Genomic DNA, 86596 nt, shown 5'->3' with positions numbered 1-86596 from the left:
CCCGCGGCGCCCGGGGCGTGGCCCCCCTTGGGGCCCACCGGCCGCCTCCCCGAAGGGTGGGGGTCTACGGTGCGGCCCCCCGCACGCTCGTCGGGCCAAGGCAGCGCGAACACGGCCAACGATTTCAGCGGGCCGGTCCCCAGCCACCACCCGGATGACGATCCACCCGAGTCGCTCGAGTGTTTCCAATCGCCGGACGTCCCACGTGTATTGCGCGCGATCGGTGCGGTGTTGCTCACCGTCATACTCGACCGCCACTTTGACGTCCTCCCATCCCATGTCCAGATATGCGATCGCACTGCCGAATTCGTTGCGTACCGGAATCTGTGTCTCCGGTTTCCGTAAGCCCGCCTGGAGCAAGACGATTCGCAACCACGACTCTTTGGGCGACTGTGCACCGGGATCGAACAGGCTTACCGCTTGGCGTGCTCGCACGATGCCCCTGCGCCCCGCGTATCTGCGAGCCAACAGCTCGACATCAGCCGCTTTGATTTCCGTTGCTCTGGCGAGGGCGTCGATCCCCGCCACCGCCGTCATGGTCGGGTACCAACAGCCGATGTCGAGTGCCGTCCTCGTCGGCGAGGTGACCGCTACGCCGTCGATCATTTCGATTTCGTCCGCGTCGACAACGTCTCTATGCACCTGGATCCCTGCCGCGAAATGATGGTTGCTGTGGATCAGCTCCACGACTCTTCGGTCGTCGACCCATTTACTCCCGTGCATCGCGGCCGCCGAGAACCCCGCCACAATTCCCCGGCGGCCGGTCCACAACCACCCGGCTTTGGCGCGCACCGTGGCGGTGAGCTCGGCATCGCGATCGATGTAGACGCCTCGAAAAAGCCGGTAGTAGCGCGTTTCCAGTTGACTCTTGGTCAGCAGTCCACCCGCAACGGCTTCGCTCCCCACAAATGGCTCGCCCACCGCCGCAGGGTCGCACGCCTCACCACCGGCGTCACTTCAGCCGCCGAGCGCCCGGCAGGCCGCACGTGGGGCCTCGAGCGCCCGGCTAGCCGGGCGCTCGGCAAATGGAAAGCTAGCCCAGGATGAGGCCCGACGTCGGGACGCCCGTCCCGGCGGTGACCAACACGTGCTCGACGTCGGACACCGGGTTCACCGAGGTGCCACGCAACTGCCGCACGCCCTCGGCGATGCCGTTCATACCGTGGATGTACGCCTCGCCGAGCTGACCGCCGTGGGTGTTGATGGGAAGCCGGCCGCCGACCTCGACGGCACCGCCGGCGATGAAGTCCTTCGCTTCACCCTTGCCGCAGAATCCCAACTCCTCCAACTGAATCAGGGTGAACGGGGTGAAGTGGTCGTACAAGACAGCGGTCTGGATATCCGACGGCTTCAGCCCGGACTGCTGCCACAACTGCCGGCCCACCAGACCCATCTCGGGCAGCCCCAGCTCCGGGCGGTAATAGCTCACCATCGTGTACTGGTCCGGGCTGGAACCCTGCGACGCCGCCTCGATGACGGCCGGCCGCTGCTTGAGGTCCCGCGCGCGTTCCGCGGACGTCACCACGATCGCCACCGCGCCATCGGTTTCCTGGCAGCAGTCCAGCAGGCGCAACGGCTCAGCGATCCATCGCGAATTCTGGTGGTCCTCAATGGTTATGGGCTTCTCGTAGAAGTAGGCCTTGGGGTTGTTGGCCGCGTGCTTGCGGTCGGCCACCGAGATGACGCCGAAGTCCCTGCTGGTCGCGCCGGACAGATGCATGTACCGCTGGGCGATCATTGCCACCTGCGCGGCCGGAGTGGAAAGCCCGTGCGGATAGGAGAAGGAGTTGTCCGCCGTCGTCGAATCGGCTTGCGCGCCAGCATCACCCACCAACCGCGACTGAACCTGGCCGAACCGCATGCCGGAACGCTCGTTGAACGCCCGGTACGCCACCACGACGTCGGCCACGCCGGTCGCGACGGCCATCGCCGCGTGCTGAATGGTCGCGCACGCGGCTCCGCCGCCGTAGTGGACCTTGGAGAAGAACTTCAGCTCCCCGATGCCGACCGCGCGCGCGACGGCGATTTCGGTGTTGGTGTCCATCGTGAACGTGGTCAGCCCGTCGACGTCGGACGGGCTCAGGCCGGCATCGTCGAGGGCGTCCTGCACCGCCTCGGCGGCCAGGCGCAGCTCGCTTCGGCCGGAGTCCTTCGAGAAGTCGGTGGCCCCGATGCCGACGATCGCAGCTTTACCCGACAACACTAGGCATCCCCCATCGTGAGCGTGGCGGTGGCGACGACGTGGTCGCCAAGGCTGTTGCTGCCCACCACCTTCACGGTGATCAGGCCGTCGTCCACCGCGGTCACCTCGCCGGAGAATGTCACGGTGTCGTAGGCGTACCACGGCACGCCCAGTCGCAGTCCGATGGACTTGATCAGCGCCGACGGCCCCGCCCAGTCGGTGACGTAGCGCTGCACCAGCCCGGTGTCGGTGAGGATGTTGACGAAGATGTCCTTCGAGCCCTTGGCCTGCGCCTTGTCGCGGTCGTGGTGCACGTCCTGGAAGTCGCGGGTGGCCAGTGCCGTCGAGATGATGAACGTCGGATCGCCGTGCAGCTTCAGCTCGGGCAGCTTCGTGCCCACCTCTATCGCCGGTGCGCTCATGCTCGGTCTCCCACGGGCTCCCACGCGTACAGGGTCCACTCCGGTCCGGCCTCACCGGCCGGGAAGTCGATATAGGTTGCGCGAACGGGCATTCCGATCGCCACCGCGGACGGGTCGACGCCACGCAGTTCGCCGAGCATTCGCACGCCTTCCTCGAGCTCCACGAGCGCGATGACGAACGGCAGCGTGCGGCCGGGCACCTTCGGCGCGTGGTGTACGACGAAACTGAATACCGTGCCCTTGCCGCTGGCCACCACGTAGTCGATCGGCCCGGCCTTGTCCTGCCACACCGCGGGAACCGGCGGGTGCTGCAGGCCGCCGTCGGGCCGGCGCTGGATCCGCAGCTCGTGGGCCTTGACGCCCTCCCAGAAGAACGCTGTGTCCCGCGACATCGAGGGGCGCATCATGGTGTCCGGATCGAGGTCGTCAGGCACCGAGCCGGAGGACTCCGACGATTCCCGCGGCTTGAATTTGAGGATGCGCCAGTTCATCTCGGCGACGTCCTCGTCGCCGACCCGCCAGATGATGTGCTGGTTGACGAAGAAGCCTTCGCCCAGGGCGGTCTGCTTGGGCCCGACCACGTCGCCCATCTCGGAGGTGATGCTGACTTCCTCGCCGGGCTGCAGATAGCGGTGATAGGTCTGCTCGCAGTTGGTGGCCACCACGCCGATGTAGCCGTTGTCGTCGAACAGTTGCATGATCGGGCCGAGCGGATCGTCCTTCGGACGTTCGCCGCCCAGGCCGAACATCGTCCAGACTTGAATCATTGCCGGCGGTGCGACAATTCCCGGGTGACCGGCGGCCCGGGCCGCGGCCTCGTCGGTGTAGATCGGGTTGCGGTCGCCGAGTGCCTCCACCCAGTTGTTGATCGTCGGCTGATTCACCGGATCGCGGGCCGCGCGCGGTTTACTGCTGCCGGCGGCCTTGATCTGCGCGACGGCTTCCTGGATATCGGTCATCTGGGCACCCTCGGCACCTTGAGGCCAGCGGCCGCGATCATCTCACGCATGACTTCGTTGACGCCTCCGCCGAAGGTGATCACCAGGTTGCGCTTGGTTTGCGAGTCCAGCCAGTTGAGCAGGTCGGCCGTGTCGGAGTCCGCGGGGTCGCCGTACTTGCCGACGATCTCCTCGGCCAGCCGGCCGATGTACTGAATGCGCTCGGTACCAAAGACTTTCGTCGACGCGGCGTCGGCCACGTTGATGTCCTCGCCCGCGGCGGCCACCTGCCAGTTGAGCAACTCGTTGATCCGCCACATCGCATGGATCTCGCCGAGCGCCCGCTTGACATCCTGGTGATCGATCGGCGTGACACCGTCGCCGCCGGGCTTCGACGCCCAGGCGTGCACGCGGTCGTAGATCCCGGCGACCCGGCCCGCCGGGCCGAGCATCACCCGCTCGTTGTTGAGCTGGGTGGTGATCAGCCGCCATCCGCCGTTCTCCTCGCCGACCAGCATGTCGGCGGGCACCCGCACGTCGTTGAAGTACGTGGCATTGGTGTGGTGGGCGCCGTCGGACAGGATGATCGGCGTCCAGGAGTAGCCGGGATCCTTCGTGTCGACAATGAGGATCGAAATGCCTTTGTGCTTAACGGCTTCCGGGTCGGTGCGGCAGGCCAGCCAGATGTAGTCGGCGTCGTGCGCGCCGGTTGTGAAGATCTTCTGGCCGTTGACGATGTACTCGTCGCCGTGGCGGACGGCAGTTGTCCGCAGGGAAGCCAGGTCGGTGCCCGCCTCGGGCTCGGTGTAGCCGATCGCGAAGTGGACCTCGCCGGCCAGGATCGCGGGCAGGAACTTCTTCTTCTGCATCTCGTTGCCGAAGACCTGCAGTGTCGGCCCTACCGTCTGCAGCGTCACCGCCGGCAACGGCACGTCGGCCCGGTGTGCCTCGTTGACGAAGATCTGCTGTTCGATCGGCCCGAAACCGTGGCCGCCGAACTCCTTTGGCCACCCCACACCGAGCATGCGGTCCTGGCCCATCCGCCGGATCACCGCGCGGTACGCGGCGCCATGGCGGTCCTTTTCCATCTCCTTCATCTCGTCGGAGGAGATGAGATTCGAAAAGTATTGCCGTATCTCGGCTTGCAACTGCCGCTGCTCGGGGGTCAGTTCGATGAACATTGCGCTCCCACCAGGTCGAGACGATGAGACGGCCCGCCCACCAGCCGGGTCAGGTCCTTGATCGTCGAGTAGTAGCGGTGCATCGGGTACGTAATGTCCATCCCCATCCCGCCGTGCAGGTGATGACACGTCTGCATCACCGGTGGCGCCTGCGATGCGATCCAATACCCGAGCACGTCGAGGTCGTCGTCGGCATCGCGGCCCTCGGACAGTCGCCAGACCACCGACTTGGCCGCCAAATCGATGGTGCGCGAGGCGATATAGACCTCGGACAGCTGCGCCGCCACGGTCTGGAAGGTGGACAGTGGCTTGCCGAACTGCTTCCGGTTGGCCACGTAGTCGGCGGTGAGCCGCAGCGCCCCGGCGACCAGCCCGTCGGCGTACGCCCCGATCGCTGCCAACGCCAGCTGATTCACCCGCCGCGCGGTCGCGCCCGCCAGAATGTCGCCGTCGGGAACGGCGACGTCTGCGAACGTGACCGTGTACTCGTCCGAACCGTTCGACGTCGGCGTCCGAACCAGCCGCACCCCGTCGGCCTTCGGCGACACCACGACGACCGCGCTGTCGGACGTCACGACGATCCAATCCGCCTGTTCGGCATGGGCCACACCGACTTTGGTGCCCGACAACCGCCCATGCACGAAGGTGGTGGCCGGCCGGTCCGGCAGCGCCGCGCCGGGTTCGTTGAGCGCCGCGGTCAACACGCCGCCCTTGGCGACGCCGGCCAGGAACCGGTCCTGTTGTTCGTCGGACGCCAGGTCGAGCAGCGGCACCACACCAAGGCCCAGCGTCGCGAGCGCCGGGGTGATGGCGCCATGGCGACCGACTTCGGTGAGCACCGTCGCGACCTCGGGCAGGCCCACGCCGTCGCCGCCCAGCCGTTCAGGCACCGGCAGCGCCGTCACGCCGCCGTCAACCAAAGCGCTCCACGAGATCTCGCGGTCGAGCACCGACGTGACGACATCGGCGACCGCGTTTTGCTCGGCGCTGAGGTCGAAGTCCATCAGTGATTCACCGGACACTTGCCGGTGTAGTCGACCTGCCAGTGCTTGATGCCGTTGAGCCAGCCCGACCGCAGTCGCTCGGGCGCCGAGATCGGCTTCAGGTCCGGCATGTGGTCGGCCACCGCGTTGAAGATCAGGTTGATGGTCATCTTGGCCAGGTTGGCGCCGATGCAGTAGTGCGCGCCGGTGCCGCCGAAACCGACGTGCGGGTTGGGATTCCGCAGGATGTTGAAGGTGAACGGGTCCTCGAAGACCTCTTCGTCGAAGTTGGCCGAACGGTAGAACATGAGCACCCGCTGGCCTTTTTTGATCTGCACGCCCGACAGCTCGTAGTCCTCGAGCGCGGTGCGCTGGAAGCAGGTGACCGGGGTGGCCCACCGCACAATCTCGTCGGCGGCGGTCTCCGGGCGCTCCTTCTTGTACAGTTCCCACTGGTCGGGGAATTCCGCGAACGCCATCATCCCCTGGGTGATGGAGTTGCGGGTGGTCTCGTTGCCGGCCACCGCGAGCATCACCACGAAGAAGCCGAATTCGTCGTCGGAGAGCTTCTCCCCGTCGATGTCGGCCTCGATCAGTTGAGTCACGATGTCGTCGCCGGGATTGCGTCCCTTTTCCTCGGCCATCTTCATCGCGTACGAAATCAACTCGAACGACGACATCTGCGGGTCGACGTCCGCGTACTCCGGATCATCGTTGCCGGTCATCTCGTTCGACCACCGGAAGATCTTGTCGCGGTCGTCCTGAGGCACGCCGAGCAAGCCGGCGATCGCCTGGAGCGGCAGCTCGCAGGACACCTGCTCGACGAAGTCACCCGACCCCGCGGCCGCCGCGGTCTTGGCGATTTTCTGGGCGCGTTCCTTGAGTTCGGCCTCGAGGCGTCCGACCGCGCGCGGCGTGAAGCCACGGGAGATGATCTTGCGCAGCCGGGTGTGGTGCGGCGCGTCCATGTTGAGCAGGACCGCCCGCTGCATGTCGATGTTCTCGCGCGGAATGTCGTTCTGGAACCGCGGGATCACGCAGTTTTCGAAGCTGGAGAAGACGTCACTGCGCCGCGACACTTCCTTGACGTCGTTGAGCTTGGAGATCGCCCAATAGCCGCCGTCGTGGAACCCGCCGCCGGTACCGGGCGCTTGTTCGTTCCACCAGATGGGCGCAGTTGCCCGCAACTCGGCAAATTCCTCGACCGGAATCCGCTCGGCGTAGACGTCGGGGTCGGTGAAATCCCACCCGGGCGGAAGATTGGGGCTGGGCACGCTAATTCTCCTTCACTGCAGTCCTCGATGACCTGCGATCCCAGGACACTAGCTGTCCTAGTGATGCTCTGGTGCCAGTAAAACATGCCTCCACCGCAGACAAAAGGCGCCCAAGCATCCTCGCTTGTCAGAGTAATGAAACGTGTTCTAGCCTGACCCCATGGGTAACCCGGTAATCGTTGAAGCCACCCGCAGCCCGATCGGCAAGCGCAACGGATGGCTGTCAGGACTACACGCCACCGAGCTGCTGGGCGCGGTGCAAAAGGCCCTGGTTGAAAAGGCCGGCATCGACGCCGGCGACGTCGAGCAGGTCGTCGGCGGCTGCGTCACGCAGTACGGCGAGCAGTCCAACAACATCACGCGGGTGAGCTGGCTCGTCGCCGGCCTGCCGGAGCACGTCGGCGCCACCACCGTGGACTGCCAGTGCGGCAGCAGCCAGCAGGCCAACGGCCTCGTCGCGGGCCTGATCGCGGCGGGCGCCATCGACGTCGGCATCGCGTGCGGAATCGAGGCCATGAGCCGCGTCGGCCTGGGCGCCAATGCGGGTCCGGACCGGACCATCCTGCGGCCCGCGTCGTGGGACATCGATCTGCCCGACCAGTTCACCGCAGCCGAGCGGATCGCCAAGCGCCGCGGCATCACCCGCGAGGACATCGACGCCTGGGGGTTCGAGTCGCAGCTGCGCGCCAAGCGGGCCTGGGAGGAGGGCCGCTTCGACCGGGAAATCTCCCCGATCGAGGCACCGGTCCTCGACGAGCAAAAGCAGCCCACCAGCGACCGCCACATGGTCTCCCGCGACCAGGGCCTGCGCGACACCACCCTCGAGGGCCTGAGCCAGCTCAAGCCGGTCCTCGAGGGCGGCATCCACACGGCGGGCACCTCGTCGCAGATTTCCGACGGTGCGGCCGCGGTGTTGTGGATGGACGAGGACAAGGCCAAGGCGCTCGGGCTGCGGCCACGTGCCCGGATCGTCAGCCAGGCGCTCGTCGGCGCCGAGCCCTACTACCACCTGGACGGACCGGTGCAGTCGACGGCGAAGGTGCTCGAGAAGGCCGGCATGAAGATCGGCGACATCGACCTCACCGAGATCAACGAGGCCTTCGCCTCGGTGGTGCTGTCCTGGGCGCGGGTCCACGAACCCGACATGGCCAGGGTGAACGTGAATGGCGGCGCGATCGCGCTCGGCCACCCGGTGGGCAGCACCGGCAGCCGGCTGATCACCACCGCGCTGCACGAGCTGGAGCGCACCGATCAGAGCACCGCCCTGATCACGATGTGCGCCGGGGGCGCCCTGTCCACCGGCACCATCATCGAGCGCATCTAGTTGGGCGTCTCGGAGGCCGACCGCATCGCGGCGGCGCAGGCGTACATCGACGCGCTCGTCAGCCATGACGGCGACAGCGTTCCGTTCGCCGCCCGGTGCACCCGCATCGAGCAGGGCGTGAAGAACGGGTTTTCCGGAAATCACCTGCGGCGCAGCCTAAATCGTGGACTTCAATATTGGGTCATCGCCGACACCACGCCACCCGATTACCAAATCAGCGGCGACGAGGTGCACGCGGCCTACGACGTGCTGACCAAGGCGGCGTTCGGCCGCAGGCGGCTCGCCGCGCGGGTTGACGAAACGTTCGTAATCCCAGCCGAAAGCGCGAGCGGCCACGCCGAAATACACCACATCAGGGTTCGCTTCCGCCCGTTCATCAAGCGCTAATGGGTCTCTAGGATGACGTCATGCCAAAATCACCGCCGCGGTTTCTGAATACGCCCTACACCGACTTCCTGATCAAGTGGATGTCACGCCTCAACACGTTCATGTACCGCCGCAACGGCGGCGAGGGCCTCGGCGGCACATTCCAGAAGATTCCCGTCGCCCTGCTGACCACCACCGGCCGCAAGACCGGCGAGCCGCGCGTGAGCCCGCTGTACTTCCTGCGCGACGGTGACCGCGTTGTTGTCGCGGCGTCCAAGGGCGGCTCCGCGAAAAACCCGATGTGGTACCTCAACCTGAAGGCCAACCCCAAGGTTCAGGTACAGATCAAAAAAGAGGTGCTGGACCTGACGGCGCGGGATGCCACCGACGAAGAGCGCGCCAAGTACTGGCCCAAATTGGTCGACATGTACCCGTCCTACGACGATTACCAGTCCTGGACCGACCGGACCATCCCGATCGTCATCTGCGATCCCTAGCGTTGTCGGGCCGACACCGTATCCGCAATTCCCGGCCGGTCGCGCTGCTGCTCAAATACTTTGCGCGTGCCCATATTTGGGTATACCGCCGGACCGAGGGCAGGATCGGCGCGAAGCTGCTGTGGCTTCCGGCGGCGCTGCTGACGACGACCGGGCGCGCGTCCAACGAGCCGCGAACCACCGCGACGCTGTACCTGCGCGACGGTGATCGGGTGATCCTGCCGGCGTCGTTCGGTGGGCGCGACGAGAACCCGTTGTGGTACCGCAACCTGAAAGAAGACCCCGAGGTGCAGGTGCAGATTCGCGGTGAGCGCCTGGACCTGATCGCGCGCGACGCGACGGACGCCGAACGCGACCGTTACTGGCCTCCCCTGATCCGGATGTATCCGCCCTACCGGAAGTACCGCGAGGCCGCCGACCGGGTCATTCCTTTGGTGGTGTGCGAACCGCGCTAGGCGCCGTAAACGGGGACCGGGGGGCGCGCCTTGGCGAGCAGGTCGGCGACGACGGGACCCAATTCCGCGGGATCCCACCGCGCACCCTTGTCGATCTGCGGTCCGTGCGCCCAGCCCTCGGCGACGCGGATCTTGCCGCCCTCGACCTCGAACACCTTCCCGGTGACGTCGCGTGATTCGGCGCTGCCCAGCCAGACGACCAGCGGCGAGACATTCTCCGGCGCCATGGCGTCGAAATCCTGGTCCTGCGTCGCCATCATCTCGGCGAAGACGGTCTCGGTCATGCGGGTGCGGGCCGACGGTGCGATGGCGTTGACGGTCACGCCGTAGCGCCCCATTTCGGCGGCGCCGACCAACGTCATCGCCGCGATACCCGCCTTGGCGGCGCTGTAGTTGCCCTGCCCGACGCTGCCCTGCAGGCCGGCGCCCGAGCTGGTGTTGATGATCCGCGCGTCGACGGGTTTGCCCTCCTTGGACAACCCGCGCCAATACGACGCGGCGTGGCGCATCGTGGCGAAGTGGCCCTTGAGGTGCACGGCGATGACGGCGTCGAACTCCTCTTCACTGGTGTTGGCCATCATCCGGTCGCGCACGATGCCGGCGTTGTTCACCAGAACGTCGAGTCCGCCGAAGGTTTCGACCGCGGTCCGGACGAGGCCGGCCGCTTGATCCCAGTCGGCGATGTTGGATCCGTCGGCGACGGCTTCGCCACCGGCCGCGGTGATCTCGTCGACCACGCCCTGCGCGGCGCTGCCTCCCCCGGCGGGTGAGCCGTCCAGTCCGACACCGATGTCGTTGACGACGACGCGCGCGCCCTCGGCCGCAAAGGCCAGCGCGTGCGCGCGCCCGATACCGCCGCCCGCTCCGGTGACGATGACGACACGGCCGTCGACCACTCCCATATGCCCTATCTCCTCTACTGGATCCCTACTTGATCGAACTCGCGTTTGTGGTGGCCAGATAGTGCGGCGGCTCGCCGCCGCCATGTACCTCCAACGAGGCGCCGCTGATGTAGGACGCCGCGTCGGACGCCAAAAAGGCTGCGGCCCAACCGACGTCCTCGGGCTTGGCCATCCGGCCCAGTGGCACATTTTTGGAGATAGCGGCGATCGATTCGGCGTCGCCGTAGAACAAGTCTGCTTGTTCGGTCTCCACCATGCCGACCACGCAGGCGTTCACCCGGACCTTCGGTCCCCACTCCACCGCCAGCGTCTGCGTCAGGCTTTCCAGCCCGGCCTTGGCCGCCCCGTACGCTCCCGTGCCGGGGCTTGGCCGCCGGCCGCTGAGACTACAGATGTTGACGATCGACCCACCGCCCGGCTGGTCCTGCATCTTGTCGTTGGCGCACTGCGAAACCAGCAGCGCACCAATCAAATTGAGCTCGATGATCTTGCGGTTGAACTTCGGGCTGGACTCCGCGGTCAGGACGTACGGCGAACCGCCGGCGTTGTTGACCACGACGTCGAGCCTGCGGTGCTTCTCCACGATCGAGTCGATCATCGCCTTGACGGCTTCGTCGTCGCGGACGTCGCAGGAGTGGAACTCGTAGGGCATGCCCTCGACGGCGCGGCGCGCGCACGTGATCACGGTCGCGCCCTGTGCGGCGAAAACCGAACTGATACCGGCGCCTACGCCGCGCACGCCGCCGGTGACCAACACCACCCGACCGGCCAATCCCAAATTGATGGCTTCACCAGAAGGTGGGCCTCCGTCGGCGTGAGTCACTGTGCTAGCGTACCAAGCAAGTGCTTGCTTAGGTAACCGCCCACCAGGAAGTGCCAATGACGATCACATCCACCACCACGGAACCGGGCATAGTCGCCGTCACCGTGGACTATCCGCCGGTCAACGCCATCCCGTCGCAGGGCTGGTTCGAACTCGCCGATGCCATCACAGCCGCCGGCGCCGATAGCGCAACGCACGCGGTGATCCTGCGGGCTGAGGGTCGCGGCTTCAACGCCGGCGTCGACATCAAGGAAATGCAGCGCACCGAGGGATTCACCGCGCTCATCGACGCCAACCGCGGCTGCTTCGCCGCGTTTCGCGCCGTCTACGAATGCGCGGTGCCGGTGATCGCGGCGGTAAACGGGTTCTGCGTCGGCGGCGGCATCGGGCTCGTCGGCAACTCCGACGTCATCGTGGCCTCCGACGACGCGACCTTCGGGCTCCCGGAGGTGGAGCGCGGCGCGCTCGGGGCGGCCACCCACCTCTCGAGGCTGGTGCCCCAGCACCTGATGCGGCGCCTGTTCTTCACGGCGGCCACTGTTGACGCCGCCACCCTGCACCACTTCGGCTCGGTGCACGAGGTGGTACCGCGGGAGGAATTGGACGAGGCCGCGCTGCGGGTGGCGCGCGATATCGCCGCGAAGGACACCCGGGTGATCCGGGCGGCCAAGGAGGCGCTCAACTTGATCGACGTGCAACGGGTCAACTCGAGTTATCGCATGGAGCAAGGCTTTACCTTCGAGCTCAACCTCGCCGGGGTGTCCGACGAGCATCGCGACGCGTTCGCCGGGACAGCGAAGGGCAAGAAGGAGTGAGCGACAAGAGGACGACGCTGGACGACGCGGTCGCGCAACTGCGCAGCGGCATGACGATCGGCATCGGGGGCTGGGGGTCGCGGCGCAAGCCCATGGCCTTCGTGCGCGCCATGCTGCGCACCGACGTCACGGACTTGACGGTGGTCACCTACGGCGGTCCCGACCTCGGGCTGCTGTGCTCGGCGGGCAAGGTGAAGCGCGTCTACTACGGGTTCGTGTCGCTGGATTCGCCGCCCTTCTACGATCCGTGGTTCGCCAAGGCACGCACCGGGGGCGCGATCGAAGCACGGGAAATGGACGAGGGCATGCTGCGTTGCGGGCTGCAGGCGGCGGCGCAGCGGCTGCCGTTCCTGCCGATCCGCGCGGGGCTGGGCAGCTCGGTGCCCGACTTCTGGGAAGACGAATTGCGGACCGTAACCAGCCCCTATCCCGCCCCGGGCGGCGGATACGAGACGCTGATCGCCATGCCCGCATTGCGATTGGATGCCGCGTTCGTGCACCTCAATCTCGGTGATAGTCAAGGCAATGCGGCCTACACCGGCATCGATCCCTACTTCGACGATCTCTTCCTGATGGCCGCCGAGAAGCGCTACCTGTCGGTGGAACGTGTCGTGCCGACCGAGGAGCTGATCAAGGCGGTGCCACCGCAGGCGCTACTGGTGAACCGGATGATGGTCGACGCGGTGGTAGAGGCGCCTGGCGGGGCCCACTTCACCACCGCCGCACCCGATTACGGCCGGGACGAGAAGTTCCAGCGGCACTACGCCGAGGCCGCCTCGACCGAAGACGGCTGGCAGCGATTTGTCCATACCTACCTCTCGGGTGGCGAAGACGAATACCAGGCGGCCGTGCGCGCGTTCGCGGAGGAGGCTTCCAAGTGAGCAGTACCCGAGCTGAAATCTGCGCCGTAGCCTGCGCCGAGTTGTTCAGGGACGCAGGCGAAATCATGGTCAGCCCGATGACGAACATGGCCTCCGTCGGCGCGCGGCTGGCCCGGCTGACGTTCTCACCCGACATCCTGCTCACCGATGGCGAAGCCCAGCTCCTGGCCGACACCCCGGCCTTGGGCAAGGCCGGAGCGGTCGAAGGCTGGATGCCATTCGGCCGGGTGTTCGAGACGCTGGCCTGGGGCCGGCGGCATGTGATCATGGGCGCCAATCAGGTCGATCGCTTTGGAAATCAGAACATCTCGGCGTTCGGGCCGCTGCAGCATCCGACCCGGCAGATGTTCGGCCTCCGGGGCGCACCCGGCAACGCGATCAACCATGCGACCAGCTACTGGGTCGGCAACCACTCGAAGCGGGTGTTCTGCGAAGCGGTCGACGTCGTCTGCGGCATCGGCTGGGACAAGATCGACGAGGCAAACCCGGCGTTCCGGTTCGCCAACCCGTACCGAGTCGTGTCCAACCTCGGGGTGTTCGACTTCGGCGGCCCGGACAAGACCATGCGCGCGGTGTCCCTGCACCCCGGCGTGTCGCCCGACGAGGTCCGCGAGAACACGTCGTTCGAGGTGCACGGCCTTGACGGCGCTGAGGAGACGAGGCTGCCGACCGACGACGAGCTGAGCCTGATCCGCTCGGTCATCGACCCGAAGTCGCTGCGCGACAGAGAGATACGTTCATGAGATTGCGCACGCCGCTGACCGAACTGGTCGGCGTCGAGCATCCGGTGGTGCAGACCGGAATGGGCTGGGTGGCCGGTGCCAGGCTGGTGTCCGCCACGGCCAACGCGGGCGGGCTCGGCATCCTGGCGTCGGCGACCATGACCCTGGACGAGCTGGCGACCGCGATCGGCAAGGTCAAGGCGGCCACCGACAAGCCGTTCGGCGTGAACATTCGCGCCGACGCGGCCGACGCCGGCGACCGGGTCGAGCTGATGATCCGCGAGGGCGTGAAGGTCGCGTCGTTTGCCCTGGCACCCAAACCAGAGTTGATAGCGCGGCTGAAAGATGCCGGGGCGGTGGTCATCCCCTCGATCGGTGCGGCCAAGCACGCGCGCAAGGTCGCGGGCTGGGGCGCCGACGCGATGATCGTCCAGGGCGGCGAAGGCGGCGGGCACACCGGGCCCGTAGCGACGACGCTGCTGTTGCCGTCCGTGCTGGACGCGGTCAAGGGCACCGACATCCCCGTGATCGCGGCGGGCGGATTCTTCGACGGGCGTGGCCTCGCCGCGGCGCTGTCCTACGGCGCCGCAGGGGTCGCGATGGGCACACGGTTCTTGCTCACCTCGGATTCCACCGTGCCCGACGCGGTCAAGCGGCGCTACCTGGAGGCGGCGCTGGACGGCACGGTGGTCACCACCCGCGTCGACGGCATGCCGCACCGGGTACTGCGCACCGGGCTGGTCGAGAAGCTGGAAAGCGGCTCGCGGGCAAGGGGTTTCACCGCGGCACTGCGCAATGCCGCCAAGTTCAAGAAGATGTCGCAGATGACTTGGCGGTCGATGATCAGCGACGGACTGGCGATGCGGCACGGCAAGGAGCTGACCTGGTCGCAGGTGGTGATGGCGGCCAATACGCCGATGCTGCTGAAGGCCGGCCTCGTCGAGGGCAACACCGACGCCGGCGTGCTGGCGTCGGGACAGGTGGCCGGCATCCTCGACGACCTGCCGTCGTGCGCCGAGCTGATCGAATCGATCGTGCGCGACGCGATCGAACACCTCCAGGCGGCGTCTGGCCTGATCGAAGGCTAACTCCCGCATCGAGCGTGAATCTCGCGACGCGACACGCCGACCGCGCGTCGGATGGTTCACACTCGCCGTCACGGATGCCATCCCGCCGCCCGCATTGCGGCAGCGACACGGGCAACGAACGTGCCCTGCCGGTAACGCAACAGGTCGCTGCTTACCCTGATGATCGTCCAGCCGAGGTCAAGCAATCCGGTGTACCGGTCGATGTCGCGGTCGCGTTGGTAAGGGTCTGTCCAGTGTTGGGGTCCGTCGTATTCGATGCCGACACGCAGGTCCTGGTAGCCCATATCGATGCGGGCGACGAAGTCGCCGTATTCGTCGAACACCCGTATCTGCGTTCGGGGTTTCGGTAGTCCCGCGTCGATCAGAGCCAACCTTGCTCGTGTCTCCTGCGGGGATTCCGCGCCTCCGTCCACGAGTGGCAAGGCCGCTCGGAGCCGAAGCAGACCGCGCGCACCGGCGTGCTCGCGGATAACTGCCTTCACATCGGAGCACTTGACGTCGGTCGCATTCGCCAAGGCATCAAGCCGCTGGAGCGCCTGGAGTCGTGAGGAGGTCCACCGCCCGATATCAAAGGCCGTACGCGCCGGGGTGGTTACCAGCATGTCGCCGACTTTGACTACCTCGCAGGGAAGGAACGTCTCGCTGTGCACGGTGATGCCGGCCGGTGCGTGGCGGTTGCCGTATATCAGCTCAGCATCCAGCGACGAGCTCACCCACTTGGCGCCGAGGAGCGCTGCCGCAGAGTTGCCGGCGATGACCGCTCTGCGCCGAGACCAAAGCCAGGCCGCCTCGGCACGTCGGCGCGCCGTCAGCCCGATGCCGCTGGGAACGTAGACGCCCGGGTACACCGGCTCGTACAGCGAGCGCATCACACGCTCCGGCATTGCCTTGGCCGCTAGGACCTCACTACCGAGAAACAGCTCCGTCATGCCGGCGATGGTGCCCACCCGCACCGACAACCCCCGAGCGTGAAATCCACGACGAGACACGCCGTAGAAGCGTCGTGTGATTCACGCTCGCCGGAAAGGCGGAGGAAGCCTCGCCGTTATAGCCGCTCGATGATGGTGACGTTGGCCGTGCCGCCGCCCTCGCACATCGTCTGCAACCCATAGCGGCCGCCGATGCGCTCCAGCTCGTTGAGCATGGTGGCGAACAGCTTGGCCCCGGTGGCGCCCAGCGGATGACCGAGCGCGATCGCGCCGCCGTTGGGGTTGACCTTCTCCGGGTCGGCCTTGATCTCCTTGAGCCAGGCCATCACAACGGGTGCGAACGCCTCGTTGATCTCGACGGTATCGATGTCGCTGATGGACAGCCCGGTCTTCTCCAGCGCGTGGCGGGTGGCCGGGATCGGGCCGGTCAGCATGAACACCGGGTCGGCGGCGCGCGCGCTGATGTGGTGGATGCGGGCCCGGGGTTTCAATCCGTGGTCCTTGACGGCCTGCTCGGAAGCCAGCAGCACCGCACTGGCGCCGTCGGAAATCTGACTGGCCATCGCCGCCGTCAGCCGTCCCCCCTCGACGAGCGGCTTCAGGCCGGCCATCTTCTCCATCGACGACTCGCGCGGGCCTTCGTCGACGCGGAACGGCCCGGATTCGGTTTCCACGGTGAGGATTTCGTTGTCGAAGTGGCCGCCGCGGATCGCCGCGAACGCGCGTTCGTGGCTGGTCAGCGCGTAGCGCTCCATCTCCTCACGCGACAGGTTCCACTTCTCGGCGATCAGCTCCGAGCCGCGGAACTGGGAGATCTCCTGATCGCCATACCGATGCAGCCACTGCTTGGATTCGTTGGTCGGTGAGGTGAACCCGAATTGCTCGGCGACGGTCATCGCCGACGAGATCGGGATCTGGCTCATGTTCTGCACGCCGCCGGCCACGATGAGGTCGGCCGTGCCGGACATGATCGCTTGCGCGCCAAAGGAAATCGCCTGCTGGCTGGAGCCGCACTGGCGATCCACCGTGACGCCGGGAACCTCTTCGGGGTAGCCGGCGGCCAGCCAGGAGAGCCGGGCGATGTTGCCCGCCTGTCCCCCGATGGCGTCGACGCAGCCGGCGATCACATCGTCGACGGCGGCGGGGTCGACGTCGATCCGGTCCAGAAGTCCGCGCCACCCCAGCGCGCCCAGGTCGACGGGATGTATCCCGGCCAGTGATCCGCCGCGCTTGCCGACCGCGGTACGCACAGCGTCGATGACGTACGCCTCAGCCATAGTGTCGCTCCTCCTCATCGCTTCGTCCCCCTCGCCGCTGCGCGGCTGGGGGTGCCCCCACTGCATCGTCGCCGACACGAGGCATCTTTCAGACTCCTTCTTTAGTGATCCCGCCGAGCACGATGGCGAGATATTGCTGACCCACCTGCTGCGCGGTGAGCGGCCCGCCGGGTTGATACCAGCGCACCGACACCCAGGTGGTGTCGCGGATGAATCGGTAGACGAGGTCGACGTCGAGGTCGGGCCGGAAGTAGCCCTCGTCGATGCCCTGGTTGAGCACCTCGACCCACATCTTGCGTTGCTGGCGGTTCATGTCCTCGATGTAGGAGAACCGTGGCTGCGATAGCAACCGTTTGGCTTCGTCCTGATAGATGACGACCTGCGCGTGACGATCCTCGATCGCCTCGAACGACGCCATGAACAGGCCCTTCAGCCGCTCGAGCGGGTTGGCCTCGCTGTCCACGATCTCGCGGTATCGGGCGAACAGCCAGTCCAGGAAGCTGCGCAGCAGCTCGTCGACGATCTCCTCTTTCGAGGAGAAATGGTGGTACAGACTGCCGGACAGGATGCCGGCACCATCGGCGATGTCGCGCACGGTGGTGGCGCGCAGGCCCCGCTCGGCGAACATGGTCGCAGCGAGGTCCAGCAGCTCGTCTCGCCGGCTGTTCGCCTGACCGGGCACTCGGTCCACCGGATCAGAGTATCAACCAAGCGCTTGCTTGGCCAGTCGCCGGGTACCACCTGATTTGACCAGACGCGGCGGGCGCGTGCGCGGCACGATCCTGCCGCTACGCCGTCGTAGCCGCGTGCTATAGGTGGGACGTGGCAGTTGGCCCGCACTGCGTCCTCTTCCGCTACTCGCTGTGCGATTACTGGGGCCCGGATGTCTGGCCGGTCAAATTCGCCGACTACTCCGCATCGTGGGATTTCCCTCGCGGTCCCGACGGCTTGCCGACACTCGGGTATACGAACTCGGCTGGCGTGAGCTTGCCACCGGGGGTCGGAACGTTCTGCCGGGTCCATGTCAAACGCGCGAGAAGGCTGCGGCACCTCACGATCACAGACGCACTTGAGCGCCTCGCCAGCGACAGCCACGCCCGCCCACGGCGCCTGGAGTGGCTTCGTGATATCTGCAGGTAGCTGCGCCGCTCTTTAGTGGCCTCCGTCGCTCACGTCACGGATGCTGGCTGGAGACGGAGATGACCTCGCCGGTGAGATAGCTGGAGTAGTCGCTGGCCAGAAACGCGATGGTGGCCGCCACCTCCCACGGCTCGGCGGCCCGCCCGAACGCCTCGCCCGCGGACAGCTGGTCGAGCAGGTCGGACGACGTGGTCTTGTCCAGAAATTTGTGCCGGGCGATGCTCGGCGACACCGCGTTGATCCGAACCCCGTACTCGACGGCTTCGATTGCGCTGCAACGGGTTAACGCCATCACCCCGGCCTTGGCGGCCGCATAGTGCGACTGCGAGTGCTGCGCGCGCCAGCCCAGGACGCTGGCGTTGTTGACGATCACCCCGCCGTGCGGGGCGTCGCGGAAGTATTGCAGCGCCGCCCGGGTGGCCCGAAACACCGACGTCAGGGTGACGTTCAGGACGCGATCCCACTCCTCGTCGGTCATGTCGACCACCGGTGTCTGCCCGCCGAGCCCGGCGTTGTTGACCAGCACGTCGATGCGGCCCATCCGGGCATGGGCCGATGCGAACAACGCGTCGACCTGAACGCTGGACGTCACGTCGCACACCACCTTCTCGACGCGGCCCTGCCCCAGCGCCGACAGCTCGTCGGCGGTCTCGCCCAGCCGTCGTTCGTGATGGTCGGAGATCACCACGTCGGCCCCCTCGGCCAGCGCCCGCCGTGCGGTCGCCGATCCAATGCCGGTACCCGCGGCGGCCGTCACGATGACCACCTTGCCGGCCAGAAGCCCGTGTCCGGCAACCTCTTTCGGCGCTTCGGCCAGACTCATCCCTTAACCTCTCGCGGTAGGCCGAGCACGCGCTCGGCGATGATGTTGCGCTGGATCTCGTTGGATCCGCCGTAGATGGTGTCGGCGCGGGTGAACAGATACAGCCGCTGCCACTCGTCGAACTCGCCATCGGAGAGCGTCAGACCGGGCTTGCCGATGACGTCCATCGCCAGCTCGCCCAGGTCGCGATGCCAGTTGGCCCACAACAGCTTCGACACATTGTCCTGGCCTGGCTGCTCGACGTCCATCGTGGCCAGCGCGTACGAACGCATCGCCCGCAGCCCCGTCCACGCTCGCGTCAGCCGCTCCCGGATGAACGGATCGTCCGCGGCGCCGTTGCGTTGTGCGAGTTCGGCGAGGTTGGAAAGCTCACGGGCATAACGGATTTGCTGCCCCAGCGTTGAGACTCCGCGCTCGAACGTCAGCGTTCCCATGGCGACCCGCCAGCCGTCGCCCGGCTGGCCGACCACCATCGACGCGTCGGTGCGGGCGTCGTCGAAGAACACCTCGTTGAACTCCGCGGTGCCGGTGATCTGGACGATAGGCCGGATCTGCACGCCCGGTTGGTCCAGCGGCACGAGCAGATACGACAGCCCGGCGTGCCGCTTGGAGCCCTTCTCGGTGCGCGCCACCACAAAGCACCACTGCGACAGGTGCGCCAGCGACGTCCATACCTTCTGGCCGTTGATCACCCACTGGTCGCCGTCGAGCTCGGCGGTGGTCGAGACGTTGGCCAGGTCGCTGCCGGCGCCGGGCTCCGAATATCCCTGGCACCACAGCTCGGTGACGTCGAGGATCCGCGGCAGGAAGCGCTCCTGCTGTTCGGGTGTTCCGAACGCGATCAGCGTCGGGCCGAGCAGCTCCTCGCCGAAGTGGTTGACCTTGTCCGGGGCGTCGGCGCGGGCGTACTCCTCGTAGAAGGCCACCCGGTGCGCGGTCGAAAGCCCGCGGCCGCCGTGCTCGACGGGCCACCCCAGACAGGTCAGCCCCGCGGCGGCCAGATGCTGATTCCAGGCCCGGCGCTCCTCGAACGCCTCGTGCTCGCGGCCCGGTCCACCGAGACCCTTGAGCGCTGCGAATTCGCCGACCAGATTGTCGGCGAGCCAACCGCGGACCTCCGCCCGGAACTCCTCGACGTCCTGCATGCCCTGTAGGCTAACCTACCAAGCACTTGCTTTGTTAGGAGCATCGATGACTGACGATCCGCGCACCGTGCCCGCGGCGCTGGACCGTTTCGCCGATCAGCTCCCCGACCACGCCGCGCTGATCACCGACGACCGCTCGTTCACCGCCGCCGAGCTGCGCGACGAGGTGCACCGCGCGACGGCCGCGCTGATCGCCCTCGGCGTCCAACCGCGCGACCGGGTGGCCATCTGGTCGCCGAACACCTGGCACTGGGTGGTCGCCTGCCTCGCGATTCACCACGCCGGAGCCGCGATGGTGCCGCTCAACACGCGCTACACCGCCTCGGAGGCCGCCGACATCCTGGCCCGCACCGAGACGCCGGTGCTGTTCGGGATGGGCCGATTTCTGGGCAACGATCGACTCGCCGACCTCGACCGCGCTGCCCTGTCCGCGCTGCGGCACATCGTGCGGATACCGATCGAGGCCGAGGACGGCACGTGGGACGACTTCATCGCCGGCGGCACCGACACCCGCGCGGTCGCCGACCGCGCCGCGGCCGTGTCCCCCGATGACGTCAGCGACATCCTGTTCACCTCCGGCACCACCGGCCGCAGCAAAGGCGTGCTGTGCGCGCACCGGCAATCGCTCTCGGCGTCGGCCTCGTGGGCCGCCAACGGCAAGATCACCAGCGACGACCGCTACCTGTGCATCAATCCGTTCTTTCACAACTTCGGATACAAGGCCGGCATTCTGGCCTGCCTGCAGACCGGCGCGACGCTGATCCCGCACCTGACCTTCGATCCGCTGCGCACGCTGCAGGCCATCGAGCAACACCGCATCACCGTGTTGCCCGGGCCGCCGACGATCTACCAGACCCTGCTGGACCACCCGGCGCGCAACGACTACGACCTGAGCTCGCTGCGGTTCGCGGTGACCGGCGCGGCCACCGTGCCCGTGGTGTTGGTCGAACGCATGCAGTCCGAGCTGGACATCGACATCGTGCTGACCGCCTACGGCCTGACCGAGGCCAACGGCATGGGCACCATGTGCCGAGCCGACGACGACGCGGTGACCGTCGCCACCACTTGCGGCCGCCCGTTCGCGGACTTCGAATTGCGCATCGACGCAACGGAACCCGGCGAATCGGGAGAGGTGCTGCTGCGCGGGCCCAACGTGATGCTGGGCTATCTCGACGACCCACAGGCCACCGCCGCGGCCATCGACGCCGACGGCTGGCTGCACACCGGTGACATCGGGACCGTCGACAAGGCCGGAAACCTGCGCATCACCGACCGGCTCAAGGACATGTACATCTGCGGCGGCTTCAACGTCTATCCCGCCGAGGTCGAGCAGGTGCTTGCCCGGCTCGACGGCGTGGCCGACGCCGCCGTGATCGGGGTTCCCGACGAGCGCCTGGGCGAGGTGGGCCGGGCGTTCCTGGTGACCCGGCCCGGCTCGAACCTCGATGAGAAATCGGTAATCGCTTATACCCGTGAGCATTTGGCGAACTTCAAGGCACCGCGGTCGGTGCGGTTCGTCGACGCATTGCCGCGCAATGCGGGCGGCAAGGTGGTCAAACCACAACTTCGAGAGCTGGCCTGAATTGGATCTTGAACTAGACGACGAGACATTGGCCTTCCAGGCCGAGGTGCGGAACTTCCTCACCGCCAACGCCGAGGCGATCCCGACGAAGTCCTACGACAACGCGGAAGGCTTTGCGCAACACCGGCATTGGGACAAGGTGCTCTTCGATGCGGGCCTGTCGGTGATCACCTGGCCGAAGAAATACGGCGGTCGCGACGCGCCGCTGCTGCACTGGGTGGTGTTCGAAGAGGAGTACTTCCACGCCGGGGCGCCGGGGCGCGCCAGCGCCAACGGCACCTCGATGCTGGCCCCGACGTTGTTCGCGCACGGCACCGAGGAGCAACTCGACCGGATACTGCCGAAAATGGCCAGCGGCGAACAGATCTGGGCCCAAGCCTGGTCGGAACCCGAATCCGGCAGCGACCTGGCGTCGCTGCGGTCCACCGCCACCAAGACCGAGGGTGGCTGGCTGCTCAACGGGCAGAAGATCTGGAGCTCGCGGGCACCGTTCGCCGAGATGGGTTTCGGGTTGTTCCGGTCCGACCCCTCGGCGGAGCGACACCACGGGCTGACGTACTTCATGTTCGACCTGAAAGCCAAGGGCATCACGGTGCGGCCCATCGTCCAGCTGGGCGGCGACACCGGCTTCGGTGAGATCTTCCTCGACGACGTCTTCGTGCCCGACGAGGACGTCATCGGCACCCCGAACGACGGCTGGCGGGCGGCGATGAGCACGTCGAGCAACGAGCGCGGCATGTCGCTGCGCAGCCCGGCCCGCTTCCTGGCGGCCGCCGAGCGGCTGGTGCGGCTGTGGAAGGACACCGGCTCCCCCGCCGAGCTCGCCGACCGGGTTGCCGACGCCTGGATCAAGGCGCAGGCCTACCGGCTGCAGACCTTCGGCACGGTGACCAGGCTGGCCGCCGGCGGCGAACTGGGCGCCGAATCGTCGGTGACCAAGGTGTTCTGGTCCGATCTCGACGTGGCTATCCATCAGACCGCAATCGACCTGCGGGGCGCCGACGGCGAGCTCGCCGGCCCGTGGACCGACGGCCTGCTGTTCGCGCTGGGCGGCCCGATCTATGCCGGTACCAACGAGATTCAGCGCAACATCATCTCCGAGCGGCTGCTGGGCCTGCCGCGGGAAAAGTCGGGAGGCAAGAAGTGAAATTTGCGCTCGATGAACAGCAGCGCGACTTCGCGGCCAGCATCGACGCGGCGCTGAGCGCGGCAGACCTGCCCGGGGCGGTGCGCGCCTGGGCTGTCGGCGACGTCGCGCCCGGCCGCAAGGTGTGGGAGCAACTGGCCAACCTCGGCGTCACCGCCCTGGCCGTGTCCGAGAAATACGACGGCCTGGACGCGGACCCGGTGGACCTGGTCGTCGCGTTGGAACGCCTCGGTCGCTGGTGCGTTCCGGGTCCGGTGGCCGAATCCATCGCCGTTGCACCGGTTTTGCTTGCCGGGGATGATCGCAGCGCCGGGCTGGCGTCCGGTGAGCTGATCGCCAGCGTCGCACTGCCGCCCGACGCGCCGCGCGCGGTCGACGCCGAGGCGGCCGGGCTGGTGCTGCTGGCCACCGACGCCGGCGTCAGTGAAGCCGCGACGGGCGAGTGCCACCAATCCGTCGATCCAAGCCGCCGCCTCTACGACGTGACGGCGACCGGTGACCCCTGGCAGGCGGACGTCGAGCGCGCCTGCCGGTTCGGGGCGCTGGCCACCGCGGCACAGCTGATGGGCGCCGCGGAGGCGCTGCTGACCGACGCGGTCGATTACGCGAAGCAGCGCACGCAGTTCGGCCGGGTGATCGGTTCTTATCAGGCCATCAAGCACAAGCTGGCCGATGTGCATATCGCGATCGAGTTGGCCCGTCCCTTGGTGTACGGCGCGGCGCTGACGCTGGAGCCACGCGACGTGAGCGCCGCCAAGGCGGCGGCATCCGAGGCCGGGCTGTTGGCGGCGCGGGCGTCGTTGCAGACACACGGCGCGATCGGCTTCACCCAGGAGCACGACCTGTCGCTGTGGCTGCTGCGGGTGCAGGCATTACGCTCGGCGTGGGGTGATCCCGAGGCGCATCGGCGCAGGGTGCTGGAGGCGTTATGAGCGAAGAACGGGAGATGCTGCGCGAGACCGTCGCGGCCCTGGTCACCAAGCACGCAGAGCCGGCGGCGGTGCGCGCGGCGATGGAGTCCGATCGCGGCTACGACGAATCGCTGTGGCGGCTGCTGTGCGAGCAGGTCGGCGCCGCCGCGCTGGTGGTGCCCGAGGAGCTGGGCGGTGCGGGCGGGGAATTGGCCGATGCCGCAACGGTTTTGCAGGAAACGGGCCGCGCGCTGGTGCCCTCCCCGCTGCTGGGCACCACGCTGGCCGAGCTGGCGTTGCTGGCGGCGCCAGAGCCGGACGCCGACGTATTGGCGGGACTGGCGGAGGGTAGCTCGATCGGCGCGCTGGTGCTCGACGCCGACTATGTGGTCAACGGCGACATCGCCGACGTGGTCGTCGCCGCGGTCGACGGCCAGCTCGCCAGGTGGACCCGCTTCAGCGCGCAACCGGTGACGACGATGGACCCCACGCGCCGGCTGGCCCAAGTGCGGCCCGAGGAGACCACCGCGCTGGGCCCCGACCCCGGCCTGGCCGACTCCGCGGCGATCCTGGTGGCCGCCGAGCAGATCGGAGCCGCCGAGCGCTGCCTGGAGCTGACCGTCGAATATGCCAAGAGCAGAGTGCAATTCGGCCGTCCCATCGGCAGCTTCCAGGCGCTCAAGCATCGGATGGCGGATCTGTACGTCGCGATCGCGGCGGCGCGGGCCGTCGTCGCCGACGCGTGCGTCGATCCCACACCCACCAACGCCGCCACCGCGCGCCTCACCGCAAGCGAGGCGCTAAGCAGGGCGGCCGCCGAAGGCATTCAGCTTCACGGTGGCATCGCGATCACCTGGGAACATGACATGCACCTGTATTTCAAGCGCGCACACGGCAGTGCCCAGCTGCTTTGCGCGCCGCGAGAACTGCTGAGCCGACTGGAATCCGAGGTGCTCAAAACGCCGTGAACGCCTCCGTCGCGCTGCGTGCCGGCATCCCGCCGTTCTATGTGATGGATGTCTGGCTGGCGGCCGCGGAGCGCCAGCGCAGCCACGGCGATCTGGTGAACCTGTCGGCAGGGCAACCGAGTGTCGGCGCCCCCGAGCCGGTAAGGGCCGCCGCGGCCAGTGCCCTGCATCTCAACGAGTTGGGTTACACCGTGGCGCTGGGCATCCCGGAACTGCGCGACGCGATCGCGGCGGATTACCAACGCCAGCACGGAATCTACGTCGAGTCCGACGCCGTGGTGATCACCACGGGTTCCTCGGGCGGATTCCTGCTCGCTTTTCTCGCGTGCTTCGACGTGGGCGATCGGGTGGCGCTGGCGAGTCCCGGCTACCCGTGCTATCGAAACATCTTGTCGGCGCTGGGATGCGAGGTGGTGGAGATCCCGTGCGGACCGGAGACCCGGTTCCAACCGACCGCGCGGATGCTGGCCGAACTGGACCCGCCGGTGGCCGGCGTCGTCGTCGCCAGCCCGGCCAACCCCACCGGGACGGTCATACCGCCGGCCGAGTTGGCGGCGATCGCGTCGTGGTGTGAGGCCTCGGGGGTGCGGCTGATCAGCGACGAGGTGTACCACGGCCTGGTCTACCAAGGCGCCCCGCAAACCAGCTGCGCCTGGCAAACGTCGCGAAACGCGGTGGTAGTCAACAGCTTTTCCAAGTATTACGCGATGACGGGCTGGCGGCTCGGCTGGCTGCTGGTGCCGCCGGAGCTGCGCCGCGCGGTGGACTGCCTGACCGGCAACTTCACCATCTGCCCGCCCGTGCTGTCACAGTTCGCCGCGGTGGCGGCGTTCACCCCGGAGGCGATCGCCGAGGCCGACGGACATCTGCGTCACTACGCGGTCAACCGCTCGCTGCTGCTGGACGGGCTGCGCCGGATCGGGATCGACCGGCTGGCGCCCACCGACGGCGCGTTCTACGTGTACGCCGACGTCTCCGACTTCACCGACGATTCGCTGGGGTTCTGCGCAAAGCTGCTGTCCGACACCGGCGTTGCCATCGCACCGGGCATCGACTTCGACCCCGCGCGGGGCAATGCGTTCGTCCGGCTGTCCTTCGCCGGGCCGACCACCGACATCGAAGAGGCGCTGCGGCGGATCGGGCCTTGGCTGGTCCGCCGCTAGGCGTCGAGGACCTTGTCGATCCGCGCCTCGAGGGCACCGCGCTCGGCGACGTCATCGACATTGATGCCGAACCGGTCGCGCAGCGCGTCGACAACCGCGGCGGCGTCGTCGAGGCGGGTCTTCTCGCTGCCGTCGGCGCGGTGAACGGTCAGGTTGCGCCCCGCCAGGTTCATTCGTGCGCCGTCGGTCAACCGTGCGACCGTCAGGCTCGTCACGAAGTGCGAGGACGGGTGGGTCGACACCCACCAGCTACCCACCCGCAGGTCGATGTCCGGCCGGCTTCGCGTGGTGAACTCGTAGAGTGACTGCCACTCGCCGCGGATCTGGGCCTCTAGCACCAGGCCGTCGCGGCGGTCCCGCAATCGGTACGGTTCCAGCGTCGTCTGCTGGACGCTGCCCGTTTCCAGCCGGATGGGCGAAGGCAGGGTCTGGCCGCCGAAACCGACATCGACGAGATATGGGCCCGCGGAACCGGGGAACGTCACCGCCAACACCGTATGAGTCTGCGCCCCGACCGGCGCGTCGGGCGGGACCATCCAGACCACCCGCCCGGCGAATCGCCGCACCCGAAAGCCGATTTCGGCGAGCGCATGGCCCATCAGGCCGTTCTGCTCGTAGCAGTAGCCGCCCCGGCGCCGGTGAACCAGCTTGTCGGCGAGGGATTCCGGGCCCAGGTCGTCGACCGGCACCCCCAGCAGCGGATCGAGGTTCTCGAACGGAATGGTTCGAGTGTGGGCGGTCACCAGATCCTGTAATACCTCGAGGTTCGGCTCGGCGGCGCCGCGGTAGTCGATGCGATCGAAGTATCCGTTCAGATCGAGCGTCATGACGCCATTCTGGCCCAGGCGGGCGTCAGAATATGTCCCGCGGAAACTATCCTCGCCGAATCTTCTCCGCGGGAGATCGCGAGCGATACTCTTGACCTCGCTAATTCATTCATTGCACAGATTGGCGCCCAAAAATGGCTGAAGGACCTGCCACCGACGGTCCGACGCCGGCCCCGAGCGGGCTCGCTGCGGAGTTGGCTTCCGCCGGATTCGAAGATGCCCGCCAAGTCGCCCGGGGTGGCGCCGGCGTGATCTATTGCTGCTACGAGACGGCGCTCGGGCGAAATGTCGCGGTCAAGGTGCTGCCATCGCATTTCGACGAAGACAGCAGGGAGCGCTTTCTGCGCGAGGGCTATGCGATGGGCGGCCTCTCGGGGCACCCGAATATCGTCAACATCTTGCGCGTCGGCGTGACCGAGAGCGGCAAGCCGTACATCGTGATGCCCTACCACGCAGCGGATTCGCTGGCCGTCAGGTTGCGCCGCGAGGGGCCAATCTCTTGGCCCGAGGCATTGCGGATCGGGGTGAAGTTGTGCGGGGCACTGGAAACCGCGCACAAGAGCGGCACTTTGCACCGCGATATCAAGCCCGCGAACGTGCTTATCAACGACTACGGCGAGCCCCAGCTCAGCGATTTCGGGATCGCCCACATCGAAGGCGGGTATGAAACCGCGACCGGGTTCTTCTCCGGCACAATCGACTACACCGCGCCCGAGGTCATGACCGGTAATCCGGCAACGGTGAGTTCCGACCTTTACTCCCTCGGCGCCACGATTTATGCGCTCATTGCCGGCAGCGCCGCACACGAACGCCGCAGCGGCGAGGACCTCATCGCGCAGTATCTGCGGATCAGCACGACACGGGTCCCGGACATGCGTCCGGACGGGATCCCGGACGCGGTGTGCGCTGCGATCGAGCATGCGATGGCCATCGATCCGGCCGAGCGGCCCACGTCCGCGGCGCAGTTCGGCCGCGAGTTGCAATCGGCGCAGCGCCAGAATGGCCTGAAACCCGATTCGATGGCGATCACCAGCGTCGGCGTCGAGCCGGGGCAAACGGTGAACGTGACTGCGGGCCTCACCGCAACGCCCTCCGCTTCCCCCCGCGGGCACACTGCAACGGGGCAGCCGCGGGATCGCACGACGTCGTCCGTTCCCAAACCGCCGCCGCCGAGCGAGTCCGCCCCCGCGACCGCACCGCTGGCGGCGTCCGGGTCCGACGAGTACTCCGCCGCGGCGACCAGATTGCGCGGCGGGCACATCGCCGAGCCGCCGGGACCGGTTCCGACTCCGCCGCCCCCGCCGTCGGGAAACGGCAACGCAATGACCCCGCCGAGGATCCCCGCTCAGCCGCAGCCGCCGGGTGCCGTCCCGCCGGGCGGGAAACCACCGCTGCAGGCGCGGGCCGCCGCTTGGTTCGGCGAGCCGGGAAAGAAGCGGAGTCGCATTGCGCTGGTCGCCGGCGCGGCCGCTGCCGTCGTGCTGCTGGTGATCGTCCTCGCGGTCTTCGCGATTCCGAGCGACAACGGCCACAAGACCGCCGCGAGCCAACCGAGCACGGAGGCACCGGTCGCGTGGAAACCGATCACGAATGCGCGCGTTGCCCGCGACGCCGGGGCCACCACGCAGGTCGACGGCACCATCTGGATCTTCGGCGGGATTCGAAGCGACGGCGCCCTCAGCGCCATGCAGGAAGGGTACGACCCCGTCATCGATAGCTGGAAGGGCGGCGACGATCTACCGGTTGCGGTCCAGCGCGCGACCGCGGTCAACTGGCAGGGCAACCCCGTCGTGCTCGGCGGCCTCAAGTCGGTCGGGGGCAAAAGCGTTGCGTCGGACCAGGTTTGGCGGGTGATCAACAGTCGCTGGGTAGAGATGCCGCACCTGTTGCAGCCACGAGCCGCGGCGGCAGCCGCCGTCGTCGGTGATCGCCTGGTTGTCACCGGCGGTGTCGACGCGGGCGGCGCGCTACTGAACACGACCGAGGTCTTCGACGGCAACTCCTGGAGCCTGGGCGCGCCCATACCGACTCCGCGGCAGATGCTGGCCGCGGCCTCGGATGGAAAGCTCGTCTACACCGTCGGCGGCACCAACGGCAGCTCGGACCTGCCGACGCTCGAGGCGTATGACCCGGCCGCGAAAGCCTGGACGTCGTTGCCCGCGCTTCCTCAGGCGCGCAGTGACCTCGGCGTGGCCATCACGGACGGACGCCTGGTGGCGGTCGGGGGCGTGTCGTCGGGGCAAGTCCTCAAAACCGTTTCGGTGTTCGATCTGATGACCAAAACGTGGACCGGGCTGCCGGACATGACGACCCCGCGCCACGGCGTGGCCGTCGCGGCGGTGGAGAAATCCGTCTACGCGATCGGCGGGTCGACCGGTGTCGGGGACGGCCAGGTGACCGCCGCGGCGGAGGTGCTGAAGCTGCCGGCCCGCAAGATCCAGCCGGCCTCGCAGTGGCGCTCCCTGCCGGACGCGCCGACGGCCCGATTGATGATGGCGTGGGCCGTCCTCAACAACAAGATCTGGATCATCGGCGGCCTGCAGAACGGAGTTGCGCTGCAGACCGTCGAGAGCTACGACCCGCACAGCGGCGCCTGGGAAACCGGCCCTCCGTTGCCCATCCCGCTGCACCACGCGGCGGCGGCAACATATCGCGGTGAGGTGGTAGTGCTCGGCGGTGCGAGCGACAACCTCGCGAACGCGTCCAACAAGGTGTTCGCGCTGCGGGGCGGCAACTGGGTGGAGCTGCCGAGCCTCACTCATGCCCGGGCGGCGCCGGCCGCGGCCGTGGTGGGTGACAAACTCGTGGCGGTCGGCGGGCAGAACGCCAAGCAGCTCGTCCCGCAGACCGAGGTGTTCGACGGCACTTCGTGGAACGACGCCGCCGACATGCCGACGCCGCGCGAACACCTGGCGGCGGTCTCCGACGGCACGTACGTGTACACGGTCGGCGGCCGGTTCCTCTCGGCCGACAAGAACTCCGCGGCGCTCGAACGATTCGACCCCGCGGCGGGGACCTGGACCAAGCTGGTGGGCATGCCGACGCCGCGGGGAAGTTACGGCGCCACGTACATCGATGGCCGCATCGTGGCCGTCGGCGGCGAAGAACCGACGATGGTGCTGAACACGGTCGAGATGTATGACATCGCCAACGCGAAGTGGAGCACGCTGGCGCCCATGCCGACGTCGCGGCACGCCGAGGTGGTAGCCACGGTCGGCAACACGGTGTACTGCATCGGCGGGGCAAACCGGCCGACCCACGAGGGTCCGATCGCGACGGTCGAGGCGCTGGACTTCATGTAGCGGCGCCCGCGCCGGCATTGGCTGTTTGGCATGCGTCAAGTACGGGGATCCGGGTAGACGGGCAGCACCAACACACCCGAGCAACGGAGCCCCATTATGAGCACCAGCAATATCGTCTGGATCGTGATCGCCGCCGTGGTGGCAATCCTCGTCATCGTCGCCCTTGTCGTCATGGCGACCAGAGCAAAGCGGCGACGCCGGCAACGGCAGGCCGAAGAGATTCGCGAACACGCCCGGTCTGAGGCGGCCGAGGTCGATCGGCGTCAAGCGCTAGCCGATGAAACAGCGGCGAAGGCGCGTGCTGCGCAGGCCGAGGCCGAGGTCAAGGCCGCCGAAGCCGCCAGACTGCAGGAACGAGCGGCCGCGCATCAGAGCCGGGTGGCGACCTCGCGGGAGGAACTGCAGGAGCAGCAGCAACGTGCCGACCGCATCGACCCGAAAGTCAAGGCGGAAGCTCAGGAAGCTGCGGCCGGGCCCGCAAACGGTCGTGATGAGTCGACTCGTGATGAGTCGACGAGCGAGGCGGCTACGTCGGCGACCGACACCGAGTCCGCCCACCGGCAATAAGCCCAGCGATCCTGGCTAGGCCTCAGTGCGCAAGACCGCGGCCCGAAAATGGCCAAACTGCGTCACTGGCCTCCGCTTGTTTGATATATGTCTAATACGGGCACTTCGTAGAGACGCGCCCCACCCGGTGGCCCGCCCCCTCAGCGGGCCACCGGGAATCACTCCCGATTGTCCGCTCCCGAATGGCCGATTGGCGGCGAATGGGTGAATGCATATCGAACGCACTTCCGAAGCGCGCCGCCAAACATCGCGGCGCGGCCGTAAAGCGCGTTAGAGCCAGGTGTCCTGGGTGGTGGTGGTCAGGAACGCTTCCAGGTCGTCGCGCCACTGGGCCGGCGTGGTCTTGTCCGGTTCGATCCCCGTGTAGTCGCCGCGGTAGAACAGCAGCGGCCGCGGCTTGATCTTGGGGGCTTCCGAAAGCGATTGGACTGCGCCGAACACCACGAAGTGATCGCCGCCGTCGTGCACCGACGCGACCGTGCAGTCGATGTAGGCCAGCGAGCCGTCGATGACCGGCGAACCGAGTTCGGAAGGGTGCCAGTCGATGCCGGCGAACTTGTCCGGTTCTTTCGACCCGAACCGGGCGGAGACGTCCTTCTGCTTTTCGGTCAGCACGTTGACGCAGAACCGCCCGGACGCCTCGATCGCCTTCCAGGACCGCGACACCTTCGTCGGGCAGAACAGCACCAGCGGCGGATCCAGCGACAACGCCGCGAATGACTGGCACGCAAAGCCGATCGGTGCCTCGTCGTGCACGGTGGTGATGATGGTGATCCCGGTGCAGAACTGACCCAGCACCTGCCGGAAGGCCCGCGGATCGATCGGCGCCGACATGGCTAGCCGCGCATGCCCACGGTGAAGTCGTGGCCCCACAGGCTGACCGCCGTGCTTTCCCGGGCGATCCAATCGTGGTCGTCGACTTTCCTGCCCTCACAACCGAATTCGACGTCGAAACCGCTGGGTGTCTTCATGTAGAACGACAGCATCAGGTCGTTGACGTGACGGCCGAGGGTGGCCGACATGGGCACCTTGCGGCGCAGCGCCCGGTCCAGGCAGAGGCCGACGTCGTCGGCCTCTTCGACCTCGACCATCAGGTGCACGATGCCGCTCGGGGTCGGCAGCGGCAGGAATGCCAGGCTGTGGTGGCGGGGATTGCAGCCGAAGAAGCGCAGCCACGCCGGCGCCCCATCGGCGGGCCGCCCAACCACCTGCGGCGGCATCCGCATCGAGTCACGCAGCTTGAACCCGAGCACGTCCCGGTAGAAGTGCAGCGCCTCCTCGTCGTCGCGGGTGGTCAGCACGACGTGGCCCAGGCCCTGCTCGCCGGTGACGAACTTGTGGCCGTACGGGCTGACCACGCGGCGGTGTTCCAGTGCGGCGCCGTGGAAGACGGCCAGCGGGTTGCCGGACGGGTCGGAGAACTGAATCATTTCGTCCACCCGCCGCTCGGCCAGATCGGCGGCGGTGGCCTCCTTGTACGGGGTGCCCTCGACGTCGAGCCGGTTGCGGATCTCTTGCAGCCCTTCGGCATTCGCACATTCCCAACCGGCTTCCGCGAGCCGGTCCTGCTCGCCGGGAACAATGACCAACCGGGCCGGGAAATCGTCCATCCGCAGATACAGCGCACCCTCGGTGGCGCCCTTGCCCTCGACCATGCCGAGGACTTTCAGGCCGTACTCACGCCAGGCCACCATGTCGGTGGCCTCGATGCGTAGATAGCCCAGCGAGCGGATGCTCATCACGCACCTCCCAGGAAATCGATGGTGAGTTTGTTGAACTCGTCGAACTTCTCCACCTGCGCCCAATGTCCACATTGCCCGAAGACATGCAGTTGCGCACGGGGGATGGTCTTCAGCGCGACCAGCGCGCCGTCCAGCGGGTTGACCCGGTCCTCGCGTCCCCAGATCAGCAGCACCGGCTGGCGCAGCTTGTACACCTCGCGCCACATCATGCCGAGCTCGAAGTCGGCCCCGGAGAACGACATTCCCATCGCGCGGGTCGCGGTCAGCGACTCCGGTGTGCTGGCCAGGGCGAAACGCTCGTCGATCAGCTCGGGGGTGATGAGCTTCTGGTCGTAGACCATCACGCGCAGGAACGCCTCGAGGTTCTCTTTCGTGGGTTCGACGGAGAACTTGCCCAGGCGCTTGACGCCCTCGGTGGGGTCCGGCGCAAATAGGTTGACGCTGAGCCCACCGGGACCCATCAGCACCAGGCGTCCGGCCAGATCCGGGTAGTCGAGCGCGAACCGCACCGCGGTCCCCCCACCCAGCGAATTACCCACCAGCGGAACGCGTCCCAAACCCAGCTGATCGAAGAGGCCTTTGAGCGCTCGCGCGGCGTAGCGGTTGAATTGCCCGTGCTCGGCGCGCTTGTCGGAGTGGCCGTAGCCGGGCTGGTCGACGGCCAGCACGTGGAAGTGCCGGGCCAGCACCGGGATGTTGCGCGAGAAGTTCGTCCAGCTCGCCGCCCCGGGGCCGCCGCCGTGCAGCAGCACCACGGTCTGGTCGTTCCCGACGCCCGCCTCGTGATAGTGCAGCTTCAGCGGCCCGTCGACGTCGACCTCCACGAAGCGCGACGTGGACTCGAACGTCAGCTCTTCGGTCGCCGTCATGAATCAGACCATCGTGTCGCCGGGCGGCAGCCCGAACTCGTGGTTCCCGAAGATCACGTACGCCCGCTCGGGGTCGTTGGCGGCGTGCACCCGACCTGCATGCGCGTCGCGCCAGAAGCGTTGCACCGGCTGGTCATTGGCCAACGCGGTGGCGCCCGACGCCTCGAAGAGGCGGTCGATCGCGGCGATCGAGCGGCCGGTGGCGCGCACCTGGTCGCGGCGGGCGCGGGCGCGCAGCTCGAAGGGGATCTCCTTGCCCGCGGACAGCAGCGCGTACTCGTCGGCGACGTTGCCGCTGAGCTGGCGCCAGGCAGCGTCGATGTCGCTGGCCGCCTCGGCGATGCGGACCTTGGCGAACGGGTCGTCCTTGGCCTTCTCGCCGGCGAACGCCGCGCGCACCCGCTTGCCCTGGTGCTCGACGTGCGCCTCGTACGCGCCGTATGCCATGCCGACGATCGGGGCCGAGATCGTGGTGGGATGCATTGTGCCCCAAGGCATTTTGTAGACCGGGGCGGTGTTGGTCTGGTATCCCCCGGCGGTGCCGTCGTTCATCGCCTTGTAGGACAGGAACCGGTGCCGGGGCACGAAGACATCCTTGACCACCAGCGTGTTGCTGCCGGTGCCGCGCAGCCCGACCACATGCCACACGTCGTCGATGCGGTATTCACTGCGCGGGATCAGGAAGCTGCCGAAATCCACCGGGCGGCCGTCCTTGATGACCGGGCCGCCGACGAACGTCCAGCTGGCGTGGTCACAGCCCGACGACCAGTTCCACGAGCCGTTGACGATGTAGCCCCCGTCGGTCACCACGCCCGCGCCCATCGGGGCATACGACGACGAGATCCGCGTCTTGGGGTCCTCGCCCCACACCTCTTCCTGAGCCTGCTGGTCGAACAGGGCCAGATGCCAGTTGTGCACCCCGACGATCGAGCTCACCCAGCCGGTGGAGCCGCACGCGCTCGCCAGTCGTCGCGTCGCCTCGTAGAACAGCGTGGGATCGCATTGCAGACCGCCCCACTGCTCGGGCTGCAGCAGGGTGAAGAAGCCGACGTCCTCGAGCGCCTGAACGGTCTCATCGGGCAGCCGGCGCAAGTCCTCCGTCGCCTGAGCGCGCTCCCGAATCTGCGGAAGCAGATCATCGATGCCAGCCAGAATCGACTGTGCATCACGCTGTTGAATGGAAGTCACCTACGTTTGCCTCCTGGGAGTGCGGATTTACACAGAAGACTAGAACACGTTCCGATTTGTGTCGAGCAGGGTGTTCCTGCGGCTGGTAGCGGTACCAATCGGGTTTTCTGTAACATGTTCTAGTTGTCATCTAAGGAAGGGCTGGTCTTGACGGAAGCAATTCCCGACGAGCCACTCGGCGACCACGTCCTTGAACTGCAGATCGCCGAGGTCGTCGCGGAAACCGACGACGCGCGTTCGTTGGTGTTCGCGGTGCCGGACGCGGCCGGCGACCCCGCCATCCCCCCGGAGCGGCTGCGCTACGCGCCTGGCCAGTTCCTGACATTGCGCGTGCCCAGCGATCGGACCGGATCGGTGGCCCGCTGCTACTCGCTGTGCAGTTCGCCGTTCACCGACGACGCGCTCACAGTCACGGTCAAGCGCACCGCGGACGGCTACGCGTCCAACTGGCTGTGCGACCACGCCCACAAAGGCATGCGCATCCACGTGCTGGCGCCGTCGGGCAACTTCGTGCCCAAGACGCTGGACGCCGACTTCCTGCTGATGGCCGCCGGCAGCGGGATCACCCCGATCATGTCGATCTGCAAGTCCGCACTCGCCGAGGGCAGCGGGCAGGTGACGCTGCTCTACGCCAACCGCGACGATCGCTCGGTGATCTTCGCCGACGCGCTGCGCGAGCTGTCCGCCAAGTATCCCGACCGGCTTACGGTCCTGCATTGGCTGGAATCGCTGCAGGGGTTGCCGAGCGCGACGGCGCTGGCGAAGCTGGCCGCCCCCTACACCGATCGGCCCGTCTACATCTGCGGGCCCGGCCCGTTCATGGATGCCTCGCGTGAAGCGCTGGAGGCGCTGAAAGTGCCTGCGCCGCAAGTACATATCGAGGTGTTCAAGTCGCTGGACTCCGACCCCTTCGCGGCGGTCAAGATCGAGGACACCGCGGAAGGCGACGAGCCGCCGGCCACCGCGGTTGTCGAGCTGGACGGCGAAACGCATACCGTGTCCTGGCCGCGTAACGCCAAGCTGCTCGACGTCTTGCTCGCGAAAGGTTTGGACGCGCCGTTTTCCTGCCGGGAGGGCCACTGCGGCGCATGCGCCTGCACGCTGCGCAGCGGCAAGGTGAACATGGAGGTCAACGACGTGCTCGAGCAGCAGGATCTCGACGAAGGTTTGATTTTGGCCTGTCAATCTCACCCCGAATCTGATTCGGTAGAAGTCACCTACGACGATTAGTCGCGTAGCGAATCGGGAAGGGGAGCGCCGATGATGCGGCTAGTGACGGGATTCGCGGTGGTCGGGGCGATGGTGACGTTCCTGCCGGCGCCCGCGTCATCGGCGGCCAGCAACACGGCCACCACGCTGTTTCCGCTCGACGGCCCCAACCAGCTCGAGACGCACATGTTCCTCAATTGCTTCAAGTCCGACGGCCACTGTGACTTCACCGCCGGGGCCGACGTGCGCACCCCCGACGGCGGCGTGATCGGTTTCCCGCCCGGCCTGTGGGCCCGCCAGACCACCGAGGTCCGGTCGACGGACCGGTTGGCCTACCTGGACACGCACGCCAGCGGCCAGTACGAACGGGTCCACAAGGCGATGGGCAACGACGAGATCACCACCGTCTACTTCGGTGAGGGACCGCCGGACAAATACCAGACGACGGGGCGCATCGACTCGACCGATTGGCGGACCGGTCAGCCCAAGACCGACGTCAACGTCATCACCTGCACGCACATCCAGGTGGTCTATCCCGGGGTCAACATCACCTCGCCCAGCACCTGCGCGGTGACGACGTTCTCCTAGCTTCTGGACGCGCCGAAGCTGTAAATCTGCAGACAAAGTGCGAGTAGGGACCGCCAAAATTACAGGGTCGGCGGCGTCAAGCGACTCGCGTCGTCCGCTCGGGTCGCCAACCTCGAGCGAGGAGCGCCGTCGTGGCGCGCTCGATGACATCCTCGGGCTTGTCCTCGGCGATCACGCGAATGACGATCCAGCCGAATTCCGCGAGCTTTCGTAGGCGCCACTGGTCCTTCACATACTGGCGCCGATCGCTACGGTGCTGGTCGCCGTCATACTCGACGGCCACGCCGAACTCTCGCCAGCCCATATCGAGCATGGCCAGGGCGCGGTAGCCGTCGACCACCGGTATCTGGGTGGTCGGGGTAGGCAAGCCCGCGTCGACGAGTAGGAGCCGCAGCCAGGTCTCCTTCGGCGAGGCGGCACCGCCGTCGACAAGGTGCAAAACCGAGCGCAGTCGTCGCACCCGGCGAGCACCGGGGTATCGCTTGGCAAGCAGCAGCACATCCTCCATCGAAAACGGAGTCGCCCGCATCAGCGCGTCGAGCCGCGCAACGGCTTGCCCGCGCGGCAGATACCGGCCCAAGTCGTACGCCGTTCGCGCGGGGGTGGTGACAGGCAGACCCGCGACGCGGGTGGCTTCGTCGCCGGCCAGGAGCTGCTCACGCGCGACGATTCCCGTCGGTGGCCGCGTGCTCGACCAGATCAACTCGATGGGGATGTCGGCGTCGACCCATCGGGCGCCATGCAACGCCGAAGCCGCGACGCCCGCAACGATGGCCCGGCGTCGCGACCACAACCATGCCCCTTCCGTCCTGTCCCGCAGCGAAAGTTGTTGACCCCGTGCGGCATACACTCCCGGATAGATCGGCTCGTACCAACGCCGCACTTCGTGCCTGGTCACTACCCCCCGCGCGACCGCTTCGCTGCCGATAAACACCGCCTGCACGCCCGCATAGTGGCATCGGCGACCGACACGTCGCCGAGGCTGTAAATCTGCAGACAAAGTGCGAGTAGGGACCGCCAAAATTACAGGGTCGGCGAAAAAGCGGTCAGCGGGGCAGACCGAGGAGGCGCTCGGCGGCCACCGTGAGCAGGATCTGCTCGGTACCGCCGGCGATCGTGAGGCACCGGGTGTTGAGGAAGTCGAAAACCGCTTGGTTGTGGACCAGGCCGCCGCCGTCGGAGACGTCCATCGTGAATTCGGCCAACGCCTGCCGGTAGCGGACGCCGATGAGCTTGCGCACGCTGGATTGCGCCCCCGGATCCCGCCCGCCCACCGCGAGCTGCGCGATGCGCTGATCCAGCAGCGCTCCGGTCTGGGCGGTGACGATCAACCGCCCCAGCCGATCTTGCTGGGAAGTGTCGAGGTCGATCCCCGCCAGCACCTTGAGCAGTTCTTCCATCGGGTTGCCCAGCGCGGTGCCGGTGGCCATCGCGATCCGCTCGTTGGCCAGCGTGGTGCGGGCCAGCCGCCAGCCGTCGTTCACCGTGCCGACCACCATTTCGTCGGGCACGAACACGTTGTCCAGGAACACCTCGTTGAACAGCGAGTCGCCGGTGATCTCGCGCAGCGGCCGGATTTCGATGCCCGGCGATTTCATGTCCAGCAGGAAGTAGGTGATGCCCTTGTGTTTCGGGGCATCCGGGTCGGTGCGCGCCAGGCACACGCCCCAGCGGGCCTTGTGCGCCGCGGACGTCCAGACCTTCTGCCCCGTCAACAGCCACCCGCCCTCACCGCGGACCGCCTTGGTGCGCAGGGACGCCAGGTCGGAGCCGGCTCCCGGCTCGGAAAACAGCTGACACCAAAGGAATTCGCCGCGCAGGGTCGCCGGAACGAAGCGCTCGATCTGCTCCGGCGTGCCGTGCTCGAGGATGGTCGGCGCCGCCCACCACCCGATCACCAGGTCTGGCCGCACGACACCGGCGGCCGCCATCTCCTGATCGATCAGCAGCTGCTCGGCCGGTGACGCCGCGCGTCCGTACGGCGGGGGCCAGTGCGGCGCCTGCAGCCGGGCGTCGGCCAGGGCCGCCTGCCGTTTCTCCTCCGGCAGCGCGGCGACCTCGGCGACGGCCGCGGCGATCTCCGGCCGCAGGCCCTCCACCTCGCTGAGGTCGATACCCAGGCGACGCCGCACGCCCGACTGCGTCAACGCGGTGATGCGGCGCAGCCAGCGCTCGGCGCCGCCGAGGAAGCGGCCGATGGCATGCGCCCGGCGCAGGTATAGGTGCGCATCGTGCTCCCAGGTGCACCCGATGCCGCCGAGCACCTGAATGCAGTCCTTGACGTTGGCCTTCGCGGCGGCGATGCCGATGCTCGCGGCCAGCGCCGCGGCGATCGAGAACTGTGCGGGGTCGGAGTCCGCCGCGGCGCGCGCGGCGTCGGCGGCGGCCACCTCGGCCTGTTCGGCTCGGCACAGCATCTCGGCGCACAGGTGCTTGACGGCCTGGAAGCTGCCGATCGGCTTGCCGAACTGCTCGCGGACTTTGGCGTATGCGACCGCGGTGTCCAGGGACCATCGGGTCACGCCGGCCGCCTCGGCGGCCAGCACGGTCGCGGCGAGTTCGTCGACCCGCTCGCGCGACGCTTCGATCGCGGTGGCCGGCGCCTCCGTCAGCACCACCCGCGCCAGCGGCCGGGAAAAGTCGGTGGCCCGCAACGGCTCCAGCTGAACGCCCTCGCACCGGGTGTCGACCAACACCCACGTCTCGCCGGCGGGCAGCAGCAACAGACCGCCGTCGGCGGCGCCCAGCACCAGATCGACGGAGCCGGACGCAAGACCACGGTCGAACTGCACGGCGCCCTCGAGTGCGACCCCGGCGAAGCGCTCACCGGAGGCCAGCGCGGCCAGCGTTTCGGGATCGTCGACGACAAGGGTCGCCAGCGCGGTGGTGGCGACGGGCCCGGGTACCAGCGCCTTGGCCGCTTCCTCGACCATCGCGCAGAGGTCCTCGACGCTGCCGCCCGCCCCGCCGGAGTCCTCCGCAACGGCCACGCCGAACAGTCCCAGTTCGGCCAGGCCGGCCAACACCGGCCGCCACGCATCGGCGTTGCCCTGCTCGACGTCGCGGATCGCTTGGGTCCCGTTGGGCCCCGAGGAGGAATCGCGTGCCCAATCGCGCACCAGCTCACGGGCCGCGAACTGCTCGTCGGTGACGGTCGCTACCACGTGCGTCCTCCGCGTCCTTGATTCGAGGTAGTAAATGGGGCCCCGGTGCCCACTAGAACGTGTTCTAATAGTGCCAGCGATCGAGCGTCAAGTCGAACGACATTGCAGCAGGACAGCTCGTTGTCCCGGTGGGGTGGAGGTGGGAAATTCACAATCGTCTTGCGTATCGTTTGCGAACGAACCGCCCGGAAGAGGGGGAATCGGCCAGATGTCGCCAGCGAACACCAACCTGGGCCGCGTTTCTGAATCGCAGCCGCGCGAGGTCATAAACGTGGCGGTATTGGCGGAATCCGAGCTGGGCTCGGAGGCACAGCGGGAGCGCCGCAAACGCATCCTGGACGCCACCATGGCCATCGCGTCGAAGGGTGGCTACGAGGCGGTCCAGATGCGCGCGGTGGCGGACCGGGCCGATGTGGCGGTTGGGACGCTGTACCGCTATTTCCCGTCGAAGGTGCATCTGCTGGTGTCTGCCCTGGGGCGGGAGTTCAGCCGCATCGATGCCAAAACCGACCGCTCCGCGGTTGCCGGCGGCACCCCGTTTCAGCGGCTGAACTTCATGGTGGGCAAGCTCAACCGCGCGATGCAGCGCAATCCGCTACTCACCGAGGCGATGACGCGCGCCTATGTTTTCGCCGACGCATCCGCGGCCAGCGAGGTCGACCAGGTCGAGAAGCTCATCGACTCCATGTTCGCGCGTGCGATGGCCGACAGGGAGCCGACCGAGGACCAGTACCACATCGCCCGGGTGATCTCCGACGTGTGGCTGTCGAACCTGCTCGCGTGGCTCACCCGGCGGGCCTCGGCGACCGACGTCAGCAAGCGGCTGGACCTGGCCGTGCGGTTGCTGATCGGCGACACCGAATCCGGCTAAGCGGGCGGACCGGCGGTACGCCCGCGAATCAGCTCGGTGTCCAACAGCTCGACCGCCGGCAGACCCGACCGCGGCGGGTTCAGCAGCAGTTCGCCCGCCCGGCGACCCTTTTGCAGGCTCGGCTGCGCGACCGTCGTCAGCCCGCGCCTGATCGCCTCGGGCACGCCGTCGAACCCGGTGACCGTCATCTGGCCTGGCACGTAAATGCCGTGTGCGCGAAGGTAATCCATCGCCGACAGGGCCAGTATGTCCGCGGTGCACATCAACGCGGTGATCCGCGGATTGGCCTCCAGCGCCGCCTTGGCCGCGTCGCCGCCCGACGCCGGGAGGTGTTCGTAGCTTTCCACCACGGTCAGCGAATCCGGGTCCAGGCCGGCGGCTTTCATCGCCTCCCACACGCCAACGATGCGCTCGCGCTGCACGTCGAACGCCGGTGACCGCAGCCGCCCGGCGTCGACGAGCCCCTGGCGGCGGTCCCGGCCCAGCCGCATGGTCAGCAGCCCGATTTCACGGTGTCCCAACCGCAGTACGTAGTCGGTGAGCTCTCGCATCGCCGCCCGGTCGTCGATGCCGACGCGGGATACCCCGGACAGGTCTTTGGGCTGATCCACCACCACGACGGGCAGCCGACGTTGCAGCACCACCTGGAGATAGGGATCGTCGTCGCAGACGGAGTAGACGACGAAGCCGTCCACCCCGGCACCCAGCACGGCGGCGGTCCCGTCCTCGAGTGTTCGGCTTCCCGCAACGGCTACCAGAAGCAGGCCTTGCCCCAGCTCCTCACACGACTGTGCCACTCCCGCAACGAAATCCCGCGCCGCGGGATCGCTGAAGAAGTAGGTCAGCGGTTCGGCCATCACCAATCCGACGGCCCCCGCTTTGCGGGTCCGCAACGATCGCGCTACCGGGTCGGGTCCGGCGTAACCGAGCCGCTTGGCCGTCGCGAGCACCCGTTCGCGAAGGTCGGCGGAGAGCTGATCCGGGCGGTTGAAGGCATTCGAGACGGTGGTGCGCGAGACGTTGAGTTCGGCCGCCAACGACGCCAGAGTCGCACGCCGGCGGGGGGTGGGACTCACGTTCGGTGACGCTACAGCGGATCCCCGTCGGCGCCTACGCAACCTCGACCCCTCGTTTCCTAATGGAAACGATTGTCATTAGTATTAAGCTGCCCGACGAACTCAGCGGGCTCACATCGGCGGACATGGGACACGAATGGCATTGGTAGATCCGACGCGGCGGCTGTCGGCCATCATCGCTTGCTTGGCGGCCGCGAGCGCGCTCGCCGGCTGCGGGATCGCCAATTCGGCACACCCGCAGGCCGCGACCGTCGTAGCCTCCACCGACGTCTGGGGCAGCGTGGCACGAGCCGTCGTCGGCCACCATGTCGCAGTCAAGTCCATCCTGAGCGGCTCGGATGAGGATCCGCATTCGTATCAGGCGAAGCCATCGGACGCCGCGGCGATCATCGACGCGGCCCTGGTCGTCTACAACGGCGGCGGCTACGACCCGTGGGTGGACCAGGTGCTGGCCGGGCATCGGTCCGTCAAACCCGTTGACGCCTACTCATTTGCCGGTCGCGCGAATCCCGGCGAACCGCCCAACGAGCACGTCTTCTACGACATGAGCGTCGCCAAAGCGGTTGCCTCCGCAATCGCCGACCGGATGGCGGCCATCGATCCGGCGAATGCCGCCGACTATCGAGCCAACGCGGCCGAATTCTGCCGCGGCGCCGACTCGATCACCCTCTCCGAACACGCCATCGCCAGCGCGTACCCCCACGCCGGAGTCATCGCGACCGAGCCCGTGGCTGACTACCTGCTTCAGGCCTCCAGCCTGACCGATCGCACTCCCGCCGCCTTTTCCGCCGCCAACGAGAACGAGACCGACCCCGCGCCGGCCGACATGGCATCGGTCCTCGATCTGATCGACCACCGGCAAGTTTCGGCGCTGCTGGTCAACCCTCAGACGTCCACCTCCGCCATCAACAGCGTGGCAGCCGCGGCCAGGCGCGCGGGCGTGCCGGTCACCGAAGTGACCGAGACGCTGCCCGACGGCACCGACTACCTGACCTGGCAGCGCAACACCGTCGACCAGCTGCTCGCCGCGCTGCGGTCGAGCCGGTGAGCGCCCAAGCGGTCCCGCCCGTCGACCGTCCCGCTGTAGCTCTGACCGGTGCCCGGCTGGCGTTCGGGGATCGCGTGCTGTGGGATCACCTCGACCTGTCGGTCTCGCCGGGCGAGTTCATTGTCGTGCTGGGTCCCAACGGCAGCGGCAAGACGTCGTTGCTCCGGGTCCTGCTCGGACAGCTCCCGCTGACCGCGGGCGCCGCGTTGGTGGACGGCAAGCCGATCACGGCGGGCAGCGGCGACATCGGCTATGTGCCGCAACACCGCCCGATCGATCGGGGCGTGATGCTGCGCGGGCGCGACCTGGTCCGGCTCGGCATCGACGGTCGCCGCTGGGGCGGCGCGCCGCTGCGATCCGCCGATCGGGCCCGACGGCGCGCGGTGATGTGGCAGGCGCTGCGGCAGGTCAACGGCGAACACCTGGCCGACGTCCCGGTCGGCGTGATGTCCGGCGGCGAGCTGCAGCGGGTGCGGATCGCGCAGGCGCTCGTCAGCGACCCGGCGCTGCTGCTGTGCGACGAACCATTGCTGACCCTCGACCCTGCCAACACGAAATTGGTGTCGGCACTGATCGATCGGCGCCGGCACGACGCCGGCACCACGGTCATCGTCGTCACCCACGAGATCAACCCGTTCCTGCCCTACCTGGACCGGGTGCTGTATCTGGTCGACGGCCGATTCAGGATCGGCACCGTCGAGCAGGTGATGACCACCGAGACGCTGTCGGCCCTCTACCGCGCCGACATCGAGGTGGTCAAGGCCAAGGACGGCTATGCGGTAGTGGGCGATCCGGCGCGCTTCGATGGGCACGCGTGATGAACCACCGCCTCGCCGACATGCTGGACCACCTGTTCGCCTTCGACGTCACCGCCAACCTGCTCGCCCATGACTTTGTCCAGCAGGCTCTGCTGGCGGCCGCGCTGCTGGGGTTGGTGGCCGGGCTGATCGGGCCGTTCATCGTGATGCGCCAGATGTCGTTCGCCGTGCACGGATCCAGCGAATTGTCTCTCACCGGAGCGGCATTCGCGCTGCTGGTCGGGTTCGAGGTGGGCTTGGGCGCGCTGATCGGCAGTGCCCTGGCAGCCGTGTTGTTCGGCCTGTTCGGCCAGCGGACGCGGGAGCGGGACTCGGCGATCGGAGTGGTGCTGGCGTTCGGGCTGGGCCTGGCCGTCCTGTTCATCCAGCTGTATCCGGGGCGCACGGCGACGAGCTTCGCGTTGCTAACCGGTCAGATCGTCGGGGTGGGTTACACCGGTTTGGCCATGCTCGCGCTGGTGTGTCTGCTCGTCATCGTCGCGCTGGCGACGTGCTACCGCCCGCTGCTGTTCGCCACCGTCGACCCCGACGTCGCGGCCGCGCGCGGCGTGCCGGTCCGCGCGCTGGGCATCGTGTTCGCCGCGTTGGTCGGCGTGGTGGCCGCCCAGGCCGTGCAGATCGTCGGGGCGCTGCTGGTGATGTCGCTGCTGATCACGCCCGCGGCCGCGGCGGCTCGGGTGGTCACCTCGCCGGCGGCGGCGATGGTCGCGTCGGTGATCTTCGCCGAGGTGTCGGCGGTCGGGGGCATCGTGCTCTCGCTCGCGCCCGGCGTCCCGGTGTCGGTTTTCGTCGCGAGCATCTCGTTCGTGATCTATCTGTTCTGCTGGTTCCTGGGGCGGCGACGGCAGACGCCCGTTTAACGCCCCAATAAGCTAGGCGGATGGCCGGTATCGACCTGAACGCCGATTTGGGCGAGGGCTTCGGCGTCTGGCGCCTCGGGGACGACGACGCCATGCTCGGCATCGTCACGAGCGCCAACGTGGCGTGCGGCTTCCATGCCGGCGACCCCGCCGGCCTGCTGCGGGTATGCCGCCTGGCCGCCGAGCGCGGCGTGCGCATCGGCGCGCAGGTCAGCTACCGGGACCTGGCCGGCTTCGGCAGGCGGTTCATCGACGTCGCGACCGAGGACCTCGTCGCCGACGTCGTCTACCAGATCGGCGCGTTGCAGGCTATCGCGCAGGCGTCCGGCTCGACGGTGTCCTACGTGAAACCTCATGGCGCGCTGTACAACACGATCGTGACCAACCGTGAGCAGGCCGCCGCCGTCGCGGAGGCGGTACGCCTGGTCGACACCGAGCTGCCGGTGCTGGGCATGGCGGGCTCGGCGTTTTTCGACGAAGCCACCCGCGTCGGGTTGCGCACGGTGGCCGAGGCGTTCGCCGATCGCGCCTACCGCCCGGACGGCCAGCTGGTTTCCCGTCGCGAACCGGGTGCGGTGCTACACGACCCGGCGGCGATCGCCGAGCGCGTGCTGACAATGGTGACCGCGGGCCAGGTCACCGCGATCGACGGCGCCCAGATTCCGGTCAGCGTGGAATCCGTTTGCGTGCATGGTGATTCGCCGGGCGCGGTGGCCATCGCGGCCGCGGTGCGCGAGCGGCTCACCGCTGCCGGCGTCGACGTCAGGTCTTTCCTCTGATGCGCCTGCGGCTCGGTCGCCCCGACATCGCGCGTTATTCGGATCGGTTCGACGTGCCCGCGGCCGAGGCCGGTTCGCTTTCGGTGACCTGGATGGGTGTGGCGACGCTGCTGCTCGACGACGGATCGTGCGCGCTGATGACCGACGGCTATTTCTCCCGCCCCGGCCTGGCGCGGGTCGCGGCCGGCAAGCTCTCGCCGTCACCGGTGCGGGTGGACGGCTGCCTGGCCCGGGCCAAGGTGTCGCGGCTGGTGGCCGTCATCCCGGTGCACACGCACATCGACCACGTGATGGATTCCGCGCTGGTCGCCGACCGCACCGGCGCGCAGCTGGTCGGGGGCGAGTCGGCGGCCAACGTCGGGCGCGGATACGGGCTGCCCGAAGACCGCCTCGTCGTCGCGGCCTCCGGCGAGCCAATTCGGTTGGGCGCCTATGAGGTAACGCTGGTGGAGTCGCACCACTGTCCACCCGACCGGTTTCCCGGCGTGATCGACGCGCCACTGACGCCGCCGGTGAAGGTATCGGCCTACCGCTGCGGTGAGGCATGGTCGACGCTGGTGCACCACCTGCCGTCGGGGCAGCGCCTGCTGATCCAGGGCAGTGCCGGTTACGTCGAGGGCGCGCTGGCGGGGCACCGCGCCGACGCGGTCTACCTCAGCGTCGGTCAGCTGGGCGTACAGCCGCGCTCGTACCTGGATGCCTACTGGAATGAGACCGTGCGCGCGGTCGGTGCGCGCAGGGCGATCCTGATCCACTGGGACGATTTCTTCCAGCCGTTGTCGAAACCGTTGCGGGCCTTGCCCTATGCGGGCGACGACCTAGACGCGTCCATCGCCGTCCTCGACGAGCTGGCCGGACGCGACGGCGTCGGGCTGCACATGCCCACGGTGTGGCGGCGCGAAAACCCCTGGGCGTGAAGCGGATCCGGCCAGTGTTTCCGGCATCGCGATCAGATAGAGGGCAAATCCCGCCGCGGCGACCGCGCCGAGTGACATGAACGCGGTGCCGTACCCGGCGGCTACCACTATCCCGCCGGCAACGAAATTCGACAGCGCGGCACCCACCCCCCACGCGGTCGTTATCGCCCCGAGGCTGACGTTGAACCGGCCCGTACCATGCGTGACATCCTGGACGACGATCGGAAACAACGCCCCGAATATGCCGGCGCCGACACCATCGAGCAACTGCACGCCGACAAGCCAGTAGGAGTTGTCCGACAGCGGGTACAGGAAAGCACGCACGGTCAACACGGCGAAACCGACCAAGAAGATCGGCTTTCGGCCCCAGACATCGGCTTTGGTGCCGACGAGGTATGCCACCGGCACCATGACCACCTGCGCGGCGACGATGCATGCCGACATCAGCGCCGTCCCGAGCTCTTTGTTGTGCAGTGCGAGCTCCTGCCCGACCAGCGGCAGCATCGCCGCATTAGCGAAGTGGAAGGCGAAGACTACCGCGGCGAAGATCATCAATCGGCGATTGCGCAGCAGCACAGCGAATCCCGACGGCTGCCGGTGCCGCTTTCCGGTTACCTTGTCCATGCCGCGCGCGACGTCGTTGTCGATGGCGTCACGCGGGACACGCAGCGTCGCGACGATACTGATCACCGCCATCGCCGCCAACAGCCAAAACACCACCACGGGACCGAAGAAGTACGCGAGCCCGCCCGCGGCCGCAGCGGCCGACGCGGTGCCGGCATGCCGGAACGATTCGTTGCGTCCGACCCGCCTGGAGAATAATTTCGGGCCGACGATGCCCAGGGTGATCGCGGCCAACGCCGGATTGAAGATGGAGCCGGCGATCCCGGTGACGGCTTGCAGGAACGAGATCGTATAGAAGCCGGGCAGCAGCGGCATCGCCAGCGCGGCGGCGGCGACCCCCACGGCGCCGCCGATGACGAGGGCTCGCTTCGCGGTCGTCTTGTCGACCAACGCGCCGACCGGTGTCTGCGCCACCACGCCGGCGATACCGCCGACCGCCATGACGAATCCGATGGAAGCCTGATCCCAATGATGGGTCAGCAGGAGATATACCGACAGATACGGGCCCAAACCATCACGAACGTCGGCCAGCGAGAAGGAGAGTAGGTCCAGCGCGTGCATCGTCCGGCGCGGAAGCGCCGCAACGGCATCTGGCTCCGACATCGATTCCGATCTCCCCGGGCAGTCAAAAGGATCGACGTAGAGTAACCGATCCCGCCGCCGTTCAGCGCGCGCGAGATTCGGCCGCTGGCAGGTACGATGCGGCGTCACCGCATTCAGCGTTAGGAGCCGTGCCGCATGGCCTTGACCCTCGGCCTGCTGCTCCTCGCCGTCGTTCTCGGGTTTGCGGTTGCCCGGCCCCGGGGCTGGCCCGAGGCGGTGGCGGCGGTTCCGGCCGCCGCGATCCTGATCGCGCTCGGTGCGATCTCGGTTCGTCAGGCGGCCGACGAGGTCGCCGGGCTGTCGGGAGTGGTCGCGTTTCTGGGTGCGGTGCTGGTGCTGGCCAAGCTGTGCGACGACGAGGGCCTGTTCGAGGCCGCGGGCGCGGCGATCGCCCAGGGGCGCGTCGGGTCGGCCGGCCTGCTGCTGCGGGTGTTCGGCATTGCGTCCCTGATCACCGCGGTGCTGAGCCTGGACGCCGCGGTGGTGTTGCTGACCCCGGTGGTGCTGGCCGCCGTCCGGCGGCTGCGGACGCCGGTGCGGCCCTACGCGTATGCGACCGCCCACCTGGCCAACGGCGCCTCGCTGCTGCTGCCGGTGTCGAACCTGACCAACCTGCTGGCCTTTCACACCGCCAACCTCTCGTTCACCAAGTTCACCCTGGCGATGGCGTTGCCGTGGGTGGGCGCCGTGGCCGTCCTCTACGGGGTGTTCCGCTTGTTCTTCGCCGGGGACCTGCGCGTCCAGCCCGACCCGGAGCACACCGGGCCGGCGCCGCGGCCGCCGGTGTTCGTGCTGGTGGTCGTCGGGCTGACGCTCGCCGGGTTCGCCGTCGGCCAATCCGTGGGGGTGGCGCCGGCGTGGGTCGCGCTGGTCGGCGCCTCGGTGCTGGCGGTGCGCAGCCTGAGCCGTGGGCACACCTCGGTCGTGGAGATCGCGCGCTCAGCGCAGCCGTCGTTCCTGGTGTTCGTGTTGGCGCTGGGCGTCGTCGTGCAGGCGGTGATGCGTAACGGGATGGGCCGGGCGATGTCCGCGGTGCTGCCGTCGGGTTCGGGACTGTCCGCGTTGCTCGCGATCGCCGCCGTGGCCGCCGTGCTCGCCAACGTCGTCAACAATCTGCCGGCGACGCTGGTGCTGCTGCCACTGGTCGCGCACAGCGGCCCGGTTGTCATCCTGGCGGTGCTGATCGGAGTCAACATCGGACCCAACCTGACCTATGTCGGCTCACTGTCGAACCTGCTGTGGCGGAGGGTTTTACGCCAGCACGACGTCGACGCCGGCGTCGGTGAATACACCCGCCTCGGGTTGTGCACGGTGCCCCCGGCGCTGGCGGTGGCGGTGGTGGCGCTGTGGGGATCGGCGCGGCTGCTGGGCATCTAGGGTCGGCGGTAGGTCCTGGCCAAAAGCTTCAGGCGCCAATCTCGTCTGCGAGCACGCCGCAGCGCGGGCAGACGATTGCCGGTAGGCACGAGTTCCCGCAGTGATTCCCACGCACGGCGATTTTCCCGCGTTTCGCGTGACACGCATTAGTGGAGTAGTCGACTACGCTATCGGCCCCGACCCGCGGGCCGTGAGCATGGCTTTCGTCAGATAAGCGCTGAGCAAAGGCAGAGACATGGCCAAGATCGGCAACAAAGCGGTGGTGTTGGGAGCGAGCATGGCCGGACTGCTGGCCGCGCGGTCGCTGAGCGAGTTCTACGAAGCAGTCACGGTGGTCGAGCGCGACCCGCTGCCCGGCGCCCTTCCCGCCAACCCGGAGGCTCGTCGAGGCGTGCCGCAGGGCCGGCACCTCCATGGCCTGCTGCCCCGCGGCGCCCAGGTGCTCGAGGAACTGTTCCCCGGCATCCTCGATCAGCTGGTCCTCGACGGTGCGCACTACATCGACGGCCGGGACCTGTCGCGGCTGCACTACGAATTGGGCGGGCACCTGATGGCGCGCACCGGCAGCGCCACCTCGGTTACCGCTTATCTCGCGACCCGCCCGTTCATCGAGGAACACGTCCGCGCACGGCTACGCAGCGTCCCCAACGTCACCCTGCTCGACGAGCACGACATCGTGCAGCTGACATCAACTCCCGACCACCACCGCGTCACGGGAGCGCAGATGGTCAATCGTCGCACCCGCGAAGTCGCCCCGCTGAGGGCCGATCTGGTGGTCGATGCCACCGGGCGCGCAGCCCGCACCCCGCTGTGGCTGAACCGGATGGGATACGACCGCCCGCGCGAGGATCATGTCTCGGTGCAGCTGACCTATGTGAGCCAGCTGCTGCGCATGGCGCCGGACGCGCTGCACGAACGCGGTTTCCTCGTCGGTGTCGTGCCGGGTCGCCCGCACGGGCTGGGAATTCTGCACTGCGAGAACGACACCTGGATGTTCACCGTGTTCGGAATGGCAGGACACGAGCCGCCCGCCGACATCGCGGCGATGTGCGAGTTCGTCGAGGACTACGCACCGGCCCACATGCTCGCCGCAGTGCGAGCCGCCGAACCTGTGGGAGAGCCCACGCGGCACCGTCAGCCATCCAGTCAGTGGCGCCGCTACGACAAGATGCGGCGATTTCCCGAGGGCTTGCTGGTTATCGGCGATGCGATCTGCAGCTTCAACCCGATCTACGGCCAGGGCATGACGGTGGCCGCATTGGAGGCGCTGGCGCTGCGCGAATGCTTGTCCAGCGGCACAAGGGATTTGGCGCGGAGGTTTTTCCGAGCCGCGAAGGTGCCGATCCGCCAAGCGTGGGAGCTCTCGGCCAATCCCGACCTGTCCCTGCCCGAAATCGACGGCACACCCCCGCTGGTCACCCGGCTGCTCAACGTATACGTCGATCGCGTGCTCGCCGCGGCCGAATACGACACCACCGCATTCAATCAGTTCTTCAGGGTGACAGCACTCGTCGATCCCGCGACCCGGCTGCTGCGTCCGGGCATGATTTGGCGCGCAGCCCGCGCCAACCAGCGCAGCCGCCGACAGGATCTCGACGACATCGGTGTTCTGGCCGACAGCGTGGCTGGCTAGTCGAGGTCGAGGCCGAGGCCTAGACCTTTGGCGGCAGCGGCATTCCGAGCTCGGCCAGCACACCTCGCAACAGCGCTGGGTAGTCGGTGATGATGCCGTCGACGCCGTCAGCGATCTCCGCACGCATAGTGTCGGCGTCGTTGACGGTCCAGGGAATCACCTTGAGCCCCAGCGCGTGCGCGCGATCGACGTAGGGTTTGCCGGTGACCTGTTGGTAGTCCGGCGAGAGGATGTTGGCGCCAACCAGTAACGCCCCGATCATCGGGTCCCCGATCGTGGCCACATTTTCGCCCGCGACCCACGGAGAGCCGGGCGCCCAGGTTTCCTCGTTGTACAAGGCCACCAAGGGAATCGACGGCTCGGCCCGGTGCACCATGGGCAGCGTGCGCCAGTCGAAGCTCTCGATCTCCACACGGTCGACCTTGCCCGCCGCTCTCACCGCGGCCAGGATCACGTCGACGAACTCCTGCGGGCCGGCCGATCTGCTCGGGTCATCGGCTTCCACCTTGGTTTCGATGTCGTAGCGGACGTCGGCGCGATACGAATCGGCGAGCGCAAACACTTCCGGCAGGGTCGCGACCTTGTTGCCCCGCACCACTTCCGCCCGCGGGAACTCCTCGAGCCGGCGGCCGCAGTCCAGGGTGCGAATCTGCGCCAGGGTCAGCTCGTGCACGAGCTTGCCGACGTAGGGGTACTGCGGGTCGCCGGCGACGACGGGCGCGGTGTCGGAGCACTTCTCGGGCTGAATCGTCGGGTCGTGCCATACCAGGGGCTGCCCGTCCCCGGTGATGCCGACGTCGAGTTCGAGTGTGCTGACCCCCAATCCGAGCGATTTGGCGAATGCGCGCAGCGATTCCTCGGTAGTCTCGCCGCGCCCGCCGCGATGGGCCTGCAGATCAAAGCCGGGCGATTGCGCAGACGCCGGCGACGCAAGCAGCACCGCCAGCGCCAGCAGGGCGGCGACAAGACGGCCGGTCAACTAACGCCTTCGCTGACGGGCGATTTCGGCGAGCACCACACCGGCGGCCACCGACGCGTTCAGCGATTCTGTCTGACCGGCCATCGGGATGGACACCACCTCGTCGCAGTTCTGCCGAACCAGCCGCGAGAGTCCCTTGCCCTCGGAGCCGACGACCACCACCGTCGGGTCGGTGCCGTCCAGGTCGTCGAGCGCGGTGTCACCGTCGGCGTCCAATCCGATCACCCGCAGGCCGGCATCGGCCCAATTCTGAAGCGCCCGGGTGAGATTGGTGGCCCGCGCCACCGGAACGCGCGCCGCCGCCCCTGCGCTGGTGCGCCACGCCACCGCCGTCACCGAGGCCGAACGTCGCTGCGGGATCAGCACGCCGTGACCACCGAACGCGGCGACCGAACGGACGATCGCACCGAGATTGCGGGGATCGGAGATGTTGTCCAGCGCGACCAGCAGCGCCGGCGGCGATTTGGCGGCGGCCGCGAGCAGGTCGTCGGGGTGGGCGTAGTTGTACGGCGGCACTTGCAACGCGATGCCCTGGTGCAGGTGGTTGCTGGTCATCCGGTCCAGGTCGGTGCGCGGTACCTCGAGGATCGCGATCCCTAAATCCGCTGCACGAGAGACGGATTCGGTTAGACGCTCGTCGGCTTCGGTGCCGAGCGCTACAAAGAGAGCGGTCGCCGGCACGCCGGCACGCAGGCATTCCAGCACTGGGTTGCGGCCCAACACGGTTTCGGTTTCGTCGGTGCGTTTGGCCGCCCGCCGCGGCTGCTGGGCGCGTTTGGCGGCGGGATGGTTGGGACGCAGATGCGCGGGCGGGGTGGGACCGCGCCCCTCCAGCCCACGGCGGCGCTGTCCGCCCGAGCCCACGGTGGGGCCCTTCTTGGTGCCGGGTTTGCGTATCGCTCCGCGGCGCCGCGAGTTACCGGCCATCTAGGCGGCCTACTTGTCTTGACCGGCCAGCAGCTCCCACTGCGGCCCGTCGGCGGTATCGGTGACCTCGATGCCGGCCTGCTTGAGTCGATCCCGGATCTGGTCGGCGAGAGCCCAGTTGCGCTCTTCGCGGGCCTTCTGCCGGCTCTCCAGCTCGGCCTCCACCAGCACGCCGACGGCGGCGAGTGCGGCGGACGTTTCGTCGCGAGACTCCCAGCGTTCGTCGAGAGGGTCGCAGCCCAGGATGCCCATCATGGCGCGGATAGACCCGGCGTACTTCAACGCGCCTTCGTGATCGCCGGCGTCGAGGGCCCGGTTGCCCTCCGCGCGGGCATGATGCACCTCGGCCAGCGCGACCGGGACGGCGAGATCGTCGTCGAGCGCTTCGGCGAAGCGCGGTGTCCACTCGCCGGGCACGACCGCGCCGGCCCGGCTGCGCACCCGGTGCAGGAAATCCTCAACGCCGACATAGGCTTTCACGGCGTCCTGCAGGGCGGTCTCGGAGAATTCCAGCATCGACCGGTAATGCGCGCTGCCCAGGTAGTAGCGCAGTTCGGCGGGCCGCACCCGCTGCAACATCGCCGGGATGGCCAGCACATTGCCCAGCGACTTGCTCATCTTTTCCCCGCCCATCGTCACCCAGCCGTTGTGCAGCCAGTAGCGGGCGAACCCATCACCGGCGGCGCGGCTCTGCGCGATTTCGTTCTCATGGTGGGGAAACACTAAATCCATTCCGCCGCAATGGATGTCGAATTCCGGGCCCAGGTACTCGCGCGCCATCGCCACGCATTCGGTGTGCCAGCCGGGCCGTCCGCGCCCCCACGGGGTGGGCCATGACGGCTCGCCGGGCTTGGCGCCCTTCCACAGCGTGAAGTCACGCTGGTCTCGCTTGCCGCTGGCCACGCCCTCGCCCTGGTGGACGTCGTCGATCTTGTGCCCGGACAGCTGGCCGTACTCCGGATAGCTGAGCACGTCGAAATAGACGTCGCCGTCGCCGGTGTACGCGTGGCCCTTTTCGATCAGCCGCTGGATTAACTCGACCATCTGCGTGATGTGCCCGGTCGCCCGCGGCTCCGCGGACGGCGGCAAGACATCCAGGGCGTCGTAGGCCGCGCTGAAAGCGCGCTCGTACGTGGCCGCCCACTCCCACCAAGGCCGGCATGCCGCGGCCGCCTTGTTCAGGATCTTGTCGTCGATATCGGTCACGTTGCGGATGAATGCGACGTCGTAGCCGCGGGCGATCAGCCAGCGGCGCAAGATGTCGAAGGCCACCCCGCTGCGGACGTGGCCGATATGCGGCAGGCCCTGCACCGTGGCGCCACACAGGTAGATGGAGACATGGCCCTCGCGCAGCGGAATGAAATCACGCACGGCACCGGCCGCGGTGTCGTGTAGCCGCATGCGGGCGCGATCGGTCACGACGTGCCAGCTTACCTGCTGGTTCCGATTTCCCCGGTCCTCAGGGCTGGGCCGCGGCGACGCCCGACCCTTCGAGATCGAGCGGCGGACTGCTTGTCGCTAGCAGGGGTCGCCATCGGGCGTGTAATACGGCACGCCCTCCACCGAGTAACACGGCACCTCGCCCGGCCAGTACGGCTCGGTGGCCGCCGCTATGGCCGCGCCGGCCGCGACATCACCGGCGACGTGGCTGCATCCACCCACGGCGACGTGGCGTCCGTCGGCGCCGGCGCACACATCGGCGTGCGCCACCGGAGCTAGGGCCAACGGCGCTGCCCCCAGCGCCATGGCTGTCAATAGCGCGGCTGTCGGCTTCTTCATTTGCACTCCTATATCGAGCCCCGCCCACGTTGATTATTGCCCCGGACCACGCGTTTCGTCACCGATCTCGGGTCGATGGGCTAGCGGGCATCCCCGATCGGGACCAACAGCGCCGTCGCGATGGCAGCCAGGCCCTCGCCCCGCCCGGTCAGGCCCAGGCCGTCGGTGGTCGTGGCCGACACGGATACCGGCGCCCGCAGCAGACCCGACAGCACCTCCTGCGCCTCGGCGCGGCGCGGGCCGATCTTGGGCCGGTTGCCGATCACCTGCACCGCGGCGTTTCCCACCCGGTAGCCGTGTTGCGCGATCAAATCGACGACGTGGCGCAACATGTCGGCGCCGCTGACGCCTTTCCAGCGCGGATCGTCGATGCCGAAGACGCCGCCGATATCGCCCAGCCCCGCGGCCGACAACACGGCGTCGCACAGCGCGTGAGCTCCGACGTCGCCGTCGGAATGGCCGGCGCAACCGTCGGCGCCGGGAAACAGCAGACCGACCAGCCAACAGGGCCGGCCCGGTTCGATCGGGTGCACGTCGGTACCCAGCCCGACCCTCGGCAGTTCGCTCACCGGTGCACGATCGCTTCGGCCAGCAACAGATCCAGCTGGGTGGTGATCTTGAATGCCAGCGGGTCGCCGTCGACCACGTGTACCTGGCCACCGAGTTGCTCGACGAGCGACGCGTCATCGGTGAATTCGGCGGTACCCGCGCGCCCGTAGGCGCGCAGCAGCAGGTCGGTGGCGAAGCCCTGCGGGGTCTGCACGGCGCGCAGTCCGGCCCGCTCCGGCGTGCCCAGCACCACCCCGTTGGCGTCCACGGCCTTGATGGTGTCGGACAGCGGCAGCGCGGGCACGACGGCCGCGTGGCCCGACCGCAACGCCTCGGCCACCCGCACGATCAAATCCGGCGGCGTCAGCGCCCGGGCGGCGTCGTGAACGAGCACGAATTCCGGTTGGCCGGGCAGGGCGGACAAAGCCAGGTTGACCGAATCGGTGCGACCGGCGCCGCCGGCCACGACGACGGCTTGGGCACCCAGGACTTGCTTGGCCTGGTCGATGCGATCGGAAGGCACCGCCGCCACAACATGGTTAACGACCCCCGACTTCAACAGCCCCGAGACGGCCCATTCGAGCAAGGTGCGGCCACCGAGCTCGCAGAATGCTTTCGGAATCCCGGCCGCCAGTCGCTCACCCGAGCCCGCGGCCGGGACGATTGCGACTATGCCGCCCGCTGCCCCGACCACCAGAGCCTCTGGGCTTTCAGGAAGCGGCGGCCAAAACCTCGTCGAGGATGGTCTCCGCTTTGGCGTCGTCGGTGCTCTCGGCCAGCGCCAACTCGCCAACCAAAATCTGGCGCGCCTTGGCCAGCATGCGCTTCTCGCCGGCGGACAGGCCGCGCTCCTGGTCGCGACGCCACAGGTCGCGCACTACCTCGGCCACCTTGTTGACGTCACCGGAGGCGAGCTTTTCCAGGTTCGCCTTGTAGCGGCGCGACCAGTTCGTGGGCTCTTCGGTGTGGGGAGCGCGCAGCACCTGGAAAACCTTGTCGAGGCCTTCTTGGCCGACGACGTCGCGGACACCGACGTACTCAGCGTTTTCTGCGGGTACTCGAACGGTCAGGTCCCCCTGCGCCACTTTCAAGACGAGATACTCTTTTTGTTCCCCTTTGATGGTTCGGGTTTCGATCGCCTCGACTAACGCAGCACCGTGGTGTGGATAGACAACGGTGTCGCCGACCTTGAAGATCATCTGATTGGAGCCCCTTTCGTTACTTCATGCTAGCACGGCGGGCCGACTCATGCGGAACAACGGTGCAGGTCAGGGGCACAACACGTGCGAATTAGGGGTTGACAGGCGGAGAAGAACGTGCACTGGAACACAGTACCAACGTCCTCAGCTGACCTGTCCGGGTACCCCGTCCGGACCCCTGCGGCCCTGGTCTGGTGCCCTGCGCTACCGCTCCGATGGCCTTCCTACTACTGTGCATAGTTGCACGATGGAACGGCCGTACGACGGCGCGAGGCCCAGCAGGAGGCAATGAGTGAACCGCTTCAAGATCGGCCTGGTCGCCTTGATCGCCGTCGCGCTCACGGGTTGCGGCGCCGGGCAGATCTCGCAGATGGCCACCCAGGAGCCCGCCGTCAACGGCAACAAGGTCACGATCAACAACGTGGCGCTGCGTGACATCCGGATGCAGGCCGTGCAGACCGGCGACTACATTCAGCCGGGCCGAACAGTGGACCTGGTGCTGGTCGCCGTCAATCAGTCGCCGGACGTCGCGGACCGGCTGCTGGGCGTGACAAGCGACATCGGAACGGTGACCGTCACTGGCGACGCGCGACTGCCCGCCGGCGGGATGCTTTTCGTCGGTACGCCCGAAGGCGCGAAGGTGGCGCCGGGACCCCTCGGTTCGAGCAATGCCGCCAAGGCGACCGTCGCCCTCGCCAAGCCCATCACCAACGGCCTTACCTACAACTTCACCTTCAACTTCGAGAAGGCCGGGCAGGCCAGCGTGCTGGTGCCGATCTCGGCCGGGCTGGGGCCACAGCCCGCCTGAGGCACGACTCGCCGTTCTGTGCGGCCGGGCTTGTCGGTCCAGCCCGATACCGTCATGGCGTGGCAAACGTGCGCTCGCAATACCGCTGTTCGGAATGCCGGCATGTCACCGCCAAGTGGGTGGGTCGCTGCCTGGAGTGCGGCACGTGGGGCACGGTCGACGAGGTAGCGGTGCTCAGCGCGGTCGGCGGTAACGGTCGCCGGGTGGGCCTGGCTTCGGGATCGAGCTCGCAAGCCGTCCCGATCAATTCCATTGCGCCCAACGTCAGCCGGCACCGGTCGACGGGCGTGGATGAACTCGACCGCGTTCTGGGCGGCGGTGTGGTGCCGGGGTCGGTGACGTTGCTGGCGGGCGATCCGGGCGTGGGCAAGTCGACGCTGTTGCTCAAGGTCGCCCATCGCTGGGCGCAGTCCGGCAGGCGCGCGCTGTACATCTCCGGTGAGGAGTCCGCCGGCCAGATCCGGTTGCGCGCCGACCGGATTGGCTGCGGCGGCGACGAGCTCTATCTGGCCACCGAATCCGATCTGCACACCGTGCTCGACCACATCGCGACGGTGCAGCCCGCGCTGGTCATCGTCGACTCGGTGCAAACGATGTCCACCACCGAGGCCGATGGTGTCGCGGGGGGCGTTACGCAAGTGCGCGCGGTCACGGCGAGGCTGACCGCCGCCGCGAAGGCCGGCGACGTCGCGCTGATCCTCGTCGGGCACGTCACCAAAGACGGGGCCATTGCCGGGCCGCGGTCACTCGAGCACCTCGTCGACGTGGTGCTGCATTTCGAGGGCGACCGCAACGGCACGCTGCGGATGGTCCGCGGGATCAAGAACCGGTTCGGTGCTGCCGACGAGGTCGGCTGTTTCATGTTGCACGACAACGGCATTGAAGGCGTGGCCGATCCGTCGAACCTGTTCTTGGATCAACGGCCCGCGCCGGTCGCAGGCACCGCGATCACGGTCACGCTGGACGGCAAGCGACCGCTCATCGGCGAAGTCCAGGCGCTGCTGGCGACGCCGTCCGGCGGTTCGCCGCGCCGCGCCGTCAGCGGAATCGACCACTCGCGGGCGGCGATGATCGCGGCCGTGCTGGAAAAGCACGCCAGGCTGGCGATCGCCGTCAACGACATCTACCTGTCCACCGTGGGCGGCATGCGGTTGACCGATCCGTCGTCCGACCTGGCGGTCGCCGTGGCGCTGGCGTCGGCGTATGCGAAGCTGCCGCTGCCCACGACGGCGGTGATGATCGGCGAGGTGGGCCTGGCGGGCGACCTGCGCCGCGTCAGCGGCATGGAACGGCGGCTGAGCGAAGCCGCGCGGCAGGGCTTCAACATCGCGCTGATCCCCGACGGCGACGACCCGCGACGCGAGATCGTGCCACCGGGTATGCGGGCGCTGCGCGCACCCACCATCGGCGCCGCGCTGGAGCACATGGTCGACATCGGCGACCACCGCGGCAACGCGATTCCGGGCCTCAGTGGCTAGACGTGGCTAGACGCAGTGCCCAATCGGGCCGCAGAATGCACGCTGTGACCCGTCCGACCCTGCGTGAGACCATCGCCCGGCTGGCGCCCGGCACCGGGCTCCGCGACGGCCTCGAGCGCATCCTGCGCGGCCGCACCGGTGCGCTGATCGTGCTCGGCAACGACGAGAACGTCGAGGCCATCTGCGACGGCGGCTTCGCCCTCGACGTCCGTTACGCGCCGACCAGGCTGCGCGAGCTGGCGAAGATGGACGGCGCCGTCGTGCTGTCCACCGACGGCAGCCGCATCGTGCGCGCCAATGTGCAGTTGGTCCCGGACCCGTCGATCCCCACCGACGAATCGGGAACGCGGCACCGCTCGGCCGAACGGGCCGCCATCCAGACCGGCCACCCGGTGATCTCGGTCAGCCACTCGATGAACATCGTCACCGTCTACGTCGCCGGGGAACGGCACGTCGTGGCGGACTCCGCGACCATCCTGTCGCGGGCCAATCAGGCCATCGCGACCCTGGAACGCTACAAGGCCCGGCTCGACGAGGTCAGCAGGCAGCTGTCGCGGGCCGAGATCGAGGACTTCGTCACGCTGCGCGACGCGATGACGGTGGTGCAGCGGCTGGAGCTGGTCCGGCGGATCGGGCTGGCGATCGATTACGACTGCGTCGAGCTCGGCACCGACGGGCGTCAGCTGCGGCTGCAGCTCGAGGAGCTGCTGGGCGGCAACGACACCGCCCGCGCGCTGATCGTGCGCGACTATCACGCCAGCCCCGAACCGCTGTCCGAAGCGCAAATCACTGCCACCCTTGGCGAACTGGACGCCCTGTCGGACACCGAGCTGCTCGACTTCACTTCGCTGGCAAAGGTTTTCGGGTATCCGACGACCGCCGAGGCGCAGGACTCGGCGCTGAGCCCCCGTGGCTATCGCGCGATGGCCGGTATCCCGCGGCTGCAGTTCGCCCACGTGGATTTGTTGGTCAGGGCGTTCGGGACGCTGCAGGGCCTGCTGGCGGCCAGCGCCAACGACCTGCAATCGGTGGACGGCATCGGCACGATGTGGGCCCGCCACGTGCGGGAGGGGTTGTCGCATTTGGCGGAGTCGACGATCGCCGACCCGCTGAGCTGAGCTCGGTTACCCCGTAGGGGGACCCGGGGGAACCCCGGGCGGCGCTTCGGGCTGCGGCACCGCCGGCTGACCCGGCACCGGACCCGGCGGCGCCGGCGGCTGGTTGAGGATGAACGGGACCGGCAGTGAGCGCAGGTTGCCCAGCTGCACTACGAGGTTGTAGGTGCCCGGCCCGATTCCCGGCCGCGGCAGCGGGCAATGCGGCGCCGACCCCATCCCGGTCCAGGTGACCGCGGTCGTCACCTGTTCACCCGGGGTGAAGGTCTTGACCAGCGTCTCGTTGGACGGCGCGCAGTCCAGGTTGGACCACAGCCGCTTGTTGTCCAGCGAGTACACGTATGCCGCCAGCACCGCGGCCCCGACGTCACGCTTGCAGGACACCAGCCCGATGTTGGTGACGACCATGGTGAATTTCGGCTGGTCACCGATGAAATATTGGGGAGCGTTGGTCAGTCCCTTGACGGCCAGCGTCGAATCGGGGCAGTCATCGCCCTCCTTCAGCACCGGCGGCGGCTGCACTGCGGCGGTGGGTGTCGGCGACTCCGGGTTTTGGCCCTGCGGCGCCGGCACCGGTGCGGGCCCTTCTGGCGCCACCGGCGGGGGCGCCTGGGGTGCGGGCGATCCCGGCTTGCTTTGCGCGGAGTTGGGTTTGTCGGCGTTGGCGGGTTTTGCGCCCGCGTTGTTGCTCATGAAGGCGATGACGGTGGCGACGACGATCCCGATCACTACTACCGCGATGCCCAGGGCCAGGCCCCGGCGCCGCCAATAGATCTCGGTCGGTAGCGGGCCACGCGGTTCCAGATCCAGCACATTCACACCGTAGGGCCAGGTCACGTGGTTTTGCCCGACCCGCCTCGGCGTGTCGCGATGTTAGCTGGCCAGCAGGCGTGTAAGAGGCCGTTATTCGCCGATATCGCCCACGTGGTCGACCAGCACCACGTGCCCTTCGGCGAGTTGATAGGTGACGCCCGCTACCGCCAGCGTGCCGGCCGCGACCCGCTCCGCGATCGCCGTCGAACGCGCCACCAGCTGCGCCAGCGTCTCGCGCACGTGGCGTTCCTCGAGCTCGTCGACCCGGCTCAACCCGTCGCGGCGGCCCATCAGGATCGACGGCGCGACCCGCTCCACCACGTCCCGGACGAAACCGGCCGGTATCGCGCCGTCATCGATCGCCTGTATCGCCGCCTTGACGGCACCGCAACTGGTGTGGCCGAGGATGACGATGAGCGGCACGTCGAGGGCCGTCACCGCGTACTCGATGGAGCCCAGGACCGCCGAATCGATCGCCTGACCGGCGGTGCGTACCACGAACACGTCGCCCAGGCCCTGATCGAAGAGCAACTCGGCGGCCACCCGGCTGTCCGCGCAGCCGAATATCACCGCGGTGGGCTTTTGACCCGCGGCCAGGCTGGCCCGGTGATCGACGCTCTGGCTGGGATGCTGCGGCTTGCCGGCCACGAATCGCTCGTTACCCTCTTTGAGTGCTTTCCACGCGGTTACCGGGCTGGTGTTGGGCATGGCACACATCATGCCGCACGGGCGAATGAACGTCCCTCCGAACGAGCTCATCGACTGGTATGACCGATCGCGCCGCGACCTGCCGTGGCGCGAACCCGGAATCAGCGCGTGGCAGATCCTGGTCAGCGAGTTCATGTTGCAGCAGACGCCGGTGGCCCGGGTGCTGGCGATCTGGCCGGATTGGGTACAACGCTGGCCCACCCCGTCGGCCACGGCCGCCGCCAGCGCGGCCGACGTCCTGCGCGCCTGGGGAAAGCTGGGCTATCCGAGGCGGGCCAAGCGGCTGCACGAATGCGCCACGGTCATCGCCCGCGACCACGGCGACGTGGTTCCCGACGACGTCGAAACCCTGCTGACGCTGCCCGGTATCGGCAGCTATACCGCGCGCGCCGTGGCCTGCTTCGCCTATGGCCACGCTGTACCTGTGGTGGACACCAATGTGCGACGGGTGATGGCCCGCGCCGTACACGGCCTGGCCGACGCCGCCGCGGCCGCCGCGGCGCGCGATCACGCCGACGTCGCGGCCCTGCTGCCGCGCGACGACACGGCGCCGAAGTTTTCGGTGGCACTGATGGAACTGGGCGCGACGGTGTGCACCGCGCGCAGCCCGCGATGCGGGCTATGTCCCCTGGACCGGTGCACGTGGCGGCTGGCCGGATACCCGCCGGCGCAGGGTCCGGCGCGACGCGTCCAGACCTACGCCGGAACGGACCGTCAGGTCCGCGGGCGATTGCTGGATGTGTTGCGGACCAACGATTCACCGGTGACGCGCGCCCAGCTGGACGTGGCGTGGCTAACCAATTGCGCTCAGCGCGACCGGGCACTGGATTCGCTACTCGCCGACGGGTTGGTGACCCAGACTCCAGACGGCCGCTTCGGGTTAGCCGGCGAGGAATGACTCGACCGCCTCGCGGTACACCCGCGGCGCTTCGTCGTGGATCAGGTGACCCGCCTGTTTGACCGCCAAATATGTTGTCGGGGAATCGGTTTGGGTCATCGCACGCATCTGGCCGTGCGGCGTGACCGAGTTGCCGGCCTCGATGAGCAGCGCCGGCGCCCGCACGGCCCGCCACTGCGACCAGTAGTCACGGGTGCCCCACTCGGCGGCGATCTCTATCCATCGCGACGTGTGGCCGTGCAACCGCCAACCCGTTGGGGTGCGATCGAAGGCATCCAGGAAATACTGCCCCGCGATCGGGCCGAATTCATCGAATACTTGTTGCGCGGAATCGAATTCGACCGGGAGGGCGTGCAGCCAGGGCTCCCATGGGCCGGTGGTGCGGCCACGGAAGTCCGGGGCCATGTCCTCGACCACCAGGGCCGACACCAAATCGGGACGCTGCGCGGCCAGACACCACGAGTGCAGGGCACCCATCGAGTGCCCGACCATCCTGGCCGGTGCCCCCAACCCGCTCACCGCATCGCCGAGATCGGCCACGAACCGCTCGGTGCTGATCGGAAACGGATCGTCGACGTCGCGGCCGCGGTGCCACGGTGCGTCGTAGGTGTACACGGTGCCCAAACGGGTCAGCCACGGCAGCTGCCGCGACCAGGTGGTGCCTCGGCCCATCAGGCCGTGCACCAGTACCAACGGCGCGCCTTGGCCGCCGTGGCAGGTCAGCAGATCGCCGGGCATATGACCATCTTGCGTGTAGCGCCCTCGAGTTCGACGGGCGAGGGGCCGCGGTAGCCTAGCGGAATGCCAGTGGTGAAGATCAACGCAATCGAAGTACCCGCCGACGCTGGCCCCGAGCTGGAGAAGCGGTTCGCCCATCGCGCGCACGCGGTGGAGAACCAACCCGGTTTCCTCGGCTTTCAGCTGCTGCGTCCGGTCAAGGGTGAGGACCGCTACTTCGTGGTGACACACTGGGAGTCCGATGAAGCATTCCAGGCGTGGGCGAAAGGGCCTGCCATCGAAGCCCATGCCGGCCACCGGGCCAACCCCGTGGCGACAGGCGCGACGCTGCTGGAATTCGAGGTTGTGCTGGACGTTGCCGCCAACAAGACCGGCTAGCAAGCGGCCATCCGCGCGGCGCCGGGCGGCGGCGATGAGCGCCGCCGCAGCACTCGTGGTCACCCTGGCGCCCGGTTGCGCGCCCTCACCCTCGCCGCAGGCGAACGCGGCGAACCCGGGACGGCAGATCGACACCCGGACTCCGCCCGGTATCCGTGCGCAGCAGACGTTGGACATGCTGAACTCCGACTGGCCCATCGGCCCGGTCGGTGTGCGCACGCTGGCCGCGTCCGACAAGGTCGAATCGGTGGAAACCACCATGGAGGGGCTGTGGTGGGATCGCCCCTTCACCCTTGGGGGCGTCGACATCGGCGCAAGCGTTGCCACGCTGCATCTCATCTCCTCTTACGGTGCGCGACAAGACATCCGGATCCACACCGACGACGACGGGCGTGTCGATCGATTCGATCTCGAGACGCAACCCCCGACGGTCGCGTCATGGCACGACGTCGATGCGGTGTTGAGCAAGACCGGTGCCCGCTACTCCTACCAGGTTTCCAAGGTCGACAACGGTCGCTGCGACCCGGTGCAGGGCACCAACGCCCGCGAATCCCTGCCGCTGGCATCGATTTTCAAGCTGTACGTGCTGCACGCGCTGGCGGGTGCGGTGCAAAACGGCACGGTGTCCTGGGATGACCAGCTGACGGTCACGGAGAAGAGTAGGGCCGTCGGTTCCTCGGGCCTGGAATTGCCTCCGGGAGCTCATGTTTCGGTTCGCACGGCCGCTGAGAAGATGATCGCCACCAGCGACAACATGGCGACCGACTTGCTGATCGGGCGGATGGGCACGCATGCGATCGAGGAAGCGCTCGCGACGGCCGGCCACCACGATCCAGCCAGCATGACGCCCTTCCCCACGATGTACGAGCTGTTCTCCGTCGGCTGGGGCCAACCTGATCTGCGCAACCAGTGGAAACAGGGTTCGCCGGACGACCGGGCTCGGCTGCTGGCGCAGGCGAATTCCGCTCCCTATCAACCCGATCCGACCCGAGCCCACACCCCGGCCTCGAGCTACGGCGCTGAGTGGTACGGCAACGCGGACGACATCTGCCGAGTCCACGCGGCGCTGCAGGCCGACGCGGTGGGCGCGGCCGCGCCGGTAAGGCAGATCCTGTCCGCCGTATCGGGTATCCAGCTCGACCGCAACGTCTGGCCGTACATCGGCGCGAAGGCCGGCGGCCTACCGGGCGACCTGACGTTCAGCTGGTACGCCGTCGACAAGACAGGGCAGCCGTGGGTGGTCAGCTTCCAGTTGAACTGGCCCCGCGATCATGGCCCGACCGCGACCGGCTGGTTCTTGCAGGTCGCCAAGCAGGTGTTCGCGCTGATCGCACCGCGGTAACCCTCACAACCGCAGCGTCCAGCGGCCGTCCCGGAAGTGCAGGACGGTTTGGCTGAGTGGGGCAATGTCGATGCGCCAGAACGATTTCGGCGGCGCATCGAGGGCCAGCAGGATCGCCGCCCGGATCACCGCGGGATGCGTCACGGCGACGGCGCGCGACATGTCGCCCGTCAGGGCGCCCAGCCAGCCCCTCACACGCGCGACCAGGTCGGCTATCGACTCCCCGCCGTGCGGGGCATGGGCCGGGTCGGCCAGCCACGCCTCGACGTCCGCGGGCCCGATATTCGCCAGCGCCTCGCCGCGCCACCGCCCGCAGTCGAGATCGCCCAACCGCGGCTCCGTCGTGGCTTGCAAGCCCAGCAACTGCGCGGTTTGGCGGGCCCGCCGCTCGGGCGCGGTGAGCTGACGTGTATCGCCGGAGATCGCAAGTGCGGCAACGCTTTCGAGAAGGCGCCGGCCGGTGTCGTTGAGCGGCTCGTCGGCGGGAAACCGCCCGGCCGCCATCGCGTCGGTCATCGCGTGCGAGACCAGGGTCAGCCGGACGACCTCGGTCACGCGGCGGTGCTTGACGCGCGTCCGCTCCGGGCTCGCTCCCCCAGCAGCCGCCCCGCCAGCGTCGCAAACACCACGCCGATGGTCGCCCACAGCACCGCCTGCGTGGCCAGCGAAACCAACCGGAACTCGTAGAGATCATCGGCGGGAAAGCCGGGATAGATGATCGCACCCGAGGCGTCGCGCAACGGCTCGGGCGTCTCGTCCACGGCGGGCAACAACGCCAGCACCGCCGTGATCGTCACCAGATAGGCGCCGGCGGTGAGCAGCCAACCGTTCGGCGTGCCTAGCCGGGCGGCGAGCCGGCGGGCCAACCACACCCCCGCGATCGCCAGCACCACCGACACCAGCACCGCCACCAGATACCAGCCGGTGCGCGCCCCGATCGTGTCCGCCTGCCCGACGGAGGGCGGATTCGGCGGGTACTTCAGGAACGGCACCAGGTAGACCGCGCCGAAGGCGGCCGCCGCCAGCAGCAACGAAAGCGACTGTGGCCCAAGGCCTCTGGCGCGCGGCGCGACAACGCAGAACAGCGCGGCGAACAATGCGCCCATCGCAACGCCGAAGATCAGGACGCCGAAACCCAATCCGGCGTTTGCCTGCACCGCGCGGGTGAACAGCTCGGCGCCGTGCTCGTGCACGCCGTGCGCGTGCTCGGCGTCGGTTCGGCCGTCTTCAAAGGCGATCGCACGGCCGATGACGGGCTCGGCGCACAGGCGGCCGAAGAGGAATGCGAGCACCGCGGCAAGCGCGCCGGCCAAGAGACCGCGCGCGATCAGACGCTTCTCCACGAGGAGCCGTCAGTGGCAGGGGAAGCCGAGCAGATGCCGCGCGTCGTGCACGAACTCGTGCACGTGGGAGTCGCTGCCGAACAGCGACACCGCGCCCTGATCGATGCCGACGAAGTAGAGCGCCAAGAGCGCCAGGAAGACGGTCGCCGCCAGCCACAGCGCGGCACTTGCCGCCGATAAATCGATCGACCGGGTGTCGGTGGAATCGGACACAGTTGACTCCTTCTGGGGATATCGCGTCCCGCTTAGGTCCGACGAGCTTCGGGTCTGACTTTGACAGTGGCGCGACCGTTTCGGACTTTCACCGGATTCCGTCACTCGTTTGGCAAGCGACAGTGTAAACCGCCGTCACTGCTGCGGGGGCGCGGCCCCGTAGCCGAGCTGATTCGCCGTGTACTTCGCCGCGTCGGTGATCGGCACCGCCTGGACCGCGGTGCCGTAGGCGCAAATCTCGGTCCACACATCGCCGATCTCGGTGGTGTCGAAGCGCATCGCGACGATCGCGTTGCCGCCGCGGTTGCGCGCCTCGGCGATCAGCCGGCCCATCGCCTCGTTGCGGCTCTCGGCGAGGTTCTTCGTCATTCCGGCCAGCTCGCCGCCGAACATGGCCTTGAACCCGGCGCCCATTTGGGAGAACGCGTTTCGGGAGCGAACGGTCAGGCCGAAGACTTCGCCGCATACGCGTTGGATTTCCCAGCCCGGGAGGTCGTTGGTGGTCACGATCAGCACGGCGGGCCCCTTACATGCGAAACGGGTGGCTAGTCCGGTTGAGACTAACCACCCGTTTGCGCTGTGGCTACGGCGTGTCGGGCGCGGCGTGCGCTCCGGCTTTCTGCAGCTCCGGCTCGGGCGGCGGCTTGCGGGTTCCGGTGAACGTGAACTTCGCGTCCTCGCCCGCGCTTTCGCCGTCCCAGTTGTCCACGTCGATGGTGACGATCTGTCCGGGCCCGACCTCCTCGAAGAGGATCTTCTCGGACAGCTGGTCCTCGATCTCGCGCTGGATGGTGCGCCGCAGCGGGCGAGCACCCAGCACCGGGTCGAAGCCGCGCTTGGCCAGCAACGCCTTGGCCTTGTCGGTCAGCTCCATCGCCATGTCCTTGCTCTTGAGCTGCGCGGCGACCCGGCCGATCATCAAGTCGACCATCCGGATGATCTCCTCGCGGGTCAGCTGGTGGAAGACGATGATGTCGTCGATGCGGTTGAGGAACTCCGGCCGGAAGTGCTTCTTCAGCTCGTCGTTGACCTTCTGCTTCATCCGCTCGTAGTCGTTCTCGCCACCGCCCTGGGTGAAGCCCAGGCCGACCGGCTTGGAGATGTCGGAGGTGCCGAGGTTGGACGTGAAGATCAGCACGGTGTTCTTGAAGTCCACCGTGCGGCCCTGGCCGTCGGTGAGCCGGCCGTCCTCGAGGACCTGCAGCAGGCTGTTGTAGATCTCCTGGTGCGCCTTCTCGATCTCGTCGAACAGCACCACGGAGAACGGCTTGCGCCGCACCTTCTCGGTGAGCTGGCCGCCCTCTTCGTAGCCGACGTACCCCGGCGGCGCGCCGAAGAGCCGCGACGCGGTGAAGCGGTCGTGGAACTCGCCCATGTCGATCTGGATGAGCGCGTCGTCGTCGCCGAACAGGAAGTTGGCCAGCGCCTTGGACAGCTCGGTCTTACCGACACCTGACGGGCCGGCGAAGATGAACGAACCCGACGGGCGCTTGGGGTCTTTCAGCCCGGCGCGAGTGCGGCGGATGGCCTTCGACACCGCCTTGACGGCGTCCTCCTGGCCGATGATCCGCTTGTGGATCTCGTCCTCCATGCGCAGCAGCCGAGTGGTCTCGGCCTCGGTGAGCTTGAACACCGGGATGCCGGTCCAGTTGCCCAGCACCTCGGCGATCTGCTCGTCGTCGACCTCGGCAACCACGTCGAGATCGCCTGAGCGCCATTGCTTTTCGCGTTCGGCACGCTGGGCCACCAACGTCTTCTCGCGGTCGCGCAGGCTGGCCGCCTTCTCGAAGTCCTGGGCGTCGATCGCCGATTCCTTCTCGCGGCGGGCCTCAGCGATCTTCTCGTCGAACTCGCGCAGGTCCGGCGGCGCGGTCATCCGGCGGATCCGCATCCGCGCGCCCGCCTCGTCGATCAGGTCGATCGCCTTGTCCGGCAGGAACCGGTCGTTGATGTAACGGTCGGCCAGGGTGGCGGCGGCCACCATCGCCGAATCGGTGATCGACACCCGGTGGTGTGCCTCGTAGCGGTCGCGCAGACCCTTGAGGATCTCGATGGTGTGCTCCACCGTCGGCTCGCCCACCTGCACCGGCTGGAAGCGGCGCTCCAGCGCGGCGTCCTTCTCGATGTACTTGCGGTACTCGTCGAGCGTGGTTGCGCCGATCGTCTGCAGCTCGCCGCGGGCCAGCTTGGGCTTGAGGATCGACGCGGCGTCGATCGCGCCCTCGGCGGCACCGGCGCCCACCAGGGTGTGCAGCTCGTCGATGAACAGGATGATGTCGCCGCGGGTATTGATCTCCTTGAGGACCTTCTTCAGGCGTTCCTCGAAGTCACCGCGGTAGCGCGAGCCGGCGACCAGCGATCCCAGGTCCAATGTGTAGAGCTGCTTGTCCTTCAGCGTCTCGGGAACCTCGCCGTGCACGATGGCCTGCGCCAGGCCCTCGACGACGGCGGTCTTGCCGACGCCGGGCTCGCCGATCAGCACCGGGTTGTTCTTGGTGCGCCGGGATAGCACCTGCATCACCCGCTCGATTTCCTTCTCGCGGCCGATGACGGGGTCGAGCTTGCCCTCCATCGCGGCGGCCGTCAGGTTGCGGCCGAACTGGTCGAGGACCAGCGAGGTGGACGGGCTGCCGGATTCGCCACCGCGGCCACCGGTTCCGGCTTCGGCCGCCTCCTTGCCCTGGTAGCCGGAGAGCAGCTGGATCACCTGCTGGCGCACCCGGGTCAGCTCGGCGCCGAGCTTGACCAGCACCTGGGCGGCAACACCCTCGCCCTCACGAATCAGGCCCAGCAAAATGTGCTCGGTGCCGATGTAGTTGTGGCCGAGCTGCAGCGCCTCGCGCAAGCTGAGCTCGAGAACCTTCTTGGCGCGCGGGGTGAACGGGATGTGTCCGGACGGCGCCTGCTGGCCCTGGCCGATGATCTCCTCGACCTGGCTGCGGACGCCCTCGAGCGAGATGCCCAGCGATTCCAGCGACTTCGCTGCGACGCCTTCGCCTTCGTGAATCAAACCCAGCAGGATGTGCTCGGTGCCGATGTAGTTGTGGTTGAGCATCCGGGCCTCTTCTTGCGCCAGGACGACGACCCTGCGGGCACGGTCGGTAAATCTTTCGAACATCGGGTTACCTGCTCTCCCTCAACGTCGGTACAGCCTCAGTTCCGGCCAGTGGGAGCCGGACTCGCGTACCTGCCATCCACTGTAATGGTCGGCCTGCCAGGGTTCCTAACCTTGCGGTTCCCCGCGGTTCGGGGCTCGCGCGGCCTTTACCTGCGATCTCCCCGCCGCCGACACAGCGGTAACTGAGGAAACGCGGCAAACCGCCAAATCGTTTCCGCAAACCCCGCGCGATCGTTTCGCCACCAGCGAAAGAACCGGCGCCCGGCGGTTGCGGCCGGGCGCCGGTTAAGACTGCGTTTCTAGGTTGCCGCGTGGAAGGCATCGATGACGTCGGCGGGGATACGCCCCCGCGTGGACACGTTGTGCCCGTTGCGACGGGCCCACTCGCGGATCGCCGCGCTCTGCTCACGGTCGATCGCGCCACGGCCGCGGCCGGAACCCGAACGGCCGCGACGGCGCCCGCCCACGCGGCGGCCCGCCGCTACCCACTGCTTCAGATCACTGCGAAGTTTTGCCGCATTCTTGGAAGAAAGGTCAATCTCATACGTCACCCCATCGAGCCCGAATTCGACTGTTTCGTCGGCCGCGCCCGCACCGTCGAAATCATCGACCAAGGTGACGGTCACTTTCTTCGCCATCAGATTACCCTCGCATTTCATCTTGAGCAGTTGCTGAGCAGATTGGATAGACTCCCCGCATCAATCTGCCATAGGAACGCAGCATACTCAATCTGGATGCATGACGCACAGTTGAACTTCAGTGCGGACGAACAATCGGGAACAAAACTGTCTCCCTAATTGACAGTCCGGTCAAACACATCAACAACCGATCGATACCCATTCCGGTTCCGGTGCACGGCGGCATCCCGTACTCCAGTGCGGCCAGAAAGTCTTCGTCGAGCGCCATGGCCTCGTCGTCGCCCGCGGCCGCGGAGCGGGCTTGCTCGGCGAACCTCTCGCGCTGCACGATCGGGTCGGTCAATTCGGAATAGCCGGTGGCAAGTTCGACCCCGTGCACATAGAGGTCCCACTTCTCGGTGACGCCCGGGATACTTCGGTGCTGACGCGTCAAAGGTGTTGTCTCGACTGGGAAATCCTTGACGAAGGTGGGGGCGGTGAGTGCGTTGCCCACCGTGTGCTCCCATAGTTCCTCGACGAGCTTGCCGTGGCCGTAGCCGCGGTTGTCGGGAATCTCGACGCCGAGCCGGCCGGCGATGGCGCGCAGTTGATCCACGGTCGTCTCGGGTGTGATCTCTTCACCTAGTGCCGCCGACAGCGACGGATACATTTGTATCGACGCCCATTCTCCGTCTATGTCGTAGACGCTGCCGTCCGGCAACGGTAGTTGTCTGGTGCCGATCGCCTCGTCGGCTACCTCTTGAATAAGCTCGCGGGTGACCACTGCCGAATCGTCATACGTTCCGTAGGTCTGATACGTCTCCAACATGGAGAATTCCGGAGAATGCGTGGAATCGGCCCCTTCGTTTCGGAACACGCGATTTAGCTCGAAAACCCGGTCGAATCCACCGACGATGCAGCGCTTGAGGAACAGTTCCGGCGCGATCCGCAGGTACAGATCGATGTCAAGAGCATTGGAATGTGTGATGAACGGCCGCGCCGCCGCGCCGCCCGCCAGTGTCTGCAACATAGGCGTTTCGACTTCGAGAAACCCACGCCGTTCCAATGCGCCGCGTATCGCGCGGACGACGGCGATCCGCTGGCGGGCGACCGAGCGTGCCTGCGGGCGGACGATCAGGTCGACGTAGCGCTGCCGCACCCGCGCCTCTTCGCTCATCTCCTTGTGCGCGACGGGCAGCGGCCGCAACGACTTGGCCGCCATCCGCCAGGAGTCGGCCAGCACCGACAATTCGCCGCGCCGTGAGCTGATCACGTTGCCATGCACGTAGACGAGGTCGCCGAGGTCGACGTCGGCCTTCCACGCGTCCAGCGCTTCGCGGCCGACCTTGTCCAGGCTGATCATCACCTGCAGGCTGGCGCCGTCGCCGTCCTGGAGTGTCGCAAAACACAATTTTCCGGAGTTGCGCGCGAAGATGACCCGGCCGGCGACGCCGACGATGTCGTCGGTCGCGGTGTCGGTCGGCAGATCGGGGTGATCGGCGCGCACCTGCGCCAGGGTGTGGGTGCGCTCTATCGCGACCGGGTAGGGCTCGCGACCCTCCGCCAATAGGCGAGCGCGCTTGTCCCGGCGGATCCGGAACTGCTCGGGAAGGTCTGCTGCGTCGGCAGAGTTCACGACGTGCCAGCTTAAATGACGGGGCTTCGAGTGTGCGCTGACGGCGTCTTGTGTGCGCCTCGGGCGCCGTGAGGCCACACTCAGCGCGAGAGAAAAGTCAGCGTGCGGTCTTCAGGCGGCCGCGCTGGGCGTCGCGGTTGCGCTCGAAGACCAGTCGCAGGCCGTGCAGGGTCAGGTGCGCGTCGTAGTGGTTGACGGTGTGCAGCTGGGGCAGCAGCAGCGGCGCGGTGTGCCCGGTCGCCACCACGACGACGTCGTCGCCGAGGTCCTCGGAAAAGCCGTCGACGTCCGCGCGGATCCGCGTGACCAGGCCGTCGACCAATCCGGCGAAGCCGAACACGGCACCGGCCTGCATGCATTCCACGGTGTTCTTGCCGACCACCGACCGGGGCTCGGTCAGCTCGACCCGGCGCAGTGCGGCCGAGCGGGCCGCGGCAGCATCCGACGAGACCTGAACCCCGGGGGCGATGGCCCCGCCGAGGAACTCGCCCTTGGCCGACACCACGTCCACGCAGATCGACGAGCCGAAGTCGACGACGATCGCGGCCCGGCCGAACTTGTGAAAGGCCGCCAGGCAGTTGACGATTCGGTCGGCGCCGACTTCTTTGGGATTGTCGACCAGCAGCGGGATCCCGGTGCGTACCCCCGGCTCGATCAGCACGTGCGGCACCGACGGCCAGTACTGGTCGAGCATGATCCGCACCTCGTGCAGCACCGACGGGACGGTGGACAGGGCGACGGCGCCGGTGAGCCGCTCCGAATCTTCACCGATCAGCCCGTCGATGGTCAGCGCCAATTCGTCCGCGGTGACCTCGGATTCGGTGCGAATACGCCATTGCTGCACGACTTTTGCGTGCTCCTTGGAGCCCGACAGCAGCCCGACAACGGTGTGGGTATTGCGGACGTCGATCGCCAGCAGCACGGCTACCGTGCGCCCATCCGCGGATCGAGTAGCTCGGCCGCGTCGTCGGGCACGAAGGCCGGATCGTGGCCGAGGTCGATCGGCTTGTTGTCGGCGTCGACGAAGACGATCCGCGGCCGGTAGGCGCGCGCCTCGGCGTCCGTCATGGTGCCGTAGGCGATCAGAATCACCAGATCGCCGGGGTGAACCAGATGGGCTGCGGCGCCGTTGATTCCGATCACCCCGGAGCCCCGCTCGCCGGTGATGGCGTAGGTGACCAACCGCGCGCCGTTGTCGATGTCGACGATGGTCACCTGTTCGCCCTCGAGCAGGTCCGCGGCATCCATCAAGTCGGCGTCGATGGTCACCGAGCCGACGTAGTGCAGGTCGGCCTGCGTGACCGTGGCGCGGTGGATCTTCGATTTCAGCATCGTCCGAAACATCAGTTCCTCCAATGTGATTGGGCGAGTTCGTCCGGCCCGTCGGTGCCGGCGAGATTTCCAACTTCGATCGCAATGTTGTCCAGCAGTCTGGTGCCGCCCAGCCGGGCGGCGATCAGCAGGCGCCCGGGCCTGCCGACCTGCGGCGGGCCCAGCTCGGCGTCACGCAGCTCCAGGTAGTCGACCTCGATGGCGGGCACGGCGTCGAGCACCGAGCGCGCGGCGTCCAGCGCGGCCCGGGCGCCGACGGGCGCGGCGTGCGCGGCGGCCACCAATGCCGCCGAAAGCGTGCCGGCCAGTTCGCGCTGCGCCGGATCGAGGTAGCGGTTGCGCGACGACATAGCCAGCCCGTCGCCTTCCCGCACCGTCGGTACCCCGACCACCGCGACGTCGAGGTTCAAGTCGGCCACCATCTGCCGGATCAGGACCAGCTGCTGGTAATCCTTCTCGCCGAAGAACACCCGGTCGGGACGCACGATCTGCAGCAGCTTGCACACGACGGTCAGCACGCCGGCGAAATGCGTTGGCCGCGAGCCGCCCTCGAGTTCGGCGGCCAGTGGACCCGGCTGCACGCTGGTGCGCAGGCCGTCGGGATACATCGCCGCGGCGGTCGGCGCGAACACGATCTCGACGCCTTCGCCGCGCAACATCGCCAGGTCCTCGTCCAGCGTCCGGGGATACGCGTCGAGATCTTCGCCGGCGCCGAACTGCAGCGGATTGACGAAGATCGAAACGACCACCACCGAGCCGGGCACCCGCCTGGCTGCGCGCACCAGGGCCAGGTGCCCGTCGTGCAGCGCGCCCATGGTGGGCACCAGCATCACCCGCCGGCCGGTGTGGCGCAGCGCGCGGCTGACCTCCGTGACGTCGCGCGGCGTCGAATACAGGTTGAGCTCGCCCGCCGTGAACGCGGTCGGCGCCATCGGGTTCATCGCGCCAGCACCTCGACGACATCGGCGGGGGCGTGGGCGCGCTGGGCGGTCCGCAGAGCATTCACCCGATAGGCGTTGGCCAGCGCGGGGTCCACCCGCTCCAGCGCGGCCAGATGCTGGGCGACGGCGGCCGCATCCCCGCGCGCTACCGGCCCGGTGAGCGCGGCCTGGCCGCGTTGCAGGGTGTTCTCCAGCGCGGCCCGCGCCAGCGGCCCGACGATGCGTTCGGCGATGCCGCCCGGCTGGTCGTCGACGGTTTGTTGCCCGAGCAGTTCGCTGCCGCGCAGCGCGGCCCGCAGGGCGTCGATCGCGTCGGCGAGCACCGCCACGATGTGGTTTCCGGCATGGGCCAGCGCGGCGTGGTACAGGACGCGGTCGTCTTCGCGGACACAGAACGGCTCGCCGCCCATCTCCAGGACCAGGGATTGGCCGATCGCGTACCCGACGTCGTCGGCCGCGGTGATCCCGAAGCAGGTGTCGGGCAGCCTGCTGATGTCCTCGTCGGATCCGGTGAAGGTCATCGCCGGGTGGATGGCCAGCGGTATGCAGTCGGGCGCCAGCGGCGCGAGGATGCCGACGCCGTTGGCGCCGGACGTGTGCGCCACGATCGTGCCGGGCCGCAGCGCCGACGTCGCGGCCAGGCCGGACACCAGGCCGGCGAGTTCGCTGTCGGGAACCGCCAACAACAGCAGCTCGGCACCGGCCGCCACGTCCGGCGGCGAGAGCACGGGGGTATCGGGCAGCCGGCGCTGCGCCCGCTGCCGCGATGCGTGGGAAATGGCGCTGCACGCGACGACGACGTGGTCAGCGCGCTCCAGCGCGACGCCCAGCGCGGTGCCCACCCGGCCGGCCGAGATGATGCCGACCTTGAGCCTGGCCGGGCGCAAACCGTCGAACTGCACCATCGCAGACGACCTCACTGATTTATTCGTTCGTTCCAGTCCCAACTGGGTACCGGACGGTCACTAAGACTGTAGTCGATTGGGTGGGCCGTCCCCAATGTGACGATGCCCTCAGCTCAGCCTTCCCGGCGGCGCCGACGGCCCCCGCCGGACGGCTCCACCTGCAGCCTCGCCAGCAGGTCGGCGACGGAGTGGCCACCCGACGGCGGGGCCTCGCCCGCGCCCTGCCGCGCTTCGGCCGATGGGTCGGCTCCCCCGTGCCGAGGCGCATTCGCGGCCGGTGGTGGCGGTGCCATTTGTGGTGGCGGCGGCCCAACCGGCGGCGGCATAGGCGGCGTAGCGGCGGCGGGAGGGGGTGGCGGCGGAGCGGCCGGCGGCTCGTTCGTCGCCGCAAAGATCCCGAAGTCGCGGTACTCCGCCGAATGCCGGGAGGCCCGGCGACCGGCCTCGCCGTACGGCCAGGAAGGTTCGTGTTCGACGCGCGCGCCGTCCACGGGCTCGTCCGGGTGGGAGTGCCGGGCGCGGCGGCGCCCCGCGTCGGCCGGGGCCGGGGAATCGTCACCGGCCCAGTGGCTGCCCCGCGCGCCCGGCGGCAGCCAGAGCCCGTCCGCGGCGACCGGCTGCCAATCCTGCGGCTGGGGCTGCGGTTCCGGTTGGGGCGGCGGTGGCGGCGGCGTGTACGGCGGCGGTGGGGCCGGTTGTGGCGGCGGCCGGTGAAACTGCTCGAATCGCTGCTCGGGCTCCGGAGGCGGGGCCATGTACGGGGGCTCCTGCGAGACCAGGTAGGGAGCCTCGGGCGGGACGTCGTAGTGGCTCCGGGAGGCCTCCCGCGCCGGCGGCGCCTGGCGGGGCGGCAGCAGCGGCTCCTCGGGCACGTCGATGATCGCCTCTTCGTCGGCGCGCCGGTCGGTGCGCCCGAGCGGGTTGTCCTGGCGGGCCGACGTCACGCGATCGCTGGACACCCAATCGGCGCTCTCACCGTTTCGCTCCCAGTCGCTGTAGGTGCGTGCGCGCGGCGCCTCCGTCTCGAGCGTCTCCAGCGCCGGGCGGTCCTGAAGGTCGGTGTCGAACAGGATCTCCAGGCTGGTCCGCAACGCGGCCAGCTCCGCACGCAGCGCGGCGACATCGTCGGCGGCCTGGGCGCGCAGCTCGGACGCCAGCTCGCGGCGCAGCTGGGACTCCACGGTCAGCTCGTATTCGCGGCGGGCCGAGATCTCCCGGTCCAGCTGCAGGTCATAGACGAGCTTGAGGTCACGCACGCGGGATTGATCAGCATCGCTTTGCCGGCGGTAGAGCACCGACACGAACGCGCCGGCGACTGCGGCCCACAGCGCCAGGATTACAGCGAGCTTGAGGAGTTCCACCCGATTGGTGAAAACCAGTGCGGAACTGGCCCCCATTGCGAGGACCAGCAACGCGGTCAAGAGCACCCACCCCGGCCTGCGACCGCCGCGCCGGACCCGGGCGCCGCGGGACAGAACGGTCATGGCCTGAGAGTACCTGTGCGAGGTCAATCCGCGTGTCGCACCGGTCCGGCGTGCCGCTGGCCCTACGCCGACCCCGGCGCGGCTTTAGCTTTCCGCGCCCTCGCCGTGCTCGGTCGGATCCTGCGGGGATTTACAGCAATGCTGCAGCCACAGCGCGGCAACCACGAGCGCCAGCGCGCTGACCGCCGCGACCACCGTGCCGGTGGTGTCCTCGGCGGCGACCCGCAGCCATGACCGCCGCGGCAGGAAGTACACCAGCACGCCGACCCACCAACCCAGGACGAGCGCGCCGACCCAGGCCGACGCCTTGGCGACCATCACGCTGCGCGCGACGGCAAGCGGATGCAGCCATCCCGGCCCGTCGCCGATTTCGCCCTCGTTGATTTTGGCCCGCACGTGGCGCGCCCACAGCGCCTCGCCGATGGCGACCGCGAGCAGCGACAGCCCGGTCCAGATCGTGATGGGCGGGAACCACCGGTAGAGCTGGATGACCAGGAGATAACCCACCACCGCAGCTCCCACCACCGCGGCCGTCAGGTCACGTTTCCTGGTCGGGCCCATCAGCGCCGCGACTCCCGGTTGGCGGAGGACGTCAGCGTCAGCCCGGACAACCGGACACCCTCGCGGTCGGCCGGCTCCAGCTCGGCCAGCAGGCGGGCGACCGGTCGAACGCCCCCGGCGACGGTCAGCTGGGCATCCGGGTCGATGGCCAGCCACGGCACCATCACGAAAGCGCGCAGGTGCGCCAGGGGATGCGGCAGCGTCAGGTTGGGCTCCCGGGCGATCACCTCGGTGTCGTCGTAGCAGGCGATCAGGTCGACGTCGAGGGTGCGCGGTCCCCAGCGTTCGCCGCGAACCCGGCCCGCCGCGCGCTCGAAGTCCTGAGCACGCCGCAGCCACCCCTGCCCGTCGCACCCGGGGTCGTCGGCTATCACCACCGCGTTGAGGAAGGGCGCCTGTTCCACGCCGCCCCAGGGGTCGGTCTCGTACACCGGGGAGACCGCGAGCACCGCATCGCCGAGCCCGTCGACGACCGACCGTAACCGCGCCAGCCGGTCACCGAGATTGGAGCCGATGGACAGCACGACCCGCGTCATAGCGCCCCGCCCGCAGGGACCACCGAGCCGCGGCCGCCGCGCCGCGACCGCCGGACCACCACCGCGACGTCGTCGAACCGCTGCGGGATCGGCGCCTGCGGCTTGTGCACCACCACCTCGACGGCGTGCACGCGTTCGTCCTCCATCACCTTCCCGGCGATCTCGCCCCCGACGGTTTCGATGAGGTTGCGCGGCGGCCCGGCGACGACGTCGGCCGCGAGCTTGGCCAGCGCGGCGTAGTCGTAGGTGTCGGCCAGCTCGTCGCTGGTCGCGGCGTCGGCCAGGTCGATCCACACCGTGATGTCGACGACGAACTCCTGGCCGTTGGCGCGCTCGTGTTCCAACACTCCGTGCCGCCCGCGAACCGCCAAGCCGCGCAACTCTATTCGATCAGCCATGCGTCCACGCCCCGACGACTTTGAGCGCGTCGACGGACGCACGCACGTCGTGCACCCGCACACCCCACGCCCCGTGCAGGGCGGCCAGTGCGGAAATCACGGCGGTCGCCGTCTCGCGCCCGTCGGGCGGTCGCGGCGACCCGTCGGGACCGGCCAGCAGCGTGCCGAGGAAGCGCTTGCGCGAGGCACCCAGGAGCACCGGCACGCCCGTGGCGACCAACTGCGGCAGGGCGTGCAGCAGCGCCCAATTGTGTTGTCCCGTCTTGGCAAATCCCAGCCCGGGGTCGATCACGAGCTTTGCCGGATCCACGCCCGCGGCGACGGCGGCGTCAACGCTGGCGAGCAATTCGGAGCGCACCTCGGCCACCACGTCGTCGTAGTGCGGGGCCTCGTGCGGCCGCTCGGAGGACACCGAGCGCCAGTGCATCAGCACCCAGGTCACGCCGGCCTCGGCCACGAGCGGCGCCATCGCAGGGTCGGCCCGCCCGCCGGACACGTCGTTGACGATCCGCGCGCCGCTCTGCAGCGCCGCCCGCGCGACGTCGGCGTGCATGGTGTCGATGCTCACGGTAATGCCCTGTGCCGCAAGCTCTTTGACGACGGGAACGACGCGCGAGGCCTCGATCCGAGAGTCGATGCGGGCGGCGCCGGGCCTGGTCGACTCCCCGCCGATGTCGATGATTCCCGCGCCTTCGGCGACCATTGCGAGTCCGTGCGCGACGGCGCTATCCGCATCGAGGTAGCGCCCGCCGTCCGAGAATGAATCGTCAGTGACGTTCAGAACTCCCATGACCTGCACAGGCGCCCGACTCACTTACGCAGGATGAGGTCGAGCGCTTCCGCTCGAGAAGCGGCGTTGGTTTTGAACAGGCCGCGCACCGCCGACGTCGTGGTGACGGCGCCGGGCTTGCGGACACCGCGCATCGCCATGCACAGGTGCTCGGCCTCGACGACGACGATGACCCCGGAGGGGTCGAGTTGCCGGACCAAAGCGTCGGCGATCTGGCTGGTGAGGCGCTCCTGCACCTGCGGCCGTTTGGCGTATAGGTCGACCATGCGCGCGATCTTCGACAGGCCGGTCACCCGGCCGTCCTTGCCGGGGATGTAGCCGACGTGTGCCACACCGTGGAACGACACCAGGTGGTGCTCGCAGGTGGAGTACATCGGGATTTCTTTGACGATCACCAGCTCGTCGTGCTCTTCGTCGAACATCGTGTTGAGCACGCTGTCGGGGTCGGTGTATAGGCCGGCGAACATCTCCCGGTAGGCCCGGGCGACGCGGGCCGGGGTCTCCCGCAAGCCATCCCGCCCGGGGTCCTCGCCGATCGCGAACAGCAACTCACGGATGGCGGCCTCGGCACGTGACTGGTCGAACTTCCGCACGCGGCCCGCCGCGTGACGGGAACCCGGCCCCAGATCCGGCAACGCCATCGACTCCTCCGTTCGTCAGCCGTGCGCCGGCGGGTTGGACCGGCTCACATCCTCATCCGGCTGGTCGGGGGATTTCTGTGTATCCGGGGTGGGTTGACCAGGCGGCGGATAGGGCGGGTAGGGCGGATAAGACTGGTGTCCCTGGCCCGGGTAGCTCGGTGCCGGCTGCGGCCAATAGGGCTGCTGGGGCGGCGCGGGCGGATACCAATGGCCCTGCGGTTGCTGCGGCGGCCAGCCCGGCGCGTGCCAGCCGGCCGGGGCGCCGTAGTCGGGCCGCGTGGGACCGTGGGCCGCGCCCTGGCGTTCGCCTTGACCGTGAGAACCGTTGGGGCCGTGGGTATTTCGGTCTGCCTCGGCGCGCGCGGCCTCGGCGGCCTGGCTGGCGGCCGCTATGGCCGCCTTGAAGGCCGGCTCGGCGACCGGCGGGGGCCAGGGCTCGCCGCGCTCGATGGCCAGTTCGCCCGGCGTCTTGATCGGCGGCTTGTCCGACGGGATCCGGCCGCCGAAATCGTCGAACATGGTGAGCCGGGGCCGCTTTTCGACGCCGGCGAAGATCCCCTCCAGCTCGGCGCGGTGCAGGGTTTCCTTTTCCAGCAGCTCGCCGGCCAAGGTGTCGAGGATGTCGCGGTATTCGGTGAGAATCTCCCACGCTTCGGTGTGTGCGGCCTCGATCAGCTTGCGCACCTCGTCGTCGATGTCGCGGGCGACCTCGTGTGAGTAGTCGGCCTGTGTGCCCATGGTGCGGCCCAGGAATGGGTCGCCGTGTTCGGTGCCGTACTTGACCGCACCGAGCTTCGAACTCATGCCGAATTCGGTGACCATCGCGCGGGCGACCTTGGTGGCCTGCTCGATGTCCGACACCGCGCCGGTCGTCGGCTCGCGGAACACCAACTCCTCGGCGGCGCGCCCGCCCATCGCGAACACCAACTGCGCGATCATCTCCGAGCGGGTCCGCAGGCCCTTGTCTTCCTCCGGCACCGCCACCGCGTGCCCGCCGGTGCGCCCGCGGGCCAGGATGGTCACCTTGTAGACGGGGTCGATGTCGGGCATCGCCCAGGCCGCCAGCGTGTGCCCACCCTCGTGGTAGGCGGTGATCTTCTTCTCCTGCTCGCTGATGATCCGGCCCTTGCGGCGTGGCCCGCCGATGACCCGGTCCACCGCCTCCTCCAGGGCGGGGCCGGTGATGACGGTGCCGTTCTCGCGGGCGGTCAGCAGCGCCGCCTCGTTGATCACGTTGGCCAGGTCGGCGCCGGTCATGCCGACGGTGCGCTTGGCGAGGCCGTCCAGGTCCGCGTCAGGGGCGATCGGCTTGCCCTTGGAATGCACCCGCAGGACGGCGCGGCGGCCGGCCAGGTCGGGGTTGGTCACCGGGATCTGCCGGTCGAAGCGGCCGGGCCGCAGTAAGGCCGGGTCGAGGATGTCGGGCCGGTTGGTGGCCGCGATCAGGATGACGCCGGCGCGGTCGCCGAAACCGTCCATCTCGACCAGCAACTGGTTCAGCGTCTGCTCGCGCTCGTCGTGGCCACCGCCGAGACCGGCGCCGCGCTGGCGGCCCACCGCGTCGATCTCGTCGACGAAGATGATGCACGGGCTGTTCTGCTTGGCCTGCTCGAAGAGGTCGCGCACCCGCGATGCGCCGACGCCGACGAACATCTCGACGAAGTCCGAGCCGGAGATCGTGAAGAACGGCACCCCGGCCTCACCGGCGACGGCGCGGGCCAGCAGCGTCTTTCCGGTCCCCGGCGGGCCATACAGCAACACACCCTTGGGGATCTTGGCACCCAGCGCCTGATACCTGCTGGGGTTCTGCAGGAAGTCCTTGATCTCGTAGAGCTCCTCGACCGCCTCGTCGACGCCCGCGACGTCGGCGAAGGTGGTCTTGGGCATGTCCTTGGAGAGCTGCTTGGCGCGCGATTTGCCGAAGCCGAAGCCCATCCGGGCGCCGCCCTGCATGCGCGAGAACATCACGAACAGGCCCACCAGCAACAGCAGCGGCAGCACGTAGACGAGCAGCTCGCCCAGGATGCTGCCTTCGTTGACGACGGTGCTGATCTTCGCGTTCTTGGCGTTGAGCGCGTTGAACAGGTCGACGGCGTACCCGCTGGGGTACTTGGTGATGACCTTGTCCGAATTCTCGGTGTCGTTGGTGCCCTTCTTCAGGGTCAACCGCAATTGCTGCTCACGGTCATCGATCTGCGCGCTCTTGACGTTGTCGCCGTTGATCTGTGCCATCGCCACCGAGGTGTCGACGGGCTTGTAGCCGCGGGTGTCGTCGCTGAAATAGAAGAACGACCAGCCGAGCAGCACCACGACGGCGATCGCCGTCACGGTGCGAATCACGTTTTTCCGGTTCATCAATCATCGGCCGTTGCGGCCAAGTCCTTCCCTATCCACACGCAGCTGGAAAAGTCCAGGCTACCGCTATACCAACGACTGGCTGTTCCCGATGGGCAGCCGATGGGCGGCCCGGCGTGCGGCTGGCCGCACGCTCGTTGCCCAGTGTGCGGCTGGCCGCACGTTCGGCGGAGCGCCTACTCGTAATAGCGGGCCTCGATGACATTGCCGTCGGGATCGCGGAAGTAGTAGCCCTGCGGCGCCCAACCTCGGGCCCCATAGGTGCGCTTCAGCCGCGCACTGGTGTCCACGCCCTCGGCCTGCAAACGACGGTCCAGCGCGTCGTATTCGGACTTCGACAGCGCCAGGCAGACGTGATTGACCGGATGGCCCGCGCTCCCCTCGACCTTCGTGAGGGATTCGGTCGCGCCGGCGCTGCCGATCGGCGAGAGGTCGATGATCGAGTCCTCGCTGACCCGCACACTGGGGAACGGGGCTTCACCGGCCTCGAACTCGGCGAACCGTACGGGCGCGAGCCCGACCACCCGCGTGTAGAAGTCCATCGATGCGCGCGCATCCTTCGTCCACAAGACGACATGGTCCAGCCGCTTCACGCCGAGTCACCTTTCGTTCAGATGTCCTGCCGCGATATCTACCACGATGTCAGGCCTTCTCAGCCCACCGGCGTTGTGATTTGGTGAAACGATGCCCTTATCAACCGAACGGTTAGTAGACACCAATGGTGTGCAGTTGCGGGTCGTCGAAGCCGGGGACCGCGGCGCGCCGACGGTGGTCCTGGCGCATGGCTTTCCCGAACTGGCGTACTCATGGCGGCACCAGATTCCGGCCCTCGCCGAGGCGGGCTACCACGTGCTGGCGCCCGATCAGCGCGGGTACGGCGGGTCGTCGGCCCCGGATGCGATCGAGGCCTACAACATTCACGAGTTGACCGCCGACATCGTCGGGCTGCTCGATGACGTCGGCGCCGAGCGCGCCGTCTGGGTCGGTCACGACTGGGGCGCCCCCGTGGCGTGGCATGCGCCGCTGCTGCACCCCGACCGGGTCTCGGCGGTAGTGGGGTTGAGCGTCCCGCCGCTGCCGCGCTCGCACGTGGCGCCGACCAAGGCGTGGCGCAAGCTATTCGGCGAAAACTTCTTCTACATCCTGTATTTCCAGGAACCGGGCGTCGCCGACGCCGAACTCAACGCAGACCCCGCCAGGGTGATTCGACGGATGATGGGCGGCCTGCGGACATCCGGTGGCCAGGACGCCCTGGTGCGGATGGCTACCCCCGGCCCGGCAGGCTTCATCGATCGCCTTCCCGAGCCCGACGGGCTGCCGGACTGGATAAGCCAGGACGAGCTCGACCGCTACATCGAAGAGTTCTCCCGCACGGGATTCACCGGCGGGCTGAACTGGTATCGCAATTTCGACCGCAACTGGGAGACCACCCCCGAACTCGACGGCGCGAAAATCTCGGTTCCGTGTTTGTTCATCGGCGGGTCGGCCGATCCCGTGCTGTCCTTCACCCGCGCCGACCGCGCTTCGCAGGTGGTTTCCGGGCCGTACCGTCAGGTGATGCTCGACGGTGCGGGACACTGGCTGCAACAAGAGCGACCCGACGAGGTCAATGCGGCACTGCTGGACTTCCTCAACGGATTGGAGCTGCGATGACCGCCCCCCTGCGCTTCGGCGTCTTTATCACACCATTTCATCCGATCGGCCAATCCCCAACGGTGGCATTGGAATACGACATGGAGCGTGTCGTCGCGCTCGACCGCCTGGGCTTCGACGAAGCGTGGTTCGGCGAGCACCACTCCGGCGGTTACGAGCTGATCGCGTGTCCGGAGGTGTTCATCGCGGCCGCCGCGGAGCGGACCAAGCACATCCGGCTGGGCACCGGTGTGGTCTCGCTGCCGTACCACCATCCGCTCATGGTGGCCGATCGCTGGGTGCTGCTGGACCACCTGACCCGCGGCCGGGTCATGTTCGGTACCGGTCCGGGCGCGCTGCCGTCGGACGCCTACATGATGGGGATCGACCCGATCGAGCAGCGCCGGATGATGCAGGAATCACTCGAGGCGATCCTCGCCCTGTTTCGCGCCGCGCCCGACGAGCGAATCGACCGCCACTCCGACTGGTTCACGCTGCGCGACGCCCAGCTGCATATCCGTCCCTACACCTGGCCGTATCCGGAAATCGCCACGGCCGCAATGATTTCGCCCTCCGGGCCGCGGCTGGCGGGCGCCCTGGGCACGTCGCTGCTGTCACTGTCGATGTCGGTGCCCGGCGGCTACGCCGCCCTGGAAAACACCTGGGACGTGGTGCGCGAACAGGCCGACAAAGTCGGCCGCGACGAGCCTGATCGAGCCGATTGGCGAGTGCTGAGCATCATGCACATCGCGGACAGCCGCGACCAGGCAATCGAGGACTGCACCTACGGGCTGCAGGACTTCGCCAACTACTTCGGCGCCGCCGGGTTCGTTCCGCTGGCCAACACCGTCGACGGCGCGCAGACACCACACGAATTTGTCGAAGACTATGCGGCCAAAGGCAATTGCTGCATCGGCACGCCCGACGACGCAATCGCGCACATCGAAGATCTGCTCGAACGCTCGGGCGGCTTCGGGACGCTGCTCATGCTCGGCCATGACTGGGCATCACCCGAAGCGACGTACCACTGTTATGACCTGATGGCCCGCAAGGTGATTCCCCATTTCAAGGGACAGCTGCAGGCCTCGCGGTCGTCTCACGACTGGGCGAAGGGACACCGCGACCAGTTGATTGGCCGCGCCGGTGAGGCCGTGGTGAAGGCCATCACCGAGCATGTCGACGAGCACAAGTTGGAAAGCGAGAAGAGCTGATGCGCGCCTCGGTATTGCGGGACGGCCGGATGGTCTACCGCGACGACGTCCCCGACCCGGTCCCCGAATCCGGCCAGGTACTGGTCGCGGTCCGATCGTGCGGAATCTGCGGTTCTGACCTACATTTCGCGGCGCACGGGTCCGAGGTGATGGCGCTTACCGACCGGATGGGCGGCGACGCCGCGGGCGGGATGAGCCTCGACCTGAGTCGCGATATCTTCATGGGTCACGAGTTCAGCGCCGAGGTACTCGAAGCCGGACCGGACACCGAAACGCATCCCCCGGGAACGCTGATCACCTCGCTTCCCGTGTTGCTGTCCAGCAAGGGCGTCGAGCCCATCGTGTACAGCAACACGACGGTCGGCGGCTACGCCGAACGGATGCTGCTATCGGCGCCGCTGCTGATGCCGATTCCCAACGGCCTCGATTTCAAGCACGCCGCGCTGACCGAACCCATGGCGGTGGGCCTGCACGCGGTCAACAAGTCGAACATCGCGCCAGGGGAGACCGCCCTGGTGCTCGGTTGCGGTCCGATCGGCATCGCGATCATCGCGTCACTTCGCGCCCGTGGCGTGGAAACCATTGCGGCATCGGACTTTTCACCGAAACGCCGGGAGCTGGCCACTGCGATGGGCGCGCATCGGACGCTGGACCCGGCCCAGGGCTCGCCCTTCGACAGCGTCAAACCCGCAGTGGTGTTCGAGGCGGTCGGGGTGCCCGGAATCATCGACGACGTGCTGTTGCGGGCGCGTCCGGGCACCCGGTTGGTCGTCGCCGGGGTGTGTATGCAGCCCGACACCGTGCATCCCTTCTTCGCGATCGCCAAAGAGATCAACGTGCAGTTCGTCCTCGCCTACAGCCCGGATGAATTCGCCGATTCGCTGCGCGCGCTCGCCGAGGGCGACATCGACGTCACCCCGCTGATCACCGGCGAGGTAGGCCTGGACGGGGTCGGCGCGGCCTTCGATGACCTCGCCGACCCCGAGCGGCACTGCAAGATTCTCGTGACTCCCTAGGCCCAGCTGGATCCCACCGCGCTGTCGGTGTTGGCCATGTTGCTGCCCGCGGACTGGACCTTTTGCCCGTGGGCGTTGGCCTGCTCGTAGATCACCTGGAAGTTGCGGCCCAAGTCGGTGATGAACTGCTGGCAGGCCATCGAGCCGGCGCCGCCCCAAAAGTCGCCGGCGGCAAGCACATCGCGAACGATGGCCTGGTGCTCGGCTTCCAGCGATGCGGCCTGCGCCCGGATGAGGGCACCATGGGCGTCGACGTCGCCGAATTGATAGTTGATCGTCATCGTAAAAGTCTCCTGTTGTTCGTTCGGTTGGTTAGCTGCCCAGGATCTGCTGGGAGGCCTGCTCTTGCTGCTCGTAGTTGCCGGCATCGCGAACCAGTCCGTCGCTGACTCCGTGCAGCATGTTCACGATGTTTCGGAACGCTTGATTCATCTGGCCCATCGTGTCCAGCGAGGTGGCCTCGGCGGTCCCGCTCCAGCCCGCGCCGGAGATGTTCTGCGACGACGCCCACATCTTGCGGGCCTCGTCCTCCACGGTTTGCGCGTGCACCTCGAAGCGGCCCGCCATGTCCCGCATCAGCTGCGGATCGGTCATGAATCGTGTGGTCATTGATGATCTCCTTGAAATGAGTTGTCGTGTGTGGTGAGTGGTCAGTGATAAGATGAAAGCTCTTGTCCCCCTTTCCGTTAACCGACGAGGCTCGTGCGCGGTAGGACGACTACGCGCGGCGCCTCGACGGCGCCGGATCCGCGAATCTCCATGCCCCCGACGGTGCTCGCGGGGATGCCCCGGGCCATCATCGGCGCACCCGCGGGTGCGCCGGCAGCCGGCGCGACATCCGGTGTGGCCGCGGCCGAGACCGCCTGTCCCGCTGGGTTCCATCCCGGCGGGACCGACAGGCCGCCGACCGAAGTGGCCTGGCCCAGCGCGGCCGACGGCATCAACCGTGCCGGCATCTCCGGAACGCGGGTGGGAGCCAGCGCAGGAGACAACCGTTCGGGCATCACCGGTCGAGGGCCGACCAATGGTTCCCGCGCCGCCATGCCCAGACCCAGGGCGGCGGGCTGTTCCATCCCGGTCAGCCCCGAGGTGCCGGTGCCCCCGCCCTGCCCGAGGACGCCGCTGAGCACGTCGCCGAAACTTCCGACGCCGGATTCGACGGGGCCGGCCAGTGTCGATGCGGATGTCAACGCGCCGTTGGCCGCTTGGGTGGTCATCCCCTGGACGGCGCCGGCGGCCGCTCCGGCCGGACTGGTGGTGGCCGGGGCCGGCGCCATCGGTGTGAGCATGGACGCCGCGGTCGAGGCGCCCGCATAGGCGTACATCGCGGCCGCGTCCTGGGCCCACATCTCGGCGTACTGCGCCTCGGTCGCCGCGATCGCGGCGGCGTTGATGCCCATGAAATTGGTCGCGATCAGGGTCATCAGCAGGGCCCGGTTGGCGGCGATCATCGGCGGGGGCACGGTGGCCGCAAAAGCCGCCTCGTGTGCGGCCGCGGCCGCGGCCGCTTGCATACCCGCCTGCTCGGCCTGCGCCGCGGTGCTCTGCATCCACGCCAGGTAGGGCGCGGCGGCGGCGGCCATCGATGCCGCAGACGGACCCTGCCACGCCGCGTCGGCCAGTTCGAGGACCACCGACCCATAGCCCGTCGCCGCCATGCGCAGCTCGGCGGCCAGACCCTCCCAGGCCGCGGCGGCCGCCAGCATCGGCGCCGATCCCGGGCCCGCATACATCAGCCCGGAGTTAATTTCCGGAGGTAACGCACCGAAATCCATTGATATATCCCTTTCTTCGATTCGTTTGTTCTCGTATGACAGCCGCGCTACTTGGCCGGCACCTTGTAAGACGGCGCCTTGTAGACGGGCGCCGCGGGCTCCTGGTACGCAGGCAACGGGTGCTTGTACACGGGCAGCGGATCCTTGTACTCGGGCACCGCGGGGTCCTTGTACACAGGAGCGGCGGGGTCCTTGTATGCGGGCAGCGCTTCCGTGTGCTCGGCGCCCGTAGCCGGTGCGGCCGGTTGAGCGTCGACGGGCGTCGCGGACGCGCCCGTGGCCGGTGCGGCCGGTTGAGCGTCGGCGGGCGTCGCGGACGCGCCCGTGGCCGGTGCGGCCGGTTGAGCGTCGGCGGGCGTCGCGGACGCGCCCGTGGCCGGT

The 86596-nt window shown here is 67.9% G+C and carries 88 protein-coding genes and 2 pseudogenes; 34 read left to right on the top strand and 56 right to left on the bottom strand.

The features are described 5' to 3' along the window. The 7 genes from A5747_RS22970 to A5747_RS22940 all read right to left on the bottom strand — a co-directional run. Positions 1–921: DUF559 domain-containing protein (locus A5747_RS22970; RefSeq protein ID WP_142245699.1), on the bottom strand; the 921-nt coding region annotated here is incomplete at its 3' end. A gap of 112 nt (positions 922–1033) precedes the next feature. Then, a complete protein-coding gene (locus A5747_RS22965) occupies positions 1034–2203 on the bottom strand; it encodes a lipid-transfer protein (protein ID WP_076128611.1) in 1170 nt (389 codons plus the stop codon). Next, positions 2203–2604 carry a MaoC family dehydratase gene (locus A5747_RS22960; RefSeq protein WP_076128609.1) on the bottom strand — a complete coding sequence of 134 codons (402 nt, stop codon included), beginning with the start codon at positions 2602–2604 and terminating at the stop codon, positions 2203–2205. The genes A5747_RS22965 and A5747_RS22960 overlap by 1 nt, the downstream gene beginning before the upstream one ends. Then, positions 2601–3563, bottom strand: a complete 963-nt coding sequence (locus A5747_RS22955; protein WP_076128607.1) for a bifunctional MaoC family dehydratase N-terminal/OB-fold nucleic acid binding domain-containing protein — start codon at positions 3561–3563, stop codon at positions 2601–2603. The genes A5747_RS22960 and A5747_RS22955 overlap by 4 nt, the downstream gene beginning before the upstream one ends. Next, positions 3560–4723: an acyl-CoA dehydrogenase FadE29 gene (gene fadE29 / locus A5747_RS22950; protein WP_076128605.1), complete on the bottom strand. Its 1164-nt coding sequence runs from the start codon at positions 4721–4723 to the stop codon at positions 3560–3562. Before fadE29 ends, A5747_RS22955 begins: the two co-directional genes overlap by 4 nt. Next, positions 4708–5727 (bottom strand): acyl-CoA dehydrogenase family protein, encoded by a 1020-nt coding sequence (locus tag A5747_RS22945; RefSeq protein ID WP_076128603.1) that lies wholly within the window; start codon positions 5725–5727, stop codon positions 4708–4710. Before A5747_RS22945 ends, fadE29 begins: the two co-directional genes overlap by 16 nt. Further along, entirely contained in the window at positions 5727–6980 is a 1254-nt protein-coding gene (locus A5747_RS22940) for a cytochrome P450 (RefSeq protein ID WP_076128601.1), read from the bottom strand. The genes A5747_RS22945 and A5747_RS22940 overlap by 1 nt, the downstream gene beginning before the upstream one ends. A gap of 160 nt (positions 6981–7140) precedes the next feature. Between A5747_RS22940 and A5747_RS22935 the strand changes: the two genes are divergently transcribed. From A5747_RS22935 to A5747_RS22920, 4 genes are read left to right on the top strand one after another with little or no spacing between them, the layout of a single operon-like run. Then, entirely contained in the window at positions 7141–8304 is a 1164-nt protein-coding gene (locus A5747_RS22935) for a steroid 3-ketoacyl-CoA thiolase (protein ID WP_076128600.1), read from the top strand. Next, positions 8305–8691 carry a hypothetical protein gene (locus A5747_RS22930; RefSeq protein ID WP_076128597.1) on the top strand — a complete coding sequence of 129 codons (387 nt, stop codon included), beginning with the start codon at positions 8305–8307 and terminating at the stop codon, positions 8689–8691. It begins immediately after the preceding gene. Between the two features lie 20 nt (positions 8692–8711). Next, complete coding sequence (locus A5747_RS22925; RefSeq protein WP_076064198.1) at positions 8712–9167, top strand: nitroreductase family deazaflavin-dependent oxidoreductase; 456 nt, start codon at positions 8712–8714, stop codon at positions 9165–9167. Positions 9168–9169: 2 nt separating this feature from the next. After that, a complete protein-coding gene (locus A5747_RS22920) occupies positions 9170–9622 on the top strand; it encodes a nitroreductase family deazaflavin-dependent oxidoreductase (RefSeq protein WP_076128595.1) in 453 nt (150 codons plus the stop codon). On the opposite strand, the gene A5747_RS22915 is transcribed toward A5747_RS22920, so the two are convergent. Together A5747_RS22915 and A5747_RS22910 are read right to left on the bottom strand one after the other, a co-directional pair. Continuing rightward, positions 9619–10524 carry an SDR family oxidoreductase gene (locus A5747_RS22915; protein ID WP_076128593.1) on the bottom strand — a complete coding sequence of 302 codons (906 nt, stop codon included), beginning with the start codon at positions 10522–10524 and terminating at the stop codon, positions 9619–9621. The two genes, A5747_RS22920 and A5747_RS22915, sit on opposite strands and share 4 nt — an antisense overlap. 25 nt (positions 10525–10549) lie before the next feature. Beyond that, positions 10550–11308, bottom strand: coding sequence for an SDR family oxidoreductase (locus tag A5747_RS22910; protein WP_076128619.1), 759 nt, complete (start codon positions 11306–11308; stop codon positions 10550–10552). A 95-nt stretch (positions 11309–11403) separates the two neighbouring features. On the opposite strand from A5747_RS22910, the gene echA20 reads away from it, so the two are divergent. The 4 genes from echA20 to ipdC are packed head-to-tail and all read left to right on the top strand — an operon-like array spanning position 11404 to position 14853. Then, on the top strand, positions 11404–12162 hold the full coding sequence (gene echA20, locus A5747_RS22905) for a (7aS)-7a-methyl-1,5-dioxo-2,3,5,6,7,7a-hexahydro-1H-indene-carboxyl-CoA hydrolase (RefSeq protein WP_076128591.1): 759 nt from the start codon (positions 11404–11406) through the stop codon (positions 12160–12162). After that, on the top strand, positions 12159–13043 hold the full coding sequence (ipdA, locus tag A5747_RS22900; protein WP_076128589.1) for a cholesterol ring-cleaving hydrolase subunit IpdA: 885 nt from the start codon (positions 12159–12161) through the stop codon (positions 13041–13043). The genes echA20 and ipdA overlap by 4 nt, the downstream gene beginning before the upstream one ends. After that, positions 13040–13786 carry a cholesterol ring-cleaving hydrolase subunit IpdB gene (ipdB, locus tag A5747_RS22895; protein WP_076128587.1) on the top strand — a complete coding sequence of 249 codons (747 nt, stop codon included), beginning with the start codon at positions 13040–13042 and terminating at the stop codon, positions 13784–13786. Before ipdA ends, ipdB begins: the two co-directional genes overlap by 4 nt. Beyond that, on the top strand, positions 13783–14853 hold the full coding sequence (gene ipdC / locus A5747_RS22890) for a (3aS,4S,5R,7aS)-5-hydroxy-7a-methyl-1-oxo-octahydro-1H-indene-4-carboxyl-CoA dehydrogenase (protein WP_076128585.1): 1071 nt from the start codon (positions 13783–13785) through the stop codon (positions 14851–14853). Before ipdB ends, ipdC begins: the two co-directional genes overlap by 4 nt. Positions 14854–14921: 68 nt before the next feature. On the opposite strand, the gene A5747_RS22885 is transcribed toward ipdC, so the two are convergent. From A5747_RS22885 to ipdE1, 5 genes are all read right to left on the bottom strand, one after another. Next, positions 14922–15782 (bottom strand): endonuclease domain-containing protein, encoded by an 861-nt coding sequence (locus tag A5747_RS22885; protein ID WP_076128617.1) that lies wholly within the window; start codon positions 15780–15782, stop codon positions 14922–14924. Between the two features lie 116 nt (positions 15783–15898). Continuing rightward, positions 15899–17059, bottom strand: coding sequence for a steroid 3-ketoacyl-CoA thiolase FadA6 (fadA6, locus tag A5747_RS22880; protein ID WP_076128583.1), 1161 nt, complete (start codon positions 17057–17059; stop codon positions 15899–15901). An 88-nt stretch (positions 17060–17147) separates the two neighbouring features. Then, positions 17148–17750, bottom strand: a complete 603-nt coding sequence (kstR2, locus tag A5747_RS22875; RefSeq protein WP_139333214.1) for a TetR family transcriptional regulator KstR2 — start codon at positions 17748–17750, stop codon at positions 17148–17150. A gap of 483 nt (positions 17751–18233) precedes the next feature. Further along, a complete protein-coding gene (gene ipdF / locus A5747_RS22870; protein ID WP_076128579.1) occupies positions 18234–19022 on the bottom strand; it encodes a (5R,7aS)-5-hydroxy-7a-methyl-1-oxo-2,3,5,6,7,7a-hexahydro-1H-indene-carboxyl-CoA reductase in 789 nt (262 codons plus the stop codon). Next, the gene (gene ipdE1 / locus A5747_RS22865; protein WP_076128577.1) at positions 19019–20167 is read right to left on the bottom strand and encodes an acyl-CoA dehydrogenase IpdE1; all 1149 of its coding nucleotides are present in this window, start codon (positions 20165–20167) and stop codon (positions 19019–19021) included. Before ipdE1 ends, ipdF begins: the two co-directional genes overlap by 4 nt. 46 nt (positions 20168–20213) lie before the next feature. On the opposite strand from ipdE1, the gene fadD3 reads away from it, so the two are divergent. Genes fadD3 through A5747_RS22840 form a run of 5 tightly spaced genes read left to right on the top strand, consistent with a single transcriptional unit; the run spans position 20214 to position 25938 of the window. After that, positions 20214–21749: a 3-((3aS,4S,7aS)-7a-methyl-1,5-dioxo-octahydro-1H-inden-4-yl)propanoate--CoA ligase FadD3 gene (fadD3, locus tag A5747_RS22860; RefSeq protein ID WP_076128575.1), complete on the top strand. Its 1536-nt coding sequence runs from the start codon at positions 20214–20216 to the stop codon at positions 21747–21749. Between the two features lies 1 nt (position 21750). Beyond that, a complete protein-coding gene (locus A5747_RS22855; RefSeq protein ID WP_076128573.1) occupies positions 21751–22896 on the top strand; it encodes an acyl-CoA dehydrogenase family protein in 1146 nt (381 codons plus the stop codon). Continuing rightward, positions 22893–23828, top strand: a complete 936-nt coding sequence (locus tag A5747_RS22850; protein WP_076128571.1) for an acyl-CoA dehydrogenase family protein — start codon at positions 22893–22895, stop codon at positions 23826–23828. Before A5747_RS22855 ends, A5747_RS22850 begins: the two co-directional genes overlap by 4 nt. Then, positions 23825–24775: an acyl-CoA dehydrogenase family protein gene (locus A5747_RS22845; RefSeq protein WP_076128569.1), complete on the top strand. Its 951-nt coding sequence runs from the start codon at positions 23825–23827 to the stop codon at positions 24773–24775. The genes A5747_RS22850 and A5747_RS22845 overlap by 4 nt, the downstream gene beginning before the upstream one ends. 44 nt (positions 24776–24819) lie before the next feature. Next, a complete protein-coding gene (locus tag A5747_RS22840; RefSeq protein WP_076128615.1) occupies positions 24820–25938 on the top strand; it encodes a pyridoxal phosphate-dependent aminotransferase in 1119 nt (372 codons plus the stop codon). Here the strand turns inward: A5747_RS22840 and A5747_RS22835 are convergent. Next, complete coding sequence (locus tag A5747_RS22835; protein WP_076128567.1) at positions 25935–26765, bottom strand: arylamine N-acetyltransferase; 831 nt, start codon at positions 26763–26765, stop codon at positions 25935–25937. The two genes, A5747_RS22840 and A5747_RS22835, sit on opposite strands and share 4 nt — an antisense overlap. 134 nt (positions 26766–26899) lie before the next feature. On the opposite strand from A5747_RS22835, the gene A5747_RS22830 reads away from it, so the two are divergent. Together A5747_RS22830 and A5747_RS22825 are read left to right on the top strand one after the other, a co-directional pair. Then, positions 26900–30067 (top strand): serine/threonine-protein kinase, encoded by a 3168-nt coding sequence (locus A5747_RS22830; protein WP_076128565.1) that lies wholly within the window; start codon positions 26900–26902, stop codon positions 30065–30067. A gap of 96 nt (positions 30068–30163) precedes the next feature. Then, positions 30164–30634, top strand: a complete 471-nt coding sequence (locus A5747_RS22825) for a hypothetical protein (protein WP_076128564.1) — start codon at positions 30164–30166, stop codon at positions 30632–30634. Positions 30635–30904: 270 nt separating this feature from the next. Here A5747_RS22825 and hsaB read toward each other — a convergent pair whose 3' ends face one another. Genes hsaB through hsaA form a run of 4 tightly spaced genes read right to left on the bottom strand, consistent with a single transcriptional unit; the run spans position 30905 to position 34433 of the window. Continuing rightward, entirely contained in the window at positions 30905–31468 is a 564-nt protein-coding gene (gene hsaB / locus A5747_RS22820) for a 3-hydroxy-9,10-secoandrosta-1,3,5(10)-triene-9,17-dione monooxygenase reductase subunit (protein ID WP_076128562.1), read from the bottom strand. 2 nt (positions 31469–31470) lie between these two features. Then, positions 31471–32373 carry an iron-dependent extradiol dioxygenase HsaC gene (gene hsaC, locus A5747_RS22815; protein WP_076128560.1) on the bottom strand — a complete coding sequence of 301 codons (903 nt, stop codon included), beginning with the start codon at positions 32371–32373 and terminating at the stop codon, positions 31471–31473. Continuing rightward, positions 32373–33245 (bottom strand): 4,5:9,10-diseco-3-hydroxy-5,9,17-trioxoandrosta-1(10),2-diene-4-oate hydrolase, encoded by an 873-nt coding sequence (gene hsaD, locus A5747_RS22810; protein WP_076128558.1) that lies wholly within the window; start codon positions 33243–33245, stop codon positions 32373–32375. The genes hsaC and hsaD overlap by 1 nt, the downstream gene beginning before the upstream one ends. 3 nt (positions 33246–33248) lie before the next feature. Then, positions 33249–34433 (bottom strand): 3-hydroxy-9,10-secoandrosta-1,3,5(10)-triene-9,17-dione monooxygenase oxygenase subunit, encoded by a 1185-nt coding sequence (gene hsaA / locus A5747_RS22805; protein ID WP_076064160.1) that lies wholly within the window; start codon positions 34431–34433, stop codon positions 33249–33251. Between the two features lie 147 nt (positions 34434–34580). On the opposite strand from hsaA, the gene A5747_RS22800 reads away from it, so the two are divergent. Further along, positions 34581–35663 (top strand): ferredoxin--NADP reductase, encoded by a 1083-nt coding sequence (locus A5747_RS22800; RefSeq protein ID WP_076128556.1) that lies wholly within the window; start codon positions 34581–34583, stop codon positions 35661–35663. 30 nt (positions 35664–35693) lie between these two features. Further along, positions 35694–36230, top strand: a complete 537-nt coding sequence (locus A5747_RS22795) for a hypothetical protein (protein WP_076128554.1) — start codon at positions 35694–35696, stop codon at positions 36228–36230. Between the two features lie 76 nt (positions 36231–36306). Here the strand turns inward: A5747_RS22795 and A5747_RS22790 are convergent, their stop codons facing one another. Then, positions 36307–37173 (bottom strand): endonuclease domain-containing protein, encoded by an 867-nt coding sequence (locus tag A5747_RS22790; RefSeq protein WP_076128552.1) that lies wholly within the window; start codon positions 37171–37173, stop codon positions 36307–36309. 103 nt (positions 37174–37276) lie between these two features. Continuing rightward, on the bottom strand, positions 37277–39394 hold the full coding sequence (locus tag A5747_RS22785) for an acyl-CoA dehydrogenase (protein ID WP_076128550.1): 2118 nt from the start codon (positions 39392–39394) through the stop codon (positions 37277–37279). Between the two features lie 271 nt (positions 39395–39665). Between A5747_RS22785 and kstR the strand changes: the two genes are divergently transcribed. Then, positions 39666–40265 (top strand): cholesterol catabolism transcriptional regulator KstR, encoded by a 600-nt coding sequence (gene kstR / locus A5747_RS22780; protein WP_198938248.1) that lies wholly within the window; start codon positions 39666–39668, stop codon positions 40263–40265. On the opposite strand, the gene A5747_RS22775 is transcribed toward kstR, so the two are convergent. Then, on the bottom strand, positions 40262–41341 hold the full coding sequence (locus A5747_RS22775) for a LacI family DNA-binding transcriptional regulator (protein ID WP_076128546.1): 1080 nt from the start codon (positions 41339–41341) through the stop codon (positions 40262–40264). The two genes, kstR and A5747_RS22775, sit on opposite strands and share 4 nt — an antisense overlap. A 136-nt stretch (positions 41342–41477) precedes the next feature. On the opposite strand from A5747_RS22775, the gene A5747_RS22770 reads away from it, so the two are divergent. Genes A5747_RS22770 through A5747_RS22750 form a run of 5 tightly spaced genes read left to right on the top strand, consistent with a single transcriptional unit; the run spans position 41478 to position 45763 of the window. After that, positions 41478–42389 carry a metal ABC transporter solute-binding protein, Zn/Mn family gene (locus tag A5747_RS22770; protein ID WP_076128544.1) on the top strand — a complete coding sequence of 304 codons (912 nt, stop codon included), beginning with the start codon at positions 41478–41480 and terminating at the stop codon, positions 42387–42389. Further along, a complete protein-coding gene (locus A5747_RS22765) occupies positions 42386–43207 on the top strand; it encodes a metal ABC transporter ATP-binding protein (protein WP_076128542.1) in 822 nt (273 codons plus the stop codon). The genes A5747_RS22770 and A5747_RS22765 overlap by 4 nt, the downstream gene beginning before the upstream one ends. After that, the gene (locus A5747_RS22760) at positions 43207–44067 is read left to right on the top strand and encodes a metal ABC transporter permease (protein ID WP_076128540.1); all 861 of its coding nucleotides are present in this window, start codon (positions 43207–43209) and stop codon (positions 44065–44067) included. Before A5747_RS22765 ends, A5747_RS22760 begins: the two co-directional genes overlap by 1 nt. Positions 44068–44087: 20 nt before the next feature. Beyond that, positions 44088–44846: a LamB/YcsF family protein gene (locus A5747_RS22755; RefSeq protein ID WP_076128538.1), complete on the top strand. Its 759-nt coding sequence runs from the start codon at positions 44088–44090 to the stop codon at positions 44844–44846. Next, positions 44846–45763, top strand: a complete 918-nt coding sequence (locus A5747_RS22750) for an MBL fold metallo-hydrolase (protein WP_076128536.1) — start codon at positions 44846–44848, stop codon at positions 45761–45763. The genes A5747_RS22755 and A5747_RS22750 overlap by 1 nt, the downstream gene beginning before the upstream one ends. Here A5747_RS22750 and A5747_RS22745 read toward each other — a convergent pair. Continuing rightward, positions 45665–46990, bottom strand: coding sequence for an MFS transporter (locus A5747_RS22745; protein WP_076128534.1), 1326 nt, complete (start codon positions 46988–46990; stop codon positions 45665–45667). The two genes, A5747_RS22750 and A5747_RS22745, sit on opposite strands and share 99 nt — an antisense overlap. Before the next feature lie 135 nt (positions 46991–47125). Here A5747_RS22745 and A5747_RS22740 point away from each other — a divergent pair, with 135 nt between their 5' ends. Then, a complete protein-coding gene (locus A5747_RS22740; RefSeq protein WP_076128532.1) occupies positions 47126–48367 on the top strand; it encodes an SLC13 family permease in 1242 nt (413 codons plus the stop codon). Between the two features lie 235 nt (positions 48368–48602). Continuing rightward, entirely contained in the window at positions 48603–50000 is a 1398-nt protein-coding gene (locus tag A5747_RS22735) for an NAD(P)/FAD-dependent oxidoreductase (protein WP_076128530.1), read from the top strand. A gap of 19 nt (positions 50001–50019) precedes the next feature. On the opposite strand, the gene A5747_RS22730 is transcribed toward A5747_RS22735, so the two are convergent. The 7 genes from A5747_RS22730 to carD form a co-directional block, all read right to left on the bottom strand. Beyond that, entirely contained in the window at positions 50020–50979 is a 960-nt protein-coding gene (locus tag A5747_RS22730; RefSeq protein WP_076128528.1) for a glycerophosphodiester phosphodiesterase, read from the bottom strand. After that, positions 50980–51906: a 23S rRNA (guanosine(2251)-2'-O)-methyltransferase RlmB gene (gene rlmB / locus A5747_RS22725; RefSeq protein WP_076128526.1), complete on the bottom strand. Its 927-nt coding sequence runs from the start codon at positions 51904–51906 to the stop codon at positions 50980–50982. Between the two features lie 9 nt (positions 51907–51915). Next, positions 51916–53325 (bottom strand): cysteine--tRNA ligase, encoded by a 1410-nt coding sequence (gene cysS, locus A5747_RS22720; protein ID WP_076128524.1) that lies wholly within the window; start codon positions 53323–53325, stop codon positions 51916–51918. Positions 53326–53424: 99 nt separating this feature from the next. Then, a complete protein-coding gene (locus A5747_RS22715) occupies positions 53425–53685 on the bottom strand; it encodes a hypothetical protein (RefSeq protein ID WP_076128522.1) in 261 nt (86 codons plus the stop codon). Positions 53686–53765: 80 nt separating this feature from the next. Further along, positions 53766–54254: a 2-C-methyl-D-erythritol 2,4-cyclodiphosphate synthase gene (gene ispF / locus A5747_RS22710; RefSeq protein ID WP_076128520.1), complete on the bottom strand. Its 489-nt coding sequence runs from the start codon at positions 54252–54254 to the stop codon at positions 53766–53768. Further along, the gene (gene ispD, locus A5747_RS22705) at positions 54251–54928 is read right to left on the bottom strand and encodes a 2-C-methyl-D-erythritol 4-phosphate cytidylyltransferase (protein WP_076128518.1); all 678 of its coding nucleotides are present in this window, start codon (positions 54926–54928) and stop codon (positions 54251–54253) included. Before ispD ends, ispF begins: the two co-directional genes overlap by 4 nt. Positions 54929–54944: 16 nt before the next feature. After that, positions 54945–55433 carry an RNA polymerase-binding transcription factor CarD gene (gene carD, locus A5747_RS22700; RefSeq protein WP_003419482.1) on the bottom strand — a complete coding sequence of 163 codons (489 nt, stop codon included), beginning with the start codon at positions 55431–55433 and terminating at the stop codon, positions 54945–54947. A gap of 292 nt (positions 55434–55725) precedes the next feature. Here carD and A5747_RS22695 point away from each other — a divergent pair, with 292 nt between their 5' ends. Genes A5747_RS22695 through disA form a run of 3 tightly spaced genes read left to right on the top strand, consistent with a single transcriptional unit; the run spans position 55726 to position 58837 of the window. Then, positions 55726–56241: a hypothetical protein gene (locus A5747_RS22695; RefSeq protein ID WP_076128517.1), complete on the top strand. Its 516-nt coding sequence runs from the start codon at positions 55726–55728 to the stop codon at positions 56239–56241. A 59-nt stretch (positions 56242–56300) separates the two neighbouring features. Further along, positions 56301–57719 carry a DNA repair protein RadA gene (gene radA, locus A5747_RS22690; RefSeq protein ID WP_076128515.1) on the top strand — a complete coding sequence of 473 codons (1419 nt, stop codon included), beginning with the start codon at positions 56301–56303 and terminating at the stop codon, positions 57717–57719. 35 nt (positions 57720–57754) lie between these two features. Next, positions 57755–58837 (top strand): DNA integrity scanning diadenylate cyclase DisA, encoded by a 1083-nt coding sequence (gene disA, locus A5747_RS22685; protein ID WP_139333492.1) that lies wholly within the window; start codon positions 57755–57757, stop codon positions 58835–58837. A gap of 6 nt (positions 58838–58843) precedes the next feature. Here disA and A5747_RS22680 read toward each other — a convergent pair whose 3' ends face one another. Then, positions 58844–59647, bottom strand: coding sequence for a hypothetical protein (locus A5747_RS22680; RefSeq protein WP_139333493.1), 804 nt, complete (start codon positions 59645–59647; stop codon positions 58844–58846). A gap of 90 nt (positions 59648–59737) precedes the next feature. After that, the gene (locus tag A5747_RS22675) at positions 59738–60355 is read right to left on the bottom strand and encodes a carbonic anhydrase (protein WP_076128509.1); all 618 of its coding nucleotides are present in this window, start codon (positions 60353–60355) and stop codon (positions 59738–59740) included. On the opposite strand from A5747_RS22675, the gene A5747_RS22670 reads away from it, so the two are divergent. Continuing rightward, entirely contained in the window at positions 60354–61253 is a 900-nt protein-coding gene (locus A5747_RS22670; protein ID WP_076128507.1) for an A/G-specific adenine glycosylase, read from the top strand. The genes A5747_RS22675 and A5747_RS22670 overlap by 2 nt on opposite strands. Here A5747_RS22670 and A5747_RS22665 read toward each other — a convergent pair. Then, on the bottom strand, positions 61236–61991 hold the full coding sequence (locus A5747_RS22665) for an alpha/beta fold hydrolase (RefSeq protein WP_076128505.1): 756 nt from the start codon (positions 61989–61991) through the stop codon (positions 61236–61238). The genes A5747_RS22670 and A5747_RS22665 overlap by 18 nt on opposite strands. A 63-nt stretch (positions 61992–62054) precedes the next feature. Here A5747_RS22665 and mhuD point away from each other — a divergent pair, with 63 nt between their 5' ends. Next, the gene (gene mhuD / locus A5747_RS22660; RefSeq protein ID WP_076128504.1) at positions 62055–62369 is read left to right on the top strand and encodes a mycobilin-forming heme oxygenase MhuD; all 315 of its coding nucleotides are present in this window, start codon (positions 62055–62057) and stop codon (positions 62367–62369) included. A 34-nt stretch (positions 62370–62403) separates the two neighbouring features. Then, positions 62404–63711 (top strand): serine hydrolase, encoded by a 1308-nt coding sequence (locus A5747_RS22655; protein WP_233148121.1) that lies wholly within the window; start codon positions 62404–62406, stop codon positions 63709–63711. Positions 63712–63714: 3 nt separating this feature from the next. Here A5747_RS22655 and A5747_RS22650 read toward each other — a convergent pair whose 3' ends face one another. From A5747_RS22650 to A5747_RS22560, 19 genes and pseudogenes are all read right to left on the bottom strand, one after another. After that, positions 63715–64266, bottom strand: coding sequence for a histidine phosphatase family protein (locus tag A5747_RS22650; protein ID WP_076128500.1), 552 nt, complete (start codon positions 64264–64266; stop codon positions 63715–63717). Further along, positions 64263–65054 (bottom strand): CbtA family protein, encoded by a 792-nt coding sequence (locus tag A5747_RS22645; RefSeq protein ID WP_076128499.1) that lies wholly within the window; start codon positions 65052–65054, stop codon positions 64263–64265. Before A5747_RS22645 ends, A5747_RS22650 begins: the two co-directional genes overlap by 4 nt. Positions 65055–65063: 9 nt before the next feature. Next, entirely contained in the window at positions 65064–65267 is a 204-nt protein-coding gene (locus A5747_RS22640; protein ID WP_076128497.1) for a CbtB-domain containing protein, read from the bottom strand. A 135-nt stretch (positions 65268–65402) separates the two neighbouring features. After that, positions 65403–65783 carry a YbjQ family protein gene (locus A5747_RS22635; RefSeq protein WP_076064108.1) on the bottom strand — a complete coding sequence of 127 codons (381 nt, stop codon included), beginning with the start codon at positions 65781–65783 and terminating at the stop codon, positions 65403–65405. Positions 65784–65850: 67 nt separating this feature from the next. Further along, positions 65851–68385, bottom strand: a complete 2535-nt coding sequence (clpC1, locus tag A5747_RS22630; protein WP_076128495.1) for an ATP-dependent protease ATP-binding subunit ClpC — start codon at positions 68383–68385, stop codon at positions 65851–65853. Between the two features lie 299 nt (positions 68386–68684). Then, on the bottom strand, positions 68685–69023 hold the full coding sequence (gene lsr2, locus A5747_RS22625) for a histone-like nucleoid-structuring protein Lsr2 (protein WP_076064105.1): 339 nt from the start codon (positions 69021–69023) through the stop codon (positions 68685–68687). Between the two features lie 118 nt (positions 69024–69141). Continuing rightward, positions 69142–70638, bottom strand: a complete 1497-nt coding sequence (gene lysS / locus A5747_RS22620; RefSeq protein WP_076128493.1) for a lysine--tRNA ligase — start codon at positions 70636–70638, stop codon at positions 69142–69144. A 97-nt stretch (positions 70639–70735) separates the two neighbouring features. Further along, complete coding sequence (locus A5747_RS22615; protein ID WP_076128490.1) at positions 70736–71560, bottom strand: type III pantothenate kinase; 825 nt, start codon at positions 71558–71560, stop codon at positions 70736–70738. 2 nt (positions 71561–71562) lie between these two features. Beyond that, positions 71563–71982, bottom strand: coding sequence for an aspartate 1-decarboxylase (gene panD, locus A5747_RS22610; RefSeq protein WP_076064099.1), 420 nt, complete (start codon positions 71980–71982; stop codon positions 71563–71565). Further along, the gene (gene panC, locus A5747_RS22605; RefSeq protein ID WP_142245700.1) at positions 71982–72902 is read right to left on the bottom strand and encodes a pantoate--beta-alanine ligase; all 921 of its coding nucleotides are present in this window, start codon (positions 72900–72902) and stop codon (positions 71982–71984) included. The genes panD and panC overlap by 1 nt, the downstream gene beginning before the upstream one ends. 5 nt (positions 72903–72907) lie before the next feature. After that, positions 72908–73816: a Rossmann-like and DUF2520 domain-containing protein gene (locus A5747_RS22600; protein WP_076128486.1), complete on the bottom strand. Its 909-nt coding sequence runs from the start codon at positions 73814–73816 to the stop codon at positions 72908–72910. 113 nt (positions 73817–73929) lie between these two features. Then, positions 73930–75300 (bottom strand): DUF6779 domain-containing protein, encoded by a 1371-nt coding sequence (locus A5747_RS22595; RefSeq protein WP_076128484.1) that lies wholly within the window; start codon positions 75298–75300, stop codon positions 73930–73932. Between the two features lie 84 nt (positions 75301–75384). Next, complete coding sequence (locus tag A5747_RS22590) at positions 75385–75861, bottom strand: DUF3180 domain-containing protein (RefSeq protein ID WP_076128482.1); 477 nt, start codon at positions 75859–75861, stop codon at positions 75385–75387. Further along, entirely contained in the window at positions 75861–76397 is a 537-nt protein-coding gene (gene folK / locus A5747_RS22585) for a 2-amino-4-hydroxy-6-hydroxymethyldihydropteridine diphosphokinase (protein WP_076128479.1), read from the bottom strand. The genes A5747_RS22590 and folK overlap by 1 nt, the downstream gene beginning before the upstream one ends. Then, a complete protein-coding gene (folB, locus tag A5747_RS22580) occupies positions 76394–76744 on the bottom strand; it encodes a dihydroneopterin aldolase (RefSeq protein WP_369805179.1) in 351 nt (116 codons plus the stop codon). Before folB ends, folK begins: the two co-directional genes overlap by 4 nt. 24 nt (positions 76745–76768) lie before the next feature. Beyond that, a pseudogene (gene folP / locus A5747_RS22575) lies at positions 76769–77609 on the bottom strand (dihydropteroate synthase); the annotation flags it as partial. Further along, positions 77606–78226 carry a GTP cyclohydrolase I FolE gene (gene folE / locus A5747_RS22570; RefSeq protein ID WP_076128475.1) on the bottom strand — a complete coding sequence of 207 codons (621 nt, stop codon included), beginning with the start codon at positions 78224–78226 and terminating at the stop codon, positions 77606–77608. The pseudogene folP and the gene folE, both read right to left, overlap by 4 nt. A 15-nt stretch (positions 78227–78241) precedes the next feature. Next, a complete protein-coding gene (gene ftsH, locus A5747_RS22565) occupies positions 78242–80581 on the bottom strand; it encodes an ATP-dependent zinc metalloprotease FtsH (RefSeq protein WP_076128472.1) in 2340 nt (779 codons plus the stop codon). A 176-nt stretch (positions 80582–80757) separates the two neighbouring features. Further along, positions 80758–81174 carry a VOC family protein gene (locus A5747_RS22560; RefSeq protein ID WP_076128470.1) on the bottom strand — a complete coding sequence of 139 codons (417 nt, stop codon included), beginning with the start codon at positions 81172–81174 and terminating at the stop codon, positions 80758–80760. Positions 81175–81265: 91 nt separating this feature from the next. Here A5747_RS22560 and A5747_RS22555 point away from each other — a divergent pair, with 91 nt between their 5' ends. Genes A5747_RS22555 through A5747_RS22545 form a run of 3 tightly spaced genes read left to right on the top strand, consistent with a single transcriptional unit; the run spans position 81266 to position 84440 of the window. Beyond that, positions 81266–82234 carry an alpha/beta fold hydrolase gene (locus tag A5747_RS22555; RefSeq protein WP_142245696.1) on the top strand — a complete coding sequence of 323 codons (969 nt, stop codon included), beginning with the start codon at positions 81266–81268 and terminating at the stop codon, positions 82232–82234. Beyond that, positions 82231–83424: an LLM class flavin-dependent oxidoreductase gene (locus A5747_RS22550; protein ID WP_076128466.1), complete on the top strand. Its 1194-nt coding sequence runs from the start codon at positions 82231–82233 to the stop codon at positions 83422–83424. The genes A5747_RS22555 and A5747_RS22550 overlap by 4 nt, the downstream gene beginning before the upstream one ends. Beyond that, positions 83424–84440: a zinc-binding dehydrogenase gene (locus A5747_RS22545; protein WP_076128464.1), complete on the top strand. Its 1017-nt coding sequence runs from the start codon at positions 83424–83426 to the stop codon at positions 84438–84440. Before A5747_RS22550 ends, A5747_RS22545 begins: the two co-directional genes overlap by 1 nt. Here A5747_RS22545 and A5747_RS22540 read toward each other — a convergent pair. The 4 genes and pseudogenes from A5747_RS22540 to A5747_RS25150 form a co-directional block, all read right to left on the bottom strand. Continuing rightward, positions 84437–84721: a WXG100 family type VII secretion target gene (locus tag A5747_RS22540; RefSeq protein ID WP_076064078.1), complete on the bottom strand. Its 285-nt coding sequence runs from the start codon at positions 84719–84721 to the stop codon at positions 84437–84439. The genes A5747_RS22545 and A5747_RS22540 overlap by 4 nt on opposite strands. A gap of 31 nt (positions 84722–84752) precedes the next feature. Next, the gene (locus A5747_RS22535; protein WP_076128462.1) at positions 84753–85049 is read right to left on the bottom strand and encodes a WXG100 family type VII secretion target; all 297 of its coding nucleotides are present in this window, start codon (positions 85047–85049) and stop codon (positions 84753–84755) included. A gap of 77 nt (positions 85050–85126) precedes the next feature. Further along, entirely contained in the window at positions 85127–86215 is a 1089-nt protein-coding gene (locus A5747_RS22530) for a PPE family protein (protein WP_083700598.1), read from the bottom strand. 47 nt (positions 86216–86262) lie between these two features. Continuing rightward, positions 86263–86596, bottom strand: a pseudogene (locus tag A5747_RS25150) (hypothetical protein); the annotation flags it as partial.

The organism is Mycobacterium sp. IS-836, assembly GCF_001954275.1.
Classification (GTDB): Bacteria; Actinomycetota; Actinomycetes; order Mycobacteriales; family Mycobacteriaceae; genus Mycobacterium.
Note: the sequence above shows the minus strand (reverse complement) of the source record. Positions and strands in the feature narration are given on the sequence as shown.

Excerpts from the sequence above, each read along its gene's own strand:
- ftsH (WP_076128472.1), bottom strand. The coding sequence starts at position 80,581 with ATGAACCGGAAAAACGTGATTCGCACCGTGACGGCGATCGCCGTCGTG.
- mhuD (WP_076128504.1), top strand. The coding sequence starts at position 62,055 with ATGCCAGTGGTGAAGATCAACGCAATCGAAGTACCCGCCGACGCTGGC.
- A5747_RS22665 (WP_076128505.1), bottom strand. The coding sequence starts at position 61,991 with ATGCCCGGCGATCTGCTGACCTGCCACGGCGGCCAAGGCGCGCCGTTG.
- A5747_RS22530 (WP_083700598.1), bottom strand. The coding sequence starts at position 86,215 with ATGGATTTCGGTGCGTTACCTCCGGAAATTAACTCCGGGCTGATGTAT.
- A5747_RS22960 (WP_076128609.1), bottom strand. The coding sequence starts at position 2,604 with ATGAGCGCACCGGCGATAGAGGTGGGCACGAAGCTGCCCGAGCTGAAG.
- A5747_RS22675 (WP_076128509.1), bottom strand. The coding sequence starts at position 60,355 with ATGCCCAACACCAGCCCGGTAACCGCGTGGAAAGCACTCAAAGAGGGT.
- A5747_RS22830 (WP_076128565.1), top strand. The coding sequence starts at position 26,900 with ATGGCTGAAGGACCTGCCACCGACGGTCCGACGCCGGCCCCGAGCGGG.
- fadA6 (WP_076128583.1), bottom strand. The coding sequence starts at position 17,059 with ATGGCTGAGGCGTACGTCATCGACGCTGTGCGTACCGCGGTCGGCAAG.
- A5747_RS22715 (WP_076128522.1), bottom strand. The coding sequence starts at position 53,685 with ATGAAGAAGCCGACAGCCGCGCTATTGACAGCCATGGCGCTGGGGGCA.
- hsaD (WP_076128558.1), bottom strand. The coding sequence starts at position 33,245 with ATGACGGCGACCGAAGAGCTGACGTTCGAGTCCACGTCGCGCTTCGTG.
- ipdC (WP_076128585.1), top strand. The coding sequence starts at position 13,783 with ATGAGATTGCGCACGCCGCTGACCGAACTGGTCGGCGTCGAGCATCCG.
- clpC1 (WP_076128495.1), bottom strand. The coding sequence starts at position 68,385 with ATGTTCGAAAGATTTACCGACCGTGCCCGCAGGGTCGTCGTCCTGGCG.
- hsaC (WP_076128560.1), bottom strand. The coding sequence starts at position 32,373 with ATGAGCATCCGCTCGCTGGGCTATCTACGCATCGAGGCCACCGACATG.
- A5747_RS22670 (WP_076128507.1), top strand. The coding sequence starts at position 60,354 with ATGGCACACATCATGCCGCACGGGCGAATGAACGTCCCTCCGAACGAG.
- A5747_RS22955 (WP_076128607.1), bottom strand. The coding sequence starts at position 3,563 with ATGACCGATATCCAGGAAGCCGTCGCGCAGATCAAGGCCGCCGGCAGC.
- A5747_RS22740 (WP_076128532.1), top strand. The coding sequence starts at position 47,126 with ATGGCCTTGACCCTCGGCCTGCTGCTCCTCGCCGTCGTTCTCGGGTTT.
- A5747_RS22825 (WP_076128564.1), top strand. The coding sequence starts at position 30,164 with ATGAGCACCAGCAATATCGTCTGGATCGTGATCGCCGCCGTGGTGGCA.
- A5747_RS22540 (WP_076064078.1), bottom strand. The coding sequence starts at position 84,721 with ATGACGATCAACTATCAATTCGGCGACGTCGACGCCCATGGTGCCCTC.
- A5747_RS22600 (WP_076128486.1), bottom strand. The coding sequence starts at position 73,816 with ATGGTGCAGTTCGACGGTTTGCGCCCGGCCAGGCTCAAGGTCGGCATC.
- A5747_RS22555 (WP_142245696.1), top strand. The coding sequence starts at position 81,266 with ATGCCCTTATCAACCGAACGGTTAGTAGACACCAATGGTGTGCAGTTG.
- A5747_RS22750 (WP_076128536.1), top strand. The coding sequence starts at position 44,846 with ATGCGCCTGCGGCTCGGTCGCCCCGACATCGCGCGTTATTCGGATCGG.
- A5747_RS22595 (WP_076128484.1), bottom strand. The coding sequence starts at position 75,300 with ATGACCGTTCTGTCCCGCGGCGCCCGGGTCCGGCGCGGCGGTCGCAGG.
- A5747_RS22925 (WP_076064198.1), top strand. The coding sequence starts at position 8,712 with ATGCCAAAATCACCGCCGCGGTTTCTGAATACGCCCTACACCGACTTC.
- ipdE1 (WP_076128577.1), bottom strand. The coding sequence starts at position 20,167 with ATGCAGGACGTCGAGGAGTTCCGGGCGGAGGTCCGCGGTTGGCTCGCC.
- A5747_RS22885 (WP_076128617.1), bottom strand. The coding sequence starts at position 15,782 with ATGACGGAGCTGTTTCTCGGTAGTGAGGTCCTAGCGGCCAAGGCAATG.
- A5747_RS22550 (WP_076128466.1), top strand. The coding sequence starts at position 82,231 with ATGACCGCCCCCCTGCGCTTCGGCGTCTTTATCACACCATTTCATCCG.
- A5747_RS22755 (WP_076128538.1), top strand. The coding sequence starts at position 44,088 with ATGGCCGGTATCGACCTGAACGCCGATTTGGGCGAGGGCTTCGGCGTC.
- fadE29 (WP_076128605.1), bottom strand. The coding sequence starts at position 4,723 with ATGTTCATCGAACTGACCCCCGAGCAGCGGCAGTTGCAAGCCGAGATA.
- A5747_RS22760 (WP_076128540.1), top strand. The coding sequence starts at position 43,207 with ATGAACCACCGCCTCGCCGACATGCTGGACCACCTGTTCGCCTTCGAC.
- A5747_RS22945 (WP_076128603.1), bottom strand. The coding sequence starts at position 5,727 with ATGGACTTCGACCTCAGCGCCGAGCAAAACGCGGTCGCCGATGTCGTC.
- A5747_RS22935 (WP_076128600.1), top strand. The coding sequence starts at position 7,141 with ATGGGTAACCCGGTAATCGTTGAAGCCACCCGCAGCCCGATCGGCAAG.
- lsr2 (WP_076064105.1), bottom strand. The coding sequence starts at position 69,023 with ATGGCGAAGAAAGTGACCGTCACCTTGGTCGATGATTTCGACGGTGCG.
- rlmB (WP_076128526.1), bottom strand. The coding sequence starts at position 51,906 with ATGGCCGGTAACTCGCGGCGCCGCGGAGCGATACGCAAACCCGGCACC.
- A5747_RS22735 (WP_076128530.1), top strand. The coding sequence starts at position 48,603 with ATGGCCAAGATCGGCAACAAAGCGGTGGTGTTGGGAGCGAGCATGGCC.
- hsaB (WP_076128562.1), bottom strand. The coding sequence starts at position 31,468 with ATGTCGGCGCCGATCGATCCGCGGGCCTTCCGGCAGGTGCTGGGTCAG.
- A5747_RS22840 (WP_076128615.1), top strand. The coding sequence starts at position 24,820 with ATGGATGTCTGGCTGGCGGCCGCGGAGCGCCAGCGCAGCCACGGCGAT.
- A5747_RS22535 (WP_076128462.1), bottom strand. The coding sequence starts at position 85,049 with ATGACCACACGATTCATGACCGATCCGCAGCTGATGCGGGACATGGCG.
- folK (WP_076128479.1), bottom strand. The coding sequence starts at position 76,397 with ATGACGCGGGTCGTGCTGTCCATCGGCTCCAATCTCGGTGACCGGCTG.
- carD (WP_003419482.1), bottom strand. The coding sequence starts at position 55,433 with ATGATCTTCAAGGTCGGCGACACCGTTGTCTATCCACACCACGGTGCT.
- A5747_RS22835 (WP_076128567.1), bottom strand. The coding sequence starts at position 26,765 with ATGACGCTCGATCTGAACGGATACTTCGATCGCATCGACTACCGCGGC.
- A5747_RS22915 (WP_076128593.1), bottom strand. The coding sequence starts at position 10,524 with ATGGGAGTGGTCGACGGCCGTGTCGTCATCGTCACCGGAGCGGGCGGC.
- ipdF (WP_076128579.1), bottom strand. The coding sequence starts at position 19,022 with ATGAGTCTGGCCGAAGCGCCGAAAGAGGTTGCCGGACACGGGCTTCTG.
- A5747_RS22655 (WP_233148121.1), top strand. The coding sequence starts at position 62,404 with ATGAGCGCCGCCGCAGCACTCGTGGTCACCCTGGCGCCCGGTTGCGCG.
- panD (WP_076064099.1), bottom strand. The coding sequence starts at position 71,982 with ATGTTTCGGACGATGCTGAAATCGAAGATCCACCGCGCCACGGTCACG.
- A5747_RS22845 (WP_076128569.1), top strand. The coding sequence starts at position 23,825 with ATGAGCGAAGAACGGGAGATGCTGCGCGAGACCGTCGCGGCCCTGGTC.
- folE (WP_076128475.1), bottom strand. The coding sequence starts at position 78,226 with ATGGCGTTGCCGGATCTGGGGCCGGGTTCCCGTCACGCGGCGGGCCGC.
- A5747_RS22545 (WP_076128464.1), top strand. The coding sequence starts at position 83,424 with ATGCGCGCCTCGGTATTGCGGGACGGCCGGATGGTCTACCGCGACGAC.
- A5747_RS22745 (WP_076128534.1), bottom strand. The coding sequence starts at position 46,990 with ATGTCGGAGCCAGATGCCGTTGCGGCGCTTCCGCGCCGGACGATGCAC.
- panC (WP_142245700.1), bottom strand. The coding sequence starts at position 72,902 with ATGGCGCCGACCGCGTTCACGGCGGGCGAGCTCAACCTGTATTCGACG.
- echA20 (WP_076128591.1), top strand. The coding sequence starts at position 11,404 with ATGACGATCACATCCACCACCACGGAACCGGGCATAGTCGCCGTCACC.
- A5747_RS22795 (WP_076128554.1), top strand. The coding sequence starts at position 35,694 with ATGATGCGGCTAGTGACGGGATTCGCGGTGGTCGGGGCGATGGTGACG.
- A5747_RS22590 (WP_076128482.1), bottom strand. The coding sequence starts at position 75,861 with ATGGGCCCGACCAGGAAACGTGACCTGACGGCCGCGGTGGTGGGAGCT.
- fadD3 (WP_076128575.1), top strand. The coding sequence starts at position 20,214 with ATGACTGACGATCCGCGCACCGTGCCCGCGGCGCTGGACCGTTTCGCC.
- disA (WP_139333492.1), top strand. The coding sequence starts at position 57,755 with ATGCACGCTGTGACCCGTCCGACCCTGCGTGAGACCATCGCCCGGCTG.
- A5747_RS22770 (WP_076128544.1), top strand. The coding sequence starts at position 41,478 with ATGGCATTGGTAGATCCGACGCGGCGGCTGTCGGCCATCATCGCTTGC.